General features: G+C 63.3%; 107 protein-coding genes and 6 tRNA genes (2 of these 113 running past the window's edge). 32 read left to right on the top strand and 81 right to left on the bottom strand.

Translation table 11 applies throughout. The features are described from left to right. The 3 genes from H3H45_RS16250 to H3H45_RS16240 all read right to left on the bottom strand — a co-directional run. Window positions 1-42, bottom strand: the 5' portion of a protein-coding gene (locus tag H3H45_RS16250) for an ExbD/TolR family protein (RefSeq protein ID WP_160495072.1). 390 nt of this gene lie to the left of the window's left edge; only the first 42 of its 432 coding nucleotides appear in the window; the start codon lies at window positions 40-42; the stop codon falls past the left edge of the window. Further along, window positions 39-713, bottom strand: coding sequence for a MotA/TolQ/ExbB proton channel family protein (locus H3H45_RS16245; protein WP_182834750.1), 675 nt, complete (start codon window positions 711-713; stop codon window positions 39-41). The genes H3H45_RS16250 and H3H45_RS16245 overlap by 4 nt, the downstream gene beginning before the upstream one ends. A gap of 72 nt (window positions 714-785) precedes the next feature. Continuing rightward, complete coding sequence (locus tag H3H45_RS16240; protein ID WP_182834749.1) at window positions 786-3,011, bottom strand: DNA internalization-related competence protein ComEC/Rec2; 2,226 nt, start codon at window positions 3,009-3,011, stop codon at window positions 786-788. A gap of 122 nt (window positions 3,012-3,133) precedes the next feature. Between H3H45_RS16240 and H3H45_RS16235 the strand changes: the two genes are divergently transcribed. Beyond that, window positions 3,134-3,667, top strand: a complete 534-nt coding sequence (locus H3H45_RS16235; RefSeq protein ID WP_182834748.1) for a DUF2062 domain-containing protein — start codon at window positions 3,134-3,136, stop codon at window positions 3,665-3,667. A gap of 46 nt (window positions 3,668-3,713) precedes the next feature. On the opposite strand, the gene H3H45_RS16230 is transcribed toward H3H45_RS16235, so the two are convergent. Genes H3H45_RS16230 through H3H45_RS16220 form a run of 3 tightly spaced genes read right to left on the bottom strand, consistent with a single transcriptional unit; the run spans window position 3,714 to window position 6,892 of the window. Next, complete coding sequence (locus tag H3H45_RS16230; protein WP_182834747.1) at window positions 3,714-4,958, bottom strand: lipoprotein-releasing ABC transporter permease subunit; 1,245 nt, start codon at window positions 4,956-4,958, stop codon at window positions 3,714-3,716. Between the two features lies 1 nt (window position 4,959). Beyond that, window positions 4,960-5,643: a lipoprotein-releasing ABC transporter ATP-binding protein LolD gene (gene lolD, locus H3H45_RS16225; RefSeq protein ID WP_182834746.1), complete on the bottom strand. Its 684-nt coding sequence runs from the start codon at window positions 5,641-5,643 to the stop codon at window positions 4,960-4,962. Continuing rightward, window positions 5,636-6,892 carry a lipoprotein-releasing ABC transporter permease subunit gene (locus tag H3H45_RS16220; protein ID WP_173205364.1) on the bottom strand — a complete coding sequence of 419 codons (1,257 nt, stop codon included), beginning with the start codon at window positions 6,890-6,892 and terminating at the stop codon, window positions 5,636-5,638. Before H3H45_RS16220 ends, lolD begins: the two co-directional genes overlap by 8 nt. A gap of 93 nt (window positions 6,893-6,985) precedes the next feature. Between H3H45_RS16220 and H3H45_RS16215 the strand changes: the two genes are divergently transcribed. The 3 genes from H3H45_RS16215 to H3H45_RS16205 are packed head-to-tail and all read left to right on the top strand — an operon-like array spanning window position 6,986 to window position 8,585. Beyond that, window positions 6,986-7,561 (top strand): PilZ domain-containing protein, encoded by a 576-nt coding sequence (locus H3H45_RS16215; RefSeq protein WP_182834745.1) that lies wholly within the window; start codon window positions 6,986-6,988, stop codon window positions 7,559-7,561. Further along, the gene (locus tag H3H45_RS16210; RefSeq protein ID WP_182834744.1) at window positions 7,558-7,869 is read left to right on the top strand and encodes a phosphodiesterase; all 312 of its coding nucleotides are present in this window, start codon (window positions 7,558-7,560) and stop codon (window positions 7,867-7,869) included. The genes H3H45_RS16215 and H3H45_RS16210 overlap by 4 nt, the downstream gene beginning before the upstream one ends. Beyond that, entirely contained in the window at window positions 7,866-8,585 is a 720-nt protein-coding gene (locus H3H45_RS16205) for a glycerophosphodiester phosphodiesterase (RefSeq protein ID WP_182834743.1), read from the top strand. The genes H3H45_RS16210 and H3H45_RS16205 overlap by 4 nt, the downstream gene beginning before the upstream one ends. Window positions 8,586-8,774: 189 nt before the next feature. Here H3H45_RS16205 and sthA read toward each other — a convergent pair whose 3' ends face one another. From sthA to H3H45_RS16160, 9 genes are all read right to left on the bottom strand, one after another. Then, window positions 8,775-10,169: a Si-specific NAD(P)(+) transhydrogenase gene (gene sthA / locus H3H45_RS16200; RefSeq protein WP_182834742.1), complete on the bottom strand. Its 1,395-nt coding sequence runs from the start codon at window positions 10,167-10,169 to the stop codon at window positions 8,775-8,777. Between the two features lie 119 nt (window positions 10,170-10,288). Further along, window positions 10,289-10,522 (bottom strand): (Na+)-NQR maturation NqrM, encoded by a 234-nt coding sequence (gene nqrM, locus H3H45_RS16195; protein ID WP_173205348.1) that lies wholly within the window; start codon window positions 10,520-10,522, stop codon window positions 10,289-10,291. Beyond that, window positions 10,519-11,529, bottom strand: coding sequence for an FAD:protein FMN transferase (locus tag H3H45_RS16190; protein WP_328822390.1), 1,011 nt, complete (start codon window positions 11,527-11,529; stop codon window positions 10,519-10,521). Before H3H45_RS16190 ends, nqrM begins: the two co-directional genes overlap by 4 nt. After that, window positions 11,522-12,745, bottom strand: a complete 1,224-nt coding sequence (gene nqrF, locus H3H45_RS16185) for an NADH:ubiquinone reductase (Na(+)-transporting) subunit F (protein ID WP_182834741.1) — start codon at window positions 12,743-12,745, stop codon at window positions 11,522-11,524. The genes H3H45_RS16190 and nqrF overlap by 8 nt, the downstream gene beginning before the upstream one ends. Before the next feature lie 10 nt (window positions 12,746-12,755). Next, window positions 12,756-13,364: an NADH:ubiquinone reductase (Na(+)-transporting) subunit E gene (gene nqrE, locus H3H45_RS16180; RefSeq protein WP_182834740.1), complete on the bottom strand. Its 609-nt coding sequence runs from the start codon at window positions 13,362-13,364 to the stop codon at window positions 12,756-12,758. Beyond that, window positions 13,364-14,038: an NADH:ubiquinone reductase (Na(+)-transporting) subunit D gene (locus tag H3H45_RS16175; RefSeq protein ID WP_182835007.1), complete on the bottom strand. Its 675-nt coding sequence runs from the start codon at window positions 14,036-14,038 to the stop codon at window positions 13,364-13,366. Before H3H45_RS16175 ends, nqrE begins: the two co-directional genes overlap by 1 nt. Continuing rightward, a complete protein-coding gene (locus tag H3H45_RS16170; RefSeq protein WP_182834739.1) occupies window positions 14,035-14,820 on the bottom strand; it encodes a Na(+)-translocating NADH-quinone reductase subunit C in 786 nt (261 codons plus the stop codon). Before H3H45_RS16170 ends, H3H45_RS16175 begins: the two co-directional genes overlap by 4 nt. Then, the gene (locus H3H45_RS16165) at window positions 14,813-16,024 is read right to left on the bottom strand and encodes an NADH:ubiquinone reductase (Na(+)-transporting) subunit B (protein ID WP_182834738.1); all 1,212 of its coding nucleotides are present in this window, start codon (window positions 16,022-16,024) and stop codon (window positions 14,813-14,815) included. The genes H3H45_RS16170 and H3H45_RS16165 overlap by 8 nt, the downstream gene beginning before the upstream one ends. A gap of 3 nt (window positions 16,025-16,027) precedes the next feature. Beyond that, entirely contained in the window at window positions 16,028-17,365 is a 1,338-nt protein-coding gene (locus tag H3H45_RS16160; protein WP_182834737.1) for a Na(+)-translocating NADH-quinone reductase subunit A, read from the bottom strand. A 265-nt stretch (window positions 17,366-17,630) separates the two neighbouring features. Between H3H45_RS16160 and H3H45_RS16155 the strand changes: the two genes are divergently transcribed. Continuing rightward, entirely contained in the window at window positions 17,631-18,197 is a 567-nt protein-coding gene (locus H3H45_RS16155) for a chalcone isomerase family protein (protein ID WP_182834736.1), read from the top strand. Between the two features lie 111 nt (window positions 18,198-18,308). Here H3H45_RS16155 and H3H45_RS16150 read toward each other — a convergent pair whose 3' ends face one another. Beyond that, window positions 18,309-19,775, bottom strand: a complete 1,467-nt coding sequence (locus tag H3H45_RS16150) for a glyceraldehyde-3-phosphate dehydrogenase (RefSeq protein WP_182834735.1) — start codon at window positions 19,773-19,775, stop codon at window positions 18,309-18,311. Between the two features lie 137 nt (window positions 19,776-19,912). Here H3H45_RS16150 and mfd point away from each other — a divergent pair, with 137 nt between their 5' ends. Next, entirely contained in the window at window positions 19,913-23,362 is a 3,450-nt protein-coding gene (gene mfd / locus H3H45_RS16145) for a transcription-repair coupling factor (protein ID WP_182835006.1), read from the top strand. Between the two features lie 12 nt (window positions 23,363-23,374). Next, the gene (locus H3H45_RS16140) at window positions 23,375-23,899 is read left to right on the top strand and encodes a CsiV family protein (RefSeq protein WP_182834734.1); all 525 of its coding nucleotides are present in this window, start codon (window positions 23,375-23,377) and stop codon (window positions 23,897-23,899) included. Window positions 23,900-23,957: 58 nt separating this feature from the next. On the opposite strand, the gene H3H45_RS16135 is transcribed toward H3H45_RS16140, so the two are convergent. The 4 genes from H3H45_RS16135 to H3H45_RS16120 are packed head-to-tail and all read right to left on the bottom strand — an operon-like array spanning window position 23,958 to window position 27,014. Continuing rightward, entirely contained in the window at window positions 23,958-24,695 is a 738-nt protein-coding gene (locus H3H45_RS16135) for an S-methyl-5'-thioinosine phosphorylase (RefSeq protein WP_182834733.1), read from the bottom strand. Between the two features lie 25 nt (window positions 24,696-24,720). Then, entirely contained in the window at window positions 24,721-25,704 is a 984-nt protein-coding gene (gene nagZ, locus H3H45_RS16130; RefSeq protein ID WP_407926704.1) for a beta-N-acetylhexosaminidase, read from the bottom strand. A gap of 36 nt (window positions 25,705-25,740) precedes the next feature. After that, on the bottom strand, window positions 25,741-26,265 hold the full coding sequence (locus tag H3H45_RS16125) for a L,D-transpeptidase (protein ID WP_182834732.1): 525 nt from the start codon (window positions 26,263-26,265) through the stop codon (window positions 25,741-25,743). A gap of 44 nt (window positions 26,266-26,309) precedes the next feature. Continuing rightward, entirely contained in the window at window positions 26,310-27,014 is a 705-nt protein-coding gene (locus tag H3H45_RS16120; RefSeq protein ID WP_182834731.1) for a TetR/AcrR family transcriptional regulator, read from the bottom strand. A 242-nt stretch (window positions 27,015-27,256) separates the two neighbouring features. Here H3H45_RS16120 and lexA point away from each other — a divergent pair, with 242 nt between their 5' ends. Together lexA and sulA are read left to right on the top strand one after the other, a co-directional pair. Next, on the top strand, window positions 27,257-27,868 hold the full coding sequence (gene lexA / locus H3H45_RS16115; protein WP_160493274.1) for a transcriptional repressor LexA: 612 nt from the start codon (window positions 27,257-27,259) through the stop codon (window positions 27,866-27,868). Between the two features lie 33 nt (window positions 27,869-27,901). Then, on the top strand, window positions 27,902-28,375 hold the full coding sequence (gene sulA / locus H3H45_RS16110) for an SOS-induced cell division inhibitor SulA (protein WP_182834730.1): 474 nt from the start codon (window positions 27,902-27,904) through the stop codon (window positions 28,373-28,375). 113 nt (window positions 28,376-28,488) lie between these two features. Here sulA and H3H45_RS16105 read toward each other — a convergent pair whose 3' ends face one another. The 7 genes from H3H45_RS16105 to H3H45_RS16075 form a co-directional block, all read right to left on the bottom strand. Continuing rightward, a complete protein-coding gene (locus tag H3H45_RS16105; RefSeq protein WP_173205314.1) occupies window positions 28,489-28,722 on the bottom strand; it encodes a hypothetical protein in 234 nt (77 codons plus the stop codon). An 81-nt stretch (window positions 28,723-28,803) separates the two neighbouring features. Continuing rightward, window positions 28,804-29,322, bottom strand: coding sequence for a DUF6586 family protein (locus tag H3H45_RS16100; protein ID WP_182834729.1), 519 nt, complete (start codon window positions 29,320-29,322; stop codon window positions 28,804-28,806). 70 nt (window positions 29,323-29,392) lie between these two features. Continuing rightward, on the bottom strand, window positions 29,393-32,002 hold the full coding sequence (topA, locus tag H3H45_RS16095; RefSeq protein WP_182834728.1) for a type I DNA topoisomerase: 2,610 nt from the start codon (window positions 32,000-32,002) through the stop codon (window positions 29,393-29,395). Window positions 32,003-32,104: 102 nt separating this feature from the next. Continuing rightward, complete coding sequence (locus H3H45_RS16090) at window positions 32,105-32,341, bottom strand: DUF1653 domain-containing protein (RefSeq protein WP_173205307.1); 237 nt, start codon at window positions 32,339-32,341, stop codon at window positions 32,105-32,107. Between the two features lie 75 nt (window positions 32,342-32,416). Beyond that, entirely contained in the window at window positions 32,417-33,592 is a 1,176-nt protein-coding gene (gene fadA, locus H3H45_RS16085; protein WP_182834727.1) for an acetyl-CoA C-acyltransferase FadA, read from the bottom strand. Between the two features lie 30 nt (window positions 33,593-33,622). Then, window positions 33,623-35,770: a fatty acid oxidation complex subunit alpha FadB gene (fadB, locus tag H3H45_RS16080; protein ID WP_182834726.1), complete on the bottom strand. Its 2,148-nt coding sequence runs from the start codon at window positions 35,768-35,770 to the stop codon at window positions 33,623-33,625. Window positions 35,771-36,152: 382 nt separating this feature from the next. After that, window positions 36,153-36,590 carry a hypothetical protein gene (locus H3H45_RS16075; protein ID WP_182834725.1) on the bottom strand — a complete coding sequence of 146 codons (438 nt, stop codon included), beginning with the start codon at window positions 36,588-36,590 and terminating at the stop codon, window positions 36,153-36,155. An 89-nt stretch (window positions 36,591-36,679) separates the two neighbouring features. Between H3H45_RS16075 and H3H45_RS16070 the strand changes: the two genes are divergently transcribed. Continuing rightward, complete coding sequence (locus H3H45_RS16070; RefSeq protein WP_182834724.1) at window positions 36,680-37,120, top strand: universal stress protein; 441 nt, start codon at window positions 36,680-36,682, stop codon at window positions 37,118-37,120. A 20-nt stretch (window positions 37,121-37,140) separates the two neighbouring features. On the opposite strand, the gene H3H45_RS16065 is transcribed toward H3H45_RS16070, so the two are convergent. Continuing rightward, window positions 37,141-37,827, bottom strand: coding sequence for a DUF6901 family protein (locus H3H45_RS16065; RefSeq protein ID WP_182834723.1), 687 nt, complete (start codon window positions 37,825-37,827; stop codon window positions 37,141-37,143). 70 nt (window positions 37,828-37,897) lie between these two features. Next, entirely contained in the window at window positions 37,898-39,814 is a 1,917-nt protein-coding gene (locus tag H3H45_RS16060) for an ATP-binding cassette domain-containing protein (protein ID WP_182834722.1), read from the bottom strand. A gap of 183 nt (window positions 39,815-39,997) precedes the next feature. On the opposite strand from H3H45_RS16060, the gene H3H45_RS16055 reads away from it, so the two are divergent. Beyond that, the gene (locus H3H45_RS16055) at window positions 39,998-41,926 is read left to right on the top strand and encodes a transglycosylase SLT domain-containing protein (RefSeq protein ID WP_182834721.1); all 1,929 of its coding nucleotides are present in this window, start codon (window positions 39,998-40,000) and stop codon (window positions 41,924-41,926) included. A 79-nt stretch (window positions 41,927-42,005) separates the two neighbouring features. Here the strand turns inward: H3H45_RS16055 and H3H45_RS16050 are convergent, their stop codons facing one another. The 6 genes from H3H45_RS16050 to H3H45_RS16025 all read right to left on the bottom strand — a co-directional run bounded on the left by H3H45_RS16050 (window position 42,006) and on the right by H3H45_RS16025 (window position 49,632). Beyond that, the gene (locus tag H3H45_RS16050; RefSeq protein ID WP_182834720.1) at window positions 42,006-42,818 is read right to left on the bottom strand and encodes an MOSC domain-containing protein; all 813 of its coding nucleotides are present in this window, start codon (window positions 42,816-42,818) and stop codon (window positions 42,006-42,008) included. A 70-nt stretch (window positions 42,819-42,888) separates the two neighbouring features. Continuing rightward, the gene (locus H3H45_RS16045; RefSeq protein WP_182834719.1) at window positions 42,889-43,815 is read right to left on the bottom strand and encodes a chemotaxis protein CheV; all 927 of its coding nucleotides are present in this window, start codon (window positions 43,813-43,815) and stop codon (window positions 42,889-42,891) included. 89 nt (window positions 43,816-43,904) lie between these two features. Next, entirely contained in the window at window positions 43,905-44,801 is an 897-nt protein-coding gene (gene yegS, locus H3H45_RS16040; protein WP_182834718.1) for a lipid kinase YegS, read from the bottom strand. Window positions 44,802-44,878: 77 nt separating this feature from the next. Then, on the bottom strand, window positions 44,879-46,438 hold the full coding sequence (locus H3H45_RS16035) for an FGGY-family carbohydrate kinase (RefSeq protein WP_182834717.1): 1,560 nt from the start codon (window positions 46,436-46,438) through the stop codon (window positions 44,879-44,881). A gap of 18 nt (window positions 46,439-46,456) precedes the next feature. Continuing rightward, complete coding sequence (locus H3H45_RS16030) at window positions 46,457-48,031, bottom strand: glycerol-3-phosphate dehydrogenase/oxidase (protein ID WP_182834716.1); 1,575 nt, start codon at window positions 48,029-48,031, stop codon at window positions 46,457-46,459. 2 nt (window positions 48,032-48,033) lie between these two features. Further along, window positions 48,034-49,632, bottom strand: coding sequence for an FAD-binding oxidoreductase (locus H3H45_RS16025; protein WP_182834715.1), 1,599 nt, complete (start codon window positions 49,630-49,632; stop codon window positions 48,034-48,036). Window positions 49,633-49,756: 124 nt separating this feature from the next. Between H3H45_RS16025 and gliR the strand changes: the two genes are divergently transcribed. Beyond that, window positions 49,757-50,785 carry an AraC family transcriptional regulator GliR gene (gliR, locus tag H3H45_RS16020; protein WP_182834714.1) on the top strand — a complete coding sequence of 343 codons (1,029 nt, stop codon included), beginning with the start codon at window positions 49,757-49,759 and terminating at the stop codon, window positions 50,783-50,785. Between the two features lie 45 nt (window positions 50,786-50,830). Here the strand turns inward: gliR and H3H45_RS16015 are convergent, their stop codons facing one another. Then, window positions 50,831-52,027 carry a molybdopterin molybdotransferase MoeA gene (locus H3H45_RS16015; RefSeq protein ID WP_182834713.1) on the bottom strand — a complete coding sequence of 399 codons (1,197 nt, stop codon included), beginning with the start codon at window positions 52,025-52,027 and terminating at the stop codon, window positions 50,831-50,833. Then, entirely contained in the window at window positions 52,024-52,563 is a 540-nt protein-coding gene (gene moaB, locus H3H45_RS16010; protein ID WP_182834712.1) for a molybdenum cofactor biosynthesis protein B, read from the bottom strand. The genes H3H45_RS16015 and moaB overlap by 4 nt, the downstream gene beginning before the upstream one ends. Window positions 52,564-52,628: 65 nt before the next feature. Between moaB and mobA the strand changes: the two genes are divergently transcribed. From mobA to H3H45_RS15995, 3 genes are all read left to right on the top strand, one after another. Next, window positions 52,629-53,228: a molybdenum cofactor guanylyltransferase MobA gene (gene mobA, locus H3H45_RS16005; protein WP_182834711.1), complete on the top strand. Its 600-nt coding sequence runs from the start codon at window positions 52,629-52,631 to the stop codon at window positions 53,226-53,228. Between the two features lie 78 nt (window positions 53,229-53,306). After that, window positions 53,307-53,528, top strand: a complete 222-nt coding sequence (locus H3H45_RS16000) for a YgdI/YgdR family lipoprotein (RefSeq protein ID WP_182834710.1) — start codon at window positions 53,307-53,309, stop codon at window positions 53,526-53,528. A 119-nt stretch (window positions 53,529-53,647) separates the two neighbouring features. Next, a tRNA-Pro gene (locus H3H45_RS15995) sits at window positions 53,648-53,724 on the top strand. 112 nt (window positions 53,725-53,836) lie between these two features. Here H3H45_RS15995 and H3H45_RS15990 read toward each other — a convergent pair. After that, complete coding sequence (locus H3H45_RS15990; RefSeq protein ID WP_235983760.1) at window positions 53,837-54,373, bottom strand: methylated-DNA--[protein]-cysteine S-methyltransferase; 537 nt, start codon at window positions 54,371-54,373, stop codon at window positions 53,837-53,839. Window positions 54,374-54,494: 121 nt separating this feature from the next. Here H3H45_RS15990 and H3H45_RS15985 point away from each other — a divergent pair, with 121 nt between their 5' ends. Further along, a complete protein-coding gene (locus tag H3H45_RS15985) occupies window positions 54,495-54,896 on the top strand; it encodes a hypothetical protein (protein WP_182834709.1) in 402 nt (133 codons plus the stop codon). Between the two features lie 127 nt (window positions 54,897-55,023). Here H3H45_RS15985 and H3H45_RS15980 read toward each other — a convergent pair. Then, window positions 55,024-55,100 (bottom strand) — tRNA-Arg (locus H3H45_RS15980). A gap of 109 nt (window positions 55,101-55,209) precedes the next feature. Here H3H45_RS15980 and H3H45_RS15975 point away from each other — a divergent pair. Both H3H45_RS15975 and H3H45_RS15970 read left to right on the top strand, forming a co-directional pair. Continuing rightward, window positions 55,210-55,689: a GNAT family N-acetyltransferase gene (locus H3H45_RS15975; protein WP_182834708.1), complete on the top strand. Its 480-nt coding sequence runs from the start codon at window positions 55,210-55,212 to the stop codon at window positions 55,687-55,689. A 241-nt stretch (window positions 55,690-55,930) separates the two neighbouring features. Beyond that, window positions 55,931-56,257, top strand: coding sequence for an Arc family DNA-binding protein (locus H3H45_RS15970; protein WP_182834707.1), 327 nt, complete (start codon window positions 55,931-55,933; stop codon window positions 56,255-56,257). Between the two features lie 86 nt (window positions 56,258-56,343). Here the strand turns inward: H3H45_RS15970 and mgtE are convergent, their stop codons facing one another. Beyond that, entirely contained in the window at window positions 56,344-57,786 is a 1,443-nt protein-coding gene (mgtE, locus tag H3H45_RS15965) for a magnesium transporter (RefSeq protein WP_182834706.1), read from the bottom strand. Window positions 57,787-58,104: 318 nt separating this feature from the next. Between mgtE and H3H45_RS15960 the strand changes: the two genes are divergently transcribed. Beyond that, window positions 58,105-58,602 (top strand): hypothetical protein, encoded by a 498-nt coding sequence (locus tag H3H45_RS15960; RefSeq protein WP_182834705.1) that lies wholly within the window; start codon window positions 58,105-58,107, stop codon window positions 58,600-58,602. 39 nt (window positions 58,603-58,641) lie between these two features. Here the strand turns inward: H3H45_RS15960 and H3H45_RS15955 are convergent. From H3H45_RS15955 to H3H45_RS15885, 15 genes are all read right to left on the bottom strand, one after another. After that, a tRNA-Arg gene (locus H3H45_RS15955) sits at window positions 58,642-58,718 on the bottom strand. Window positions 58,719-58,790: 72 nt separating this feature from the next. Continuing rightward, window positions 58,791-58,867, bottom strand: a tRNA-Arg gene (locus tag H3H45_RS15950). Window positions 58,868-58,939: 72 nt separating this feature from the next. Further along, window positions 58,940-59,016 (bottom strand) — tRNA-Arg (locus H3H45_RS15945). A 53-nt stretch (window positions 59,017-59,069) separates the two neighbouring features. Then, window positions 59,070-59,160: transfer RNA gene (locus tag H3H45_RS15940), tRNA-Ser, on the bottom strand. A 62-nt stretch (window positions 59,161-59,222) separates the two neighbouring features. After that, the gene (gene csrA, locus H3H45_RS15935; RefSeq protein ID WP_069517029.1) at window positions 59,223-59,408 is read right to left on the bottom strand and encodes a carbon storage regulator CsrA; all 186 of its coding nucleotides are present in this window, start codon (window positions 59,406-59,408) and stop codon (window positions 59,223-59,225) included. Window positions 59,409-59,592: 184 nt separating this feature from the next. Next, window positions 59,593-60,831: an aspartate kinase gene (locus H3H45_RS15930; protein WP_182834704.1), complete on the bottom strand. Its 1,239-nt coding sequence runs from the start codon at window positions 60,829-60,831 to the stop codon at window positions 59,593-59,595. 101 nt (window positions 60,832-60,932) lie between these two features. Then, the gene (gene alaS / locus H3H45_RS15925; protein WP_182834703.1) at window positions 60,933-63,557 is read right to left on the bottom strand and encodes an alanine--tRNA ligase; all 2,625 of its coding nucleotides are present in this window, start codon (window positions 63,555-63,557) and stop codon (window positions 60,933-60,935) included. 166 nt (window positions 63,558-63,723) lie between these two features. After that, window positions 63,724-64,716 (bottom strand): succinylglutamate desuccinylase, encoded by a 993-nt coding sequence (gene astE / locus H3H45_RS15920; RefSeq protein ID WP_182834702.1) that lies wholly within the window; start codon window positions 64,714-64,716, stop codon window positions 63,724-63,726. Between the two features lie 14 nt (window positions 64,717-64,730). Further along, window positions 64,731-65,018: a topoisomerase II gene (locus H3H45_RS15915; protein WP_160490414.1), complete on the bottom strand. Its 288-nt coding sequence runs from the start codon at window positions 65,016-65,018 to the stop codon at window positions 64,731-64,733. A gap of 14 nt (window positions 65,019-65,032) precedes the next feature. Continuing rightward, the gene (gene astB / locus H3H45_RS15910) at window positions 65,033-66,379 is read right to left on the bottom strand and encodes an N-succinylarginine dihydrolase (RefSeq protein WP_182834701.1); all 1,347 of its coding nucleotides are present in this window, start codon (window positions 66,377-66,379) and stop codon (window positions 65,033-65,035) included. After that, a complete protein-coding gene (gene astD, locus H3H45_RS15905) occupies window positions 66,379-67,842 on the bottom strand; it encodes a succinylglutamate-semialdehyde dehydrogenase (RefSeq protein ID WP_182834700.1) in 1,464 nt (487 codons plus the stop codon). Before astD ends, astB begins: the two co-directional genes overlap by 1 nt. A gap of 2 nt (window positions 67,843-67,844) precedes the next feature. Beyond that, window positions 67,845-68,867: an arginine N-succinyltransferase gene (astA, locus tag H3H45_RS15900; protein WP_182834699.1), complete on the bottom strand. Its 1,023-nt coding sequence runs from the start codon at window positions 68,865-68,867 to the stop codon at window positions 67,845-67,847. An 88-nt stretch (window positions 68,868-68,955) separates the two neighbouring features. After that, window positions 68,956-69,972: an arginine/ornithine succinyltransferase subunit alpha gene (aruF, locus tag H3H45_RS15895; protein ID WP_182834698.1), complete on the bottom strand. Its 1,017-nt coding sequence runs from the start codon at window positions 69,970-69,972 to the stop codon at window positions 68,956-68,958. A 161-nt stretch (window positions 69,973-70,133) separates the two neighbouring features. Continuing rightward, window positions 70,134-71,354 (bottom strand): aspartate aminotransferase family protein, encoded by a 1,221-nt coding sequence (locus H3H45_RS15890; protein WP_182834697.1) that lies wholly within the window; start codon window positions 71,352-71,354, stop codon window positions 70,134-70,136. Window positions 71,355-71,679: 325 nt separating this feature from the next. After that, window positions 71,680-73,509: a sensor domain-containing diguanylate cyclase gene (locus H3H45_RS15885; RefSeq protein WP_182834696.1), complete on the bottom strand. Its 1,830-nt coding sequence runs from the start codon at window positions 73,507-73,509 to the stop codon at window positions 71,680-71,682. 238 nt (window positions 73,510-73,747) lie between these two features. Between H3H45_RS15885 and H3H45_RS15880 the strand changes: the two genes are divergently transcribed. After that, window positions 73,748-75,454, top strand: coding sequence for a SulP family inorganic anion transporter (locus H3H45_RS15880; RefSeq protein WP_182834695.1), 1,707 nt, complete (start codon window positions 73,748-73,750; stop codon window positions 75,452-75,454). A 14-nt stretch (window positions 75,455-75,468) separates the two neighbouring features. Here H3H45_RS15880 and argR read toward each other — a convergent pair whose 3' ends face one another. From argR to H3H45_RS15840, 8 genes are all read right to left on the bottom strand, one after another. Beyond that, entirely contained in the window at window positions 75,469-76,455 is a 987-nt protein-coding gene (gene argR / locus H3H45_RS15875) for a transcriptional regulator ArgR (RefSeq protein WP_182834694.1), read from the bottom strand. Window positions 76,456-76,471: 16 nt separating this feature from the next. Beyond that, a complete protein-coding gene (locus tag H3H45_RS15870) occupies window positions 76,472-77,236 on the bottom strand; it encodes an ABC transporter ATP-binding protein (protein WP_182834693.1) in 765 nt (254 codons plus the stop codon). Window positions 77,237-77,276: 40 nt separating this feature from the next. Next, window positions 77,277-77,975, bottom strand: a complete 699-nt coding sequence (locus H3H45_RS15865; protein WP_182834692.1) for an ABC transporter permease — start codon at window positions 77,973-77,975, stop codon at window positions 77,277-77,279. A gap of 9 nt (window positions 77,976-77,984) precedes the next feature. Then, window positions 77,985-78,674 carry an ABC transporter permease gene (locus H3H45_RS15860; protein WP_182834691.1) on the bottom strand — a complete coding sequence of 230 codons (690 nt, stop codon included), beginning with the start codon at window positions 78,672-78,674 and terminating at the stop codon, window positions 77,985-77,987. A 139-nt stretch (window positions 78,675-78,813) separates the two neighbouring features. Continuing rightward, a complete protein-coding gene (locus H3H45_RS15855) occupies window positions 78,814-79,590 on the bottom strand; it encodes an ABC transporter substrate-binding protein (protein WP_182834690.1) in 777 nt (258 codons plus the stop codon). Between the two features lie 179 nt (window positions 79,591-79,769). Further along, window positions 79,770-80,045 (bottom strand): hypothetical protein, encoded by a 276-nt coding sequence (locus H3H45_RS15850; RefSeq protein WP_182834689.1) that lies wholly within the window; start codon window positions 80,043-80,045, stop codon window positions 79,770-79,772. A 73-nt stretch (window positions 80,046-80,118) separates the two neighbouring features. After that, window positions 80,119-82,074, bottom strand: coding sequence for an acetate--CoA ligase (gene acs / locus H3H45_RS15845; protein ID WP_182834688.1), 1,956 nt, complete (start codon window positions 82,072-82,074; stop codon window positions 80,119-80,121). Between the two features lie 294 nt (window positions 82,075-82,368). Beyond that, window positions 82,369-83,922, bottom strand: coding sequence for a sigma-54-dependent transcriptional regulator (locus H3H45_RS15840; RefSeq protein WP_182834687.1), 1,554 nt, complete (start codon window positions 83,920-83,922; stop codon window positions 82,369-82,371). A gap of 257 nt (window positions 83,923-84,179) precedes the next feature. On the opposite strand from H3H45_RS15840, the gene phhA reads away from it, so the two are divergent. The 3 genes from phhA (at window position 84,180) to H3H45_RS15825 (ending at window position 86,663) form a co-directional block, all read left to right on the top strand. After that, entirely contained in the window at window positions 84,180-84,965 is a 786-nt protein-coding gene (gene phhA, locus H3H45_RS15835; RefSeq protein ID WP_182834686.1) for a phenylalanine 4-monooxygenase, read from the top strand. Window positions 84,966-85,113: 148 nt separating this feature from the next. Further along, complete coding sequence (locus H3H45_RS15830) at window positions 85,114-85,470, top strand: 4a-hydroxytetrahydrobiopterin dehydratase (protein ID WP_182834685.1); 357 nt, start codon at window positions 85,114-85,116, stop codon at window positions 85,468-85,470. Next, window positions 85,467-86,663, top strand: coding sequence for an amino acid aminotransferase (locus H3H45_RS15825; protein ID WP_182834684.1), 1,197 nt, complete (start codon window positions 85,467-85,469; stop codon window positions 86,661-86,663). The genes H3H45_RS15830 and H3H45_RS15825 overlap by 4 nt, the downstream gene beginning before the upstream one ends. 67 nt (window positions 86,664-86,730) lie before the next feature. Here H3H45_RS15825 and H3H45_RS15820 read toward each other — a convergent pair whose 3' ends face one another. From H3H45_RS15820 to selD, 3 genes are read right to left on the bottom strand one after another with little or no spacing between them, the layout of a single operon-like run. Next, window positions 86,731-87,102 (bottom strand): hypothetical protein, encoded by a 372-nt coding sequence (locus H3H45_RS15820; RefSeq protein WP_182834683.1) that lies wholly within the window; start codon window positions 87,100-87,102, stop codon window positions 86,731-86,733. Continuing rightward, complete coding sequence (mnmH, locus tag H3H45_RS15815; protein ID WP_182834682.1) at window positions 87,099-88,205, bottom strand: tRNA 2-selenouridine(34) synthase MnmH; 1,107 nt, start codon at window positions 88,203-88,205, stop codon at window positions 87,099-87,101. The genes H3H45_RS15820 and mnmH overlap by 4 nt, the downstream gene beginning before the upstream one ends. After that, window positions 88,205-89,239, bottom strand: a complete 1,035-nt coding sequence (gene selD, locus H3H45_RS15810) for a selenide, water dikinase SelD (protein WP_182834681.1) — start codon at window positions 89,237-89,239, stop codon at window positions 88,205-88,207. Before selD ends, mnmH begins: the two co-directional genes overlap by 1 nt. 171 nt (window positions 89,240-89,410) lie before the next feature. Between selD and H3H45_RS15805 the strand changes: the two genes are divergently transcribed. The 5 genes from H3H45_RS15805 (at window position 89,411) to H3H45_RS15785 (ending at window position 93,358) form a co-directional block, all read left to right on the top strand. Further along, window positions 89,411-90,262: a putative selenate ABC transporter substrate-binding protein gene (locus H3H45_RS15805; protein WP_182834680.1), complete on the top strand. Its 852-nt coding sequence runs from the start codon at window positions 89,411-89,413 to the stop codon at window positions 90,260-90,262. Beyond that, window positions 90,259-91,056 (top strand): phosphonate ABC transporter ATP-binding protein, encoded by a 798-nt coding sequence (locus tag H3H45_RS15800; RefSeq protein WP_182834679.1) that lies wholly within the window; start codon window positions 90,259-90,261, stop codon window positions 91,054-91,056. The genes H3H45_RS15805 and H3H45_RS15800 overlap by 4 nt, the downstream gene beginning before the upstream one ends. Beyond that, complete coding sequence (locus H3H45_RS15795) at window positions 91,050-91,877, top strand: PhnE/PtxC family ABC transporter permease (protein ID WP_182834678.1); 828 nt, start codon at window positions 91,050-91,052, stop codon at window positions 91,875-91,877. The genes H3H45_RS15800 and H3H45_RS15795 overlap by 7 nt, the downstream gene beginning before the upstream one ends. After that, window positions 91,874-92,641, top strand: a complete 768-nt coding sequence (gene phnE, locus H3H45_RS15790) for a phosphonate ABC transporter, permease protein PhnE (RefSeq protein WP_182834677.1) — start codon at window positions 91,874-91,876, stop codon at window positions 92,639-92,641. The genes H3H45_RS15795 and phnE overlap by 4 nt, the downstream gene beginning before the upstream one ends. Window positions 92,642-92,764: 123 nt before the next feature. Continuing rightward, window positions 92,765-93,358: an eCIS core domain-containing protein gene (locus tag H3H45_RS15785; protein ID WP_182835003.1), complete on the top strand. Its 594-nt coding sequence runs from the start codon at window positions 92,765-92,767 to the stop codon at window positions 93,356-93,358. Between the two features lie 201 nt (window positions 93,359-93,559). On the opposite strand, the gene H3H45_RS15780 is transcribed toward H3H45_RS15785, so the two are convergent. The 5 genes from H3H45_RS15780 to H3H45_RS15760 form a co-directional block, all read right to left on the bottom strand. Then, on the bottom strand, window positions 93,560-94,534 hold the full coding sequence (locus H3H45_RS15780) for a diguanylate cyclase (RefSeq protein WP_182834676.1): 975 nt from the start codon (window positions 94,532-94,534) through the stop codon (window positions 93,560-93,562). Between the two features lie 46 nt (window positions 94,535-94,580). Beyond that, window positions 94,581-94,994 carry an alternative ribosome rescue aminoacyl-tRNA hydrolase ArfB gene (arfB, locus tag H3H45_RS15775; RefSeq protein WP_182834675.1) on the bottom strand — a complete coding sequence of 138 codons (414 nt, stop codon included), beginning with the start codon at window positions 94,992-94,994 and terminating at the stop codon, window positions 94,581-94,583. 39 nt (window positions 94,995-95,033) lie between these two features. Then, on the bottom strand, window positions 95,034-95,462 hold the full coding sequence (locus H3H45_RS15770) for an acyl-CoA thioesterase (RefSeq protein WP_182834674.1): 429 nt from the start codon (window positions 95,460-95,462) through the stop codon (window positions 95,034-95,036). A 121-nt stretch (window positions 95,463-95,583) separates the two neighbouring features. Further along, a complete protein-coding gene (locus H3H45_RS15765; RefSeq protein ID WP_182834673.1) occupies window positions 95,584-96,000 on the bottom strand; it encodes a VOC family protein in 417 nt (138 codons plus the stop codon). A gap of 10 nt (window positions 96,001-96,010) precedes the next feature. Beyond that, entirely contained in the window at window positions 96,011-96,433 is a 423-nt protein-coding gene (locus H3H45_RS15760) for a YciI family protein (protein WP_182834672.1), read from the bottom strand. A gap of 178 nt (window positions 96,434-96,611) precedes the next feature. Between H3H45_RS15760 and H3H45_RS15755 the strand changes: the two genes are divergently transcribed. Together H3H45_RS15755 and H3H45_RS15750 are read left to right on the top strand one after the other, a co-directional pair. Beyond that, window positions 96,612-97,655: a metal-dependent hydrolase gene (locus tag H3H45_RS15755; RefSeq protein WP_182834671.1), complete on the top strand. Its 1,044-nt coding sequence runs from the start codon at window positions 96,612-96,614 to the stop codon at window positions 97,653-97,655. Between the two features lie 60 nt (window positions 97,656-97,715). Further along, window positions 97,716-99,323: a methyl-accepting chemotaxis protein gene (locus tag H3H45_RS15750; RefSeq protein WP_182834670.1), complete on the top strand. Its 1,608-nt coding sequence runs from the start codon at window positions 97,716-97,718 to the stop codon at window positions 99,321-99,323. A 308-nt stretch (window positions 99,324-99,631) separates the two neighbouring features. Here the strand turns inward: H3H45_RS15750 and H3H45_RS15745 are convergent, their stop codons facing one another. The 10 genes from H3H45_RS15745 to H3H45_RS15700 all read right to left on the bottom strand — a co-directional run bounded on the left by H3H45_RS15745 (window position 99,632) and on the right by H3H45_RS15700 (window position 110,648). Next, window positions 99,632-101,041, bottom strand: a complete 1,410-nt coding sequence (locus H3H45_RS15745; protein WP_182835002.1) for an amino acid permease — start codon at window positions 101,039-101,041, stop codon at window positions 99,632-99,634. Between the two features lie 272 nt (window positions 101,042-101,313). Beyond that, complete coding sequence (locus tag H3H45_RS15740; protein ID WP_182834669.1) at window positions 101,314-102,732, bottom strand: amino acid permease; 1,419 nt, start codon at window positions 102,730-102,732, stop codon at window positions 101,314-101,316. Between the two features lie 129 nt (window positions 102,733-102,861). Beyond that, the gene (gene maiA / locus H3H45_RS15735) at window positions 102,862-103,512 is read right to left on the bottom strand and encodes a maleylacetoacetate isomerase (RefSeq protein ID WP_182834668.1); all 651 of its coding nucleotides are present in this window, start codon (window positions 103,510-103,512) and stop codon (window positions 102,862-102,864) included. A 90-nt stretch (window positions 103,513-103,602) separates the two neighbouring features. After that, the gene (locus H3H45_RS15730) at window positions 103,603-104,586 is read right to left on the bottom strand and encodes a fumarylacetoacetate hydrolase family protein (protein ID WP_182834667.1); all 984 of its coding nucleotides are present in this window, start codon (window positions 104,584-104,586) and stop codon (window positions 103,603-103,605) included. Window positions 104,587-104,662: 76 nt separating this feature from the next. Then, on the bottom strand, window positions 104,663-105,802 hold the full coding sequence (locus H3H45_RS15725) for a homogentisate 1,2-dioxygenase (protein ID WP_182834666.1): 1,140 nt from the start codon (window positions 105,800-105,802) through the stop codon (window positions 104,663-104,665). Between the two features lie 61 nt (window positions 105,803-105,863). Continuing rightward, a complete protein-coding gene (gene hppD, locus H3H45_RS15720) occupies window positions 105,864-106,937 on the bottom strand; it encodes a 4-hydroxyphenylpyruvate dioxygenase (protein WP_182834665.1) in 1,074 nt (357 codons plus the stop codon). 266 nt (window positions 106,938-107,203) lie between these two features. After that, a complete protein-coding gene (locus tag H3H45_RS15715) occupies window positions 107,204-107,713 on the bottom strand; it encodes a DUF934 domain-containing protein (RefSeq protein WP_182834664.1) in 510 nt (169 codons plus the stop codon). Next, a complete protein-coding gene (locus H3H45_RS15710; RefSeq protein WP_182834663.1) occupies window positions 107,710-109,377 on the bottom strand; it encodes a nitrite/sulfite reductase in 1,668 nt (555 codons plus the stop codon). Before H3H45_RS15710 ends, H3H45_RS15715 begins: the two co-directional genes overlap by 4 nt. 160 nt (window positions 109,378-109,537) lie before the next feature. Beyond that, complete coding sequence (locus H3H45_RS15705) at window positions 109,538-110,215, bottom strand: glutathione S-transferase family protein (RefSeq protein WP_182834662.1); 678 nt, start codon at window positions 110,213-110,215, stop codon at window positions 109,538-109,540. A gap of 10 nt (window positions 110,216-110,225) precedes the next feature. Beyond that, window positions 110,226-110,648 (bottom strand): DoxX family protein, encoded by a 423-nt coding sequence (locus H3H45_RS15700; protein WP_182834661.1) that lies wholly within the window; start codon window positions 110,646-110,648, stop codon window positions 110,226-110,228. Between the two features lie 78 nt (window positions 110,649-110,726). Between H3H45_RS15700 and H3H45_RS15695 the strand changes: the two genes are divergently transcribed. Continuing rightward, window positions 110,727-111,611: a LysR family transcriptional regulator gene (locus H3H45_RS15695; RefSeq protein WP_182834660.1), complete on the top strand. Its 885-nt coding sequence runs from the start codon at window positions 110,727-110,729 to the stop codon at window positions 111,609-111,611. Between the two features lie 165 nt (window positions 111,612-111,776). Beyond that, on the top strand, window positions 111,777-112,980 hold the 5' portion of the coding sequence (gene ccoG / locus H3H45_RS15690; protein ID WP_182834659.1) for a cytochrome c oxidase accessory protein CcoG. Its footprint extends 212 nt past the window's final position; 1,204 of the gene's 1,416 nt are visible here — the first part of the coding sequence; it begins with the start codon at window positions 111,777-111,779; the stop codon falls past the right edge of the window.

Here is a 112,980-nt window from a genome sequence, read left to right as displayed (position 1 = left end):
GTTGATCTCGACGTTTTCCCGCGGTTTGCGCCGGAACTTCACGCCTTCTTGCCCTCTTTGCGGGTTTCCGCCTTGGCTGCCACAGCCGGCGCCTCGGTCAGGTCGACTTCACGATCGCCCTGCACCACTTCCACCAGCTTAATCGCTTCCTGCTCCATGCCCACCACCAGCTCGTCGACCCGACGCTGCAGGAAGCGGTGGAAGAACAGCGCGGGGATCGCCACCATCAGGCCGGCTGCGGTGGTGATCAGCGCTTTGGAGATACCGCCGGCCAGCACCGAGGCGTTGGCCGTGCTGTTGCCGATAAAGGCACTGAAGATGTCGATCATGCCCAGCACGGTACCGAGCAGGCCGAGCAGCGGAGCGATACCGGCGATGGTGCCGAGGGCGTTGAGGTAGCGTTCCAGCTCATGGATGACGCGGGCGGCGGCTTCCTCGATGCACTCCTTCATGATCTCGCGACCATGCTTGGAGTTGGCCAAGCCGGCGGCGAGGATCTGCCCCAGCGGCGAGTCGGCGCGCAGCTCCCGAAGCTTCTCGTTGTTGAGCTTTTTTTCCTTGATCCAGCGCCATACCTGCCCCAACAGATGGGGCGGGGTGATGCGGCTGGGCCGCAGGGTCCACAGGCGTTCGGCAATGATGCCGACGGCTGCGATGGAACACAGAATGATCGGCAGCATCATCCAGCCGCCTGCTTTGACCAATTCCCACACGGTAGTGCATCCCCCTCGGAAAAGTGGCGCCACTCTAGCATAGGGATGCCGCCGAACAGACCTCCCCGGTTCTCATTTTTCCCGCCAGAAGACTTGCCGTTCGCGCCAGCCGTAGGGCGCCTCGCGAGCCCCCAGGCGAATGCGCAGGGCACCTGTGGCCACGTTGTCGTAAACCGTTATCCCACGCGCCCGGTAGCCCGCCATGACCTGCGGATGGGGGTGACCGAAAGGGTTGTTGCTGCCCCGCGAAAGCAGCGCCGCAGAGGGTGCAACCGCCTCGAGAAAAGCCGCCGAGGACGAGCTGCGACTGCCGTGATGGGGGATCTGCAGCCAGTCCGCGCGCAGCTCACGCCCATCTGCCACCAAGCCCCGTTCGGTCGCCGTATCGATATCGCCAGTCAGCAGCAAGGTCTCACCCTCCGCTTCGACCTTGAGCAGGCAGGACGCCTGATTACCCTCCGCTGCCTGCGCCCAGCGCCAGGTGGTGAAGCGCACGCCATCCCAGAGCCAGCTGGCACCATCCACGCACTGATCCGCCGCCAACTGCCGCGGCAACACCGCCGCCTCGCCGCTAAGTACCCGTGCGATCGGCAAGCGTTGCTGCACGGCCAGCGCACCACCCGCGTGGTCGCTGTCGGCATGGCTGAGCAGCATGACATCCAACTTGCTGACTCCCAGGGCACGCAGGGACGGCACGACCACCCGCTCGCCCAGGTCAAAATCGCCGTAACGCGGCCCGGCGTCATACAGCAGCGCATGCTCGCGGGTGCGTACCAGCACCGCCAGGCCCTGCCCGACATCCAGTTGCCAGACTTCCGCCTGCCCGGTTGCCGGCAACTGCTGCGGCGGAAACAGCAGCGGCAAGAGCAACGGCAACCCCAGTGCACGGAACGGCACACCGGCCGGCAACAGAAGCAGGCAGACGCCGAGACTGACCAGCAGCCAGGCCCACAAAGGCAACTGCATGGGCAGCCAGGCCGGCAGCGCCGCGGCCAACAGACCCAGCAGCTGGAACAACAGTTCGAGCAGGCCACCGGCCAGCCATAACAACCCCTCGCCTACCCCAGGCACGGGCAACAGCAGCGTACCCAGCAACGCCAGCGGCACCACCAGAAAACTCACCCAGGGCACGGCAAACAGGTTGGCCAGCGGCCCGCTAGCACTGATTGGCAGGCCCAGCGCAAGAAACAGCGGCAACAGGCCCAGGGCCAGCGTCCACTGCGCGCGCCACCACACCAGCCACCAGGGCCACGCGCCGAGGCGACCGCTGAAGACCAGAGCCAACAGCGCCACCGCGCCGAACGACAACCAGAAACCTGCCTGCAGCCCGGCCAGTGGCTCGATCAGCAGCACGGCGATCCAGGCCAGCAGCAATGGCGTCCACACGCCCAGATGGCGAAAGCGCAAGCGCCAGAGCAGCACCACCGCGATCATCACGCAGGCCCGCCGCACCGGCACCTCGAAGCCCGCCAGCAGGCCATAAGCCAAGGCTCCGCCGAAGGCCAGGGTGCAGGCCGCCGGCAGCCAGGACAGGCCGCGTGGCCAAAGGCCAAGGCGAGCCAAACCGGCAACCAGGCCATAGAGCAAGGCCGCCAGCAAAGCCACATGTTGGCCGGAGATAACCAGCAGGTGCACCGTGCCGGTGTCCTGCAACAGGCGCCAGTCCGTAGAAGTCAGGCCCGAGTCATCGCCCAGCACCAAGGCAGCCAGCGCGCCGGCACGCCCCTGGGCGTCGACACGCAACAAGCGTTGGCGCAGTTGGTCGCGCCAGGCAGAAACACCGCCCGCCGAGGCCAGAAGCTCACCCTGTTTGACCGTGCCCGTGGCACCGATGCGTTGCGCCAGCAGCCAGGCTTCGTAGTCGAAGCCCTGTGGATTGACCAGCCCCTGCGGACGCTTGAGACGCACCGCCAGGCGCCAGCGCTCGCCGGCCTGCAGTGCGGGGCCGTCATACCAGGCCAGGCGCAGCTTGCCCGGCAAGGCATGGCGCCGCGCCACAGCATCGACAAGATGAAAACGCACCACACCCGCGCGCTGCTCCGGCAGGCCGACCACCTGCCCTTCCAGCCACAGGGTCTGGCCACCCAGCTCGGCAGGCAGACGCTCGTCCAGCGCCCACTGCGCAGAAACGCAGGCCCAGGCCAAACCGAAGAGGAACAAGGCCAAGGGGTAACTGCGATAGGGCAAAAGCATCAGCCCGACTGGCAGCACCAACCACAGCAGCCAGGTCGGCGGCAACGCCGGCAATACGGTAAGGCCGGCCAATCCGGCGGCCAGCGCCAACATCCCTGTGCGCATTCCGTTCTCCCTGTGGGCGCCGCCGTCCTGGGGCACCGCTTATCTCGCGTTGCTGGCCTGTCACAAGCCAGTCACCGGCAATCGGTGCATAATAGTCGCGCTTCAGCCACCCGAGAGTTTTCATGCCGCGTCGTTTATTCAAGCGCTACATGCCCGATCCGGAAAGCATCCGGACCAACAAATCCCTGCGCTTCCTCGGCGCCCTGCTGCATGACCCCAACCTCTGGCACCTCAACCGTCACTCGGTGGCACGGGCCATGGCCGTGGGCCTGTTCGCCGCATTTATACCGCTGCCGATGCAGATGCTGCTCGCTGCCAGCCTTGCCGTACCGGTACGGGCTAACCTGCCGATATCCGTAGGCCTGGTCTGGTTGACCAACCCGATCACCATGCCGCCGGTTTTCTACTGCACCTACAAGCTTGGGGCCTGGATCATGGGGATTCCGCCGATGCTGCTGCCCGATTCCCTGACCTGGGAGTGGATCACCGGAGAACTGGCCATACTCTGGCAGCCCTTCCTGCTCGGCTCACTGATTGCCGGACTGAGCTTTGCCCTGCTGGCCTACAACCTGACCATGCTCTACTGGCGCTGGTGGGTAAGGCATACCTGGCGCAAACGCCAGGAGCGCCGTAGGCAACAGGCCACCCCAGAATGAAAAAACGCCGCTGATAGCGGCGTTTTTTATGGCTCACATCTGCACTTCAATCGTAACGCAGCGCTTCTGCGGGCTGGGTACGAGAGGCGCGCCAGGCCGGGTACAGGGTCGCCAGAAAACTCATCAGCAATGCCGCGCCGCAGATCAACAGGACATCACCAGCCTGCAGATCGGAGGGCAGATTGTTGATGTAGTAGACATCCGAACTGAGGATATGGGTGCCACTGACCCGCTCCAGCAAGGCCATCCAGCCACTCACATTGAGGGCGACGATCACCCCCAGTACACCGCCGACCAGCGTACCGATGCTGCCAATCACCGTGCCCTGGACCATGAAGGTACTCATGATCTGCCACGGCGTGGCGCCGAGGGTGCGCAGGATGGCGATATCGGAGCGTTTGTCGGCCACCACCATGACCAGGGTGGCAATGATGTTGAACGCGGCAACCGCGATGATCAGCAGCAGGAGCAGGCCGATCATGGTCTTTTCCATCTTCATCGCGCTGAACAGGCTGCCCTGGGTGTGGGTCCAGTCATTGGCCTTGAAGCCTGCGCCCAGGCTGGCCGCGATGGCGGCGGACACCTGCGGCGCCTGGTAAAGATCCTTGAGCGCGACACGCACGCTCTGCACCTGCTGCGGGGCGAAGCGCTGGATGCTCGAGGCATCGGCGATGCTGATCAGCGCCAGGCTGCCATCCAGCTCGGCACCCACCTTGAATACGCCGACCACATTCAGGCGCTGCATGCGCGGGGTGATGCCACCGGCGGCACCGCTCACTTCGGGTACGATCAGGGTCAGTTTGTCGCCGACATTGAGGCGGAAACGCCGCGCCGTTACCTCGCCGATGATCACGCCGAACTCGCCGGGACGCAGGTCGTCCAGGCGCCCCTGGACCATCTGCCGGCCGATGATCGAGACCTGCTGTTCCTGGGCCGGATCGACGCCATTGATCTGGATCGGCTGCATGATGCCGCGGTAGGAGAACATCCCCTCCAGCTCGGCAAAAGGTGCCGCGCCGATAACCTGCGGGTTGCGCTTGGCCACCTCGGCCACGGCACTCCAGTCAGCCAGCGGCTGTTCGGCGCTGAGGGTGGCGTGCGGCACCATGCCGAGGATGCGCGTGCTCATTTCCTTCTGGAAACCGTTCATCACCGAGAGCACCACGATCATCGCCAGCACGCCCAGACCGAGACCGATCATCGAGGTCAGCGAGATAAACGAGATGTAGTGATTGCGCCGCTTGGCGCGGGTGTAGCGGGTACCGATAAAAAGTGCGATTGGCCGAAACATATCAGGCAGCCACCAGCCGGCCTTCTTCCAGACGCAGCACCCTATCCATCTGCTGGGCCAGCTGCATGTCGTGGGTCACCACCAGGAAGGCGGTCTGCGACGAGGCGCTGAGTTCGCGCATCAGTTCCTGGATGCCGTGCGCGGTGTGCTGGTCGAGGTTGCCGGTCGGCTCGTCGAGCAGCACCAGCGCCGGACGATTGACCAGAGCACGGGCGATGGCCACGCGCTGGCGCTCGCCACCGGACAGCTCGGCCGGCTTGTGGCTCAGACGATGGCCCAGGCCGACCCTCTCCAGCAGCGCCGTGGCACGCTGACGGGCCTCGCCGATCGGCGTCTTGCCAATCAACAGCGGCATGCATACGTTCTCCAGGGCGGTGAACTCGGGCAGCAGGTGATGGAACTGGTAGACGAAGCCCAGCGCCCGGTTGCGCAGCAGGCCACGCGCCTTCTCGTTCAGCGCCGACAGCTCCTCGCCGGCCAGCCAGACGCTGCCCTGGCTCGGTGTATCCAGGCCGCCCAGCATGTTCAGCAGGGTGCTCTTGCCGGAACCGGAACTGCCGACGATGGCCACGCGCTCGCCGGGCAACAGCTCCAGCGCCACGTTGGTCAGCACGTCGACCGTCTGCGGCCCTTCCTCATAACTCTTGCCAAGGTTGCGGCAACTCAGGACTGCCTTATCACTCATAACGCAAAGCCTCCGCTGGCTGGGTGCGCGCCGCACGCCGAGCCGGGTAAAGGGTGGCAAAGAAACTCAGAAGCAACGCCGCGGCGCACACCAGCACCACGTCTTCGACCTGCACCTGCGAGGGCAGATAGTCGATGAAATACACCTCGGCATTGAGGAACTGCATGCCCAGCACGCCCTCCAGCCACTTGATCGCCGCACTGACATTGAGCGCCGCCAACACACCCAGCACGCCGCCGACCAGGGTGCCGACCACACCGATCACGGTGCCCTGCACCATGAAGGTCAGCATGATCTGCCGCGGCGTGGCGCCGAGGGTGCGCAGGATGGCGATATCCGACTGCTTGTCGGTGACCACCATGACCAGGGTGGAGACGATGTTGAACGCAGCGACCGCGACGATCAGCAACAGCAGCAGGCCGATCATGGCCTTCTCCATGCGAATCGCCTGGTACAGATTGCCGTGGGTTGCGGTCCAGTCGCGGGCATAGAAGTTCTCCTCGCGCAGGGACTGGGACAACTCCCAGGCCACCCGCGGCGCCTCAAACAGGTCACGCAGCTTGAGGCGGATGCCCTGCACCTCGCCCGGTTTCAAGCGCAGCAGGCGACCGGCATCCTGGACATGGGCCATGGCCACATGGCCATCGATCTCACCGGCGCCGACATGGAAGATGCCGACCACAGTGAAGCGCTTCATGCGCGGAAACATGCCGGCCGGGGTGACTGCGACCTCGGGTGCGACGAAGGTGACCTTGTCGCCAAGCGCCAGACCGAGCTTTTTCGCCGCCAGATCACCAATGGTGATACCGAATTCGCCCGGCTTCAGGGCTGCCAGCGAACCTTGGTCTTTGAGGAAGAAGTTGCCGATGATCGAGACCTTGTGCTCTTCGCGCGGGTCAATGGCGTTGATCAGCACCTTCTGCACCTGACCCTTATTGGTCAGCAGGCCTTGCATCTGGGTGAAGGGCGCCGTCGCCAGTACCTGCGGGTTCTCGGCCACCTGGGTGGCGATCCGCTGCCAGTCCGGCAAGGGCTGGCCGCTTTCGAGCGTGGCATGCGGCACCATGCCCAGCACGCGGTCACGCATCTCGCGGTCGAAGCCATTCATCACCGACAGCACGACGATCATCACCAGTACGCCCAAGGCAAGGCCGATGATTGAAGTGAGGGAGATGAAGGAAACGAAAAGATTTCGACGTTTGGCCCGCGTGTAACGCAAGCCGATAAAGAACGGCAAGGGTCTGAACATGTATGGGTTCGCTGGCGAAAGAAGGAACGTCCTTGTGGCGGGGCTTGGCGAGCAGCTTTACACTCAGACCACCACTGCTGCCATGGGTTCGCCATGTCGTATCAAGACGCTGATGATCGCCGCGAATACTACCGTATCGATGACACGATCGCACTGGATTTCAGCCTGTTGTCCGGGCCTCAGGCCCTGGCCAGTGACGCATTGCACGACGCCTCGCCGCTGTTCAATCTGCTCAGCGACCTGCACCTGATGGACTTCGAATCGCAGCATCTGCTGCGGCATATCAGCGAACGCGACCGCACCCTGGCCAACTACCTGAAAGTGATGAACAAGCGCATCGATCTGCTCGGCCAGGCGCTGGCGCAGAGCCTGCTGCGCGATATCGGCGTACCGCGCCGGGTCTCGCTGTCGGAGGGCGGCATCAGCTTCAATCATCCACAAGCGGTAGCGGCCGGCAGCCACCTGGCCTTGAAGATGGTGCTGATGCCGCAGGCTCTAGGCCTGCTGCTGCGGGCCAGGGTCATGCACTGCCAGGCCCGCGACGATGGTCAGTTCGAGATCGGCACCGAATTCGAAGCCCTGACCGATGCCCAACGCCAGCTACTGGCCCGGCACATTCTGCAGAAGCAGGCGCAACAGCGCCGCCTAGCCCGCGAGCTGCCACGATGAGGCCACGTCTGCCGTACCTGACTGCTCTGCTTGCCTGCAGCTTGGCTCTACCAGCCGCCGCCGAAACCATCGAGATTCCGCTTGGCCAGCAAGGCACGAGCGCTATCGAACTGCCCCAGCGTGGCCAGTCGCAACGCGCGGTACTGGAGCGTTTTGGCCTAGCCGACGAGGAGCACGCGCCAGTCGGCCAACCGCCGATCACGCGCTGGGACTACCGCGAGTTCAGCGTGTATTTCGAATACGATCACGTGGTCAACAGCGTGACTCATCATCAGCCCCGCCACCCCCTTCCCAAGGAACAACAGTGACCCTTATCTACGGCCACCGCGGTGCCAAGGGCGAAGCACCGGAAAATACCCTCGCCAGCTTCCAGCGTTGCCTCGGCCACGGGGTGAAACGCTGCGAACTGGACTTGCACCTGTCGCGCGATGGCCAACTGATGGTGATCCACGACCCGACCCTGAAACGCACCACCGGCCGCCGCGGCAAGGTAGTCGAGCATGACGCCGCCGAACTGCTCGGCTACGACGCGCGCCAGGGTGGTCCGGGCTGGAAGACCCCCTGCCCGATCCCGACCCTGGAGCAGCTGTTCGAGCAATGCGACTTCGAGCACTGGCAACTGGAAGTCAAAAGCGCCTCGCGGGTACGCGCCGCGCGTACGGTACTGGCGATCCAGGCGCTGGCCGAGCGTTTCGCCATCAAGGAGCGCATCACCGTGACCAGCAGTTCGCGCGAAGTCCTGCGCGCGCTCAAGCGCCTGGCCCCGGAACTGTCGCGCGGCCTGGTCGCCGAGTACAACTGGCTCGACCCGCTCAAGGTCGCCGCCCACCATGGCTGCTCGATGCTCGCGCTGAACTGGACCCTGTGCACCCCGGAGCGTCTGGCCAAGGCGCAGAAAGCTGGGCTGCACGTATCGGTGTGGACGGTAAACGATGCTGCGCTGATGCGCCGCCTGGCCGACTTCGGCGTGGACAGCATCATCACCGACTTCCCCGGGCTGGCGGTCAATACGCTGAAACGTTAGGTGGTCGAGTCGCCAGCCATCCCGGATTGCATCCGGGCTACGGGCTGCGAGGCAATAAAAAACCGGCCACAAGGGCCGGTTTTTTACGCATCACGCCTGGTCAGAAGCTCTCCCGGTTCGGCCAGCGCCACTCGCGGGAATCGCTGAAGGGATCTACCCCGACCGGCTCAGGCCACCGGTCGGAGCCGCTCAAAAAAGCCGGTTGAGGCCATCGAATGCCGCCACCCGATAGGCTTCGGCCATGGTCGGGTAGTTGAAAGTGGTGTTGACGAAGTACTTGATGCTGTTCGCCTCGCCCTTCTGGTTCATGATCGCCTGGCCGATATGGACGATCTCCGAGGCCTGGTAGCCGAAGCAGTGCACGCCGAGGATTTCCAGGGTCTCGCGATGGAACAGGATCTTAAGCATGCCCACCGGTTCGTGGGAAATCTGCGCCCGCGCCATGCCCTTGAAGAAGGCCTTGCCCACTTCATAGGGAATCTTGGCCTGGGTCAGTTCCTTCTCGTTCTTGCCGATCGAGCTGATCTCCGGAATGGTGTAAATGCCGGTCGGCACGTCATCGACGAAGCGCCAGCTGTCATTTTCCACCGCGCTGCCAGCAGCCGAGCGGCCCTGGTCGTAAGCGGCACTGGCCAGGCTCGGCCAGCCGATCACGTCGCCGGCGGCGAAGATGTTGCTCACCTGCGTGCGGTACTGCTGATCGACGTCGATCTGGCCACGGCTGTTGACCTTGATACCGATGTTCTCCAAACCCAGCTTGTCGGTGTTGCCGGTACGGCCGTTACACCAGAGGAAGGCGTCGGCCTTGATCTTCTTGCCCGACTTGAGATGGAGGATCACGCCGTTTTCCAGCCCCTCAATGCGCTCGTACTCTTCGTTGTGGCGAATCAGTACGTTGTTGGTGCGCAGGTGGTAGCTGAGGGCGTCAGAAATCTCGTCATCGAGGAAGCTGAGCAACTGATCGCGGTTGTCGATCAGGTCGACCAGCACGCCGAGGCCACTGAAGATCGAGGCGTACTCGGAACCGATTACCCCGGCGCCGTAGATGATGATGCGGCGCGGTGTATGGGTCAGGCTGAGGATGGTGTCGCTGTCGTAGATACGCGGATGATGGAAGTCCACGTCCGCCGGGCGATAGGGCCGCGAGCCGGTGGCGATGACGATCTGTTTGGCCACCAGTTTCTCGACCACGCCACTCGGGCAGACCACTTCGACCGTCTGCTCGTCAGCGAAACTGGCCGTGCCGAAAAACACGTCGGTGCGGTTGCGCGCGTAGTAGCCGGTACGCGAGGCGACTTGCTTGGAAATCACCCGCTCGGCGCTTTTCAGCACGTCGGGGAAGGAGAACCAGCGCGGCTCGCCGATCTGGCGGAACAGCGGATTGGTGTTGTACTGCATGATCTGCCGCACCGAGTGGCGCAGGGCCTTGGACGGGATAGTGCCGAGGTGGGTGCAGTTGCCGCCAACCAGCGGGCGGTTGTCGACCACCGCTACCTTGCGCCCAGCCTTGGCCGCGTTCATTGCCGCGCCTTCACCCGCCGGGCCGGAACCCAACACCACCACATCGTAGTTGTAGACCGCCATGCTTACTCCTATCAGAACTGCTCAGGGCGCCAGCGGCGCCCTGAAGGTACCGTGACACCCCATGGCCACGGCACTTTTGATCCACGACACAGCTTAGCCATGCCGATTTGCGCTGCACATTAGCGCTTGGTCGCGTCGTAGGCGAGCTTTGTATCCACTACATCGTCCGACTTGTCGCGATTCACTTCTTCACACTTCTCGCGGCTGCCACCACAGATCGAACACTCTTTCTCGATGCCCAGGGCTGCGATGCCGCCACAGGAGCCGGCAATCGGCTTGCGTCCCATGATCACGCCAACGGCCATGCCCAGCACCACCAGCAGCATGACGACAAACACCAGTAACCAGGTCATGGTTTCACTCCTTCGCCGAAACGGCGCTCGAAGGCAGGCGTCGCCCGAGTGGCAAAGCCCTTGTCGGTACGGGTGACGAAAAACGCGGCGATGCCTGCCTGCTCGGCATAAGCAAAGCCGTGCTCCGGCCCCAATACCATGAGTAAAGTCGATAGTCCGTCAGCGCGCAGAGTGGAGGAATCGACCACGGTCACCGCTGCCAGGCGATGGGTGATCGGCGCGCCCGTCTTCGGATCGATAGTGTGCGAGTAGCGCTGGCCATCGCGTTCAAAATAATTACGGTAGTCGCCAGAGGTGGAAACGCCGAGGCCATCCAGCTCCAGCACCTTCTGCGCGACCTGCTGATCATCGCGCGGCGCCTCGATAGCAATACGCCAGGGCGAGCCATCGGGTTTGTGCCCGGCCGCGCGGATCTCACCGGTGACATCCAGCAGATAGCTGGATACGCCGCGCTCAGCCAGGCGTGCCGCGATCAGATCGACCGTATAGCCAGCCGCGATACTGTTGAAGTCCAGGTGCACCGCAGCAGACTTGCACAGCTGCTGCCCGTCGATACGCACGTGCCGGTGTCCCACATTGGCCTGCACCGCAGCAATCTCGTCGACCGTGGGCACCCGCTCACCGCGCGACTGCGGGCCGAAGCCCCAGAGTTCGAGCAAGGGCGACACCGTCAGATCGAAAGCGCCATCGCTGTCACGGGACAACTGCTCGCCGGCACGCACCAAGGTCAGCACCGCATCGGGCATGACGCGGCAGCTGCCGGCCGGCAGGCGATTGAATTCGGAAAGCTCGGAATCACTGCGCCAGGTAGACATCTGCTGGTCGACTTGAGTCAGCAGATTCTCTACCTCAGCCTTGAGGGCGGCAGGCTCGGGACTGCCCTCACCCGCCAGGTATTTCAACGAGTAGTGGCTGCCCATGGTCGGGCCGCCGAACTCCTCGATCTTCTCGCCGCAACCGGCCAGCAGAACGCTGGCCAGCAGCAGGCATAACGCCGTTTTAGCCACCAAAATCGTCCAGCAGGATATTTTCGCGCTCGACACCCAGGTCCAGCAGCATCTTGATCACCGCAGCGTTCATCATGGGCGGGCCGCACATGTAGAACTCGCAGTCTTCCGGTGCCGGATGATCCTTCAGGTAATTTTCAAACAGCACGTTATGGATAAAGCCCTTGAGGCCGGCCCAGTTGTCTTCCTGCTGCGGATCGGACAGCGCCAGGTGCCACTGGAAGTTCGGGTTTTCCGCCTGCAGCTTGTCGTATTCCTCGACATAAAAGGCTTCACGCAGCGAACGCGCACCGTACCAGAAGCTGATCTTGCGCTTGGAACCGAGGCGCTTGAGCTGGTCGAAGATATGCGAACGCATCGGCGCCATACCGGCACCACCGCCGATGAAGATCATCTCGGCATCGGTGTCCTTGGCGAAGAACTCACCGAACGGACCATAGACGGTGACCTTGTCACCCGGCTTGAGGTTGAACACCCAGGACGACATCTGGCCTGGCGGCAAATGATCCTTGCCCGGCGGCGGCGAGGCGATACGGATGTTGAACTTGACCAGACCCTTCTCGTCCGGGTAGTTGGCCATGGAGTAGGCACGAATCACCGTCTCGTCGACCTTGGACACGTACTTCCACTGGTTGAACTTGTCCCAGTCGCCGCGATACTCGGGCTGGATATCAAAGTCCTTGTAGTGCACTTCGTGCGGCGGGCATTCCAGCTGCACATAGCCACCGGCGCGGAAGTCCACGCTCTCGCCTTCCGGCAGACGCAGGGTCAGCTCCTTGATGAAGGTGGCGACGTTGGGGTTGGACTCCACCGTGCATTCCCACTTCTTCACGCCGAACACTTCTTCCGACACTTCGATGTGCATGTCCTGCTTGACCGGCGTCTGGCACGACAGGCGCCAGCCAGCCTTGGCCTCACGCTTGGTGAAGTGCGACTCCTCGGTCGGCAACATTTCGCCACCGCCCGACTCGACCACGCACTTGCACTGGGCGCAGGTACCGCCGCCACCGCACGCCGAGGAGAGGAACACATTGTTCGCCGCCAGGGTCTGCAACAGCTTGCCCCCGGCTGGAACGGTAATGGTTTTTTCACCATTGATGACAATGTTGACGTCGCCGCTGGAAACCAGCTTGGCGCGCGCCGCCAGGATGATCACCACCAGTGCCAGGACGATGGCGGTGAACATGCCGATGGCCAGGGAAATTTCAAAACCCATCTGGTTCTCCTTAGAGCTGAATGCCGCCGAAGGACATGAAGCCCAACGACATCAGACCGATGGTGATGAAGGTGATGCCCAGGCCCTGCAGGCCATCCGGTACATCGCTGTACTTGAGCTTCTCGCGAATGCCAGCCAGCAGCGCAATAGCCAGGGCCCAGGAGAAGCCGGAGCCCAGGCCGTAGGTCACGCTCTCGGCCAGGTTGTAGTCGCGCTCCACCATGAACAGCGAACCGGCCATGATGGCGCAGTTCACGGTGATCAAAGGCAGGAACACACCGAGCGCGTTGTAAAGGCTGGGCACATACTTATCGAGCAGCATCTCGAGGATCTGCACGATGGCGGCGATCACCCCGATGTAGCTGAGCAGGCCGAGGAAACTCAGATCGACGTCCGGCAGACCGGCCCAGGCCAGCGCACCTTCCTTGAGCAGGTAGGTATACAGCAGGTTGTTGGCTGGCACGGTGATGGCCTGCACCACAACGACCGCAATACCCAGGCCGATGGCGGTTTCCACTTTCTTGGAAATGGCGATAAAGGTGCACATGCCCAGGAAGAAGGCCAGCGCCATGTTCTCGATGAACACCGCCTTAACGAACAGGCTGAGGTAATGCTCCATCAGTAGGCCTCCTTATCCGAAACCTGCGGCGCCATGCGGAAGGACGGGGCTTCCTTCTGCTCCGGCTTCCAGCTGCGCAACGCCCAGATGATCAGACCGATCAGGAAGAACGCCGAAGGCGGCAGCAGCAGCATGCCGTTGGGCTGATACCAGCCACCGTCACTGACGGTCGGCAGAACGCTGTAGCCGAGCAGTTTTCCGGCGCCGAACAGTTCGCGAATGATGCCCAGCACAATCAGCATGGCGCTGTAGCCCAGACCGTTACCGATACCATCGAAGAACGACAGCATCGGTGGGTTCTGCATGGCGAACGCCTCGGCCCGGCCCATGACGATGCAGTTGGTGATGATCAGGCCGACAAACACCGACAGCTGCTTGGCCAGGCTGAAGGCATAAGCTTTCAGCACCTGATCGACCACGATCACCAGAGAAGCGATGATCACCATCTGCACGATCATGCGGATCGAGCTGGGGATCTGGCTGCGGATCATCGAGATGAACAGGTTGGAGAACCCGGTCACCAGGGTCAGCGCAATCGACATCACCAGCGCGGTCTTGAGGTTCGAGGTGACCGCCAGCGCCGAGCAGATCCCGAGGATCTGCAGGCCGATGGGGTTATTGTGAAAGATCGGGTCGAGCAACACGCTCTTGATCGTGGGTTGCGACATGCTTATGCCTCCCCTTTTTGCAGTTTGGCCAGGAACGGGCCGAAGCCACTTTCACCCAGCCAGAAGTGCAGCAGGTTGTTGACGCCCTTGCTGGTCAGGGTCGCACCCGCCAGGCCATCGACCTGGTGCTGTGCCTTGGGTGATGTAGCGTCGACACTGCCTTTGATGATCTCTACGGCCAGCGCGCCCTGCTCGTCGAACAGGGTCTTACCGGCCCACAGCGCCTTCCACTTCGGGTTATCCACTTCGCCGCCAAGACCCGGGGTCTCGCCGTGTTGGTAGAAGCCGAAGCCGACCACGGTGTTCAGATCACCCTTGAGTGCCATAAAACCGTACAGGGTCGACCACAGGCCATAGCCACGCACCGGCAGAATCAAGGTGTCGAGCTTGCCGTCGGTTTCCACCATATACACGGTGGAGAAACGCTCGCGACGCTTGATCGAGGCAATGTCCTGCTCGCCCTGGAGCGCATCGGACAACGACGGATCCTTGGCTGCCTTGAGCGGATCGAAGCTGGCCGCATCCTGGGCGTCACTGAAGGCGCCGGTCTGCAGGTCAACCACCCGGGCCTTGATACGCTCGGCATACAGGGCCTTGATCGCCTTGGCCGACATACCCTCTTCGCCCAAGCCGGCAATCGCCAGGATGCTGCGCTGTTTGTCCAGCTGGCGGTTTTCCACCTGGGTCGGCTTCAGCGCCACGGCTGCGCCGGCGACGAATACCGAGCAGACCAGGCACACCAGCAACGCAACGATAAGGGTGCGCGCAGTAGATTCTTGCTTAGCCATTGCGTGCAATCCTCCGCTTGATGTTGGCCTGTACGACGAAGTGGTCGATCAGCGGTGCGCAGAGGTTGGCGAACAGGATTGCCAGCATCATGCCTTCCGGGAAAGCCGGGTTGACCACACGGATCAGCACCACCATCACCCCAATCAATGCACCGAACAGCCACTTGCCGGTGTTGGTCATGGAGGCCGATACCGGGTCGGTGGCCATGAAAATCATGCCGAAGGCGAAGCCACCCACCACCAGGTGCCAGTACCAGGGCATTGAGAACATTGGGTTGCTGTCCGAACCGATACCATTGAACAGCGAACTCATGGCGATCATGCCCAGCATCACACCACTGACGATGCGCCAGGAGGCAATCTTGGTCAGCAGCAGGAAGGCTCCGCCAATGAAGATCGCCAAGGTGCTGGTCTCCCCCATCGAGCCTGGCTCGAAGCCAACAAAGGCGTTCCACCAGGACAGGCCACTCGCGGTGACCTGCTCGATGCCACCGGATGCGGCTGCAGACAATGCAGTAGCGCCGGCATAGCCATCCACCGCAGTCCATACCGCATCCCCGGACATCTGCGCCGGGTAGGCGAAGAACAGGAAGGCGCGACCGACCAAGGCCGGGTTGAGGAAGTTCTTGCCGGTACCGCCAAACACTTCCTTACCGATCACCACGCCGAAGCTGATACCCAGGGCCACCTGCCATAGAGGAATATCCGGCGGCAGGGTCAGGGCGAACAGCACGGAGGTGACGAAGAAACCTTCGTTGACCTCGTGACGGCGAATGGAAGCGAACAGCACCTCCCAGAAACCGCCGACGATGAAGGTGGTCAGGTACACCGGCAGGAAATATGCCGCGCCCTGGATAAAGCAGTCCCACAGGCTGTTCGGGTCAAAACCGGCCAACATGCCGATCAGGCCGAAACGCCAGCCATCCTGAGCGGCCAGCAGCTCGGGGTTACCGGCCATGATGCTGTTGGCCTGGAAACCGATATTCCACATGCCGAAGAACATCGCCGGGAAAGTGCAGGCCCAGACGGTGATCATCATGCGTTTGAGGTCGATGCCGTCACGCACGTGAGCAGTGGTCTTGGTTACGCTGCCTGGACGATAGAAAAACGTATCGATGGCCTCGAAAAGCGCATACCACTTCTCGTACTTGCCGCCCTGTTCGAAGTTGTGCTCGATCTTGTCGAGGAATTTACGCAAAGACATTGATCAGCCCTCCTTCTCGATGCGGGTCAGGTTGTCCCGCAGGATCGGACCGTATTCGTACTTGCCGGCGCAAACGTAGGTGCACAACGCCAGGTCTTCCTCGTCCAGCTCCAGACAGCCGAGCTTCTGCGCCATCTCGGTATCTCCGACGATCAGGTAGCGCAGCAACTGGGTAGGCAGAATATCAAGCGGCATCACTGCCTCGTAGTTGCCCACCGGCACCATGGCGCGCGGGCTGCCGTTGGTGCTGGTATCCATGGCCAGTTTTTTGCCGCCAAGCAGCTTGGACACGAAGATATTCAGCACCGAGTGCTTGTTCACCCCAGCACGCAGGTAATGCAGAAACTCGCGTTCGCGACCTTCGTGCAGACAGGAAACCAGCGAGTGGTAACGCCCCAGGAAGGCGAACGCACCACGCGCGGTGCGGCCGCCCAGCACTGAACCGGAAATCACCCGGTTGTGGCCCGGTTGCAGCTCGCCAGCAGTCAACTCGTCCAGGCTGGCGCCGAGACGGCTGCGCAGCAGGCGCGGCTTCTCGACCATCGGGCCGGCCAGCGACACGACACGGGCCATGTTGAGCTGGCCGGTGGTGAATAGCTGACCGATGGCAATCACGTCCTGACAGCCTATCTGCCACACGCTCTTGGTCGCGCTGGCTGGATCGAGGAAATGAATGTGGGTACCCGGCAGACCGGCCGGATGCGGGCCATTGAAGGCCTCGCAGTGCACGCCCGGCAGGTTTTCACCCGGCAACTGCACGCCTTCGGCCTTGCACAGGAAGACCTTGGCGAGGCGCGCAAGAACTTTCAGACCGTTTTCGAAGTCAGCCGCCTGTTCGGCGATGATCACTGCAGGATCTGCCGCCAAAGGCTGGGTATCGATAGCCGTAACGAAGATCGAGCTGGGCACGGCATCCACGGCCGGCACCTTGCTGAATGGGCGCGTGCGCAGCGCCGTCCACAGACCGGACTGCTGCAGGTTGTCCCGCACCGCCTGGGGCTCCAGGCTGACCAACTGGGCCGCCTCGTAGTGGGCGAATGCGATGGCGTCATCGCCATCCAGGTCGATCACCACCGACTGCAGCACGCGCTGCTCGCCGCGATGAATGGCACTGACCACGCCGGCCCCCGGCGCAGTGAAATGCACGCCCGGGTTTTTCTTGTCGGAGAACAACACCTGGCCAAGCTTGACCCGGTCACCGAGCTGTACGGCCATGGTCGGCTTCATCCCGTGGTAATCACACCCCATCAAGGCAACGCTGCGCACGGCACGGGCATCATCGATACGCTGCTCGGGGGCGCCGCTGATGGGCAAATCCAGCCCACATTTTATTTTGATCATTGAGTGGTCCAAACACTGAAACCAGTGCTTTTGCAGAGTTGGAACACAACCGGGACGCTTCAGCTGCAATTAGCACAGCCCAAGCCAATAACGGCGAAAAGTCGCCCCGAAGTGAAAATCCGTTGAATTATAAGGAGATAACCTCGCAGTGCCCACCCGCTGGTTCCTGTTTCGACCGGCAAGTCGTAACACCAAGCAACAGCGGGATACTTGACGCCCTGGTCAGCAGCAGCGAAAACCACTAAAACTCCGAGGAGCCTGCACCATGCGCTACCTGCTCATATTGACCCTACTGCTCACCGGCAACGGCAATTTGCTGGCCAAGAGCGACAACCCCATCCTCGACCAGGCCGGCTTCAGCAGCACTTATCAGTTGGCCGGCACGCCACTGGAGCGCAAGAACCAGGCACTGCTCACCTATCTATGGGCTGATGTCTATTCTGCCGCCTTCTACGCCGAGGCCAGCGTCAACCCGAGTCAGGCCGCCAGCCAACCCGTGGCACAGCGACTGGAACTGTATTACTACCGCGACATCGCCAAGGAAGATGTGCTCAAGGCCGCCTGGGTCACCCTGGAGCGCCAGCACAGCGCCGCCCAGCTGGAGAAACTGAAACCTGAGGTGGATGCCCTGCACGCCACGTTCCGCGATATCCGCCCCGGCGACCGTTACGCCCTGAACTACACGACCCAACAGGGCCTGACCCTGGAGCGCAATGGAAACGAGGTTTTCCGCAGCAGCAATACCGAGCTGGCCCGCGCCTACCTGGGCATCTGGCTGGCCCCCGAGGGCCTGTCGGACAAACTGCGCGAGCAACTACTGGCCGATCGCTGAGTTCGCCAGCCACTGAAATGCAAAACGGGAGCCTAGGCTCCCGTTTTGTTGGTATTCGCACAAAGAAACTAACCAGGAGCTTGCGAGTTGCAGCTGCTCCTATTCAGTTTCTTAGCGCGGGAAGGCTGGCGGGTTAACCCCGGCCATATCTTCCATCACACGCACCACCTGGCAGCTGTAGCCGAACTCGTTGTCGTACCACACGTACAGCACAACGCGGTTGTCGTTGCAGATGGTGGCTTCAGCATCGACCACGCCGGCGTGGCGCGAACCGACGAAGTCGGTGGAGACCACTTCCTGCGACTGGACGAAGTCGATCTGCTTCTGCAGATCCGAGTGCATGGCCATCTGGCGCAGGTACTCGTTGATCTCTTCGCGGGTCGTGGCCTTCTCCAGGTTCAGGTTGAGAATGGCCATCGACACGTTCGGCGTCGGTACACGAATGGCGTTGCCGGTCAGCTTGCCTTTCAGTACCGGCAGGGCCTTGGCGGCTGCAGTGGCGGCACCGGTCTCGGTGATCACCATGTTCAGCGGCGCGCTACGACCACGGCGATCGCCCTTGTGGAAGTTGTCGATCAGGTTCTGGTCGTTGGTGTACGAATGCACGGTTTCAACGTGACCGTTGACGATGCCGTACTGGTCATTCACAGCCTTCAGCACCGGCACGATGGCGTTGGTGGTGCAGGAAGCCGCCGAGATGATCTTGTCGTCGGCGGTGATTTCGCCATGGTTGATGCCATGCACGATGTTCTTCAGTGCGCCTTTGCCCGGTGCGGTCAGCACTACGCGGTCGACACCCGGGCAAGCCAGGTGCTGGCCCAGACCCTCGGCGTCACGCCATACGCCGGTGTTGTCCACCAGCAGAGCGTTCTTGATGCCGTATTGGGTGTAGTCGACTTCGGTCGGCGACTTGGCGTAGATCACCTGGATCAGGTTGCCGTTGGCCGTCAGGGTGTTGTTGGCTTCGTCGATGGTGATGGTACCGTCGAACTTGCCGTGTACCGAGTCACGACGCAGCAGGCTGGCGCGCTTGACCAAGTCATTGCTGGCGCCCTTGCGTACAACGATGGCGCGCAGACGCAGGCCGTCGCCACCACCGGTTTTCTCGATCAGGATGCGCGCCAGCAGGCGGCCGATACGACCGAAGCCGTACAGCACCACGTCGGTGCCTTCACGGCCGGAGCCGTTCTGCTTGCCCACTACATCGGCTAGCTCGTCCTTGACGAACTGCTCGACGCTGCGGCCTTTGCCTTCGGCCTTGAACTTGCTAGCCATCTTGCCCAGATCCACGGAAGCGGCGCCCAGCTTGAGCTCGCCCATGGCCTTGAGGATCGGGAAGGTATCGTGCACCGACAGTTCGCTGTCGTCGGCCAGACGGTGACGGGCGAAGCGGTGGGCTTTGAGAATGTCGATCACCGAACGGTTGATCAGACCACGGCCGTAGATCGAGGTCACCACGCTGTTGTTGCGGTAGAGCTGGCCGATCATCGGGATCATCGCTTCTGCGAGGGCTTCACGATCGATCCACTCACCGAGACACTGGTCGGGCTTCTGGGTCACGGGCAATACCTTCCACATGTAGGGGCTGAAAAAAGGGGCTACATTATGACGGCGCACGCGCGCCTGAGCAATGCGCGCCTGTCGCGACTGACAGCCGCTATCTCCCCTGGCTACAATCGCCCGCTCGCCAATCTGGGGTTGCGTTGCCTGTGTCTATGCCGACCGCGTCCGTCCTGCGCCTACCGAAACTACCTGCCGCCACTGGCAAGCAACACTGGGGCAACCTGCCCGGTGCCGCGCTGTCGTTGGCGATTGCCGAAGCCGCCAGCGCCGCAAAGCGCTTCACCCTGTTGCTGACCGCCGACAGCCAGAGCGCCGAGCGCCTGCAGGAAGAGCTGGCGTTTTTCGCCCCGGAACTGCCGGTACTGCACTTCCCCGACTGGGAAACCCTGCCCTACGACGTGTTTTCGCCGCACCAGGACATCATTTCCCAGCGCATCGCCGCGCTCTACCGCCTGCCGCAGCTCAAGCACGGCGTACTGGTGGTGCCGATCAGCACCGCCCTGCACCGCCTGGCGCCGACCCGTTTCCTGCTCGGTTCCGGGCTGGTGCTGGATGTCGGACAAAAACTCAACGTCGACGAAATGCGCGCCCGCCTGGAAGCCGCCGGCTACCGCTGCGTGGATACCGTCTATGAACACGGCGAATTCGCCGTGCGCGGCGCGCTGATCGACCTGTTCCCGATGGGCAGCGAGACGCCGTTTCGCATCGACCTGTTCGACGACGAGATCGAAACCCTGCGCACCTTCGACCCGGAAACCCAGCGTTCGGTGGACAAGGTCGAGTCGATCCGCCTGCTGCCGGCGCGCGAGTTCCCGCTGGACAAGAAATCCGTCACCGATTTTCGCGGCCGTTTCCGCGAGCGCTTCGACGTGGATTTTCGCCGCTGCCCGATCTACCAGGACCTCTCAACCGGTATCACCCCCGCCGGTATCGAGTACTACCTGCCGCTGTTCTTCGAGGACAGCGCCACCCTGTTCGACTATCTGCCGACCGACACCCAGGTGTTTTCCCTGCCGGGCATCGAGAAGGCCGCCGAACAGTTCTGGAACGACGCACGCAACCGCTATGAAGACCGCAAGGTTGATCCCGAGCGCCCACTGCTGCCGCCGGCCGATCTGTTCCTGCCGGTGGACGACTGCTTCGGCCGCCTGAAGAACTGGCCACGGGTGGTCGCCGACCAGGCCGATATCGAAACCGGCGTCGGCCGCGAGCGCTTCGACGCACGCGCCCTGCCCGACCTGGCGATCCAGGCCAAGGCCAGCGAGCCGCTGGCGGCGCTACGGCGTTTTATCGAGGAATACCCGGGCCGCGTGCTGTTCTGTGCCGAATCGGCCGGGCGGCGCGAAGTGCTACTGGAGCTGCTCGCCCGCCTCAAGCTGAAACCGCTGGAAGTCAGCGGATGGCCGGAGTTCACCGCCAGCACCTCGCGCCTGGGCATCTGCATCGCGCCGCTGGATGAAGGCCTGCTGCTTGACGACATCGCCCTGATCGCCGAGAGCCCGCTGTTCGGCCAGCGCGTGATGCAGCGCCGCCGCCGCGAGAAATCGCGCGATGGCGGCGACAACGTGATCAAGAACCTCACCGAGCTGCGCGAAGGCTCGCCGGTGGTGCATATCGACCACGGCGTCGGCCGCTACCTGGGCCTGGTCACCCTGGAAATCGACGGCCAGGCCGCCGAATTCCTCGCCCTGATGTACGCCGAGGAAGCCAAGCTCTACGTGCCGGTGGCCAGCCTGCACCTGATCGCCCGCTACACCGGCAGCGACGACGCCCTCGCCCCGCTGCACCGCCTCGGCTCCGAGACCTGGCAGAAGGCCAAGCGCAAGGCCGCCGAACAGGTGCGCGACGTCGCCGCCGAGCTGCTCGACATCTACGCCCGCCGCGCCGCCCGCGAAGGCTATGCGTTCAAGGACCCACTGGCCGACTACGCCACCTTCAGCGCCGGCTTCCCCTTCGAGGAAACCCCGGACCAGCAGACCGCCATCGAAGCAGTGCTGGCCGACATGCTGGCGCCCAAGCCGATGGATCGCCTGGTCTGCGGCGATGTTGGCTTCGGCAAGACCGAAGTAGCCATGCGCGCGGCTTTTATTGCCGTGCACAGCGGCCGCCAGGTGGCGGTGCTGGTACCCACCACCCTGCTCGCCCAGCAGCACTACAACAGCTTCCGCGACCGCTTCGCCGACTGGCCGGTGACGGTCGAGGTGATGAGCCGCTTCAAATCGACCAAGGAAGTCAACGAGGCCGTGGCCAAGCTAGCCGAAGGCAAGATCGACATCGTCATCGGCACCCACAAGCTGCTGCAGGACGATGTGCGCTTCAAGGACCTGGGCCTGTGCATCATCGACGAAGAGCACCGTTTCGGCGTGCGCCAGAAGGAACAGCTCAAGGCCCTGCGCAGCGAGGTGGACATCCTCACCCTGACCGCCACGCCGATTCCGCGCACGCTGAACATGGCGGTGGCGGGCATGCGCGACCTGTCGATCATCGCCACCCCACCGGCGCGGCGCCTGTCGGTGCGCACCTTCGTCATGGAGCAGAACAACCCGACGATCAAGGAAGCCCTGCTGCGTGAACTGCTGCGCGGCGGCCAGGTGTACTACCTGCACAACGATGTGAAGACCATCGAGAAGTGCGCCGCCGACCTGGCCGAGCTGGTGCCGGAAGCGCGCATCGGCATCGGCCACGGGCAGATGCGCGAGCGCGAGCTGGAACAGGTGATGAGCGACTTCTACCACAAGCGCTTCAACGTGCTGATCGCCTCGACCATCATCGAGACCGGCATCGACGTGCCGAGCGCCAACACCATCATCATCGAGCGCGCCGACAAGTTCGGCCTGGCACAACTACACCAGCTGCGCGGCCGCGTCGGCCGCAGCCACCACCAGGCCTACGCCTACCTGCTGACCCCGCCGCGCAAGCAGATGACCGAAGACGCACAAAAGCGCCTGGAGGCCATCAGCAACGCCCAGGACCTCGGCGCCGGCTTCGTCCTGGCCACCCACGACCTGGAAATCCGCGGCGCCGGCGAACTGCTCGGCGACGGCCAGAGCGGGCAGATCCAGGCGGTGGGCTTCACCCTCTATATGGAAATGCTCGAACGCGCGGTCAAAGCCATCCGCAAGGGCGAGCAGCCAAACCTCGACCAGCCGCTCGGTGGCGGCCCGGAGATCAACCTGCGCGTACCCGCGCTGATCCCCGAGGACTACCTGCCGGACGTGCACGCTCGCCTCATCCTCTACAAGCGCATCGCCAACGCCGCCGACGAGGATGGCCTGAAAGAGCTGCAGGTGGAAATGATCGACCGCTTCGGCCTGCTGCCAGACCCGACCAAGAACCTGGTGCGCATCACCCTGCTCAAGCTGCAGGCGGAAAAGCTCGGGATCAAGAAGATCGATGCCGGCCCGCAAGGTGGACGCATCGAGTTCGCCGCCACTACCTGTGTCGACCCGCTGACCCTGATCAAGCTGATCCAGAGCCAGCCCAAGCGCTACAAGTTCGAAGGCGCCACGATGTTCAAATTCCAGGTGCCGATGGAGCGCCCGGAAGAACGTTTCAACACCCTCGAGGCCCTGCTCGAGCGTCTACTCTCGCAATCTGTTTAAAGGACTGACCCCATGCGCGCATTCCGCCATCTCACCCTGCTGCTCTGCCTGCTGGCACCCTCGGCGTTCGCCGATGCGCTGTACCAGATCGAGGTCATCGTGTTCCGTCAGGCCGGCCAGCCGGTGGTCGCCAGCCAGCCGGCGCCGGACGACTGGGCCGCAGGCGCCCAATCGATTGCCGGCAACGAGCGCGGCATCGCCCTGGAAGACGTGGCGGCCAAACTCAACCCAGGCAGCGGCTACCAGGTGCTGCTGCACAAGGCGTGGGCCCAGACCCTCGGCGCAGTGCCGGGCAAGTCGGCGCTGAGCACTGGCAACGAGCAGTTCGGCCATTACCCGGTGGAAGGCACCATCGCCCTCACCCTGCTGGAGCGCCTGGTCGATATCGACGCCGACATCTGGGTCAACCAGTTCGACGCCGACGCCCTGCTCACCGGCAGCGAGCGCATCAAGCAGCGCAGCCGCCTGAAGAACGGCGAGCTGACCTATCTGGACCACGGCAGCCTGGGCATGCTGGTGAAAGTCACCCCGCAGTAATCCCACCCGAGAAAGCAAAAGCCCCGCAGTGCGGGGCTTTTTTTGTACCTGCGGAAAGCTACTCGCTGAGCACCCGTGCCAGCACTGCCTTGACCTTGCCGATGCCATCGGCAAGGGCCTGTTCGATCTCGGCCATGGTGATGATGCCGCTGGACTTGCCAGCCGCCGGATTGACCACCAGCGCCAGGCAGGCATAGGGCAGCTCCAGCTCACGGGCCAGAGCCGCCTCGGGCATGCCGGTCATGCCGACGATATCGCAGCCGTCGCGCTCCATGCGGGCGATCTCGGCCACGCTTTCCAGGCGCGGGCCCTGGGTGGCGCCGTACACGCCATGGCTGCTGTGCGCATGGCCCAGCGCCTGCAGGGCGTCGATCAGCTTGCCACGCAGCGGTTCGTCATAGGGGTAGCTGAAGTCGATGTGGGTGACGTGCTCGATATCGCCGGCGAAATAGGTGTGTTCGCGGCCCCAGGTGTAATCGATGATCTGGTGCGCCACGCAGAGGTGACCACTGCCCATGGCTGCATGGATGCCACCGACCGCGTTGACCGCGAGAATCGCCTCGGCACCAGCCTGCTTCAGCGCCCAGAGGTTGGCGCGGTAGTTGACCTGATGCGGCGGGATGCGGTGCGGATGGCCATGGCGGGCGAGGAACAGCACCTCACGCCCGGCGTACTGGCCGCGCTGGATAGCGGCCGACGGGGCGCCGTAAGGCGTGTCGAGCGACAGCTCTTCGGTGAGGGTCAGGCCTTCCAGCTGGGTCAGGCCGGTGCCGCCGATAATGGCGTAGACAGTCATGCGCTTATCCTTTTCAACAGCAACCTCAATCGATCAGCTGCGCGGCACGCAGGGCGGCCACGGCAGTCAGCCAGCGGGGTTGCTGGCGGTATTCGGTACTGGCAAAGCCCTGCCCACGCATGCGCGCCAGGCCCCTGGGCGGCTGCACCTGGAGGCGCTGCAAAGTGCTCAGGGCCAGCTCTGCGGCGCCGCGGTCGTTGCACACCAGGCCCATGTCGCAACCGGCATTCAACGCCGCCTCGATGCGGCTGGCGGCATCACCGACCACATGGGCACCGGCCATGGACAGGTCGTCACTGAAGATCACACCCTGGAAGCCCAGCTCGCCGCGCAGGATGTCCTGCAGCCAACGGCGCGAGAAGCCGGCAGGCTGGTTGTCGACCTGCGGGTAGATCACATGGGCCGGCATCACCGCCGCCAGCTCTTGGCTGAGACACTGGAAGGGAATCAGATCGTTGCTGCGGATCTGCTCCAGGCTGCGCTCATCCACCGGGATGGCCACATGGGAATCGGCCTCGGCCCAGCCATGCCCAGGGAAGTGTTTGCCGGTAGCAGCCATGCCGGCCGCCGCCATGCCACGAATGAAGGCACCGGCCAACATGGTCGCCAGCTCGGGATTGCCTTCGAAGCTGCGGCTACCCACCACCGCGCTGCGCTGGTGATCGAGATCCAGCACCGGGGCGAAGCTCAGATCGAGGCCGACCGCCAGCACTTCCGTAGCCATCAGCCAGCCGCACTGTTCGGCCAGGTATTCGGCGTTATCGTTGTCGGCCAGGGCACGCATAGCCGGCAGACGCACAAAGCCCTGGCGCAAGCGCTGCACGCGACCACCTTCCTGATCCACCGCTAGCAGCAGATCCGGACGTACCGCGCGGATGGCTGCACTCAGCTCACGCACCTGGCGCGGGTCTTCGATATTGCGGGCGAACAGGATCAGCCCGCCCACTTCGGGCTGGCGCAGGATCTGCCGGTCTTCGGCGGTCAGCCAGGTGCCATGCACGTCCAGCATCAGGGAGCCATACAGGGGAGTCTTCACGAGTAGTCCTTAAACGAGATCGGCGGCCGCCCATGCGGGACACGGCGCCTCATCGATCAGTACCGCGCAATGCAGCGGCACACGGGGGAAAAGTTGCAGCAGGTCGGCGTTGCGCAGACGCACGCAGCCGTGGGACAGCGGCACGCCCAGCGGCTCGGTGTCCGGCGTACCGTGCAGGTAGATGTAGCGGCGAAAGGTATCGACGGCGCCCAGGCGATTGATGCCCGGTTCGCAACCACTGAGCCAGAGGATGCGGGTCAGGATCCAGTCGCGACCGGGAAACTGCTGGTGCAATTCATTGGACCAGACCTCGCCGGTCCAGCGCCGCCCGCGCAAAACGGCACCCAGCGGCAAACCCTCGCCGATCTTCGCCCGCACCTGGTGACGGCCGCGCGGCGTGCAGTTGGAACCGCTGCGCTCACCCGCACCATTCAAAGCAGTGGAGACAGACAGGCGCAGCACCAAATGCCCGTCGGCGAAGCCGTACAGGCATTGATCAGCAATGGAAATATGCAGGAAATCGAGCGGGCGCATGGGCGGCTAGCTTAGCCGATCGGCCCGCTCGGGCACAGCCGCAATCAGCCTTTCGCGGCGACCGCTACCTTGGCCCGCGGTTTGAGCTGGGCGCTGGCCAGGGCTTCATCGTTGACCCCGGTCTCCGCGCGCATGCCTGCGGCGAGGAACGGCACCATCAGGCGCATGACCTGCTCGATCGAGGTATCCACACCAAAATCGTTCTCGGCAATCGCCCGCAGCGCCTTGATCCCGGACATGCTGAACGCCGCAGCACCCAGCATGAAATGCACACGCCAGAACAGCTCCAGCGGCGGTATTCGTGGCGCAGCTTCATGCAACAGTACGAGGTAGCGACGGAACACCTTGCCGTACATGTCTTCCAGGTAACGCCGCAGGTGACCCTGGCTCTGACTGAACGCCAGGCCCAGCAGGCGCATGAAGATAGACAAGTCGTTACCGCTGCGCGGTTTGACTGCCAGCGCCTGCTCCACGAGGATTTCCAGCAACTCTTCGAGGCTGGCCTTGCTCTCCGGCTTGCCCTGACGGCGATCCAGCTCCTTCTCCAAGCTGGCGCAGAACGGACCGAGAAAGCGCGAGAACACTGCCTGGATCAGCGCCTTCTTCGAGCCGAAGTGGTAATTGACCGCTGCCAGATTGACCCCAGCCTTGCTGGTGATCAGGCGCAGAGAAGTCTCGGCGAAGCCTTTTTCCGCAAACAACTGCTCCGCAGCATCGAGAATGCGCTCGACTGTTTCTGACTGAGCCATGAAATATCCACCTGACAAACACTTGTTTGAAACATACGTTTCAGGCCGATGCCCTGTCAAGCCTCACAGGCCCTTTCATGGCTGACCAGTCACGCATTTAACCATAGAGCAGATTGGCAGAACCTTGCGCAAAGTCGGCAAGCGGCAGAAATGACCACAATGCCCTGAGCAAAAAGAACTGTTGCCAGGTCAAAATCACTGTATATAATCACAGCAACTGTATAAACAGACAGACAACCATCATGCTCAAGCTCACGCCTCGCCAAGCTGAAATCCTCGCCTTCATCAAGCGCTGCCTGGAAGCTAACGGTTACCCGCCAACCCGCGCCGAAATCGCTCAGGAGCTGGGTTTCAAGTCGCCCAACGCTGCCGAGGAACATCTCAAGGCGCTGGCCCGTAAAGGCGCCATCGAGATGACCCCTGGCGCTTCGCGCGGCATCCGCATCCCTGGCTACGAGCCGGAGGCGCAGGAAGAAGAAGGCCTGCCCATCATCGGCCGGGTTGCCGCCGGCGCGCCAATCCTGGCACAGCAGCATGTCGAAGAGTCCTGCCAGATCAATCCCGGCTTCTTCCATCCACGTGCCGACTACCTGCTGCGGGTACGCGGCATGAGCATGAAGGACATCGGCATTTTCGACGGCGACCTGCTAGCCGTGCACACCACCCGCGAAGCCCGCAACGGCCAGATAGTAGTCGCCCGTATCGACGACGAGGTCACGGTCAAGCGCTTTCAGCGTAGCGGCAACAAGGTGCTGCTGATTGCCGAAAACCCCGAGTTCGCCCCGATCGAAGTGAATCTGGAAGAACAGGATCTGATCATCGAAGGTTTGAGTGTCGGCGTGATCCGTCGCTAACGTGATACGCCACTAGGTCGTAAGGAGAGCTTCATGCAGTTCCCGCAGTCGCTGAATCGTTCGCAACTTCCGCTGTTCGAAGCTTTCCTAGGCCAGAGCCTGGTCCCGCAACTCACCGATAGCGTTGAACTGCCGTCCTGGGCAGAAGAATCGGAGCCCTTCAGCGAGCTATCCCTGTCTGGCTCGCTAAATCACTGCCGTCACCTGCTGGGCCCGGTACTGCGCGAACTGAGCCAGAACCAGGACGCCCGCTGGCTGACCCTTATCGCCCCACCCGCCGGCCTGACCAATGCCTGGCTGCGTAGTGCCGGACTCAACCTGGATCGTTTGCTGGTACTGCAGCCACGCACCGGACAGAACAGCTTCGATCTCGCCCGTGAGGCCCTGCGCCTGGGCCGCAGCCACACTGTGGTTAGCTGGATCAAACTGCAGCCAGCACAACGCCTGAGCCTGAGCTGCTCGGCCCGACTGGGCAGCGCACAGAGTCTGAATATTCGTCTGGATTGATTGGCCAGGGGCAGCAACTGCCTCGCCTGAAGTCTGCAGAAGATGTTTCTGTAGAAAGAGGGTATTGCGCTAACGCTTGCCTGAAGTGATCAAGCGTCAGCCATGGGGCTGGATCAATGCAGCACCCGCGGCTGATCATCATGCTCCATATCGCCTTCGGCGAGGCGACCAGCCATTTGCACACCAACGTTCAGCATGGCCTTGGCCACTTCGACGTGTTGCCCCTGCAGAAAGGCTTTGGCATCGGCGGAGAAATCCAGGGTGACCAGGGTTTCCTCATCCTCGGCACGGCGCAGAGCAATGCGGCCGTCAGGAAGCTCGACGATTTCCAGGAAGGATGTAGGCATAGCAAAATTCTCCAATCAGACGGGCAGTGTACCAGCCAAGAGATAACCGCCCTAGCCCACCCATCCCTTTGCACTCAGCACTCAGCACTCGCTGAGCGACTCGCGAAAGCGCAGGGCCAGCTGCTTGAGCTGCTGACGCCAGGCTTCCAGCTCTTCGCGCCCCAATTGCGGCACTTCTTCTTCGACACTGACAGCCTGGATCAGCGGCAAAGTCGGATCGACTTTGGCCGTCTTTGGCGCCTGTGGCGGCAGGAACAATTTGGCGTAAGCCTGCAGCAGCTGCGCCAGCCAGGTTTCCGACTGCTGCGCCAACTCGACCAGCTCGGCCAATTCAGGGCTTGGGGCTGCCTGCAACACAGCCTGATTCAGCAGCAACTCGGCGCGCGGCACGTTGGCTTCCGGCAGACGGTAGTAGCCGGCAATCTCATGGCACAGCCCGAGCAACGCGCCGTACAGATGGAACAGCGCAGCCTCACGCTCGGCCTGCACCTGCCCCTGGCCGTGCATCGACGTGCCTGTCTCGGCCTTGCGCAGGTTCTCCAACGCCAGACCGGCAAAATAGACCTTCTGATTGGTGCGGGTATACAGCTCATGCGCCATGGCAAGGCCCTCCAGACTTCATGCGAAGCCGATTACCTGCCAGCGCGCCAGGCGCGCCGGACTCGGTCACTCAGCCCTTGCTTTCCACTTTCCACTTGCCGCCCGAGAAGAAGGCGCGCCAGCCGGTGGGCTTGCCGTCCACCTCGCTCTGCACATACTGCTCCTTGGTCTTGCGGCTGTAGCGGATAACCGCCGGACGGCCTTCCGGATCCTTCTTCGGTGCCTCCAGCAGGAAGTGGTACTTGGGATCGATCTCGTCTTTATGCGGGATCAGCTCCAGCACCAGCGGCGCACGGGTTTCGCGGTTCTTCGGGAACTGGCTGGCAGCCAGGAACAGACCGGAAGCGCCGTCACGCAGTACGTAGGTGTCATTGACCTTCTCGCACTTGAGCTCCGGCATCTGCACCGCATCCATCTTCGGTGGCGCCGCCTCGCCGCTGCGCAGCAGCTTGCGGGTGTTCTTGCAGGTGCTGTTGGTGCAACCGAAAAACTTGCCGAAGCGACCAGTCTTCAGCTGCATTTCGCTGCCGCACTTGTCGCACTCCAGGCTCGGCCCTTCATAGCCCTTGATGCGGTACTGGCCCTGCTCGATCTCGTAACCCGAGCAATCCGGGTTGTTGCCGCAGATATGCAGCTTGCGGGTTTCATCCAGCAGGTAGGCGTCCATCGCCGTGGCGCAGATCGGGCAGCGGTGTTTGTTGAGCAGCACGCGCGACTCGGACTCACCTTCGTCATCGGCGGCGATTTCGTCGCCCGGAATCAGGTTGATGGTGGCCTTGCAGCGTTCTTTCGGCGGCAGGGCGTAGCCGGAGCAACCAAGGAACACGCCGGTGGAGGCGGTACGAATCATCATCGGCCGACCGCAATCACGGCAGGCAATGTCGGTCAGGGTCGGCTGGTTGGCGCGCATGCCGCTGTCGGCCACTTCCGCCACTTCCAGCTTCTTCTTGAAGTCGCCGTAGAAGTCGTCGAGGACGTGCTTCCAGTCGCGCTCGCCCTGAGCCACGTCGTCCAGATGCTCTTCCATGCCGGCAGTGAAGCCGTAGTCCATCAGGTTGGAGAAGCTTTCGTTGAGGCGCTCGGTGACGATGTCACCCATCTTCTCGGCGTAGAAGCGACGATTCTGCACCGTCACATAGCCACGCTCTTGGATGGTCGAGATGATTGCCGCGTAGGTCGACGGACGACCGATACCGCGCTTCTCCAGCTCCTTGACCAGGCTGGCTTCGGAGAAGCGTGCCGGCGGCTTGGTGAAGTGCTGGCTGGGGTCGAGCTTGATCAGCTTGAGCGTCTCGCCCTCGTTCATGTCCGGCAGCACGTCGTCTTCGCCCGGCTTGCTCTGCTGCGGCTGCGCCCTGGTGTAACCATCGAACTTGAGGATACGGCCCTTGGCGCGCAGCTCGAAGGTGCCGGCGGCCACGGTAACGCTGGTCGACAGGTATTCGGCTGGCGGCATCTGGCAGGCGACGAACTGGCGCCAGATCAGCTCGTAGAGGCGCTCAGCGTCGCGCTCCATGCCGGAGATCTGGGTCGGACGCAGATTGACGTCGGACGGACGGATCGCCTCGTGTGCCTCCTGGGCGCCCTCCTTGCTCGAATAGACATTCGGCTTGGCCGGCAGGTACTTCTTGCCGTACTCGCTCTCGATGAAGCCACGCACCATCTCCACGGCATCGGCCGAGAGGTTGGTCGAGTCGGTACGCATATAGGTGATGTAGCCGGCCTCGTAGAGCCGCTGGGCCATCATCATGGTCTTCTTCACGCCGAAGCCGAGACGATTACTCGCCGCCTGCTGCAGGGTCGAGGTGATGTACGGCGCCGACGGCTTGCTGCTGGTCGGCCGGTCTTCGCGCTTGGCGATGCTGTAACTGGAGGCCTTGAGCTTCTCCAGCGCCGCCATGGCCTGGGCTTCATTGACCGGTTTGAAGGCTTCGCCCTTCTCGCGCACCACTTCGAAACGCACATTGGCGTTCTTGGCGGTACCGAGATCGGCGTGCACTTCCCAATATTCTTCCGGGACGAAGGCGCGGATCTCTTTCTCGCGTTCGACCACCAGTTTCACCGCTACCGACTGCACGCGGCCGGCAGACAGGCCACGGGCGATCTTCTGCCACAGCAGCGGCGAGACCATGTAGCCGACCACGCGATCGAGGAAGCGGCGCGCCTGTTGGGCGTTGACCCGGTTGATATCCAGCTCGCCGGGCTTGGAGAAGGCTTCCTGGATGGCCTTCTTGGTGATTTCGTTGAACACCACACGCTTGTAGCGGCTGTCATCGCCACCAATGGCTTCGCGCAGGTGCCAGGCGATGGCTTCCCCCTCGCGATCCAAGTCGGTTGCGAGATAGATAGTGTCGGCATCCTTGGCCAGGCGGCGCAGTTCCTCGATCACCTTTTCCTTGCCGGGCAGGATCTCGTACTTGGCCTTCCAGCCATGTTCCGGATCGACGCCCATGCGCGACACTAGCTGGCGCTTGGCCTTTTCCTTGGGCGACAGCGCCGGCGCTTCGCCCGCAGCCGCCTTGCCGCGCTTGACGGGCTCCTTGGCGCTACTGGCCGAACCGCTGGTAGGCAGGTCACGGATATGGCCGATGCTCGACTTCACCACGTACTGGTTGCCCAGATACTTGTTGATGGTCTTGGCCTTGGCCGGGGATTCCACGATGACCAGCGATTTGCCCATGGATTGGAAAATTCCTGAATTCTGAGAGTAAAAGCGGGCGGCGCCGCTAAAGGCACCGCTATATATAGTGGCCGTCGAGGTGAGGTCAAGCGCGCTGCTTGCTCACTCCTTGGCGAAGCGTGCCGGTTCGGCCTCGATCAAAGCAAAGCGCGGGACTGTCTCGCCGTCCACCTCGACCGTGCTGCAGAACATCTCGAGTGGCCTGACCCACAGGCCGAACTCGCCGTACAGGGCCTGGTAGACCACTACATCCTCTTCCGTCTCGGAATGCCGGGCAACACCGAACACACGGTATTGCGGGCCTTTGTAGTGGCGGTACAAGCCGGGTTGCAGCTGCATGGTTCGACTCCCGAAGCGGATTACCCAAAAACAAAAACCGGGGCACAGGGCCCCGGTTTTTCCATCTCGAAACGCTTAGACGCGTTCGAAGACGGTGGTGATGCCCTGGCCGAGGCCAATGCACATGGTCGACACACCGAGGGTGCCGCCATTCTGCTTCATCACGTTCAGCAGGGTACCGGAGATACGCGCACCGGAGCAGCCGAACGGGTGGCCCAGAGCGATGGCGCCGCCGTGCAGGTTAACCTTCTGCTCCATCTTGTCGAGGAGTTTCAGGTCTTTCAGCACGGGCAGGGCCTGGGCGGCAAAGGCTTCGTTGAGCTCAACGAAATCGATGTCGTCCATGGTCAGGCCGGCACGCTTGAGGGCTTTCTGAGTCGACGGCACCGGGCCGTAGCCCATGATCGCCGGATCGACACCGTGTACGGCCATGCCACGCACCACGGCCAGCGGCTGGATGCCGAGGTCTTGGGCACGCTGGGCGGACATGACGATCATGCAGGAAGCACCGTCGGTGATCTGCGAGGAAGTACCCGCAGTCACGGTGCCGCCTTTCGGGTTGAACGCCGGCTTCAGCGCAGCCAGGCTTTCCAGGGTGGTTTCCGGACGAATGGTTTCGTCGTAGTCGAAAACCTTCAGGAAGCCGTTCTCGTCGTAGCCTTGCATCGGGATGATTTCATCCTTGAACTTGCCTTCGACGGTGGCCTTGTGGGCCAGGCGGTGCGAACGCTCACCGAAGGCGTCTTGCGCCTCGCGGCTGATGCCGTGCATCTTGCCGAGCATTTCAGCGGTCAGACCCATCATGCCCGACGCCTTCGCGGCGTACAGGGACATGTGCGGGTTCGGATCGACGCCGTGCATCATGCTGACGTGGCCCATGTGCTCCACGCCGCCAACCACGAACACGTCGCCGTTGCCGGTCTGGATCGCCTGCACGGCAGTGTGCAGGGCGCTCATGGAAGAACCACACAGACGGCTGACGGTTTGCGCAGCGCTGGTGTGCGGAATCTGGGTCATCAGCGACGCCATGCGCGCGATGTTCCAGCCCTGCTCCAGGGTCTGGTTAACGCAGCCCCAGATCACGTCTTCGACTTCAGCCGGGTCCAGCTTGGTATTGCGTGCCAGCACGCCGCTGATCAGGTGTGCCGACATGTTCTCGGCACGGGTGTTGCGGTGCATGCCACCTTTGGAACGACCCATCGGGGTACGGCCGAAGTCGACAATGACTGCGTCTCTCGGATTCAGGCTCATATCTCTACTCTCGCTCTGATCGTTGCGCGATTAACCGAAAAACTTCTGGCCGTTTTTGGCCATTTCGCGAAGTTTGGCGGTCGGGTAGTACAGCGCGCCCAGGTCGGCATATTTGTCAGCCAGGGCCACGAATTCGGCTACACCGATGGAGTCGATGTAACGCAGTGCACCACCACGGAAGGGCGGGAAGCCGATGCCGTAGATCAGGCCCATGTCGGCCTCGGCAGCGGTTTCAACGATGCCATCTTCCAGGCAACGAACGGTTTCCAGGCACAGCGGGATCATCATGAAGTTGATGATGTCTTCGTCAGTTACTTCACGCTGCTCGGTCACGATGGTCTTGAGCAGATCGTAGGCAACCGGGTCGGAGACCTTCTTCGGCTTGCCACGCTTGTCCATCTCGTAAGCGTAGAAACCCTTGCCATTTTTCTGACCCAGGCGATTGGCGTCGTACATCACGTCGACGGCAGTCTTGCCTTCCACGCCCATACGATCCGGGAAGCCTTCGGCCATCACGTCACGGCCATGGTGACCGGTGTCGATACCGACCACGTCGGACAGGTACGCCGGGCCCATGGGCCAGCCGAACTTCTCCATGACCTTGTCGATACGCACGAAGTCGACACCGAAACCGAGCAGCTTGGAGAAGCCGCCGAAGTACGGGAACAGCACGCGGTTGACCAGGAAGCCCGGGCAATCGTTGACCACGATCGGGCTCTTGCCCATCTTCTTGGCGTAAGCAACGGTGGTAGCTACGGCTACATCGCTGGACTTCTCGCCACGGATGACTTCAACCAGCGGCATCATGTGCACCGGGTTGAAGAAGTGCATGCCGACGAAGTTTTCCGGACGCTTGAGGGCCTTGGCCAGCAAGTTGATGGAAATGGTCGAGGTGTTGGAAGCCAGGATCGCGTCTTCGCGAACCACACCTTCCACTTCGGCGAGTACGATCTGCTTGACCTTCGGATTCTCGACTACGGCTTCGACGACGATATCGACGTTGCCGAAATCACCGTAGGACATGGTCGGACGAATACCGGTCAGGGCTTCGGCCATCTTCGCCGGCGTCATGCGGCCTTTGGCGACGCGACTGCCGAGCAGCTTGGAAGCCTCGGCCAGACCCATCTGGATACCCTCTTCGCGGATATCCTTCATCAGGATCGGGGTGCCTTTGGAGGCCGACTGGTAGGCGATACCGCCACCCATGATGCCCGCGCCCAGTACGGCAGCCAGTTTCACGTCACGCGCGATTTCGTCGTGCTGCTTGGCTTTCTTCTTCAGTTCCTGGTCATTCAGGAACAGACCGATCAGGCTTTCCGCAACCGAAGTCTTGGCCAGCTTGACGAAGCCTGCGGCTTCCACTTCCAGCGCTTTGTCGCGACCGAAGTTGGCGGCTTTCTGGATGGTCTTGATGGCTTCGACCGGGGCCGGGTAGTTCGGACCGGCCTGGCCTGCGACGAAACCTTTGGCGGTTTCGAAGCACATCATCTGCTCAATGGCGTTGAGCTTGATCTTTTCCAGCTTGGGCTGACGCTTGGCCTTGTAGTCCAGCTCGCCGGAGATGGCGCGTTTGATCAGGTCCAGAGCGGCGTCTTTGAGCTTGGCGGGAGCGACGACAGCGTCGACCGCGCCTACTTTCAGGGCGTCGGCAGCTTTGGCTTCCTTGCTGGAAGCAATCCACTCGATGGCGTTGTCGGTACCGATCACGCGCGGCAGACGCACGGTGCCACCGAAGCCCGGGTAGATACCCAGTTTGACTTCCGGCAGGCCGACCTTGGCGGTCTCTGCGGCAACGCGGTAGTCAGCGGCCAGGCACATTTCGAAACCGCCACCCAGGGCGATGCCGTTGATGGCCACTACGGTCGGCACATTGAGGTCTTCGAAGTCGCTGAAGATCTTGTTGGCTTCGAGGTTGCCGGCTACCAGCTCTTCGTCGGGCAACTTGAAGTTATCGACGAACTCGGTGATGTCGGCACCGACGATGAACACGTCTTTGCCGCTGGTAACGATTACGCCCTTGATCGAACCGTCAGCCTTGATGGCGTCCACGGACTGGCGCAGCTCGCTCAGAGTGAGACGGTTGAACTTGTTAACGGACTCACCCTTGAGGTCGAAATTCAATTCGACGATGCCGCTCTCAAGAGCCTTAACCGTGATGGCTTTACCTTCGTAAATCATCAACTGATCTCCACGGTATGGAAGCTGAACAGTACACATCGGAGCCGACTAGCAGGCTTGCCCGCGGCGCAGCCGTCGAGCATAGCCGCAATCGGCCTGGCACACCCACCGATGCGATAATCGGGCTGTAAAGGCGCTGCCGAGACCGGCAAACGCTCAATTCATACGCCCGTTTGATTTGGGTGCGCACACATTCTGTGAAAACCCGACAATTGTCAATTGCCCGTCACTGGCGCAGCAAATGGGCGCAGCGTCACGCAATGACCAGAATCGACCTAAAAGCCACAAAACACTGGCGAAACCCGCGCTCCAGAGCACTTCGACGTTCTGATAAAGCACATTCACAGGGTAAATAATGCTGCGGATAGCGGCACTAAACCTATCAGGCCAGCTTGGCTAATGCACCGGCAATTGCGCCCAGCTCGACCTCGCCGCCCCGCTCGCCCCAGTACAACGCAATCATCTGCGCCCCAGCCTCTACCTTGTAGACATCCGCGGGCAACTCGCGCAGGCATTCCTGCAATGCGGGATCGCTGCAGGGCTCACGCCACTGGTTGAGCCACACCCCCGGAGCGCTCTGCCAATAACTCCAGCAATCGCTACGACCACTGCGCCGGGGCCGGTGGTATTGGGCACAGCTAGCGGGCGGACTGGACTCCAGCCAATGCGGCCACTCTTGCTGAGTAAGCTGCATGCCCAGCCCCAGGCGACGCGCTGCCAGACGCTGGGCCATTTGCCCACTCTGCAAGCGCGAAGGACGCAGCCAGACCAGCGGACTGAGCGCCATAGCAACCAGCAAAACCACAATCCACCAGGTCATATCTGTCACCCTGCGGCAAAAGCCTGTGTTATGAAGCAGGCAAGCCATACTGTTTATAAAAGGCTGCCTCAACCAAGGAGGAAACGCTCATGCCCTATCAACACATTCTGATTGCCGTCGACCTGACCGAAGAATGCCACCCAGTTGTGATTCGCGCCCTGGAGCTGGCGACCAGCAGCACAGCCAAGGCGTCCTTGGTGCATATCATCGAACCGATGGCGATGGCCTTTGGCGGTGACGTGCCGATGGATCTGTCGCTGCTGCAACAGCAGCAATTCGACCAGGCCCGTGAGCGCCTGCAAAGCTTTGCCGGACGTTACCCACAACTGGTCAGCGAACAGCGCCATCTTGTCTACGGCCAGCCGCGCCAGGAGATTCATCGCCTGGCAACGGAACAGGGCTGCGACCTGATCGTGGTCGGCAGCCATGGCCGTCACGGCCTGGCCCTGCTGCTCGGCTCCACGGCCAATGACGTGCTGCATGGTGCGCCCTGCGACGTACTGGCCGTGCGCCTGAAGAAGCCGAGCTGAACAGCGGGCGCCGAGACGCCTTATTCGTTGGCGTCGCCAGCACTCATGACCAGCGGACGGATCTTCTGCAGCTGCGTCTCCAGTGACACGGTCATGCTCGACGACAGGGAGAAGAAGGTGAGGAAGGCCTTGAGGTTGGAATCACCTTCGCAGACATCCAGAATCCGCTGCCAGAAGGCCTGGTTGACCAACTGCAACTGCTGGAACTGCTTGACCAGCCCTTTCAGCTCCCAATCCGGGCGACGCCCCTCACGGAAGTTGAAATACTGGCGCGTCAGGTACAGGGAAATGGTGCGCAGGATGAACTCCTGGCTACTGGCGAACGGCAGATGGTTCTGCGCCATCGGCTTCAGGCGTGCCAGCACCGGGCAGGCACTGGTCGCCATGATCACCCCGAGCAAGGAGCGCAAGCCCTCCTCCAAACCCACCAACTTGTTGTACTCGCGCTCCGGGGTGCGCACCCAGACCTGCGCCTTCTTCACGGCCGGCAGACCATGGAAATCCTCGATCACGCGATGCAGATCGACGGCCGCCGGACAGTGACTGAACTCGCCCTTGTTCAGCGGGCAGTTGCTGCACTGGTTATGTTCCAGGCGCGTCCACTTGGGCATCGTTTCAGCACTCTGGGCATCGTAAGGCCGGTCCAGCTCGATCCTGTAGCTGAACTGATGGTTGTCATCCAGGGTGATGCGGTACTCAATCGCCATGCGTCTCTCCGACAGGCTATTGGGGGCATACGCGCGCGTTGTCGCAGCAGCGACAACACATCAGCAGCCCCTAGGCTTCCAATTCGGCCCAACGCTCCAAGAGCTGGTCCAGTTCTTCTTGCAGGCTCTGCAGGCGATCCAGCACCGCCGCGGTGGTAACCGCCGACTGCTGATAGAACGCCGGAGCGGCGATCTGCGCCTGGAGCTCTGCGAGCTGCTTTTCCAGGGCGTCGATCTGCCCGGGAATCGCTTCCAGCTCACGCTGCAGCTTGTAGCTGAGTTTCTTCTTCGCCGCCGCCGGCACTTCCACCACGGGCTCCACTACCGGCGCAGCGGGTGCCACCGCGCTCAGTTCTGCTTTACCGGATTTGCTCTCGCCAACACCGAGTAGCCGCGGCGAACCGCCCTGGCGCAACCAGTCCTGGTAACCACCGACGTACTCGCGCACGCGCCCTTCGCCCTCGAACACCAGGGTGCTGGTCACCACGTTGTCGAGGAAGGCCCGATCGTGGCTGACCATCAGCACGGTGCCGGGGAAATTCAGCAGCACCTCTTCGAGCAACTCAAGGGTTTCCACGTCGAGGTCGTTGGTCGGTTCGTCCAGCACCAGCAGGTTGGCCGGTTTGCTGAACAGCTTGGCCAGCAACAGTCGTGCCCGCTCGCCACCCGACAGCGCCTTGACCGGGGTACGGGCACGCTGTGGGCTGAACAGGAAGTCGCCCAGATAGCTAAGCACATGGCGGTTCTGACCATCGATGGTGATGAAGTCGCGACCCTCGGCGACGTTGTCGATCACCGTCTTTTCCGGCTCCAGCTGGTGACGCAATTGGTCGAAATACGCCACTTCCAGCTTGGTACCCACCTCGATCTTGCCGCTGGTCGGCTGCAGATCCCCGAGCAACATCTTCAGCAACGTGGTCTTGCCCGTACCGTTGGCGCCGAGCAGACCGATGCGGTCGGAGCGCTGCAGAACGAAGGAGAAGTCGTCGACCAGCTTGGGACCGCCTGGGTGGGCGAAGCTGACGTTCTCCACCACCATCACCTGCTTGCCGGACTTGTCGGCGGTTTCCAGCTGGATATTGGCCTTGCCCTGGCGCTCACGACGCTCGCTGCGTTCTTGGCGCATTTCCTTGAGCGCGCGCACGCGGCCTTCGTTACGGGTACGGCGGGCCTTGATGCCCTGGCGAATCCACACTTCTTCCTGGGCCAGGCGCTTGTCGAACAGGGCATTGGCGGTTTCTTCCGCGGCCAGCTGCTGTTCCTTGTGCACCAGGAAGCTGGCGTAGTCGCCGTTCCAGTCGATCAGGCCACCGCGATCCAGTTCGAGGATGCGCGTGGCCAGGTTCTGCAGGAAGGAGCGGTCGTGGGTAATAAACAGAACCGCACCGTTGAAGCCCAGCAGCGCTTCTTCCAGCCAGGCAATGGCGCCGATATCCAGGTGGTTGGTTGGTTCGTCGAGCAGCAGCAGATCCGGCTCTGAGACCAGCGCCTGGGCCAGCAGCACACGACGACGCCAGCCACCGGAGAGCTCCGCCAGGGTCTTGTCGGCCGGCAGCTGCAGGCGGCTCAGGGTGCTGTCGACCAGCTGTTGCAGGCGCCAGCCATCCTTCGCCTCCAGTTCCTGCTGCACATGCATCAGCTGGTTGAGGTCTTCGTCGGTGTGGATGTTCTGGCTGAGATGATGGTACTGGGCAAGCAGCGCGCCGACGCCGGCCAGGCCCTCGGCCACCACATCAAACACCGTCCGCTCGTCGGCGCGTGGCAATTCCTGGGGCAATTCGCCAATTTTCAGGCCTGGCGCACGCCAGATTTCCCCGTCATCGGCCATCTGATCGCCCTTGACCAGACGCAGCATGCTCGACTTGCCGGTGCCATTACGACCGATGATGCAGGCGCGCTCGCCACGGGCAATTTGCCAGGACACCTTGTCCAGCAGCGGCATGGCGCCGTAGGCCAGGGAAACTTCGGTGAACTTGAGCAGGGTCATGACGAGCGACTTCCAAAAAACCGGGGACGCATTCTAACTGAGTTGCCGGCAATCCATGCTGGCATTTATGCATCACCCATCACGCTAACGCGCATGCTTTCACCGGCATCGCGCAAAAGGCTAAGCTAGACATATTTGGTGCTCGGTGAGCCTGCACCCTACTGTCTTCTGCCCGGAAGTGTCATGCGCCGTTCTCTGCTCAGCCTTTGTTCCTGCCTGCTTCTCTGCACCTTCAGCCTGCCCAGCGCCCATGCTGCTAGCCTGGCGCAACAACGCCAGATGTACGATGAGGCCAAGCGCGCCCTGGCCAAGGGCGACAAGGGCCCCTACCTGCGCTACGCCAATGCCCTGCGCGACTACCCGCTGGAACCCTATCTGGCCTATGACGAGCTGACCGCCCGCCTGAAATGGGCCAGCAATGAAGAAATCGAGAAATTCCTCACCGAGCATGGCGACTTGCCCCAAGCCGGCTGGATGAAGCTGCGCTGGTTGCGCTGGCTGGCCGAACGCGGTGAATGGCAGACCTTCATCAATTACTACGACCCCAAGCTGAACTTCACCGAACTGGACTGCCTCTACGGCCAGTACCAGCTCAAGCACGGTATGAAGGCCGAAGGTAACGCCACCGCCGAAAAACTCTGGCTGGTCGGCAAATCGCAGCCGGCAGCCTGCGACGTGCTGTTCGATATCTGGCGCGCTGACGGCAAGTTGACCGAGGAGCTGCGCTGGAAACGCGCCAAACTGGCCGCCGAAGCACGCAACTATGGCCTCGCCAGCTACCTGATCAAAGGCCTGCCGAGCCTCGACAAGCAGGGCAAACTGCTGGTCGAAGTGGCGCAGAAGCCGCTGCTGCTGACCCAGAGCGCCCGTTTCACCCCGGCCGATCGCGCCATGGCCGATGTAGTCGGCCTGGGTCTGCGCCGTCTGGCCCGTCAGGACCCGGAGAAAGCCCTGAGCCTTCTTGAGGTCTACGCCGGCAAGATGAATTTCTCCGACGAAGAGAAAGTCGCCATCGCCCGCGAGATCGGCCTGACCCTGGCCAAGCGCTTCGACATGCGCGGCCTGGACGTGATGAGCAAGTATGACCCGCAGCTGCGCGACAACACCGTCTCCGAATGGCGCGCCCGCCTGCTGCTGCGCCACGGGCGCTGGGACGATGCCTACCAGCTGACCAGCCGCCTACCGGCCGAGTTGGCCACGACTCCCCGCTGGCGCTACTGGCAAGCGCGCAGCCTGCAACTGGCGCAGCCGCAAAACCCGCAAGTACAGGCCCTGTATCAGCCGCTAGCCAAGGAGCGTGACTTCTATGGTTTCCTCGCCGCCGACCGCATCGAGGCGCCTTACAGCCTGAATAACAAGCCACTGGCCCTCGACCCGCAACTGGTGCAGAAGGTACGCAACACCGCCGGCATCCGCCGCGCCCTGGAATTCCACGATCGCGGCCAGATCGTCGACGGTCGCCGCGAGTGGTACCACGTCAGTCGCCTGTTCAGCCGCGACGAGCTGGTCGCCCAGGCCCGCCTGGCTTTCGATAAGCAGTGGTATTTCCCGGCCATCCGCACCATCAGTCAGGCGCAGTACTGGGACGACCTGGATATCCGCTTCCCGATGGCGCACAAGACCAGCCTGACCCAACAGGCCAAGCTGCGCGGCCTGCATTCCAGCTGGGTGTTCGCCATCACCCGCCAGGAAAGTGCCTTCATGGCCGACGCCCGCTCGCCGGTCGGCGCCATGGGCCTGATGCAGCTGATGCCGGCCACCGCCAAGGAAACCGCGCGCAAGTTCGGCATTCCCCTGGCCAACCCGCAGCAGGCGCTGGTGCCAGAGAAGAATATCCAGCTTGGCGCCGCCTACCTGAGCCAGGTGCATGGCCAGTTCAACGGCAACCGCGTGCTTGCCTCGGCCGCCTACAACGCCGGCCCGGGCCGCGTGCGCCAGTGGCTGCGCGGCGCCGACCACCTGGCCTTCGACGTGTGGGTGGAGAACATCCCGTTCGACGAAACCCGCCAGTACGTGCAGAACGTGCTGTCCTATTCGGTGATCTACGGACAGAAGCTCAATGCCCCCACGCCGCTGGTGGACTGGCATGAACGCTTCTTCGACGATCAGTAAAATGCACAACGGGCGCCCAAGGGCGCCCGTTTTCGTAGCCCGGATGCAATCCGGGAATACCCCCCTTGAAACCTCCCGGCTACGCTAGCACCTCGACCGGCATGCCGACTTGCAGCTCACCAACGCCGCGCGGCAACAGGTTCTGCCCGAAATACACCTCGCCATCGCGCTCGCGGTAGGTCTTCAGGGTGGTCAGCGGCTCGCGGTCGGCGCTGCGCTCGCCGGTCTGCGGATCGATGGTGGTCAGCACGCAGCGGCTGCAGCCCTTGGCCACCTCGAACTCCAGCGCACCGATGCGGATGCGTTTCCAGCCATCCTCGGCGAACGCCGCGCTGCCCTGCACCACCAGATTGGGACGAAAGCGCAGCATCTCCAGCGGCCGACCGACCCGTGCCGACAGGTCGTCCAGCGAGGCCTGGCCAATCAGCAGCAGCGGAAAACCGTCAGCAAAGGCCACCTTGTCGCCGGGCTGGGCATAACCAGTATCGACCTGCCGCGCGCGGCTTTCCGGCACCTGCACCAGACGGCAGGCGCGGCCGATAAAGGCGCTCAGCCACTCGGCGGCAGCATCGCCGGCATCCGGCACGCGCAGGCTGTCGCGCCAGACGGTCACCCCGCGCAAGTTACCATCGGCATCTGGCAGTGGCACATCCAGGCTGTCATGCCCCGGCGCGCTGAGGGTCAGGCCGCCCGCCGCATTCCACAGCGCCGAAAGCTGGCTCATCTGCGGCAGCAGGCGCTGGGTGAGGAAACGACCACTGCCCTCCTCCACCAGCATCCAGCGCCGATCACCCACCAGGCCCAAGGCATCCAGACGCGCGCTGGCCAGGCTTTCGGCCTTGCCGGACTTGAGTGGGTAGCGATAGAGGGCAGCGAGTTGCATGACCGGCATCCTTGGGGGGAAAGATGCCGGTTATACGGCGAGCGCGCGACCAGCTCAAGCCCGTCGCGCCGGTGACGGCTTATTCGTCGAGCTGCAGGCGCTCGCGAATCACATCGACCAGCTTGTCCGGCTGGAACTTGGAGAGGAAGTTGTCACAGCCGACCTTCTTCACCATGGCTTCGTTGAAGCTGCCGGACAGCGAGGTGTGCAGCACCACGTAGAGGTCTTTCAGGCGCGGATCGTTGCGGATCTCCGTGGTCAGGCGATAGCCATCCATTTCCGGCATTTCTGCATCGGTGAAGATCATCAGCAACTTGTCGGTCATCACCTCGCCGCTGTCAGCCCACTTCTTCAGCAGCTGCAGGGCCTTGAGGCCATCGCTGGCCGAGTGCGTACGCAGGCCCAGTTGGGACATGGTCTCGCGCAATTGGTTAAGGGCCACGGTGGAGTCATCCACCAGCAGCACTTCGCGGCCCACCGCCTTGGCCAGCAGCGGATCGGCGAGTTTCTCGTCGGACACCTTGGTGCTCATCGGCGCGATTTCAGACAGCACCTTTTCCACGTCGATGATTTCGACGATCTGGTCGTCGACCTTGGTGATCGCCGTCAGGTAATGCTGGCGGCCGGCACCACCGGGCGGCGGCAGAATGGATTCCCAGTTGAGGTTGAGGATGCGATCCACGCCGCCGACCAGGAAGGCCTGCACCGAGCGGTTGTACTCGGTGACGATGATGGTGCTGTTCTCGCTCGGGGTAATCGGGCGCATGCCGATGGCCTGGGACAGATCGATCACCGGCAGGGTCTGCCCGCGCAGGTTGACCACACCACACACGTGCGGATGGCGCTGCGGCATCAGGGTCAGCTTGGGCAGTTGCAGGACTTCCTGGACCTTGAACACGTTGATGGCGAACAGTTGCCTGCCGGCCAGACGGAACATAAGGATTTCCAGGCGGTTCTCACCCACCAGTTGGGTGCGTTGATCCACTGAATCGAGAATGCCGGCCATTACGCGCTCCTGTTAACTAAATCGAGTCTAGCCAGTGTATCGGCCAGTTGCGGGCTAAATGAAAGCGGATGGCCAGGCGCAATCATGCCTCAGCTGCGCAGCAGTGGCGAGCCCGCCGGCAGGTGGACGCGCAAGGCGCCCGGGCGCGCGGCAAAGCGCAGGCGCCGACTCTCCAGGGGCTCACCATCGAGGTTGATATCCAGCCCCTCTGCCGCCTCGACCTCGACCCAGGGCAAGCGCGCGCTGACCGATACCGATTCGAGACCGAGAATGCCGCCGGACAACAAGGTGCCCAAGGTGCCGACCATATCCTGCGGCGCCGGCACGATGCAGAGATCCAGCAGACCATCGTCCACCAGCGCCTGCGGACACAGCAGATGACCACCGCCGGCCTGGCGCCCGTTGCCGATGCCGAGGGCGAGAAACTCACCCTCCCAACTGAAATCCGGCCCCTGGAAACGCCCGAACGCCGAATGCACCTCGGAGAAGCGTGTCAGCCCGGTGAGGAAGTAAGCGGCACCACCGAGCAGCTTCTTCAGGTCTTCCGAGGTATTGGCGGTGATCTTCGAACCGAAACCGCCGGTGGCCATATTGAGGAATAGCTGGCCGTCCACCTCCCCCAGATCGATGGACCTGGGCGGCTCATCCAGCAGGGCCAGGGCCTCGCCCGGCAACAGGGGAACGCCCGCCGCCCGGGCAAAATCATTGGCCGTGCCCAGCGGCAGCAGCACCAGGGAAGCCTGCATCTCGCTGAGGGCCATGGCCTCGGCGACATCACGCAGGGTGCCGTCACCGCCACCAGCAATCAGGGTCGGATAACCGGCGGCCAGCGCCTCATCGACCAGGCGCGCGGCGTCGCCGGCTTCCCAAGTCAGGCGCACGGCCAACTCCCAGCCGGCTTCACGCTGCGCCAGCACGGCGGCGCGCACTTCTTCATTCAATGCCTGCTTGCCGTGCAGGATCAGCAGTGCCTTGCGTTCGCTCATGCCCTACTCCTTGTGCAGAATGCACCCGAGTATATGCAGACAGCCGGTTACGCGCGGAAGTCCCTGGAGCGGGGCAATCAGGCCGGATAGCCGGTGATTTCGCGGATGCTGCGATACAGCGGGCGCAGTTGCTGGTACATGCGCAGGTAGACCTCGCGGTACAGCCGCTCATAGACCTGCACCGCCTGCGGATTGGGCTGGAACACCTTACCCACGCGAGTCATGGCGGCGATGGCCGTGGGGAAGTCAGGGTGCAGACCGAGGCCGACGGCACAGTCGATGGCCGCGCCGAGGCCGGAAGTCTCGTACAGGTGCGGGCGCTCGGCCGGCAGGTTGAAGATATCGGCGGTCAGCTGCATGGCCGCATCGCTCTGCGAGCCGCCGCCGGAGATGCGCAGACGGCTGATGCGGGTGCCCGAGCGCTTCTCGATCTTCTCCTTGCCCTGACGCAGGGCGTAGGCCAGGCCTTCGAGAATGGCACGATAGAGGTGCGCACGAGTGTGCACGTCGCCAAAACCGATGATCGACCCTTTGGCCTCCAGCCCCGGCTCACGGATGCCCGGCGACCAGAACGGCTGCAGCGTCAGGCCCATGGAGCCGGGCGGCACGCTGTTGACCAACTCATCGAACAGGGTTTCCGCTTCCACCCCCAGCTCCAGGCCGCGCTGACGCTCGGCGTGGCCGAACTGCTCCTTGAACCAGCTGACCATCCAGAAGCCGCGGAAAATCATGACTTCGGTGTTGTAGTGGTCGGGAATTGCCGCCGGGTACGGTGGGATCAGCGGGATGGTTTCCAGGTAGGTCGAACGCGTGGTGTTGATGGTCGCCGTGGTGCCATAGGACAGGCAGGCCGTGCTCGGCTCCACGCCGCCGGCACCGATCACCTCGCAGGCCTTGTCCGAGGCCGCAGCAATCAGCGGCAGGCCTTCGGGAATGCCGGTATGCCGGCTGGCCTCGGCCGTGATCGAACCCAAGCGCTCACCCGGCTTGACCAGCTCGGGCAGCATCGACGGCCGGATCGGAATGGCCTGCCACTTCCAGTCGCTGGGTTTGGCCCAGCACAGGCGCTTGTAGTCGAACGGCAGGTAGGCCACGCAACTGCCCACCGAGTCGGCGAAGCGGCCGCTCAGACGATGGGTGAGAAAGCCTGACAGCAGCAGGAACTTGTGCGTATTGGCCCAGATCTGCGGCTGCTGCTGGGAGACCCAGTTGGCCTCGGCCTGGGCACGGAAGTAATCCACCGTGGCCTCTTCGCGGATCAGCTTGAACAACCAGCCCCAGGGGCCCTTGATGTGCCCAGCCACCTCGGCGCGGCGCTGGTCCAGCCAGAGAATCGCCGGGCGCAGCGGCCGGCCCTCGGCATCCACATTGATCAGGGTGCCACGCTGGGTGGTCAGCGATACTCCGGCAATCTGGCGCTTGTCGATCTCGACGCTGGCCCACAGGCGCCGGCAGGCCTCGCCGAGGCTGGCCCAGTAGTATTCGGGGTCCTGCTCGGCCCAGCCGGGGTGCGCCGAGTAATAGGGCTCAAGCTCGACTTTACCCTTGCCCAGCAGGTTGCCGGCCAGGTCGAAGAGCAGCGCGCGCACGCTCTGGGTGCCGTTGTCGATGGCCAGCAGGTAGCGTTGTTCGGTCACGTCGGTTTCCACGGCAGGTCACGGCAGGCTGTAGCAACGGCGCCACAGCTCCAGATAACGTTGTTGTTCAGCGTCCCAACGGGCATCGCTCCAGCCCAGGCGCGGCTGACACAGGGCACGGATGCGCGGCAGCTCAGCAGCGGCACCGTCAGCCAGGAGCAGGCCGATGCGCGTGCGGCGCAGCAGCAGGTCGTCCAGGTGCAGCACCAGCTCATCGTCGCAGGCCTGAGCCAGCTCGGCCCACAGGGTATCGCTGACCCCGATGCGCTCGCCGCCCAGCTCGTCCAGCAATGCCGCCAGATGCGGCAACGCCAAACCATGGCGACCGGCCAGGCGGCGCTGCTGCGTGGCACTCAGGCCCGGCAGCGACAGCGCCGCAGGCCGATGAAACACCGGCTGCCCGACATCCTCGACCGTCTTGTCGGCAAAGGGCGCGCAGGCGCGCAGCACTTCCAGGGCCAGCAGGCGGAAGGTGGTCAGCTTGCCACCGGCGAGGGTCACGCAGCCGGGTTCGACCCACAGGGCGTGTTCGCGTTTCTCGTCCGACGGCTTGCTGGTGGGCGCTGCGTCTGCGCTGACTACCGGCCGCACCCCGGCCCAGCTCGACAGCACATCGTCACGGCTGACGCCGGCGGCGGGAAATACCTGGGCACAGGCGGCCAGCAGATAATCGACCTCATCACTGGTGATACGCGCATCGCGATCCAGCGTCTCCGCGTGATCCAGGTCGGTGGTGCCGATCACCGTAGCGCCTTCCCAGGGGAAGACGAACACCGGGCGCCGATCCTGCCGGTGCATAAAGCTGATCGCCTGGGCCACCGGCAGGCGCCAGGCCGGCAGCAGCAGGTGGCTGCCCCGCAACGGACGGATATGTTCGAGACCTTCCTTGCGTCGCAGCGCATCGGCCCAGGCGCCAGTGGCCTGAGCCACCACCCGGGCGTGGAAGGCGTAGCGTTGGCCGGACTCGCTGTCCTCGGCCTGCAAGCCGATGATCCGGCCGCTGTCGCGCGTCAGTTCGACCACGCGCAGGCCGTTGAGCGCTTCGCCGCCCTCGGCTCGCGCTTCGCCCAGCACCCGCATGACCAGACGCGCATCGTCGGTCACCGCATCGGTGAACTGGGTGGCACCCAGCAGTTGCTCATCCTGCAAACCGGGAGCGAGAAAGCGCAGCTCTCGTAGCGGCTGATAACGGTGCAGGCGCTGGCCGGCCAGGGCGTCATAAACGCCGAGCAGCCCGCCGAAGACCTTGGGCCCGGGAAACTGCCCGCGGTAATGGGGAAACAGGAACGGCAGGGCATCGACCAGCCCCGGCGCCTCGCTGAGCAGGCGCTGGCGCTCGCGCACCGAGTCGCGGGTCAGGCCGAGCTGGCCCTTGGCGATATAGCGCAGGCCGCCGTGGACCATCTTCGACGAGCGACTGGAGGTGCCCCAGGCGAAGTCGCGCTGTTCCAGCAGCAGGCATTTCCAGCCACGCCGCGCCGCCTCACGCAAGATGCCGGCGCCGCTGATGCCGCCGCCAACCACGATCAGATCCCAGTCGCGCGCCGCCAGCTCGGGCAGCGCCGTCTCACGCCAGGCGGCGTTCCAAGTCATGTTCAGTCTTCCAGCAGCACGCCAGGGGCCAGGCGCCCTTCCGGGTCGAAATGCTGCGCCATGCTCTGCAGCACGGCGATACCCAGTTCGCCTTTCTCCGCCGCCAGGTACGGCGCATGGTCACGACCGACACCGTGCTGGTGGCTGATGGTGCCGCGGTTGTCGGCAATCGTTTGGCTGGCCGCCTGCTTGAGTTTGCTCCAGCGCGCCAGGGTCTCGCCGTAGCTGCTGCCGGGGCGGAACACGTAGGTGGTGTAGATGCTCGAACCCTGGCCGTAGACATGCGACAGATGGGTGAACACATGCACCCGCTCGCCCTCCTCGCTCAGGCCATGACGCAGGCTGTCCTCGACCTTGTTCAGCAGGTTGTCGACGTTGCTCCAGTCGGTGGCGGTTTCCAGGGTGTCCACCGCATAACCGGCCTCCCACAGGCCATGACGCAGGTAGGGGAAACGGAAGCGGTTTTCCGCCCACTTCTTGCCCAGCAGGGTGCCGGTGAACACCCCGCCGAACCCCTTGAGCAGGCGCTTGGCCTGTTTCACCGAGAGCGCGTTCTGCGCGCGGTTGCCGGTGACGCCGAAGGTCAGCATGCACTTGCCGGAACGGGCGCCACGCAGGGCCAGGTATTTTTCCAGCCAGGCGATCTGCTCGGGGTGGCCGGCCAGAGCCAGTTGGGTCTCGGTCTCGATGGCGTTGGACAGGCGCAGCATCGACAGCGGCACGCGGGCCTGCACCAGCGCGCGGATGCCGGCCAGGGCCTGCTGCCAGCTGGGCAGGAACACGGCGAAGAACTTTTCCTGCTCAGCCAACCGGGTGACCCGCACCTTGACCTCGGAGATCACCCCGAAGCGGCCCTCGCTGCCGAGGATCAGCTCGCGCAGATCCGGGCCGGCAGCCGAGGCCGGAAAGGTCGGTATTTCCAGGGTGCCGGCGAAGGTCTCCAGCTTGCCGCCGGCGAACAGCTGCTCAATGCGCCCGTAGCGCAGCGACTGCTGGCCGCTGGAGCGGCTGGCAACCCAGCCGCCGAGGGTCGACAGCTCCCAGGACTGCGGGAAGTGGCCGAGGGTGTAGCCGCGGGCGCGCAGCTGCGCTTCCACCTGCGGGCCGTTGGCGCCGGGAGCGAAGGTGGCGATCAGGCTGCTCTCGTCGAGGTCGAGCAGCTGGGTCATGCGCTCCAGCGACAGGGTCAGCACCGGTTTCTCGGACTCGACCGGGTTGATATGCCCGGCCACCGAGGTGCCGCCGCCGTAGGGAATCACGATCACGTCGTGCTCACGGGCCCAGGCTAGCAGCTCGCGGATCTGCGCCGGGGTTTCCGGCAGGGCCACGCCATCGGGAAACACGCCGAAGTCGCCGGAGCGCATGGCCAGCCAGTCCGGCAGGCTCTGCCCGCGGGCATGGCGTACGCGCACCTCAGCGTCCAGGCAGACCAACGGATGGCGAGCGAGCAAGCGCGACGCCGGCACCTGGGCCAGCACCTGCGCCAGGCTGGCATCGGCCAGCGCCTGACCCATGCCAACCCGCGCCTCGAGGAAGGCGCCGCCATTGGCCGGCAGCACCACCTGCGTGGCCTCGTCACCCCATCCGTTCCAACGTCGCATCTGCCGCTCCCCTGTGTTCCGCTGATCATCGATGGGTGCCTATACTAGCCGCCCGCGTCATCCGGTCACTGTCAGATCGGGACAGCGGTTATCGCCAATCAAGACAAGCAGAACAACAAGAACCATGCTGACCCTTGGCTATACCTCGGTGCCCGCCCTGATCAAATACCTGCGCCATGCCGAGCGCCTCGGCCTGGATGTGGAAGCCGTGCGCAACGCCGTCGGCATCAGCGCCGAAGACCTCGCCGATAACGGCAAGCGCATCCCCAGCGAGCTGCACGAGCGCCTGCTCAGCCATCTGCTGGAAATCTCCGGTGATCCGCTGTTCGGCATGCGTTCGGCGCAGTTCGTGCAGCCCGGCTACTGGAGCGTGCTCGGCTACATCACCATGAACTGCGCCACCCTGGGCGAAGCCATGAGCCGCATCGTGCCCTACGAGAAACTGGTCGGCGACATGGGCACCAGCCAGCTGCTGGCTGAAGGCGACCATATCAAGCTGGTCTGGAACTGCCGCCACGAACGCCCGGACATACGCAGACACATGGTCGAAAGCGTCCTCGCCTCGTGGATGCTCTATGCGCGCTGGATCGCCGACATGGACAAGTCGCCGCGTGAGGTGTGGATGGAGCATGCTCGCCCCGACGGCACCACCCAGGCCGATTACGAAGCCGTGTTTGGCTGCCCGGTGCTATTCGAGCAGCCCTGCAACGCCCTGCTGGTGCCCATGGATTACCTGGCCATCCCCCTGCGCCAGGCCGACGCCAACCTGCTGCGCACCCTGGAAGAACACGCCCTGACCCTTATGGCCGGCCTCGACGACAACGAGCCGCTGCCGCAACGGGTGAAGAATGCCCTGCGCCTGCTGCTCAAAGACGGCCTGCCGCGCAAGGAGAAGGTCGCCGAGAAGTTCCACATGACCGTGCGCACCCTGCAGCGCCACCTGCAGAACGCCGGCACCAGCTACCAGGAAATCCTCGACCAGCTGCGCCAGGAACTAGCCGAGCACTACCTGCTACGCAGCGACCTGCCGATCGAGGATATCGCCAGCTACCTGGGCTTCACCGAGGCGCGCTCGCTGCACCGCAGCTTCAAGGCACGCACCGGCATGACCCCGGGCGAATACCGCGAGCGGCACAAGGGTCACCCCCTGTAGGGCGGGTGAAACCCGCGCAGCAGCCAGCCGCGACCTGCGCCCGCCTTAGCCCAGCAGTTCACTCAGCGGAATAAAGCGCAGCAGCTCGCCTTCGGCATAGGTCCTGTCTTCCAGCACTTCCACCAGGCCATCGGCCCAGGCGGCGCTGCGCAGTACGCCGGAACTCTGGTTCGGATAGAGCACTGCGCGACCGCCTTCGAGACGCGCGCGCAGGTACTCGCGGCGCTTGCCGGCCTTGGTCCAGGCGAAACCGGCCGGCACGTCGATGGCCAGCGGCTCGACCTCGACCACACCCAGGCGCCGCAGCAGATAAGGCCGCGCCAGCAGGCCGAACGTGACCAGGGTCGAGGCCGGATTACCCGGCAGACCGATTACCGGCACGCCACGGTAATGGCCGCAGGTCAGCGGTTTGCCTGGCTTGATCGCCAGCTTCCACAGGGTCAGCTCGCCGTCTTCCTGCAGCACCTGGCCGAGAAAATCCGCCTCACCCACCGAAACCCCGCCGGTGGAGAGGATCAGGTCGACATCGGCCAGCGCCGTCAGGGCGTCGCGGGTGCGCTGCAGGTCGTCGGCGAGGATGCCGCCATCCACCACCGTGCAACCCAGGCGGCGCAACCAGGCGCACAGCAGGCTGCGGTTGCTGTTGTAGATCTGCCCCGGGCCCAGCGGCAGGCCAGGCTCGATCAGCTCGTCACCGGTGGACAGCACCGTGACCCGCGGCCGGCGGCGTACCGTCAGCTCGGCACGGCCAAGGGAGGCGATCAGGCCCAGTTCGACCGGGCCCAGGCGGGTGCCGGCGGCCAGCACCTGCTCGCCGGCGCGGGTTTCCTGGCCCTGCGGGCGCACGTTCTGCCCCGCCCGTAGTGGCTCACTGAAACGCACTCGGCCATCGGCCAGGACTTCGGCGTTTTCCTGCATCTCCACGCAGTCGGCCCCGGCCGGCAGCGGTGCGCCGGTGAAGATCCGTGCGCAGGTGCCCGGCTGCAGCGGCGCAGGCGCCTGGCCGGCAAGGATACGCTGGCTGACCGGCAACGGTTCACCCGTGCAATCGGCCAGACGCAGCGCGTATCCGTCCATGGCGCTATTTGGCCAGGGTGGCAGGTCCAGATCGGCGATCAGCGCCTCGGCCAGCACGCGGCCATCGGCATCGGCCAAGGGCACGCTCTCGCACTCGCCAATCGGCGTCGCCGCGGCCTGGGCCAGCAGGCGCGCCAGGGCCTCTTCGACCGGCAGCAGGCTCATCCGCGGCTCTCGCAGGCTCCGACCGGCTTGAGGTGCGGCACGAAGTTGCAGGGCCGATGGCGGTTGTCCAGTTGCTCGGCAAGGATGCCGTCCCAGGCGGTGCGGCAGGCATTGGTCGAGCCCGGCAGGCAGCACACCAGGGTGCCGTTAGCCAGGCCGGCCAGGGCGCGCGACTGAATAGTAGAGGTACCGATATCGGCCACGGAAATCTGCCGGAACAACTCGCCGAAGCCATCCACCTGCTTGTCCAGCAGGCAGCGCACGGCTTCCGGGGTGCTGTCGCGGCCGGTGAAGCCGGTGCCGCCGGTGATCAGCACCACCTGCACCTGGTCTTCGGCGATCCAGTTAGCGACCTGGGCGCGGATCTTGTACAGGTCGTCCTTCAGCAGCACCCGCGCAGCCAGCGTATGCCCGGCGGCGCTGAGGCGATCGACGAACAGCTGGCCCGAGGTATCAGTCTCCAGGCTGCGGGTATCACTGACGGTCAAAACGGCGATATTCAGCGGCACGAATGCCGCCTCGGCCTTGTGGCTCATGGCGCAATCCGGTTGTGGCGAAATTTGGCCGGTGTTATATCACAGGCCCCAGCCAGAGCACTGCCATGACCGACTCCAACCCTCTTCCCGCCTGCTCCATCCTGCTCCTCGCCGGCGGTCGCGGGCAGCGCATGGGCGGCCAGGACAAAGGCCTGCTGGAATGGCGCGGACAAGCGCTGATCGCCCATCTGCACACCGTAGTGCGCCCGCTGAGCGACGACCTGATCATCTCCTGCAACCGCAACGCCGAGCGCTACGCAGCCTTCGCCGATCGCCTGGTGCAGGATGACGACGGCGAATTCCCCGGCCCGCTGGCCGGCATCCGCGCCGGTCTCCAGGCCGCCCGCCAGCCCTGGCTGCTGATCCTGCCCTGCGATGCCCCGCTGATCGATGCGGCCCTGCTGCAAGCCATGCGCGCCCGCGCCGCCGAGCAGCCGGACAGGCCGCTGCTGATCCGTCGTGGCGAACAGTGGGAACCGCTGTTCTGCCTGTTGCCACTCAGCCTCTCCGACGCCATCGAACAGGCCTGGCAGGCCGGCGAGCGCAGCCCGCGGCGCCTGTTGCTGCAGCTCGACGCCCAGGCCTTCGCCTGCGCCGAAGATGACCCGCGCCTGGCCAACCTGAACACCCCTGAGCTGTTGGCTGCAAGCGCACAGCGAGGCTGACAGGCACTTTTCTGCGGAACTTGCCCAGCACTACCCCGTCAGAAACCGGGTACCTACCTGAAAAGACGGGAGAACCCCATGACTCGACAAACCCTTGCCAGCCTGTTTATCGTCCTCGGCTTTAGCACCTTGGCCGGCTGTGCCACGCCCAGTGTGATTACCCTGAATGACGGCCGCGAAATCCAGACCGTGGACGTGCCGGAATATGACGACGAGGCGGGTTTCTACGAGTTCGAACAACTCGACGGCAAACCGGCCAGAATCAACAAGGACGAGGTACTCAGCGTCAAGGAACTGTGAGCCTGCGCCCCGCTCCCGCAGTGGCTGCGCAAGGACTTGAGCAGCCACTGCGAGCACAAAAATCTTCGCGCTAACCCCTTGTGCAGCAAAACCTTTTCGGTACAATGCGCGCCATTGAACGGAGCGTAGCGCAGCTTGGTAGCGCGTCTCGTTCGGGACGAGAAGGTCGCAGGTTCGAATCCTGTCGCTCCGACCAAATTCCCGAAAGTAGAGAACTCAGCGAGTGATCTATTCTGAAAACCGGCCCCCAGTGGCCGGTTTTTTCGTTTCAGCCCCAGCCATACATTTCACTGCCTGGTGACACAACCCTAAAGCATGAGTGACTGCTGTCGCATGATCGGCACCCCCTCCAATTCGAGCAAGGCCAGCTTGCGCTGCAGACCGCCGGCATAGCCGGTAAGGCTGCCATCAGCACCGATGATGCGGTGGCACGGCACGATGATCGAGATCGGATTGAGCGCGTTGGCCCGACCGATAGCCCGGGCCGAAGTCTTGTGTGGCAGCAGTCGCATGCCCAGCTCGGCGTAGGTCAGAATAACGCCGTAAGGCACCTGACGGAGATGGCGCCAGGCCTCATGCTGATAAGGCGTGCCACGCGGCGCCAGGGGCAGATCGAAGACTCGGCGCTGGCCGGCGAAGTATTCCGCGAGCTGCCGGACCACTGGCGCCACCGCAGCCTTATCGCGCTGCCAGGTATACCCATGCCACTGCGCAGGCGCCAGATCGTCAGGCAAAAAATCCAGACGCAGCAACGCGCCCTGCTCGTTCAGCAAGGCCAGCATCGGTCCCAGCGGGGAATCGAAATGATCTCCACAGACCATTTCCTGATCAGTTGTTCTCGGCATAGCGCCTCATGCTGTCGGGACACTGAACTGGGATTAACGGCGATACCGTTCGCACGACCTGACGAGCAGCGCCACCCAGTCGATAGGCAAGCGAGCCACCGCATGGCTATGATCGAACACCATGACCTCCTCTGTCCAAGTTCGCCAACCTTGTCCGCCCGGTGCCTGTAACTGTGGACGTGACGATCTGCTGGATACGCCCGGCGCCGACCTGCGCATCCTCCTCCTGACCCGTACGGAGGAGAAGCGCCTGCTCGAGCGACTGGAAAACATTGTCGACCTCAATGATCTCGAGCATATGCAGCGGCGCCTCCATGAACAGCTAGGCATCCGCCTGGAAGTCGCCCCTGGCTTCAACGAAGTCCGCAGCATGCGCGGCATAGCGATCAGGCTCGATGAACTGCCCGGGCTATGCCGCAAAACCCGCCAGTCGATCCCGGCTGCAATTCGGCGCGGCCTGGAAAAACGCCCGGAAATTGCCTACGGGCTGCTCAACGCCCATGACCTATTGCGGGATGCCTGAGGCAGCCGGACACGGATCGTCGAACAAACGAATGCCCACTAGCTCCTGGAACAGTGCGCAGCGAAAAAGAAGGAATTGGCAAAACGGACCAGAATCATCAACACAGATTCTGCAGCCACTGAGCAAATGGCGTCCCAGAGTGGGTTCGAACCACCAACCTTCCCCTTAGGAGGGGGATGCTCTATCCAATTGAGCTACTGGGACCTGCAAGAAGCGGCAAGCTGAGCCACCTTTGACGGGCCCGCATGTTAACGGGCATGCCTGAATTTGTCATGCCGTACACCCTGTTTCACTCATCAGCACGGTATCCAGCATGCCGAGTCATTCCTCCTCCGGCAAAACCACGGACTGCGATCTTAAAATTCGCCGCGCCCGACCCAGCGACGCCCAGCAACTGGCCAGTTTGCTCAAACAACTCGGCCACGGTGAGGCGGCAGCAGACAGCATCAGCCTTGCACAGCACCTGAGTCCAAGAGCCAACCGCGAAGTTCTGGTGGCAGAACAAGACGACCTGCTACTGGGGACCTGCACGCTGCACCTGATCGAGCACCTCGCCCATGGCTTCGCCCGCTCGGCGATCATCGAAGACATGGTGGTAGACAGCGAACAGCGCGATCACGGGATAGGCAGAGCCTTGATGCTCCACGCCATCAACCAGGCAAACCTCTGGGGTTGCTACAAAGTGGGATTATCGAGCGCGGTATGGCGCCAGACTGCCCATGACTTCTATCGAAACCTGGGCTTCGAGCAACATGGGATAAGCCTCGCCCTCAACCTGAAAGCCGCGCTCTAGCTGGGAAAGCGAGAGATACTGGTACGATCGTTTTGTATAGTGGCACGCATTTCAGACAACTGGTGCTGGCAATGAGCCTGCATCAGGGGGCAAAATCTGACACGCAATTGGCGTCAAATACTCGACCCACTAACGAAATGTCGATGTAAACGGTGAACGGCTAGCGCCACACGCAGTCATAGCAGTAACAATCGAATAGCCCAATGCCAGCATCGCTTTCCTGAACTAACCGGTTTAATGTATGCGCCCTATGAAACAAGCTATCTATTCCAGCCGCACGGCTGACAAGTTTGTGGTTCGCCTCCCCGACGGCATGCGCGAGCGCATTGCTGACGTGGCGCGCAACCATCATCGCAGCATGAACTCGGAAATCATCGCCCGCCTGGAGCAGACTCTGCTGCAGGAAGGCGTATTGGGAGATGACCAAGGCTTACGCCTGGACAGCCCGGAGCTTTCCCTGCATGAGCGCGAACTGCTGCAGCGTTTCCGTCAGCTGTCGCACCGCCAGCAGAATGCCCTGGTTGCCCTGATCGCCCACGATGCTGAGTTGGCTGCCGAACAGGCATAAGCCATAAACCGAAAAAGCCGGCTTGATCGCCGGCTTTTTCATGCCCGTAAAAAAGCCGCCCGTAGGCGGCTTTTTTATTGCGATGGCTACAGCAGGAAAATTGTAGCCAAGCCCAGAAAGATGAAGAAGCCGCCGCTATCGGTCATCGCTGTGATCATCACACTGGCACCCATGGCCGGGTCACGCCCCATACGCACCAGCGTCATCGGAATCAACACCCCCATCAGCGCTGCCAGGAGCAGATTGAGGGTCATCGCCCCCGTCATTACGACACCCAGAGACCAGCTGTCATACAGCAGGAAAGCCACCACACCGATCACCCCGCCCCAGACCAGGCCATTGACCAGCGCTACTCCCAGCTCCTTGCGCACCAGGCGCGAGGTATTGCCGGTACCCACCTGATCCAGGGCCATGGCACGCACGATCATGGTGATGGTCTGATTACCCGAGTTACCCCCGATACCCGCCACAATCGGCATCAGCGCCGCCAGCGCCACCAGCTTCTCGATCGAGCCCTCGAACAGACCGATCACCCGCGAGGCGACAAAAGCAGTGATCAGGTTGATCGCCAGCCAGGACCAGCGGTTGCCGAGCGACTTCCACACCGACGCAAACAGGTCTTCTTCTTCGCGCAGACCGGCCATGTTGAGCACTTCGGTCTCACTCTCCTCACGGATAAGGTCGACCATCTCGTCGATGGTCAGACGACCGATCAACTTGCCGGAGGCATCGATTACGGGTGCAGAAACCAGGTCGTAACGCTCGAAAGCCTGCGCCGCGTCATAGGCATCTTCGTCCGGACCGAAGCTGACCGGATCGCTGGCCATGATCTCGCCAACCTGCTTGTCCGGATCATTGACCAGCAGACGCTTGATTGGCAGCACGCCCTTGAGGATGCCGTCATAGTCGACCACGAACAGTTTGTCGGTATGGCCAGGCAGCTCCTTGAGTCGCCGCAAATAGCGCAGCACTACTTCGAGACTGACATCCTCGCGAATGGTGACCATCTCGAAGTCCATCAGCGCACCGACCTGATCCTCCTCATAGGACAACGCCGAGCGCACGCGCTCGCGCTGTTGCGCATCGAGGGACTCCATCAGTTCAAGCACCACATCACGTGGCAACTCGGGAGCCAGATCCGCCAGCTCGTCCGCATCCATTTCACGGGCAGCCGCAAGGATCTCGTGATCATCCATGTCCGCAATCAGCGACTCACGGACAGCATCGGAAACTTCGAGGAGGATGTCGCCGTCGCGCTCAGCCTTGACCAGTTGCCAGACGGTCAGACGCTCATCGAGCGGCAGGGCTTCAAGGATATGGGCGACGTCGGCCGAGTGCAGCTCATCAAGCTTGCGCTGCAACTCGGCGAGGTTTTGCCGATGAACCAGGTTTTCCACCAGGTCCCGGTGCTGGCCTTCCTGGCGATGTGCCAGGCCTTCGACCAGCTTGTGCCGATGCAACAGTTCAACCACCTGCGCCAGGCGGTCCTGCATGCTCTCTTGCGGCTTTTTGGCTTCTACTTCAGTCATATGGCGCGCTCCACCCCAGCAGCAGAGCACGCCACGGGGATCAATCAGTCAATACGCGATTGGGCAATCGGGGTTTTGAGTAACTACTGGGTAAGTCCATGGTGGGATTCCACAAGCCCCGGCGGGGCTGACCGGGTAATGATAGCACTCCAATCAGCCCGGGACGCGACAAAATCACGGCAAGAACAAGCGCTTGCATCACATACCTCAGTAGTGATTACAGGCTTGACTCTGACGTTTGCGGTGCGTCACAAGACACCACTGGCACATTGAGCTGCCGCGACTAGGCTTGCCCAGGAACGTCATGGAGGACGCCTTATGCTACGACTGATATGCGCAGGACTTTGCGCAGCCCTGCTCCACCCCAGCCAAGAACCACTCGCCTCGACTGTGTTTCGCTGCGAGGATACCAGCGGCCATATCACCTACACCCGCAACGGCTGCCCGCCAGATGCCAGCCAGGCGCTGCAGAGCGCCGAAAACCAGACGCCAGGCCAAGGCAAGCCAATACCACTGGCCAAGACCAGCAAGAGCCAGAGCAGCAAGAGTGATAAAAACAATGACATGCAGGTGCTCGTCACCGGCGCGAAGCAGGACGGCTGCGGCAATCGAGTCACTGGCAGCGAGCGGCGCAATGCCATTATCCGCCAGCAGGTGCGCAGCGGCATGACCCAGAGCGACGTGGAAAGCAGCCTAGGCAAGCCGGATAAAGTCACCACCCAGGATGGCCAGACTCGCTATCAATACACGGATACGGATGGCAATCGACGCCAAGTGACCTTCGATGAAGGCGGCTGCGTAAAAGGTAAACGCTGAAAAGCAAAAGGCCCGCATGTCTGCGGGCCTTTCGTTTTATGGTGCACTCAGGAGGATTCGAACCTCCGACCGCTCGGTTCGTAGCCGAGTACTCTATCCAGCTGAGCTATGAGTGCATATGGCGCTTTTAAACCAGATCACCACTGGCTGAAACCGAATCAACCACATTGCTGCGCATGATTCTTAAATGGTGCACTCAGGAGGATTCGAACCTCCGACCGCTCGGTTCGTAGCCGAGTACTCTATCCAGCTGAGCTATGAGTGCAGATGGTGCTTTTTAACCAGATCACCGCTGGCTGAAACAAAATGGCCTGCATCACTGCAAGCCATTCTGATTTGGTGCACTCAGGAGGATTCGAACCTCCGACCGCTCGGTTCGTAGCCGAGTACTCTATCCAGCTGAGCTATGAGTGCATGTAACGCTTGCACTGCAGACATTCAACATCAACGCCTACAGCACTAAATAATGGCGGAGAAGGGGGGATTCGAACCCCCGACACCCTTTTGAGGTGTACTCCCTTAGCAGGGGAGCGCCTTCGGCCACTCGGCCACCTCTCCGCAACACGGGGCGCATGATAACCATGTTTTCCCCGTTTGCAAAGCCAAAATTTCGATAAAAATTAGTGGCTTGGTTCGTCGCCCTTCTCTTTCTGAATACGTTGGTAAATTTCCTCACGGTGCACGGCAACTTCCTTCGGAGCGTTGACGCCGATGCGCACCTGATTACCTTTCACGCCTAACACAGTGACGGTCACTTCATCACCGACCATCAGGGTCTCTCCGACCCGGCGAGTCAGAATCAGCATTCCTTTCTCCTCACGGATTTAGTTCAGGACAACAAGTCTGCAGAAAATAAAATAGTGGCAGCCCCGCGAAGCTCTAATCGGAACCTTCACTCAAGTATTGACCAGTGCGGGCAAAAGGAAAGTTCCGCCGCACCACTCAAAAAGGCAAAAGGCGCGGACTAGTCCGCGCCTTTTGGGCAACGCATCACTCGCCCTGTCGGGCCGGAGCGTCCAGTTCGAAGGCAGTGTGCAGCGCGCGCACCGCCAGCTCCAGGTATTTCTCTTCGATCACCACGGAAACCTTGATTTCCGAAGTCGAGATCATCTGGATATTGATGGTTTCCTTGGCCAGCGCCTCGAACATGCGGCTAGCAACGCCGGCATGGGAACGCATGCCGACGCCAACGATGGAAACCTTGGCGATATTGGTGTCGCCGATCACTTCACGGGCACCCAGCTCGCGCGCGGTGTTTTCCAACACGCCCATGGCGTTGTTGTAGTCATTGCGGTGCACGGTGAAGGTAAAGTCGGTGGTGTTATCATGCGCCACGTTCTGCACGATCATGTCCACTTCGATATTGGCGGCACTGATCGGACCGAGGATCTTGAAGGCCACGCCCGGAATATCCGGCACGCCACGGATGGTCAGCTTGGCTTCGTCGCGGTTGAAAGCGATGCCGGAGATGATCGGCTGTTCCATGGATTCCTCTTCATCAAGGGTAATGAGGGTGCCTGGCCCCTCCTGGAAGCTGTGCAGCACGCGCAGCGGGACGTTGTACTTGCCGGCGAATTCCACCGAGCGGATCTGCAGCACCTTGGAGCCGAGGCTGGCCATTTCCAGCATCTCTTCGAAGGTGATCTTGTCCAAGCGCTGGGCCTTGGGCACCACACGAGGATCGGTGGTGTAGACGCCATCGACGTCGGTGTAGATCTGGCACTCGTCTGCTTTCAGCGCCGCAGCCAGGGCCACACCCGTGGTATCGGAGCCGCCACGACCGAGCGTGGTGATGTTGCCTTCCTCGTCCACGCCCTGGAAACCGGCGACCACGACCACACGACCAGCCTTGAGGTCGGCGCGAATGCGCTGGTCGTCGATCTGCAGAATGCGCGCTTTGGTGTGGGCGCTGTCGGTGAGGATGCGCACCTGGTTGCCGGTGTAGGACACCGCCGGCACGCCCAGCTTGATCAGGGCCATGGCCAGCAGGGCAATGGTCACCTGCTCGCCAGTGGAAACCATCACGTCGAGTTCGCGCGGCACCGGCTGACCATCGCTGACCTGCTTGGCCAGTTCGATCAGGCGGTTGGTTTCGCCACTCATGGCGGAAACCACGACGACGATATCATCGCCGCCTGCGCGGAACTTCTTCACCTTCTCGGCCACCTGCTGAATACGCTCGACGGTGCCGACGGAGGTGCCCCCAAACTTCTGTACGATCAAAGCCATGTCAAAAAGCCGCCTGATTCCTCGAAGGGCGCCCATTAAACCCGCATCGGGTCATACTGCCAAGGCCTGCCGGACGCACTGCAGGCCTGGTTTTTGCTGTTTTACAGCGCTTGTTCGACGAAGGTCGCAGCCAGGGCCAGCGCCTCGTCCAGTTTGCCGGCATCGACACCGCCACCCTGGGCCATGTCCGGACGACCGCCGCCCTTGCCGCCGACAGCCGCTGCAGCCTGACGCATCAGGTCGCCGGCCTTGAGCTTGGCGGTCAGGTCCTGGGTCACGCCGGCAACCAGCACAACCTTGTCGTCCTGCACGCCGCCGAGCAGGATCACCGCGCTGCCGAGCTTGTTCTTCAGCTGATCAACCATCGCCAGCAGGGCCTTGCCGTCCAGACCGTCGAGACGTGAAGCCAACACCTTGATGCCTTTGATCTCGACAGCGGAACCAGCCAGGTCATTGCCGGCGGCACTGGCGGCCTTGGCCTTGAGCTGCTCCAGCTCCTTTTCCAGCTGACGGTTGCGCTCGATCAGGCCGGACAGCTTGTCCAGCACGTTGTCGCGACTGCCCTTGACCAGCGCAGCGGCTTCTTTCAGCTGTTCTTCCGCGCTGTTCAGCCAGGCCAGCGCCGCGGCGCCGGTGACCCCTTCGATACGACGCACACCGGCGGCCACACCGCATTCGCTGGTGATCTTGAACAGACCGATATCGCCGGTACGCGAGACGTGGGTACCACCGCACAGCTCAACGGAGAAGCTGCCACCCATGCTCAGCACGCGCACTTCATCGCCGTATTTCTCGCCGAACAGCGCCATGGCGCCTTTCTGCTTGGCGGTTTCAATGTCGGTCTCTTCGGTCTCGACGGCCGAGTTCTTGCGGATCTCGGCGTTGACCAGTTCTTCCAGGGCTTTCAGCTGCTCGGGCTTGATCGCCTCGAAGTGGCTGAAGTCGAAGCGCAGACGCTGGCTGTCGACCAGCGAGCCCTTCTGCTGCACGTGCTCACCGAGGATCTGGCGCAGCGCCGCGTGCAACAGGTGGGTCGCGGAATGGTTCAGCGCGGTGGCCTGGCGCACCGAGGCATCGACCACGGCCTGCAGCTCGGCACCAAGATTGATCGCACCCTGAGCCACGATAGCGTGGTGCAGAAAGGCACCACCGGCCTTGGTGGTATCACGCACATCGACGCGCACACCGGCAGCAGTCAGGTAACCGGTATCACCCACCTGACCGCCGGATTCGGCGTAAAACGGTGTCTGGTCGAGGACGATCACGCCCTCCTCTCCTTCGCCCAGGCTGTCGACAGCGGCACCTGCCTTGAACAGGGCGATAACCTTACCGGCACCCTGGGTGCCCGCATAACCGGTGAAAACGGTATCCACGTCGACCTTGACCAGGCTGTTGTAGTCCAGGCCGAAGGCGCTGGCGGAGCGGGCGCGCTCACGCTGGGCATCCATCTCGCGCTCGAAGCCTTCCTCGTCGAGGGTCAGCTCGCGCTCACGGGCGATGTCGCCGGTGAGGTCCATGGGGAAGCCGTAGGTGTCGTACAGCTTGAAGATCACTTCGCCGGGGATGACGCTGCCCTTCAGCTCGGAAAGATCCTGCTCGAGGATTTTCAGGCCCTGTTCCAGGGTCTTGGCGAACTGCTCTTCCTCGGTCTTCAGCACGCGCTCGATATGCGCCTGCTGCTGTTTCAGTTCGGGGAAGGCTTCGCCCATCTCGCCGACCAGCGCGGCAACGATCTGGTAGAAGAAGCTGCCCTTGGCGCCCAGCTTGTTACCGTGGCGACAGGCGCGACGGATGATACGACGCAGCACGTAGCCGCGACCTTCGTTGGACGGGGTCACGCCATCGGCGATCAGGAAGCCGCAGGAACGGATGTGATCGGCCACCACTTTCAGCGAAGCCTGGGCCTCGTTGGCGCAGCCGATGGCCTTGGCCGCAGCGTTCAGCAGGCTCTGGAACAGGTCGATCTCGTAGTTCGAGTTGACGTGCTGCAGCACCGCGCTGATGCGCTCCAGGCCCATGCCGGTGTCCACGCTCGGCGCCGGCAGCGGGTGCAGCACGCCGTCCGCGGTGCGGTTGAACTGCATGAACACGTTGTTCCAGATCTCGATGTAGCGGTCGCCGTCTTCTTCCGGCGAGCCGGGCGGGCCGCCCCAGATGTGCTCGCCGTGGTCGAAGAAGATCTCGGTGCACGGGCCGCACGGGCCGGTATCGCCCATGGCCCAGAAGTTGTCGGAAGCGTACGGCGCGCCCTTGTTGTCACCGATGCGAATCATCCGCTCGGCCGGGATGCCGACTTCCTTGTGCCAGATGTCGTAGGCCTCGTCATCGGTGGCGTAGACGGTGACCCAGAGTTTCTCTTTTGGCAGGTTCAGCCACTTATCGGAAGTCAGGAACTCCCAAGCGTAGCTGATGGCGTCACGCTTGAAATAGTCGCCGAAGCTGAAGTTACCCAGCATTTCGAAGAAGGTGTGATGGCGCGCGGTGTAGCCGACGTTTTCCAGATCGTTGTGCTTGCCGCCAGCACGCACGCACTTCTGGCTGGTGGTGGCGCGGGTGTAGGCGCGCTTTTCCAGGCCGAGGAAACAGTCCTTGAACTGGTTCATCCCGGCGTTGGTGAACAGCAGGGTCGGGTCGTTCGCCGGGATCAGCGAGCTGGATGCGACACGGGTGTGCCCCTTCTCTTCGAAGAAGCGGAGGAAGGCTTCACGGATTTCTGCGCTTTTCATGTATTTCTTCCAGGCAAACGACGGCCACGGCAAGCCGGCAAAGGGCCGCATTATATCGGCCCCGCGCGGCAGGCACAGCCCGTTTACGGGGAAAAAGGATAGAAAACGGCTATCGACTGGATGAAGCGCGCAGAAAATGACCGGTGCGCCGGTTTTGCTCTGCGACTTAGAGGGTAGTAGGAACGATCAGGATTCCCGCACGCAGACCGTTCTTGACCTTGGGATTGGGGAAGATGATCCGTGCACCCTGCTCTTCCACCAGCCAGCGGGTGCCGGCGATGTCCTCGGCCAGCAGGTAGCCGACCGGTAGCTCGCTGAAGTTCTCCACGTCGCTGGGCAGATTCAGCTTGAAGGCATCGCTGTGCTTGATTACCTCACGCGCCACGCTGAACAGCTGCAGCCCATCGAGCCGGGTATCGGCCGGCTCGTTGTTCTCGATCAGCTGCTGCAGACGCTGCTCCAGCAGATCGAGATTGACCTCCTGGTTCTGCCCGAATGGCCGTGCCTTGCCCAGCTCCAGGGTAAAGGCCTCGGCATCCAGGTGCGCGTAGGTGTAGGAACTGAAGGTGATGCCAACCTTCTTCTGCAGCAGCACCGCATCGATACCTGCGGCACGCAGGCGCGCCAGCTCGCTGGCTGAATGCTTACGCCCTTCGGCATAGGGGTAGAGGGCAAACTGCTCGATCTTCGAGGCGCGAATGGCGGTATGCAGGTCGTAATGCAGGCGGGCACGCCCGGTCTTGCTGAAGAAAGCCGCCGCCAGACGCTCCAGTTCGTTGGCACGCAGGGCCTCGGGACCACTGCTCTGCTCGTGGCGACCGCTGAACAGACGGTTGATGTCCTGCTCGATATAGCGCTCGCCGCGACGCATGGCCTCGGGATTGCCGAACAGAAAGAGAATGCGCGCCTGCGGAATCAGCTGCCCAGAGGCAATGCGCTGCAGCAGGCGGTCGAGCAGTTCGATCGGAGCGGTTTCGTTGCCATGGATACCGGCGGACAGCAACAAATCGAGGCCGCAGTCGGCACCGACCGGCGGGGTTACTTCCAGCGCCCCGAGGCCCAGCCAGTGCAAGCGCGCACCCTCGCGGGTCAGCTGAATCTTCTCGGTCGGCTCACGGCCGGCCAGGGTCAGTTCAAGCAGTTTGCCGAGGGCGAGCATGGCAGCAGACGTCCTTAGTGGTTGCAGTCCGGACCATGCACATGGTCGTCATCTTCGTCGCCGACCTCGGCCGGTTCCATCTCCAGCTGCAGGCTGACCAGGTTAGTGGCCAGCGGGCGCAGCAGCAGGTTGGCGTATTCGGCGTCACCCTCCTCCACATCCACACCGATCAGCAGCTGACCGTTGCCGGCAGTCTGAATCCACACTTCCTTGCCCTGCCAGATGACGGCAAAGCGCGTGCAGGAAGTTTCCAGCTGGGTGCCGTCAGTGTCTTCGAGGATAAGTTGCAGGGCGTCGGACATGAAATAAGTACTCTTTAAGCCAATTGGAAAGGATAAACCGCGCCTAGTTTAAGGATCTGCGTCAGTTCATCCAATGCCGTGCGGCATTCGATGAGCAGTTGCGGATCGGCCAGGTCGCTTTCCGCCAACCGATCACGGTAGTGCTTGCCGACCCAGCTGGTCAGGGTTTCGTACAGGTTCGGGGTCATGATCACGCCAGGATTGACCGCCGCCAGTTCGTTGTCCTTGAGCGCCACGCGCAGGCGCAGGCAAGCCGGTCCACCGCCGTTCTGCATGCTCTGTTTGAGGTCGAACACCTTGACCTCGCGAATCGGGCCGTTGCCGCTGGTGAGCTGCTGCAGGTAGTTCCACACATTGCTGTTGTTGCGGCACTCCTCCGGCACGATCAGCAGCATGTTGCCGTCGGCGCGAGTCAGCAGCTGACTGTTGAACAGGTACGAGCGCACTGCATCGTCCACCGTCACCGCTTCACGCGGCACACAGACCGCCTGGAAGTTGCCGCCACGGCGGCCGAGCTTGGCGGCCAGTTCGGCCAGCACCCGCTCAGTGTCGAGGAAGGCATCCTGATGGTAGAACAGCACTTCGCCGTTACCCACCGCGATCACATCATTATGGAACACACCCTGGTCGATCACCGCCGGGTTCTGTTGAGCATAGACCACACCCTCGTCGCTCAGGCCATGCAGGCGGGCGATGGCCTGCGAGGCTTCCAGGGTCTGCCGCGCGGGGTAACGCTGTGGCGCCGGGTAGCGGCTGTCGAAGGCGCTGCGACCGTAGACAAAGAACTCCACACCGGCATCGCCATAGCCCTTGCAGAAGCGCGTGTGGTTGGCCGCACCTTCATCGCCGAACTGGCCGACCGCCGGCAACGCGGCGTGGTGAGCGAAGTGCTGCTCGCTGGCGAACATGGCGCCAAGCACGCGGCTGGTGGTCGGGTGCTCGATGCTGCGGTGGAACTTGCAGTTGAGGTTGGCCGCAGTGAAATGCACGCGGCCGTCGGCGGTGTCGGCACTCGGGCTGACGGTGCAGGAGTTGGCCGTCCACATGCTGGAAGCCGAACTTACAGCCGCCAGCAACGGCATCGCCTCTTTCGCCGCCTGGGCAATCACCTGCGCATCAGTGCCGGCGAAACCCAGGCTGCGCAAGGCCGCGACGTCTTGGCGCTCCTGCGGGGCAAATACGCCCTGCTTGAAGCCCATTTCCATCAGTGCCTTCATCTTGCCCAGGCCCTGCAGTGCCGCTTCCTTAGGACTGGAAGTAGCCTGACTGTTGCTCTGCGACGCCACGTTGCCATAGGACAGGCCGCCGTAGTTGTGGGTCGGGCCAACCAGGCCATCGAAGTTCATTTCATAGGCGGACATTACAGACTCACTCCCGGGGTCAGGGTGGCGGGCAGGCTCAGGGTTTCACTTTCCAGCGAGGCGACCGGGTAGGCGCAATAGTCGGCCGCGTAGTAGGCACTGGCGCGGTGGTTGCCGGAGGCGCCGACACCGCCGAACGGCGCGCTGCTGGCGGCGCCGGTCAGCTGCTTGTTCCAGTTGACGATGCCGGCGCGGCTCTCGATGAGGAACTGCTGGTAGCGCTCGGCGGAATCCGACAGCAGGCCAGCGGCCAGACCGAACTGGGTGTTGTTGGCCTCGGCGATGGCAGCGTCGAAATCGGCGTAGCGGATCACCTGCAGCAGCGGGCCGAAGAATTCCTCGTCGATGCGCTCGCTGACGGCGGTGACGTCGATGATGCCCGGGGTCAGCAGCGCTGCGTTCGGCAGCGGCTGGATCATCTCCAGCAGCACGCTGGCGCCCTGATCGGCCAGCTGACGCTGGGCCTTGAGCAGATGCTCGGCGGCTTGCAGAGAGATCACCGAGCCCATGAAGGGCGCCGGCTGCTCGTCGAAGGCGCCGACCTTGATCGTCGAACTGACCGCCACCAGGCGCGCCAGCAGGGCATCGCCCCACGCGCCTGCCGGCACCAGCAGGCGCCGCGCACAGGTGCAGCGCTGGCCAGCAGAGATAAAGGCGGACTGGATAATGGTGTACACGGCCGCATCCAGATCGGCGACCTGATCGACCACCAGCGGGTTGTTGCCGCCCATTTCCAGGGCGAGGATCTTGTCCGGACGGCCGGCGAACTGGCTGTGCAGCAGGTTGCCGGTGCGGCTGGAGCCGGTAAAGAACAGGCCATCGATGCCGGTGCTGGCAGCCAGGGCCACGCCGGTTTCACGGGCGCCCTGCACCAGGTTGAGCACGCCAGCCGGCAGACCGGCTTCGATCCAGCACTTGACCGTCAGCTCGGCGACTTTCGGGGTCAGCTCGCTGGGCTTGAACACCACCGCGTTACCGGCCAGCAGCGCCGGCACGATATGACCGTTGGGCAGATGGCCAGGGAAATTGTAGGGGCCGAATACCGCCACCACGCCATGGGGTTTGTGGCGCAACACGGCAGTGGCATCGGCCAGCGGGCCGCTCTTGGTGCCGGTGCGCTCGCGGTAGCTCTGCACGGAGATGGCGACCTTGTTGACCATGCTGGTCACTTCGGTGGCGGACTCCCACAGCGGCTTGCCGGTTTCCTCGCCGATGCAGCGCGCCAGCTCGTCACTGTGCGCCTTGAGGGTCGCAGCGAACTGCTCGAGCACGGCAATGCGCTCTTCCAGCGTACGTCGCGCCCAGGCCGGAAACGCAGCGCGGGCAGCCTGCACGGCGGCCTCGACCTGCGCGGCACTGGCGCCCTGGCCAGCCCAGATACTTTCCTGAGTCACCGGATTGAGGGAGCTGAACGCCTCGCCCTGACCGGACTGCCAGTGACCAGCGATGAAGTGAGTAGTCATTGTTATTGTGTCTCCTTGGCCGACAGCGGTACCGCGCGCACCTGGGCACCGACGGCGAGTTGCAGGCGTTTGGCGGTGAGCGCATCGACCACCAGGGTGCCGGCGGCGACTCGCGCCGGGGCGGCTGTGATGCGACAGTCTTCACGCTTGCGGTTGTGGATCAGGTAAGGCGTGGCGTCATCGCCGGGGGTGCCGACGGCGAGCACCAGGGTCTGGCTGTTCTGCACCGCACGGATCTTGTCGGTGGGCACCTCGATGGCCGGGCCGGCGTCGAAGATGTCGACATAGCCCTGGTAGGCGAAGCCCTCGCCCTTGAGCATGGCCAGCGCCGGCTCGGTGTCCGGGTGGACGCGACCGATGGTGCTGCGCGCCTCCGGGGAGAGGAAGCAGGTGTAGAGCGGGAACTTGGGCATCAGCTCGGCGATGAAGGCCTTGTTGCCGACGCCGGTGAGGTAGTCGGCCTGGCTGAATTCCATCTTGAAGAAGTGCCGACCGAGGCTTTCCCAGAACGGCGAACGGCCATCGGCGTCGGACATGCCGCGCATCTCGGCGATCACCTTGTCACCGAACAGCTCACGGAATTCGGCGATGAACAGGAAACGCGCCTTCGACAGCAGACGGCCATTGAGGCCGGTGCGATGCTCGGCATGCAGGAACAGCGAGCACAGCTCGGAGTTGCCGGTGAGGTCGTTGGCGAGGAACAGGGTGGGAATCTCGCGGTGGATCTTCAGCTCCTGCGAGGCGCTCACGGTCAGGCCCAGGCGGTAGTTGTACCAGGGCTCGCGCATGCCCACGGCACCGGCCACGGCGGAGATGCCGACGACCTTCCCGTCATCGTCTTCGAGCACGAACAGGTAGTCGGCATCGGCGCGCTCGGCCTCGCCGCGAAAAGTCTTCTCCGCCCAGCTGACCCGGTGCGCCAGCCGCTCCATGTTGGCCGGCAAGGTGGTCAGCCCGGCGCCGGTGCTGCGGGCCAGGTCGAACAGCGCCGGCAAATCGGCACTACGGACGGGGCGAACGATCATAGATCCTCCGGATAGCGGCCTGCCTGCGGCGGCCAGCTACGAGTTTGAAAGGTATCCAGGCATGCTGCGCGCAGCACGCCGCTTGTAGTTAAACCGCGACCAGCCTGACGCTGACGCCTTCACCGACACCCAGGGCCTCGGCCGCTTCGGCGGACAGGGTTACCGGCTTGCCGGGTACCCAATCGAGGTCGGCGACGATGGCGCGGAAGTCCTGCAGTTGGCCGTTGCTCACCAGGTACTGGCGGCCACCCTTGCCCGGCTCACCGATACGCAAGGGCACCACACGGCTCTGGGCGATCGAGCGGATGCCCGAGGTGCGCGCATGCAGGGTCGGGCCGCCGTCGAAGATGTCGATGTAGTGATCGGTCTCGAAGCCTTCGCGCATGAGGATGTCGAAGGTCACCTGGGCGCGACTGTAGACCTGGCCCATAGCTTCCTGCGCGCTATCGGGCAGCAGCGGCACGTAGATCGGGTAATGCGGCATCAGCTCGGCGAGGAAGGTGCGGCTCTTCAGGCCACACAGGCGCTCGGCCTCGGTGTAGCTCATGTCGAAGAAGTTGCGCCCGACCGCATCCCAGAACGGCGAATCGCCGTGCTCATCGCTGTAGCCGACGATCTCCACCACCATGGCGTCGGCGAAACGCTCCGGGTGGCTGGCAACGAACAGCAGACGAGCCCGCGAGTTGAGCTCGGCGAAGGCGCTGTCGACCAGTTCGCGCTGCACGTAGAAGCTGGTCAGCAGGCTGTTGCCGGTGAGGTCGTGGCACAGCGAGAGGACGTGGATCTTGTTGTGGATCTTCAGCTCGCGCGAGGCATGCACGAAGGTCTCGTTGCGGAAGCTGTAGAAGGGCTCGGAGTAACCGGCTGAGGCGACGATGCCGGAGCAGCCGACCAGGCGGCCGCTGGCGGTGTCTTCGAGGACGAAGAAGTAGCTCTCCTCGCCATTGAAACTGACTTCGGCGGCGAACGAGGCCTCCGAGGCGGCGATCTTGTCGCTCAGGCGGGCTGCGTCGTCCGGCAGTGACGTGACACCTACCGGGCTATCCGCAGCCAGACGCTGCACTTCGGCAAGGTCGGACAGTTGCGCGGGGCGCATCACCAGCATGGCGTCACTCCTTTTTCAATAAAAGCTCCAGGCGCCTCAATGGAAGGCGCTGGAGAAAGACCGGGCCATGGCCCGATCACGCATGGAATTGCTCGTCCTGAGAAAGCAGGCGGCACTGCCTGTGCCGCCAACCGGCCGCGCCCGCAGGCGCGGCCAGGGCATCAGCCCTGTACCAGCTTGGCCACGGCGCGCTCGAAGCGGTCCAGGCCTTCGTTGATGTCGGCGTCTTCCACCACCAGGCTCGGGGCGAAGCGCACCACATCCGGACTGGCCTGCAGCACCATCACGCCTTCGACGGCGGCGGCATCCAGCACGGCCTTGGCCTTGCCCTTCCAGGCATCGGCTAGCACGCAGCCGAGCAGCAGGCCGAGGCCACGCACTTCGCTGAACACGCCGTACTTCTCGCCGATCGCCCGCAGGCGGTTGGTGAACTGCTGGTGCTTGGCCTTCACCCCTGCCAGTACGGCCGGGGTATTGATCACGTCAATCACCGCCTCGCCAACGGCGCAGGCCAGCGGGTTGCCGCCGTAGGTGGTGCCGTGGGTACCGACCGCCAGGTGCTTGGCCAGCTCGGTGGTGGTGAGCATGGCGCCGATCGGGAAACCGCCACCCAGGCTCTTGGCGCTGGAGAGGATGTCCGGGGTCACGCCGTAGTGCATGTAGGCGAACAGCTGGCCGCTGCGGCCCATGCCGCTCTGTACTTCGTCGAATACCAGCAGCGCGTTGTGCTCGTCACAAAGTTTGCGCGCGCCTTCCAGGTAGGCCTGCTCGGCCGGCAGCACGCCGCCCTCGCCCTGGATCGGTTCCAGCACCACGGCGCAGGTCTTGTCGGAAATCGCCGCTTTCAGCGCAGCCAGGTCGTTGTACGGGACATGCGTAATGCCCTGGATCTTCGGCCCGAAACCATCGGAATACTTCGGCTGGCCGCCGACGCTGACGGTGAACAGGGTGCGGCCGTGGAAGCTGTTGATGGCGGCGATGATCTCGCACTTCTCCGGACCGAATTTGTCATGGGCAACGCGACGGGCCAGCTTGAAGGCGGCCTCGTTGGCTTCGGCACCGGAGTTGCAGAAAAACACGCGGTCGGCGAAGGTGGCGTCGACCAGCTTGTGCGCCAGGCGCAGGGCCGGCTCGTTGGTGAACACGTTGGAGATGTGCCACAGGGTGTTGGCCTGCTCGGTCAGCGCACTGACCAGCGCCGGATGGCAGTGGCCCAGCACGTTGACGGCGATGCCACCGGCGAAGTCGATCAGCTCGCGACCGCTTTGATCCCAGACTCGCGAACCCTGGCCACGCACCGGAACGAAAGCGGCGGGCGCATAGTTGGGGACCATGACCTGGTCGAAATCGGCGCGTTGCACCGGATCGTGCTGAACGGACATCTGAGCTCTCCTGAATAAGCAGCACCAGCACTGAATGGCAGGTGATGAAAGGATTGTAGGGGCTGGTTACGGGCCCGCATTGCCGCCATGCGACAACTTCTTACAGCGGCAACCCGTGGTTTTCCGGGGCTTTCGGCAATGCGACAGAAAGCAGCGGAATTGCGCAGTTTAAACGCTGCGCAGCCGCATCGGCGGTGCTCATGGGAAAAAAGCAGGATACGGGGAGCGACACTCACGGCCGGCAGGCCACAGGCGCCAACCCGAGCCAGTGCAGCTCAACAGCTTCGGGGCATCAGCATGATGCATGGAGAAGGAGCAATGCCGATCAGGCTGTCCCGGGCAGATAGCCCTGCCTGACCTGATTGCGCCCCGCCTCCTTGGCCTGATAGAGCGCCTCATCGGCAGCACCGACCAGGGCGACCAGCTTGTCCCGGGCTGCCGAATCGGGAATAACCGAGGCCAGGCCGATACTGGCGGTAATCCTGATGGCACCGCCTGGCAGCGCAATATCCAGTTCGGCCAGGGCCTGGCGAATCCCTTCGGCGACAGCCAGAGCACCCTCGACGGTGGTATCCGGCAGGATCACCATGAACTCCTCGCCACCGTAGCGGCACACCACATCAGCCTTGCGCTTGGCAAAGCTTTTGATTAGCGCCGCGACCGTTCTCAGCACGGCATCCCCGGCCTGGTGGCCATGGTTGTCATTGATGCGCTTGAAATGATCGATATCGACCATCAACACCGACAACGGCCCTTTCTGCCGACAGGCACGCGCCCACTCCGTAACGAGGATTTCCTCCTGGTAGGCGCGGTTATAGACCCCCGTCAGTCCGTCAAGCGTACTCAGCTCGCTGAGCTGGCGATTCTTCACCGCCAGCTCCTGCAATGCGCTATTGAGCGCCTCCGTGCGCTCCAGCACACGCTGCTCGAGCAGAGATCGCGCCTCCTGCTCAATGCGCAGATTTTCCTGCTTCAACAGGCGCAGGCGGTCGGCCAGGGCAAACACCAGCAGGATCATCTGCAGCGCCGAGCCGATCTGCAGGGCATATTCCGTGAGATAGGTGCCTGGCAGCACATGAAAGGTCTTCAGCGCGTAAAGCACCATGCCCAGCAGCAGCACCGTGAATGCCAGGAGGAAGAAACGCGACTGGCGATAGCCGGCCAAGAAAATCCACACCGCTACCGCAAATACCACCAGCGGAGTTAGCACCACCGAAGCCGTGCTCAAGCGGATAGCCCAGTCATAGGGCATGACCAGACACGCCAGCGCCAACGCCACATACAGCCACTGTACGAGCAGCAACAGCTTATCGATGCGTGGCACTAGGGTGCGGGTCTGCAGGAACGACCGCGTGAGCAAAATCAGGGTGAGCGTAGCCACCGTGATCGACAGCGGCAGCATGCGGTTATTCCAGTCGGGAAACTGTGGCCAGAGATACTCAAAGGCCAGACCATTGAGTGTCAGCTGGAACAGCAGGTAGGCAGCAATGTAGGCAATGTAATAGAGGTGACTGGCATCCCTGACCGACAGATAGGTCAGCAGGGTATACAGCAGCATCGACAGCAGAACGCCGTAATAGAGGCCCAGCATGTAGTACTCGCTGCGCGACTTGGCCACATAGTGGGGCGCACTGAAAAGTATCGCCGGCACCTGCAGCGACCCCTCGGTCTGCACAGCCACATACAGCCAGACCGGCTCATCCAGCGACAACGGCAACTCCACGGTGAATTGCCGACTCTTGATCAGGCGCTGATCGAAAGGCCGCCGATCGCCACCATGCTCGGCAACCAGCATCTCGCCGTGCTGATCGAGCAAATAGACGTCGATGTTGTCCAGGGGCGAATAGTCAAACTGCAGAAACCAGCTTTCATCGCCACTGACCTGCAGCAACTGAGTGCGGAACCAGTAGCGTCGCTCGGTGAAGCCGAAGTTGGGCACATCGCTGGAGTGACGGGTGAAGGCCTCGGCGGGCAGCGCATGCACGCCGTAGACATCCGTCAACGAACCGGGATCGGCCAGATATTCGAAATAGGCATTGAGCTCGACGCGAGGGTTCTTCTCGTCCAGACGCAGCAGCCAATCCCCCTCGATCGGCCCGGCCTGGACCACCCCGCAGCTCAGCCAACTGAACAGCAGAATCAGTAGTAAGCGCATCTATTTATAGTTATCCGGCTTGTACCGTACCGAGCATAGGCTCTTTTTTGGTGCAGAAAAAGCAGTGCAAGGCCACCTCCGACACACGCACCGAAACGCACCACCTGCGCGGCACATTAGCCAGCTATCTTCAAAATGAACGATCAAGCCAACCCAGATCAATAATTCATGCAGAAGCCGGAGTAGGGTGCTGCACGCGGCGCCGCAAACCTGACCCGCTCCCCCAGGAAACCCAACGATGACGACACTTTTCAGCAGCCTCGGGAAAACCTGGCGCCTGGACTTGGTGGCCGGCCTGACCGCCGCCGCAGTGGTGCTGCCCAAGTCCATGGCCTACGCCACCGTTGCCGGTCTGCCGGTGGCGATTGGCCTGTATACCGCTTTCGTGCCGATGCTGATCTACGCCCTGCTGGGTAGCTCGCGCGTGCTCAGCGTCAGCTCCACCACCACCCTGGCGATTCTGGCCGGCACCCAGCTCGGCCTGGCGGTACCGGATGGCGACCCCGACAAGCTGATTGTTGCGGTGGCCACGCTCAGCGCACTGGTCGGCGTCCTGCTGATGCTGGCCTCGCTGCTGCGCCTGGGCTTTATCGCCAACTTCATTTCCACCCCGGTGCTGACGGGCTTCAAGGCCGGCATTGGCCTGGTCATCGTGCTCGACCAGATACCCAAGCTGTTGGGGCTGCACCTCGACAAACAAGGTTTCTTCCCCGACCTGCTGAACCTGTTCAGCCTGCTGCCACAGACCTCGCTGCTGACCCTTGCCGTGGCGGTGGGCACCCTGGTCGTACTGATCGGCATGGAGCGCCTGCTACCACACTCCCCCGCCCCGCTGGTGGCGGTGGCAGGCGGTATCGCCGCCGCCTGGTGGTTCGGCCTGCAGGCACAGGGTGTGGCGATTGTCGGCCTGATCCCGCAGGGCCTGCCATCGCTGACATTGCCGGACACTCATCTGGTGATGCTGCTGTTGCCGGGCGCATTGGGCATCGCGCTGATGAGCTTTACCGAGTCGATTGCCGCCGGCCGTGCCTTTGCCGAAACCGACCAACCACCGATCAATGCCAACCGCGAACTGCTGGCAACCGGCGCAGCCAACCTGGGTGGTGCCCTGTTCGGCGCCATGCCGGCGGGCGGCGGCACTTCGCAGACCGCCGTAGTCAAGGCCGCCGGCGGCCGCTCGCAGCTGGCCTCGCTGGTGACTGCCGGCACCGCCGCGGCCACTATGCTGCTGCTCGCACCACTGCTCGGCCTGTTGCCGCACGCCACCCTGGCGGCCGTGGTGATCGTCTACTCCGTGGGTCTTATCCAGCCCGGCGAATTCCGCTCGATCCTGCAGGTGCGCAGCATGGAGTTTCGCTGGGCCTGCATCGCCTGTATCGGCGTACTGCTGTTCGGCACGCTGCAAGGCATTGTCGTAGCCATCGTGGTGTCGCTGATCGGCCTCGCCAGCCAGACCGCCAAACCGCATGTCTATGTATTGGCCCGCAAGCCCGGCACCGACGTGCTGCGCCCGCTTTCGCCAGAGCACCCGAACGACGAGACCTTCGACGGCCTGCTGCTGGTACGTCCAGAGGGTCGCCTGTTCTTCGTCAATGTCCAGCTGGTTGCCGACCAGATCAAGGCGCTACTGGCCCAGTATCAACCCAAGGTCGTGACACTCGATCTGAGCCGGGTGCCGGACATCGAATACTCCGCCTTCAAGATGCTCCAGGAGGCAGAGCAACGTGCCGCCGAGCAGGGCATCAGCCTGTGGCTGGCCGGCCTGAACCCGGAAGTGCTGAAAATGTTTCGCCATAGCGGCCTGGCGGATCAACTGGGCCGCGAGCATCTGCTGTTCAATGCTCGCCAGGCCATCGCCCAGTACCAGGCGCAGCAGGGCGCCGGTCAAGCCTCACAACTCCAACAGATCCAGCGCAATGGCGAGCTGGATATAGCGCCCGACTGACGGGCGAAGCGCGCTCAACCGCGCTCTGAAGGGCTCGGCGCGATCTCGAAGGGGCTGGTGCTGCGGCGCTGGTTGCGGTCTTCGCGCGGGGTGGCACCGAAGAAGTTGCGGTAGGCGCTGGAGAAGTGTGGGCCGGAGGAGAAACCGCAGGACAGGCCGATCTGGATGATCGACTTGCTGGTCTGCATCAGCAGCTGGCGCGCCTTGTTCAGGCGCAGCTCCAGGTAGTACTGGCTCGGCACGCGGTTTAGGTACTGCTTGAAGATGCGTTCCAGCTGGCGGCGCGACACGCACACATGGGTGGCGATCTCGTCGGTGGTCAGCGGCTCTTCGATATTGGCTTCCATCAGCAGCACGGCCTGGGTCAGCTTGGGGTGGCTGGAGCCAATGCGGTTCTGCAACGGAATGCGCTGACGCTCGCCGCCTTCGCGGATGCGCTCGACCACCAGCTCCTCGCTGACCGCGCCGGCCAGTTCAGCACCATGGTCGCGGGCCAGCACAGCCAGCAGCAGGTCGAGCACAGCCAGACCGCCGCAGGCGCTGAGGCGATCACGGTCCCAGTCGAACAGGTGACTGGTGCCGATGACCTTGGGGAAACGTTCGGTGAAATCATCCTGCCAGCGCCAGTGCACGGCAGCGCGGTAGCCATCAAGCAGGCCGAGCTGGGCCAGCGGATAGACCCCGGCCGACAACCCGCCAAGCTGCGCACCGGCGCGGGCCAGTTGCTTCAACGCGGAAGCCAGCGCCGGCGCCACCTGGGCAGGTGGCTCATCGGCCAGCAGGAACAGTTTCTGGCAACCCTCCAGGCGACCGGCCCAAGGCTCGCCCGGCATTTGCCAGCCACCTTCTTCCAGTGGCTCGGCGTGCAGGAAGCGCACTTCGTAGACCACCTCAGGGTGCACACGCTGGGCCACGCGCAGGGCTTCCTCGGCCAGGGCCAGGGTCATGGGCCTGGTTTGCGGCCAGATAAGGAAACCGATGCAGTGGGCAGTGGCTGTCATGCTGGGAGTCTAGTGCCTACTTCAAGCTGCCGGAAAGGAACTGTTTCAAGCGATCCGATTGCGGATTGGCCAGCACTTCTTTCGGGCAGCCGGTTTCTTCGACTATGCCCTTGTGCAGGAAGATCAGCTGGTTGGACACCTCACGGGCGAAGCCCATCTCGTGGGTGACCACGACCATGGTGCGACCTTCCAGGGCCAGGTCCTTCATAACCTTGAGCACCTCGCCGACCAGCTCGGGGTCGAGCGCCGAGGTCGGCTCGTCGAACAGCATCACTTCCGGCTCCATGGCCAGGGCACGAGCAATCGCCACGCGCTGCTGCTCGCCACCGGACATGTGCGCCGGGTAGGCATCCTTGCGGTGCGCCACACCGACCTTGGCCAGGTAGTGCTCAGCTTTTTCCAGGGCTTCCTTCTTCGGTACGCCCAGCACATGCACGGGCGCCTCGATGACGTTTTCCAGGGCGCTCATGTGCGACCACAGGTTGAAGTGCTGGAACACCATGGACAGGCGCGAGCGCATGCGCTGCAGCTGCTTGGGATCGGCGGCCTTGAGCGCGCCCTCCTTGCTCTTCACCAGTTTGAGCTCTTCGCCGTTGAGCAGGATCTTGCCGCCATAGGGCTGCTCGAGCATGTTGATGCAGCGCAGAAAGGTGCTCTTGCCCGAGCCGCTGGAGCCGATGATGCTGATCACGTCGCCGGCCTTGGCCGCCAGGGACACGCCCTTGAGCACTTCGTGGTCGCCGTAGCGTTTGTGCAGATCCTGGACTTCAAGTTTGTACATGGTCTCGGCTCTCATATGCGAATGCGGTGGAATCGGTGGTTCAGGCTTTGCGCGGGGCCAGATAGGCCAGCCAGCGACGTTCGGCCAGTTTGAACAGGCGCACCAGGATGAAGGTCAGCACCAGATAGAACAGACCAGCCGTGATGTAGGCCTCGAACGGCAGGTAGTACTGCGAGCTGACGGTCTTGGCCGCACCGGTGATGTCGACCAGGGTGACGATGGATGCCAAGCTGGTGGTGTGCAGCATCATGATCACTTCGTTGCTGTACTGCGGCAGCGCACGGCGCAGGGCCGAAGGCAGCAGAATTCGCCGATACAGCTTGAAACGCGACATGCCCATGGCCTTGGCCGCCTCGATCTCACCATAAGGCGTGGCCTTGATGCTGCCGGCGAGAATCTCCGCCGAATAGGCGCTGGTGTTGATGGCAAAGGCCAGGCAGGCGCAGAAAGTGGCGTTGGACAGGTACGGCCAGAGCGCACTTTCGCGCACCACCTCGAACTGAGCCAGGCCGTAGTACAGCAGATACAGCTGCACCAGCATCGGCGTGCCACGGATGGCGTAGGTGTACAGCCAGGCCGGGAAATTCACCGCCGGTTGCTTGGACACCCGCATCAGCGCCAGCGGCACGGCCAGGGCCAGACCGAAGGCCAGGGAGATCACCAGCAGCTTGAGGGTGATCAGCACACCGCCGAAATAAAGCGGCAGGCTGTCGAGTACCACGTTGTAGTCGAAAATCATGGCAGCCCCTTAAATTTCCATCGCCTTGACGCCCACCGAGTAACGGCGCTCGAGGTAGCGCAGTACCAGCAGGGAAACACTGGTGATAGCCAGGTAGATAGCCGCCGCCAGCAGGATGTAGGTGAACGGCTCACGGGTCGCATCACCGGCGCTCTTGGCGCGGGCCATCATGTCCTGCAGGCCGACTAGGGAAATCAGCGCGGTGGCCTTGATCAGCACCAGCCAGTTGTTGGTGAAGCCGGGAATCGCCAGACGGATCATCTGCGGCACCAGGATGCGGAAGAACACCCGCAGCGGACTCATGCCGTAAGCCATGCCCGCCTCACCCTGACCCTTGGGGATGGCCATGAAGGCACCGCGGAAGGTCTCGGACAGGTAGGCGCCATAGATGAAACCCAGGGTGCCAACACCGGCGATGAACGGGTTGATATCGATGTAGCCGTCGTACTCCACCAGCTGGGCAATACGGTTCACCAGGTCCTGGCCGCCGTAGAAGATCAGCAGAATCAGCACCAGGTCGGGAATACCGCGAATCACCGTGGCGTACGTCTCACCCAACAGCGCCAGCCATTTGATCGGCGACAGCCGACAGGCCGCACCGAGCAAGCCGAGAGAAATAGCGACCGCCATCGACAGCAGAGCCAGCTGCAAGGTGAGCCAGACACCATCGAGAATGGTCGAGCCATAGCCGTTGAGCATGAATTAATCCTCAGGGAAAAACAGGAGGAACGCCCCTGCGCCAGGGGAGCAGGCTGCTGCAGTGGCGCCCGATAGCAGCGCCCTGCAACCAGCCCGGCGGAGCACCTTCCTTCAGTGGCGAAGGAAGGTCAGCCCGGCCTTACTCGCCGTAGACGTTGAACTGGAAGTACTTGTCCTGCACTTCCTTGTATTTGCCGTTGGCGCGAATGGCCTGGATGGCGGCGCTGATCTTGTCGGCCAGGGCCTTGTCACCCTTGCGCACGGCGATACCTGCGCCATTACCGAAGTATTTTTCGTCGTTGAAGTCTGGACCTACCAGAGCGAAGCCCTTACCGGCATCGGTCTTGATGAAGCCATCATCGATGTTGACGATATCGGCCAGGGTGGCATCGACACGGCCAGCTGCCAGGTCGAGGAAGATTTCGTTCTGCGAACTGTAACGAACGATTTCGGCACCCGCCGGAGCGAATTTGTCGGTGGCATAGCGATCATAGGTAGAGGCACGCTGCACGCCGACCTTCTTGCCTTTCAGATCCACCAGCGGGTCATTGATCACGGTACCAGCCTTCATCGCCAGCTTGCCTGGGGTGTGGTAGTACTTGGCGGTGAAATCGACCGATTTCAGACGATCTTCAGTGATACTCATCGAAGACAGTACGGCGTCGAACTTGCGCACTTTCAGGGCCGGGATAAGGCCGTCGAATTCCTGCTCGATCCACTGGCACTTAACCTTCATCTCTTCGCAGAGGGCGTTGCCGATGTCGTAGTCGAAGCCAGTGATGCTGCCATCGGGCTGCTTGAAGGCGAACGGTGGGTAGGCTGCCTCGATACCGATACGCAGCGGTTTGTCTTCTGCCTGAACCAGCGCACTGAACGCGGACAGCGCCAGGGCGCCGAGAAGTACGATCTTCTTCATGGTGTGACTCCTTCGAATGGGGACATCGTTTGGCAGAATGAGGTTCGCCAAGGCCGCGGGTAAATTGTAGGAAGTGTCACCAGCTTTGCCGCCTCGAAAGGCGTCGCAAGTGGTGCGGCCAGGTGGGCGGCATTCTAGCGAGCAGGGGAATACCGATATTTCCTCAAAGCGACAACTAATTACAGAACCACAGGAGAGGCGCGCAAGGCAGCTTGACAGGCCATGAAAAACATGACCAGGGAGACAAAAACATTAACCTTTAATGACAGCAATATCCACGCCATAAAAACCTGAAAGCCCGTGCAATGCGGCTTTTCAACGATCCAGCAGGATTTCTCTGCGGATTTTTGCGCACCATTCCGGCGCACAGTGTTTCCGCTCTCCCCGAAACCGCGCAGCGCGTTACCCCGCAGTGTTACGGCGCCGGCCATAACCGGCCAAATCCCGATATTCATCCCCCTTCCCCCGCAGAAAAGAAAAACCCCGGCTTGTGGCCGGGGTTGTGCACGCAGCGAGGCAGCTGACGAATCAGGCCGCCTGCATGGTGCGATGGGTGTCGACGAGGTGCTGCACCACGCCGGGATCGGCCAGCGTGGAGATGTCGCCGAGGGCATCGTATTCGGCGACGGCGATCTTGCGCAGGATGCGGCGCATGATCTTGCCCGAGCGGGTCTTGGGCAGCCCCGGCGCCCACTGGATCACATCCGGCGAGGCGATCGGGCCGATCTCCTTGCGCACCCAGTTCTTCAGCTCCTGACGCAACTGCTCGGAAGGCTCCTCGCCGTTGTTCAGGGTCACGTAAACGTAGATCCCCTGCCCCTTGATGTCGTGCGGCACGCCAACCACGGCAGCCTCGGCGACTTTCGGGTGGGCGACCATGGCGCTCTCGATCTCGGCGGTGCCCATGCGGTGGCCGGACACGTTGAGCACGTCGTCGACCCGCCCGGTGATCCAGTAGTAGCCGTCCTCGTCGCGACGGGCACCGTCACCGGTGAAGTACATGCCCTTGAAGGTCTTGAAGTAGGTGTCGACGAAGCGGTCGTGATCGCCATACAGGGTGCGCGCCTGGCCCGGCCAGGAGTCGATGATCACCAGGTTGCCTTCGGCCGCGCCCTCGACCAGGTTACCCAGGTTGTCCACCAGCGCTGGCTGCACGCCGAAGAACGGCCGGGTCGCCGAGCCCGGCTTGAGCGCGGTGGCGCCCGGCAGCGGGCTGATCAGTACGCCCCCGGTTTCGGTCTGCCACCAGGTGTCGACGATCGGGCAGCGCGACTGACCGACGTTCTCGTAGTACCAGTGCCAGGCTTCCGGATTGATCGGCTCGCCGACCGAACCGAGCAGGCGCAGGCTGGAACCATCGGCGCCCTCCACCGCAGCCTTGCCCTGGGCCATCATGGCGCGGATGGCGGTCGGCGCGGTATAGAGGATGTTGACCTTGTGCTTGTCGATGATCTTGGCGACGCGGGTCACGTCCGGGTAGTTGGGGATGCCTTCGAACATCAGGGTGGTCGCGCCATTGGCCAGCGGGCCATAGACGATGTAGCTGTGGCCGGTGACCCAGCCAACATCGGCGGTGCACCAGTAGACTTCGCCCGGCTTGTAGTCGAACACCCGCTCATGGGTCAGCGCGGCATACAGCAGGTAACCGGCGCTGGTGTGCAGCACGCCCTTGGGCTTGCCGGTGCTGCCGGAGGTGTAGAGGATGAACAGCGCCTCTTCGGCGCCCATTTCCTTCGGCGCGCAGACGCTGCCGGCGACCTTCATCAGGTCTTCGTACCAGATGTCGCGGTGCTGGTTCCACTTGATCTCGGAGCCAGTGCGCTTGCATACGATGACCTTGGTCACGCTGCTGGTTTCCGGGTTGGTCAGGGCGTCGTCGACGTTGGCCTTGAGCGGGGTTTTCTTGCCACCACGCAGGCCTTCATCGGCGGTGATCACTACCTTCGACTGGCAATCGATGATGCGCCCGGCCAGGGCTTCCGGAGAGAAGCCACCGAATACCACCGAGTGGATGGCACCGATGCGGGCACAGGCCAGCATGGCCACCACGGCTTGCGGGATCATCGGCATGTAGATGGTCACCACATCGCCACGGTGCACGTCCTGGCCACGCAGGGCGTTGGCGAACTTGCACACCTGCTCGTGCAGCTGGCGGTAGGTGATTTCCTCGTGCTCGGACGGGTCGTCACCTTCCCAGATGATCGCCAGCTGGTCGCCACGCTCAGCGAGGTGACGATCCAGGCAGTTGGCCGAGACGTTGAGGGTGCCGTCGGCAAACCACTTGATATCGACGTGGTGGTCATCGAAGGAGGTCTGCTTGACCTTGCTGAACGGCTTGATCCAGTCCAGGCGCTTGGCCTGCTCACGCCAGAAACCGTCGGGGTTGATCACCGACTGCTGGTACATGGCTTTGTAAGTCGCCTCGTCGGTCAGCGACTGGGCAACCACTTCGGGACGCACGGGATACAGGGAAGCGGCACTCATGACTAAACACCTCGGCGGGTAGTTGTTGTTCTATGGTGCCTTTTGTATCCCCGGACAGCGCGTAGGGCCATTCGACCATGGTCTTAGCGCTCTACGACTAAGGTCCTGGCGGGTTTCTGCAGGCAAAAAAAAGGCGACCGGGAGGTCGCCTGCCAATTCATTCCGGGGGAGGAATGCTAGAAACGCCGTCCGGGATTCGCAGGAACCGGACGCCTGACTTTTTACCTCCTCCCTACCTCACTGCCTATTGCACCAAGGTCGTAGAGCTCGCTCCTACAGGTACCAATCCAGCGCTTACTCTTTGCCCAAACCATGCTGGCGCAGCTTGTTGGCGATGGTGGTGTGTGACACGCCCAGGCGCTTGCCCAGCAGGCGGCTGCTCGGGTGTTCGTGGTAAAGACGCTCCAGCACCGCCTTCTCGAAGCGGCCGAGGATATGGTCCAGCCCACCCTCCAGGGAGAAATCGCCCAGCGGCTGCGGTGCGCCATAGTCCGGCAGGCGGATATGCTCGACCTTGACCGTGCCGCCATCGCACAGCGACACGGCCTGGAACAGCACGTTTTCCAGTTGCCGCACGTTGCCCGGCCAATGGTAGTGGCTGAGCTTGTCCAACACCTGCGGCGCCAGCTTGGGCAGCGGGCAGCCGATCTGCCGGCTGGCCTGATCGAGGAAGTGTTCGACCAGCGGCGCCAGGCCATCCAGGCATTCACGCAGCGGCGGGATATGCAGGCTGAGCACGTTGAGGCGGTGATACAGATCCTGGCGAAATTCACCCTTGCTGCACAGTTCGGACAGGTCGACCTGGGTGGCGCAGATCACCCGCACATCCAGGTACACCTCCTCGTCGCTACCTACCCGGCGGAAACAGCCGTCCTGCAGAAAGCGCAGCAGCTTGGCCTGCAGGCGCGGACTCATCTCGCCGACGCCATCGAGAAACAGCGTGCCGCCAGCGGTCAGCTCCAGCAGGCCAAGCTTGCCTTCCGGGCGCGCGCCCTCGAAGGCGCCGGGGCCGTAGCCGAACAGTTCAGTCTCGGCCATGGATTCCGGCAGCCCGGCGCAATTTAGCGCCATAAACGGTGACTGCCCGCGCGGGCTGGCCAGGTGACAGGCGCGGGCCAGCAACTCCTTGCCGGTGCCGGTCTCGCCCTCGATCAGCAGCGGCGCATCCAGTGGCGCCATGCGCCGCGCCTCGCGCACCACGGCGGCCATCACCTTGGAACTCTGGAAGATCGAGTCGAAGCCGCGCAGTTCCTGCTTGCGCACATGGTAGATGCGCTCGCCCACCCGGTCGGCGCGGTGCAGGGTGAGCACCGCACCGGCCAGCGCCTCGCTCTCGTCGTGCTCGGACTGCAGCGGAGCGATGTCGGCGAGGAAGATATCGCCTTTCACTTTCACCCGCAGGCCATTGATCCGCGACTTGTTGGCGCGCACCAGCTCCGGCAGGTCGAAGTCCTCGGCATAGCGCGACAGCGGGATGCCCGGCACCTCATCAACGCGCACGCCGAGCAACTGCGCGGCACTACGGTTGGCTGCGACGATAGAGCCGCCCATGTCGATCGACAGCACCGGAAAATCCAGCGCACCCAGCAGCGCATTCAGCTCCAGATGACGGCGCTCGCTGGGCATCAGGCCGACGCGCTTGACCCCGAATACCCCGCCGATGCCTTCCAGCTTGGGGCGCAGGGCCTGGAACTGCAGGTTGATCAGGTTCGGGCAGTGCAGGTAGATGGCATTGCCCTGCTCGCCACCGACTTCGCCACGGGCGACGTTGATGCCGTAATCGACCAGCAGGTTGAGGATGTCGCGCAGGATGCCGACGCGGTTCTGACAGTGGACTTTGATACGCATGGCGAGGCTCTGGTCAGGCTTGTTATGGACGCAGCGGCACGATTAGCGAGGGCTGCGACATTTTATTCGTCAAGAATATGTGACAGAAGAGCAAACCAGCAAGGCGATGACACGCCGCATCGCCAACCTCGTAACCATTTCTTTACGAATAAGCCTGAGCCAACCGCCGCATACGCCTGCTCGCCACCTGTCACGAGGCCAGCCAACGGGTTATCTGTTATCCAACACAACAACAAGAGCCCCTGCTGGAGGCGACGATGAAGACCACGCAGTACCTGGCCCGCGAACCCGACGCGACTGGCTTTATCCACTACCCGGACAGCGAGCACGCGGTGTGGAATACCCTGATCACCCGCCAGCTAAAGGTGATTGAAGGCCGCGCCTGCCAGGAATATCTCGATGGCATCGAGCAGCTCGGTCTGCCTCACGAGCGCATCCCGCAGCTCGGCGAGATCAACCAGGTGCTGCAAGCCAGCACCGGCTGGCGCGTGGCAAGGGTGCCGGCGCTGATTCCGTTCCAGACCTTCTTCGAGCTGCTGGCCAGCAAGCAGTTTCCGGTAGCGACCTTTATCCGCACGCCTGAAGAGCTGGACTACCTGCAGGAGCCGGATATCTTCCACGAGATCTTTGGCCACTGCCCGCTACTGACCAACCCCTGGTTCGCCGAATTCACCCACACTTACGGCAAGCTCGGCCTGGCCGCCAGCAAGGAACAGCGCGTGTACCTGGCGCGGCTGTACTGGATGACCATCGAGTTCGGCCTGGTCGACACCCCGCAGGGCCGGCGTATCTACGGCGGCGGTATCCTCTCCTCGCCCAAGGAGACGGTCTACAGCCTGTCCGAGGCGCCCGAGCACCAGGCATTCGACCCGCTGGAATGCATGCGCACGCCGTATCGCATCGACATCCTGCAGCCGCTGTACTTCGTATTGCCGGAACTCAAGCGCCTGTTCGAGCTGGCCCATGAAGACATCATGGGCATGGTCCAGCGCGCCATGGCCCTGGGCCTGCACACGCCGAAGTTTCCGCCGAAGGCCGCTTAGGCTTTGGCTCTGGGGGAGAGGGTCGAACCAAACGGCGCCCTCTCCCTACGCGGGCCGCCCTAACCCTCTCCCGCACGCGGGAGAGGGGACTGACCCGCAAGCCCACTGACCTTCTATGCTCTGCCCACGAATCCTAGAGGAACCCAACATGACCACCCTTGCCCAAGCCCAATGCGAAGCCTGCCGCGCCGATGCACCGAAAGTCAGCGATGACGAGCTGGCCGAACTGATCCGCGAGATCCCGGACTGGAACATCGAAGTGCGCGACGGCCACATGGAGCTGGAGCGCCAGTTCCTGTTCAAGAACTTCCGCCATGCCCTGGCCTTCACCAATGCGGTAGGCGCCATCGCCGAGGAAGTCGGCCATCACCCGGCCCTGCTCACCGAATGGGGCAAGGTAACCGTCACCTGGTGGAGCCACGAAATGAAAGGCCTGCACCGCAACGACTTCATCATGGCCGCCCGCACCGACCTGCTGGCCAGCACTGCCGAGGGCCGTAAGTGAGCCATTTCGCCCGCGTCGCCCGAGTGCCGGGCGACCCCATCCTCGGCCTGCTGGACGCCTTCCGCGCCGACGCCAACCCGGCCAAGCTCGACCTCGGCGTGGGCGTGTACAAGGACGCCCAGGGCCTGACACCGATCCCGCGCGCGGTGAAGCTGGCCGAGCAGCGGCTAGTGAATAGCGAAACGACCAAGACCTATATCGGCGGCCACGGCGCGCCGGAGTTCGGCGAGCACTTGCTGCGCCTGGTACTCGGTGCCGACAGCGCGCTGCTGCGCGACGAGCTGGCCGGCGCCACCCAGGCTCCCGGCGGTACCGGCGCCCTACGTCTGGCCGGCGAATTTATCGCGCGCAACCTGCCCGGTCGCAGCATATGGCTAAGCGATCCAACCTGGCCGATCCACGAAACCCTGTTCGCCACCTGCGGCCTCAAAGTCAGCCACTACCCCTATGTCGACGCCAGCAACCAGTTGCAGGTGGAAGCCATGCTCGCCGCCCTGGCCCATGTACCCCAGGGCGACGTGGTGCTGCTGCATGCCTGCTGCCACAACCCGACCGGCTTCGACCTCAGCCAGGCCGACTGGCGCCGCGTGCTGGAAGTGGTCAAGGCGCGCGAACTGCTGCCGCTGATCGACTTCGCCTACCAAGGCTTCGGTGCCGGTCTGGAGGAAGACGCCTGGGCCGTGCGCCTGTTCGCCGCCGAGCTGCCGGAACTGCTGATCACCAGCTCCTGCTCGAAGAACTTCGGCCTGTACCGCGAACGCACTGGCGCGCTGATCGTGCGAGCCGCCGATAGCAACAAGCTGACCGATGTGCGCAGCCAGCTGGCCGCCCTGGCACGCAATCTGTGGTCGACGCCGCCGGCCCATGGCGCGGCGGTGGTCGCCAGCATCCTCGGCGACGCCGAGCTGCATGCCCTGTGGGCCGAGGAAGTGGAGGCCATGCGCCTGCGCATCGCCAGCCTGCGCAGTGGCCTGGTCGCAGCGCTGCAACCGCATGGTCTGGGTGAACGCTTTGCGCACATCGCCGCGCAGCGCGGCATGTTCTCCTACACCGGCCTGAGCGCGGCACAGGTGCAGCGCCTGCGTGAGGAATTTAGCGTGTATATGGTCAACAGCGGCCGCGCCAGCGTGGCGGGGATGGCGGAACAGCGCCTGGAATACCTGGCGGCGGCAATTGCCAGGGTGTGCAACTGACTCGGAGCTTGATGACTCCCCTCTCCCACTCTTCATAAACAAAGAGGGGGAGAAGGGGCAAAAGCAGTCACTCCAGCGTTTCGTCGTCGCGGATCAGCACGTAGCTGCCGTCGGCCAGGTCATAGACGTAGTACATCTGCACTTCGCCATCGGCCACTACGGCCACGTAGTCGCCCGGCTCGGCGACGAAATAGCCCTGGGTGCCCTTTACCGCCTCGCTCTCGATGCGCGCGGTAACGAACAGCTCTTCCTCGTGGCCATCGAAGTAGTCCTCGCGGGCCAGGGCATCCCAGTCGGCCGGCGCCACGAAAGCGCCGGTGAAGAGAATGCGTGCATCGCCCAGTTCCAGCTCCTCGGCATCCGGGTCGAGATCGTCCGGACGGTAGACCGTGCAATCCTGAGCATCGGCGTGGTCCAGCAAGCTGTGTGGCGTGGTCATGACTTTCTCCGTAGGGCACGGTCACGCAGGTAGGCCACAACGGCCGCCTGCTCACCGGCAAACTCAATACGCCCCGCCTTGCTTTCGCGCTGGAAGGCATACATGGGGTCGTAGTACTCGCGCAGTAGGCCTTCAATCCAGCCGCGATGCAAATCCACGCTACCGCTGCGCTGCTGTTCGGCCAGCGCCGCCTGCATGATCGCCAGCAGGCGCTGGTAACGCTCGCCACCCAGGCGCTTCTGGATATTGCTCAGGCTTTGCAACAGGCGCTCGGCGAACAGGCGCCACCCATCCTCGCCACCATGCACGGCGAGGAACTCGGCGCACAGGTCGATCACGTAATCGCCGAGAATGCGCTCGACGCGGCCCTCGAAGCTGTCCTCCAGCCACACCAGCGGGTACTCCTGCATGCCCTGATGCAGCTCCAGGGGCAGCGAGCAGCTGCCGACCAGGCGACTCTCGTCCTCCAGCACAAACTGCTCGGTGCCGGCGGCGCGCTGCTTGAGGATGTCGATGGCCAGGCGGTTCTCGAAGTCGATCTGCCCCGGCTGGCCAGTGGCGCGCTTGCCGAAGCTGGAGCCGCGATGGTTGGCATGACCTTCCAGGTCCAGGCTGTTGCCCAGTTGCGCGATCACCTCGGTCTTGCCGGTGCCGGTCATGCCGCCGACGATGACGAACTCGCATTCGGCCACCGCCTGCTGGGTAGTCTCCAGCAGGAAGGTGCGCATCGCCTTGTAGCCGCCGATCACCCGCGGATAGTCGATGCCCGCTTCCTTGAGCCACTGCTGGGTGATCTGCGAGCGCAGGCCGCCACGGAAGCAGTACAGGTAACCCTCGGGATTGGCCTTGGCAAAGGCCGCCCAGGCTACGACCCGCGCGGCCTTGACCTGGCCGCCGACCAGTTGGTGGCCGAGGGCAATGGCGGCGTCCTGGCCATGCTGTTTGTAGCAGGTGCCGACCTTCTGCCGCTCGATGTCGTTCATCAGCGGCAGGTTGACCACGCCGGGGAAGGCGCCCTTGTGAAACTCCACAGGGGCGCGGGCGTCCATCATCGGGCGGTCATTGAGGAAGATGTCGCGGTAGTCGCTGCTGTTGTCGCGCATCACAGCACCTCTACCGCGTGGGTCTGTCGCTCGACAAACTTACCGATCGGCGAAAGATTCAGGCCCAGTTCGGCGGCCACAGCGAGGAACTCGGCCTCGCCTTCCGGAGTCACGGCGATCAGCAGGCCGCCACTGGTCTGCGGATCGCACAGCAGGTCGCGCTGTGCGTCGCTGATCGGCGCGATCTTCTCGCCGTAGCTGTCGAAGTTGCGCAGGGTGCCACCCGGCACGCAGCCCTCGGCCAGGTAGTAGTCGACCCCCGGCAGGCGCGGCACGGCGGCATAGTCGAGCTGCGCGGTGAGATTGGCGCCATCAGCCATTTCCACCAGGTGGCCGAGCAGACCGAAGCCGGTGACGTCGGTCATCGCTTGCACGCCGGCCAGTTTGCCGAAGCGCGAGCCGGGCTTGTTCAGGGTGCACATCCAGTCGCGCGCCAGGCCAACGTCCTCGGCGCGCAGCTTGGCCTTCTTCTCGGCGGTGGTAAGGATGCCGATGCCCAGTGGCTTGGAGAGGTACAGCTGGCAGCCAGCCGTGGCGGTGTCGTTGCGCTTCATGTGCTTTTTCTCGACCACGCCGGTCACCGCCAGACCGAAGATCGGCTCCGGTGCGTCGATCGAGTGGCCGCCAGCCAGCGGGATGCCCGCCGCATCACAGACCGCGCGGCCGCCACGGATCACTTCGCGGGCCACTTCCGGCGGCAACACATTCACCGGCCAGCCGAGGATGGCGATGGCCATCAGCGGGTCGCCGCCCATGGCGTAGATGTCGCTGATCGCATTTGTCGCGGCGATACGGCCGAAATCAAACGGGTCATCGACAATCGGCATGAAGAAGTCGGTGGTCGAAACCACCCCGCGCTCGTCGTCCAGAGCGTAGACCGCCGCATCGTCACGCGAGGTATTGCCGACCCACAGCTTGGGGTCGAGATTCTGTGCGCCGCTGCCGGCGAGGATCACTTCCAGCACCTTGGGGGAAATCTTGCAGCCACAACCGGCACCATGGCTGTACTGGGTCAGGCGGATCGGCTCGCTCATCGCACTTTCTCGGCAATAACGGAAAACAGGGCGGCGATTCTAGCAAAGCTGGCCTTTCCCGCCGCGCCTCATATAATCGCGACCGTTTCTACTACCCTGTCGGAGCGCAGACGCCGCCAACGGCGCGCACGCGCTTCCTCGTTTTTTCCGCTATTGAACCGGAGAACTCCCATGCTCAAGCGTACCCTGGCGCTCGCCGCCGGCTTTGCCCTGACCCTGTCCACCAGCCTGACCCAAGCCGCCGAGGTGCTGCGCGTTTCGGCCATTCCCGACGAGGCGCCGACCGAACTGCTGCGCAAGTTCAAGCCGCTGGGCGCCTACCTGGAGCAACAGCTGGGTATGAAAGTCGAGTTCGTCCCGGTCGCCGACTACCCGGCCGTGGTCGAAGCCCTGGCTACCGACCGTCTGGACCTGGCCTGGCTCGGCGGTTTCACCTTCGTCCAGGTGCGCCTGAAAACCGGCAACGCCATCCCGCTGGTACAGCGCGAGCAGGATGCCCAGTTCACCAGCAAGTTCATCAGCGCCAACCCGGACGTGAAGAGCCTGGCCGACCTCAAGGGCAAGACCTTCGCCTTCGGTTCGGTGTCCTCCACTTCCGGCAGCCTGATGCCGCGTTATTTCATGCTGCAGGACGGCATCAAGCCGGAAACCTTCTTCAGCCGCGTCGGCTACTCCGGCGCCCATGACGCCACCGCCGCCTGGGTCCAGGCCGGCAAGGTCGACGGCGGCGTACTCAACGCCAGCGTGTGGGACAAGCTGGTCGCCGCCGGTAAAGTCGACACCAGCAAGGTCAAGGTCTTCGCCACCACCCCGATCTACTACGACTACAACTGGACCGTGCGCGGCACCCTCGACCCGGCCCTGGCCGCGAAGATCAAGGCCGCCTTCCTCGCCCTCGACCCGGCCAACCCGGAACACAAGGCGATCCTCGACCTTCAAGCGGCATCGCGCTTCATCGAGACCAAGCCGGAAAACTACAAAGGCATCGAGGACGCCGCCCGCGCCGCCGACCTGCTGAAATGACCCTGCGCCTGTCCGGCGCCCGTCTCAGCCACGGCAACGGAGTCCACGCCCTGCGCGGCGTGGACTTGCACATCGCCGCCGGCGAGCGGGTCGCCATCATCGGCCCGTCAGGCGCCGGCAAGTCGAGCCTGCTCAACCTGCTGGCCAGCGCCCTGCAACCGAGCAGCGGCGAGATTCAGCTGCTTGGCGAGCATCCCTGGCAGCTTTCCAGCCGTCAGCGCCAACGCCTGCGTGCCCGCATCGGCCTGATCCACCAGGCGCCGCCCCTGCCGGCGCGCCAGCGGGTGGTGACCTCCGTATTGGCCGGCAAGCTTGGCCAGTGGAGCCTGGGCAAGAGCCTGCTGAATCTGCTGCATCCCGTGGATATCCCCGGCGCACGCCGTGAGCTGGCCAAGCTGGACCTGGCCGACAAGTTGTTCGCCCAGTGCCAGCAGCTCTCCGGCGGCCAGTTGCAGCGGGTCGGCATCGCCCGCGCGCTGTACCAGGCGCCCGAACTGCTGCTGGCCGATGAACCGGTATCGGCCATGGACCCGGTGCTGGCCGAGCACACCCTGAGCGTGCTGTGCCGACATGCCGAACAGCATGGCACGACCCTGGTCGCCAGCCTGCATGCGGTGGAGCTGGCCCTGGCCCACTTCCCGCGAATTATCGGTCTGCGTGACGGGCTGATCCTTTTCGACCGCCCTGCCGGCGAAGTCGACCAGGCGCAGCTCGATGCCCTGTACGCCAATGAACAGCTGCTCTCGCCGCCAGCGCCCCGCGTGACCCTGAGCCTGCAGATCCCGCGATGCTAAGCCGCGACACCCGCGATCCGGCTTCCCTGCCCCGCCTGCTACTCACCCTGCTGGCGCTGGCCCTGTTATGGCCGGGCATTCAGCTCAGCGAGCTGGACCTGGGCGTGCTGCTGCAAGCCGACAGCCAGAGCGAGATGGGCCGCTTCGTCGCCGCCTTCTGGCCGCCAGCGCATGACGCGGAATTCCTCGACCTGTTGCTGCAGGCCACCCTGCAGACCTTGGCCATCGCTACCGCCGGCATGGCCCTGGCGCTGCTGCTGGCGATTCCGGCCAGCCTGCTGGCCAGCCGCGCGCTGTCGCTGTCTGCCGCCTCCCGTGGCGGTCGACCCAAACCGCTGGCGCAGTGGCTGCGCTGGCCGGTACGCGGCCTGCTGATTTTCCTGCGCAGCGTGCCGGAAATCGTCTGGGCGCTGCTGTTCGTCCGCGCCGTCGGCCTCGGCCCCACCGCCGGGGTGCTGGCCATCGCCATCACCTACAGCGGCATGCTCGGCAAGGTTTATGCGGAAATCTTCGAGTCGGTCGACCAGCGCCCGGCCCACGCCCTGCTACAAGCTGGCAGCGGGCGGCTGGCGGCGTTCGTCTACGGCATTCTGCCAAACGCCGCGGCGGAGCTGACTTCCTACACGGTGTACCGCTGGGAGTGCGCGATCCGCGCCTCGGTGGTGATGGGCTTCGTCGGCGCCGGCGGCCTGGGCCAGCAGATCGACCTGTCGATGCGCATGTTCGCCGGCGGCGAAGTGGCCAGCATGCTGCTGACCTTCCTGTTGCTGGTGCTGCTGGCCGACCAGCTCAGCCGCGTGCTGCGCGGGAGACTGGCATGAACCGGCTGATCAACCTGTTGCTGCTGCTCGGCATAGGCGCGGCGGTAATCGCCTCATTCGCTTACCTGGGTATCGACCTGAGCGCGCTGACCAGTGGCGACAGCCTGGGCCAGATGGCAGGCTATGTGCGGCGCTTTCTCAGCCCGGACCTGAGCGCCGAGCACCTGTCGGCCATCGGCCACGGCGCCCTGGAAACTCTGGCCATGTCGGCCATCGGCACCTTGCTCGCGGCGGTGTTCGGCCTGTTGCTGGCCTTGCCCGCCGCCGGGCGTTTCGGCTGGCCGCTGCAGAGCGCCGCGCGTTTGCTACTGAATGCCTTGCGCGCAATTCCGGAACTGGTGTGGGCCGCACTAATGGTGCTGGCCGCCGGCCTTGGCCCGAACGCCGGCACCCTGGCCCTGGCCCTGCACACCGCTGGGGTACTCGGCCGCCTGTTTGCCGAGGCGCTGGAAAACACCCCGACCTCACCGGCCGAGGCGATTCGCCTGCAGGGCGGTAGCCAGGTCGCGGCGTTCTGCTACGGCACCCTGCCCAACCTGTGGCCACAGCTGTTGGCCTACTGCCTGTACCGCTGGGAAAACAATATCCGCATGGCCAGCGTACTCGGCTTCGTCGGCGCCGGCGGCCTGGGGCAGATGCTCTACGTCAGCCTCAGCCTGTTTCAGGAGGCCCAGGCCAGCACGGTGATCATCGCCATGCTGGTGCTGGTGTTCGGCGTCGATGCGCTAAGTGGCTGGACGCGGCAGCGCTGGGTCAGGGCGTAGGGCTGCTGGATTGGCACCAAAACCTGTAGCCACTGTCCAAGCCCGGCACGGCATTGCTCCAGGTCGCGCTTATCCTCGTTACTGCTTCGGGAGACTGCCTTGCCTGCTGTTTTTTCACGTCGCATCTTTCGCCTGAGCGCACTGCTTGGCGGACTCGGCCTGGCCGCCTCGGTGCTGGCCTGCCCGAGCGGGCAGCAGCAGGTCTGCGCTGTGGTGTGCTTCTGTGCGCCGATCAGCCAGGCGGACATTGAGGTGCTCTACGAAGACGTCAGCCAGATGGCCGCCTCGGGCCTGGAGCAATGGCTGCTGCAGTCACGCGAGACAGCGGCAGCCAGCGGCACCCTGCCCATTCCCTTGCATATCCGCGCTCAGCTGGAGCCCTACTACGACATCGGCGTACTCGACGCGGCGCGCTACAAAGTGGGTGACGGCGAAACCCTGGGCGCCGCCAATACCATGCTGCAGAACCCCGATGTGCAGGCGGTGACGCTGATCGACATCATCGTTTTCCGTAACGCAGCAGACGCCCAGGACAACGTCGCGCTCTGGGCCCACGAGCTGTTGCACGTGCAGCAGTACCAGCAATGGGGCGTGCGCGAATTCACCCGCCGCTACACCCGCGACCACGACGCCATCGAAGCCCCCGCCTACAAGCTGCAGATCGAAGTCGCCCGCGCCCTGCGCGCCCAGGTGGCACAGAGCGGGCCGGCGCGCTAGCCGCCTGCTTCCCGGATTGCATCAGGGCTACGGAGCCCCACTCTGACTCGCGAGACTTTCAGAACCTGCTTACGATCTTTTGGACTAAAGCCAGACAAGGCAAAAACAGTCGAGGAAGCGGAGTTTACGAGCTGTAAATGAGCATTCCGAGGCTGTTTTTAACGCCGTATGGCCGACGGCCAGGAGATCGTAAACAGGTTCTCAGGCCTGGCAGGCGTCCGCTTCGCCACCACCGCAGTGGCCATACTGCAGGCGGTCGCGGCCCTGCTGTTTGGCCTGGTAAAGCAGACGATCCACCGCCTCGATAAAGGCCAGGGGCGTGTCATGCGCCTCCGGGATGATGGTGCCGACGCCCAGGCTGACGGTCACCAGCTGTGCCACGTTGGACTGTTCGTGGCTGATCTGTTCCTTGCGCACCAGCTTGCGACAGCGCTCAGCGATCTTCTGCGCCGACTCGCCGTCGGTCTCCGGCAGCACCAGCACGAACTCCTCGCCACCGAAGCGTGCCACACAGTCGCGCGGGCGCGCCGCGGCGCCCTGCAGGGCCTGGCCGATGCGCTTGAGACAGTCATCGCCGCGGATATGCCCGTAGTGGTCGTTGAACTGCTTGAAGAAGTCGATATCCAGCAGGATCAGCGACAGCGGCCGGCGGGTGCGCTGGGCGTTGCCCCATTCGATGTCGAGGATCGAGTCGAACATGCGCCGGTTGTTGATACCAGTCAGGCCGTCCTTGTAGGAGTACTCCTCCAACTGTCGCTGCAGTGCCAGCAGTTGCTCCTCGGTCTTCTTGCGCTCGCTGATGTCGAACATGAAGCCGACCAGTGCCTCGGTCTCGCCGTTGGCGTCACGCATTACGTGCACCACATCGCGGATCCACACGTAGTCGCCATTTTTGGTCAGCGCCCGGTAGTCGGCCTCGTGGTCGATGCCGCACTGCGACTGGGCGATGCAGAAGTTCACCACCCGTTCGCGATCCTCTTCATGGATGCGCTCGGCCCAGTCGTTGGCGCTGATCCAGCTCTGCTGCGTCCAGCCCAGCAACGGCTCGATCTGCGGGCCGATGTAGGCGAAGGTCATGCTTTTCCAGTCGATCTTCCAGGGAATCGCCTTGGTCGACTCGAGCAGGGTCTTGTAGACGGCGTGATCCGCGTCGGCTGGCAATATGGGGTCGAGCATGGCGGCATTCCTCAAGGCTATGCCGCAGAAATTATGCCGGGTGGCCTCAGAAGTCCACCTTGCCGCGCCCGGCCTTGATCGCCCCGCGCTTGTTCTTGCCTTCCAGACGGCGCTTCTTCGAGCCCAGGGTGGGTTTGGTCGGACGGCGCGCCTTCTCGGTCTTGCCGGCACTGCGGATCAGCTCGGCCAGGCGTTCCAGGGCATCGGCGCGGTTCTGCTCCTGGGTGCGGTACTGCTGGGCCTTGATGATCACCACGCCCTCGGCGGTGATGCGGCTGTCGCGCAGCTCCAGCAGGCGTTCCTTGTAGAAAGGCGGCAGCGACGAGGCCTGGCTGTCGAAGCGCAGGTGTACGGCGCTGGACACCTTGTTGACGTTCTGTCCGCCGGCGCCCTGGGCACGGATGGCGGTCAGCTCGACTTCATCGTCAGGCAGGTGAACGCTGTTGGAAATCACCAGCATGGAAGCGGGCGCCGCGAGGGATGAGCGCGCAGCATAGCGTCAAAGCCAGCGAAAGTCCTCGCTACGCTCGGCCGCTTCCATGGCCGACTTGAGCGCCGGCGGCGGCACGCTGACGCGGCGCGTGTCCAGGCTGAACCAGGCACCGCTGGTGGTCAGGCGGGCACACAGCTCGCCCTTGGCGTTGCTCACCTCGCTGAGCATGGTGAACTTGCTGCCGTCCTCGGACAGCGCACCGACCTGGACAGATACGCTGAAGGGCTGCAGCAGGCGCAGCTCCTTGCGGTACTCGATGCGGTCCTCGAACACTACCGGGCCTATCCTCGCCTCGGCGAAGGCCTGCGGGGTGAAGCCGGCGCCGGCCAGGAACAGGAAACGGGCCTGGGCGGCGTAGTCCTGGTAGCGTGAGTTCTTCAGGTGGGCATTGGAGTCCAGGTCGGCCCAGGTGACCTGGAAATCGAAGCGGGTCATGGCGCGGCTCCTCGTGGCAGCTGGAACAAGCCTAGGCGCCGCGATCTCCTGGCGAAAGCAGCAGATGCGTTGCAAAAAAGCAGCGCAGACGCGCCGGGACGGCAAGCCGCCCCGCCTCGTTTCAGAGCTGGCAGTCGCCGCTGCAGTTGACCATCCAGGGCACACCAAAGCGGTCAGTGAGCATGGCGAAGCCCTCGGCCCAGAAGGTGCGCTGCAGCGGCATCTGCACCTGGCCGCCGGCGGACAAGGCCTGGAACAGGTGCTCAGCCTGTGCCATGTCGTCCGCCTGCAGGGACATGTGGCAGCCCTTGATACCCTCGTAGGGTTGGCCCGGCATGGTGTCGGATCCCATCAACAGCTGGCCGTCGCGATTGAGGCAGGCGTGCAGGGTGCGGTCGCGGTGCTCGGGTGGGATCTCGCCGCACTCCGGACTATCAGCAAAATCCATCACCTGCAGCTCGCCGCCGATGACCTCGGCATAGAAGCGGAAGGCCTCGGCGCACTGGCCGTCGAAAATCAGGTAGGCATGAATGTTCATCTCGCGCTCCTCAACTCTTGCCCATCTGCACCCGCAGACGCTCTTCCTGCTCACGCAGCTCGGGCGTGAACTCGGCGCCGAAGTCCTCGGCCTCGAAGATCTGCCGGATTTCGATTTCCGAATCGCCAGGCATCGGGTTGGGACAGCGCTTGACCCATTCGATACAGGCCTGCAGCGACTCCACTTCCCACAGCCAGAAGCCGGCGATCAGCTCCTTGGTTTCCATGAACGGGCCATCGACCACGCTGCGCTGGCTGCCGGAGAACTTCACCCGCACCCCTTTGCTGCTCGGATGCAGGCCCTCGCCGGCCTGCATCACCCCTGCCGCCACCAGTTCCTCGTTGTATTGGCCCATGGCTGCCAGCAGTTCCTCGCTGGGCATCACACCGGCTTCCGAGTCCGCAGTTGCCTTGACTATCACCATGAATCGCATCGTTCATTCTCCTTGTTGGTCATTAAAGAAACCGGGATGTGCCACGGTTCTAGCCAGTAGTCGAACCGCGCTCAGGCAAATCGACAGGCTGCTGAAACTTTTAGTCGGAATTTCTGCGCTGCCAGGCATGCAACTCGGCGGTAAGTTAAGCAGCTGATTTTTTCCAAGGGATAACAGCATGGATTCGCTTACCCAGGCAGTACTCGGCGCCAGTATCCAGGGCGCATTGCTCGGCCGCTGGCAAGGCCGCCGCGCACTGCTGTACGGCGCGATACTCGGCACCCTGCCGGATCTCGATGTACTGATCGACTACGGCGACGCCGTGGCCGACATGACCTATCACCGCGGCTTCAGCCATTCGCTGCTGGTGCTCAGCGCCCTGGCCCTGCTGATTACCCTGGTCGCCCGACGTCTACAGCCCAACCCCGGTTACTCGGCGCGCAGGCTGTTCCTGACCATCTGGCTGGTGTTGATCACCCACCCCTTGCTGGATGCCTTCACCAGCTACGGCACCCAGCTACTCTGGCCACTGACCACACCACCGGTAGCCTGGTCTTCGGTATTCATCATCGATCCGCTGTACACCCTGCCCTTGCTGGTGGCGGTGATCGCCGGACTGCTGCGTGGGTTGCGCGAGCGACCGCAGTGGCTGGCCATTTCTGCCCTGGGCGTGTCCAGCCTGTACCTGGTCTTCACCGTGGCCGGCAAGTGGATGGCCGAGCAGAAGGTCGAACAGGTTTTGGCCCAGCGCGGCATCCAGGCCGAGCAGCTGTTCAGCACGCCAACGCCATTCAATAGCCTGCTCTGGCGGGTCATCGTGATCGACGGGGAGCACTACCACGAAGCCCTGGTCGGCTGGCTAGACGACAAACCGCCACAACTGGAACGTATCCCCCGTGGTACGGCGCTGGCCAAGCCGCTGCAGCATTCGCCCCAGCATGCACGCCTGGCCTGGTTCACCCACGATGTGCTGCGCTACGACCAGATTGGTGAGCAGCTGATCGTCACCGACCTGCGCCTGGGCATGACCGGCTTTCACCCGTTCCGCTTCATCTTCGCCGAGCGCCGCGATGGTCGCTGGCAGCCGCTGGCCAATGTCGAGCGCCTGGCCTTTTCGCGTGGCCAACCGGAACACCTGCTGGTGCTCTGGCAACGCATCTGGAACGACCGCGAGCCAGTACAACTACTGAGCTGGGCCAACGCCCTACAGGGAAAACCCTGAGCTCAGGCGCTCTCGTTCTGGACTAGGCTTGACGGAAAGCCGACACCGGAGAGCGCCATCATGAACATCCGCCAGAAAATGATCGCCTGTGGCGCCATCAGCGTGATTGCCGCCGCCCTGCTCGGCGGCATCGGCTTCTGGGGCCAGACCCAGCTGGCTGCCTCGCTGGCCGAGAACGAGCTGAGCGTCAGCGCCCTGCGCAACCACCTGGAAGGCGACATGATGCATGACGCCCTGCGCGCCGATGTGCTCGCCGCCTTCTATATCGAGCCTGGCGACAGTGCGGCGGCCGAGCAGGTGCGCACGGACCTGCGCGAGCACAGCCAGTGGTTCCAGCGCACCCTGGCAGATAACGCCAAGTTGCCGCTGAGCGAGAACATCCGCCAGGCCATCGCCGAATCGCAGCCGGCCCTCACCGACTACATCGCCCAGGCCGAGCGCATCGTCGCCCTGGCCCTGACCGACCCGCAGGCCGCGCGCAGCGAAATGGCCGCGTTCGACCAGAGTTTCGGCGTGCTGGAAGAGAAGAATGAAGCCCTATCTGGACTGATCGAAGACCACGCCGCGCAGACCCGCAGCGACAGCGAAGGCGCCGTGCGCCAGGCGGCCTGGCTGCTGATCGGCGGCATCCTGGTGGTCTGCTGCCTGCTCTGCCTGCTCACCACCCAGCTGATGAAGGCCGTACTGCGGCCCCTGGAAAAGACTATCAAGGTGGCCAGGGCCATCGCCCAGGGCAATCTGCGCAGCGTGATCCATATCGACAGCAACGACGAAGCCGGCCAGTTGCAGCAGGCCCTGGCCGACATGCAGGGCAACCTGCGGCAGATGATCGACAGCATCCGTCACGAGGGCGAAGCCCTGCAGCACACCGCGCAGAACCTCAACGGCGCGTCGCAAAGCATCGTCAAGAGCGCCAGCGAGGAATCGGACAGCGCCACGAGCATGGCCGCGGCCATGGAACAGATGATCCACAACATCGACCAGATTGCCGGCCATGCGCGCAGTGCCCAGGCCATTTCCGCGCAATCGGAACAGCTCGCCAGCAACGGCGGCCAGGTGATCCTGGGCGTGGTCGACGGCATGAGCCGGATCGCCGAGGCGGTCAACGAATCGTCCAGCACCATCACCGCCCTGGGCCAGTCCTCCGAGGAAATCCACTCGATCATCCAGGTGATCAAGAGCATCGCCGAACAGACCAACCTGCTCGCCCTCAACGCCGCCATCGAGGCCGCGCGCGCTGGCGAGGCCGGGCGTGGCTTTGCCGTGGTCGCCGACGAGGTACGCAACCTGGCGGCACGCACGGCGCAGTCGACCCAGGAAATCACCGGCATGATCGAACGCATCCGCAGCAGCACCGAGCAGGCGGTGAGCAGCATGCAGACGGGCGTGGAGCGAGTGAACGATGGCGTGGCCCTGGCCCGCCAGGCCGGCGAGTCTATCAACGAGATCCGTGGCGGCGCCCACCGCGCAGCCGAGATGGTGGAAGAGATTTCCCACACCATCAGCGAGCAGAGCAAGGCCAGCAGCGAAGTGGCTCAGCGCGTCGAACATATCGCACAGATGTCACAGAGCAACACCCGCACCGTGCACGAACTGGCCGATGCGGCGCAGAGCCTGGATCGCGTGGCGCGCAGCATGCAGAGCTCGGTACTGCAGTTTCAGACCTAGTTCCTTGGCTCGCCGGTCTGAGTCGCAAGGCTGCACTTAAGCGCTTGCTCCCCTCTCCCGTTTACGGGAGAGGGGACTACCCGTGTTGCCAGAAAGTCATTATCCCAGTGTATAGCCGCTGCATGTGCCACAAGAAAAAGCGCCGCTCTCCAGTTCGCGAGAAGAGCTCGCTCCTACAGTCGTAGCACGGATGCAATCCGGGGAACAGGCAGCCCCGCTCCCGGATTGCATCCGGGCTACAACGGCTAGCTCCTTGGCCCACGCAGAAAAAGCCCGGCCTGAGCCGGGCTTTTTCATGCCTGCGGATTTCAGCGGTGGCTGATCTCGGCACTCGGGCTAACCGCCGCCAGCTTGATGCGGTAGCAGACCCAGATGAATAGCACCCACACCGGCATCGCGTACACCGACACCTGAATCCCCGGAATCATCAGCATCACGCCGAGGATGAACAGCACGAAAGCCAGGCAAATGTAGTTGCTCAACGGGAACCAGAAGGCCTTGAAACTCGGCTCCACGCCCTTGGCCTGCATGGCCTTCCGGAACTTGATGTGAGTCAGGCTGATCATCGCCCAGTTTATCACCAGGGAGGCCACCACCAGCGACATCAGCAGCTCCAGCGCGCCCTTCGGCGCCAGGTAGTTGACCACCACGCAGAGCAGGGTCACCGCCGCCGAAATCCCGATGGCCAGTACCGGCACGCCGCGGCTGTTGACCTTCATCAGCGCCTTGGGCGCATCGCCCTGCTCGGCCAGGCCGTAGAGCATGCGGCTGTTGCAGTACACGCCGCTGTTGTAGACCGACAGCGCGGCGGTCAGCACGACGAAGTTGAGGATGTGCGCGGCGGTATCACTGCCGATCAGCGAGAAGATCTGCACAAACGGGCTGCTGCCATAGGCATCGCCGCCGGCGGTGAGGGTCTGCACCAGGCTGTCCCAGGGGTACAGCGAGAGCAGCACGGTCAGCGCACCGATGTAGAAGATCAGGATGCGGTAGACCACCTGGTTGATCGCCTTGGGGATCACCGTTTTCGGTTGATCCGCTTCAGCGGCGGTGATGCCGACCAGCTCCAGGCCGCCGAAGCTGAACATGATGATCGCCATCATCATCACCAGGCCCATGACGCCATTGGGGAAGAAGCCGCCATGGCTCCACAGGTTAGTGATGCTCGCCTGCTCGCCGCCAGCACCGCTGAACAGCAGGTAGCAACCGAGCAGGATCATGCCGATGATCGCCACCACCTTGATGATGGCGAACCAGAACTCGGTTTCACCGAAGGCTTTGACGTTGACCAGGTTGATCGCGTTGATCAGCACGAAGAACGCCGCCGCCGTGGCCCAGGTAGGAATCCCCGGGTACCAGTACTGCACGTACTTGCCCACCGCGGTGAGCTCGGCCATGCCCACCAGCACGTAGAGCACCCAGTAGTTCCAGCCGGAGAGGAAGCCGGCGAACGGCCCCCAGTAGCTGTGGGCGAAGTGGCTGAAGGAACCGGCTACCGGCTCTTCGACGATCATCTCGCCGAGCTGGCGCATGATCAGGAAAGCGATGAAGCCGCCGATTGCATAGCCGAGGATCATCGATGGCCCGGCGCTCTGCAGCACCCCGGCCGAGCCGAGGAACAGGCCGGTGCCGATGGCGCCACCGAGGGCGATCAGCTGGATATGGCGATTTTTCAGGCCGCGCTTGAGTGGGCCGGCGTGCAGATGTTCGGACATCAGCGGGCGCTCCGGAACGGGAAGCGGGAAGGACGAATGCGTGGCATGGGCTCACCTGTCGGTCAATTCCGTGACGGAAACCCGCGGGACTCGTGATCCTGCGGAATGCTCGCGGCTATTGGCCAGGGGATGCCAGGGCGGCATCCAGTCACGGAAACGCCGGGCAGTATATACAGCCCGGCAATTCCTCGGCCAGCCGGGCGACAGGTGCCCACCCGGCTGCTCTTGCCCCCTCTCCCGTTCACGGGAGAGGGTAAAACGAGCAGGTACGGACCTCAGCCCACCTCGTAACCGGCAGCATTGCGCGCCGGTGCATCCTGCCTGGCCAGCTTCAGCCGGTAGCAGCCCCACATCAGCAGCAGCCATACCGGGATGGCGTAGACCGACACCTGGATGCCCGGGATCAGCAGCATCACGCCGAGGATGAACAGCACGAAGGCCAGGCACAGGTAGTTGCCGAAGGGGAACCAGAAGGCGCGGAAACTGCTGCGCACACCCTGGCCATCCTGGTGGCGGCGGAACTTCAGGTGCGAGTAGCTGATCATCGCCCAGTTGATCACCAGCGCCGCCACCACCAGCGACATCAGCAGCTCCAGGGCATTGTGCGGCATCAGGTAGTTGACCAGCACGGCCAGCACGGTGACCAGCGCCGAGACCACCAGGGCGCGCACCGGCACGCCGCGCTTGTCTACCTTGGCCAGCACCCTGGGCGCATCGCCCTGCTCGGCCAGGCCCACCAGCATGCGGCCATTGCAGTAGGTGCCGCTGTTGTAGACCGACAGTGCGGCGGTGAGCACCACGAAGTTGAGGATATGCGCCGCGGTGTCGCTGCCGATCAGGGCGAAGATCTTCACGAACGGGCTGCCGCTGTAGGGGTCGCCGGCGCTGCTGATGCTCTGCAGCAGGGCATCCCAGGGGCTCAGCGAGAGCAGCACCAGCAGGGCGCCGACGTAGAAGATCAGGATGCGCCAGATCACCTGGTTGATCGCCTTGGGGATCACCTGCTTCGGCTTCTCCGCTTCCGCCGCGGTGAAACCAAGCATCTCCAGGCCGCCGAAGCTGAACATGATGAAGGCCATGGCCATCACCAGGCCCGAGATGCCATTGGGGAAGAAGCCGCCGTGGTTCCACAGGTTGGCCACGGTTGCCTGCTCGCCGCCGGAGCCGCTGAACAGCAGCCAGCAACCGAGCACGATCATGCCGACGATGGCCACCACCTTGATCATCGCGAACCAGAACTCGGCTTCGCCGAACAGCTTGACGTTGGCCAGGTTGACCGCGTTGACCACCAGGAAGAACACCGCCGCGGTGGCCCAGGTCGGCACCTCCGGCCACCAGAAGTGGATGTACTTGCCGACCGCGGTCAGCTCCGACATGCCCACCAGGATGTACAGCACCCAGCAGTTCCAGCCAGACAGGAAGCCGGCGAAACCGCCCCAGTACTTGTGCGCGAAGTGGCTGAAGGAACCGGCGACCGGCTCCTCGACGATCATCTCGCCGAGCTGGCGCATGATCAGGAAGGCGATGAAGCCGCAGATGGCATAGCCGAGGATCATCGACGGCCCGGCGGACTTGAGCACCCCGGCGGAGCCGAGGAACAGGCCGGTGCCGATGGCGCCGCCGAGGGCGATCAGCTGGATGTGGCGATTCTTCAGGCCGCGCTGCAGCGTGCCCGAGGACTTGTGGTCAGTCATCGTTACGTCACCTTTTGTTTTTGTCTGTGACGGGGATCGAACCCGCCGCGCTTGTGGCACGGCGGAGCTAGGCAAGACATTGGTCTTCCCCTCTCCCGATCGGGGAGAAGGTCAGGCAGAGGGTTAACCCTACTGTGCGTCGGGCTGCACCTCCGGAGCGGCGTTCTTGAACGCTTCGAGCACTTCGCAGCGCGCCGCGATAGCGAGGATGCGCGGATAGCCGTTGAGGTCACACTCGAAGCGCCGTGCGTTGTACAGCTGCGGAATCAGGCAGGCCTCCAGGTAGCCGGGGCGTTCGCCCAGCGACAGGCGCCCATCGAATACAGCCAGGCCCTGCTCCACCGCCGCCAGGCCCTTGTCGACCCAGTGGCGGTACCAGGTGCTCTTCGCCTCATCGGAAGCACCCAGCTCAGTGGACAGGTACTGCAGCACGCGAAGGTTGTTCAGCGGATGGATGTCGCAGGCGATATGCAGGGCCAGGGCGCGCACCTGGGCGCGCTGGGCCGGGTCGGCTGGCAGCAGCGTCGGCACCGGGAACACCTCGTCGAGGTATTCGAGAATGGCCAGCGACTGGGCGATGCGTACCCCGTCATTGTCCTCATCCACCAGCAGCGGCAGCAGACCCTGCGGATTCAGCGCCAGGTAGTCGGCGGAGTGCTGCTGGCCGCCGTCCTTGACCAGGTGCACCGGCACCTGCTGATAGGCCAGACCTTTAAGGTTGAGGGCAATACGCACCCGGTAGGCGGCGCTGGAGCGCCAGTAGGAATAAATAGTCAGCATGCCAAACCTCCCTGTAGGAGCCAGCTTGCTGGCGATATGTTTGCAAACGTCGGATCGCCAGCAAGCTGGCTCCTACACATGCGGTATCCATCAGCGCTCATAGCGCTCCACCGCCTGGTCGATGGCGCCGAAGATGCTGTGGCCGGCGGCGTCGAACATCTCGATGCGCACCCGGTCGCCGAACTTGAGGAACGGCGTCTTGGCTTCGCCGCTCTCGACGATCTCCAGCATGCGTTTCTCCGCCAGGCAGGACGAGCCGGCGCTGCGGTCGTAGTTCGACACAGTGCCCGAGCCGATAATGCTGCCGCTGCCCAGCGGGCGGGTCTTGGCGGCATGGGCGACCAGGGTCGGGAAGTTGAAGGTCATGTCCACGCCGGCATCGGGCTGGCCGAACAGCGCGCCGTTGATGTGCGAGACCAGCGGGCGATGCACCTTGCCGTCTTTCCAGGCGTCACCCAGCTCGTCCGGGGTCACCGCTACCGGCGAGAAGCTCGACGATGGCTTGCTCTGGTAGAAGCCGAAACCCTTGGCCAGCTCGCCAGGGATCAGGTTGCGCAGCGACACGTCGTTGACCAGCATCAGCAGCTGGATATGCTCCGCCGCCTCGGCCGCAGTGGCGCCCATCGGCACGTCGTCGGTAATCACCGCCAGCTCGGCTTCCAGGTCGATACCCCAGGCCTCGTCGGCCATCAGGATCGGGCTGTGCGGCGGGATGAAGCTGTCGGCGCCGCCCTGGTACATCAGCGGGTCATGCCAGAAAGATTCCGGCATCTCGGCGCCACGCGCCTTGCGTACCAGCTCGACGTGGTTGACGTAGGCACTGCCGTCGGCCCAGTGAAAGGCGCGCGGCAGCGGGCTGTGGCAATCGGCCTGGTCGAAATAGAAGGCATCCGGTTCCAGGCCATCGTTGAGGCGCTGGTAGGTCGCCTCCAGGTGCGGGCGCTTGATCGCCCAGTCGTCCAGGGCGGCCTGCAGGGTGGCGGCGATCTGCGGCACCTTGACCGCGCGAGTCAGGTCGCGGGATACGACGACGAGTACACCGTCGCGGCCTTGATTGAGTGATGCGAGTTTCATTTTCTCTACCTATTCGTCTGTTCACACGCTGGCTGTTCTCCCCTCTCCCATGAATGGGAGAGGGAGCTGTTCTGCGTCAGCCTGGTTTCCCCGGCGCACGCCAGGAGTTCACGTATTCGGGCACGTCCACGCCGGCAGCGGCCTCGGCCACTTCCAGGGCGCGGCGGGTGTCGATCATCACCGCCACTTCCTCGGCGAAGGTCGCCGGGTCTTCCTGGGCCTTCTTCAGCGCCTTCGGATGCGGGCCGTGGGGGAAGCCGCAGGGGTGGAAGGTGACCATCCCGGCCTCGATGTTGTCGCGGCTGAAGAAATTGCCGCGGTGGTAGAACAGCACCTCGTCGTAGTCGTCGTTGTTGTGGAAGAACGGCACTTTCAGCGCGCCCGGATCGGACTCGATCGGCCGCGGGGTGAAGGTGCAGACGACGAAGCCATTGGCGACGAAGGTGGTATGCGCCGACGGCGGCAGGTGGTAGCGGTGGCTCATCAGCGGGCGGATATCGCGCCAGTTGAGGCGCACCACGGTGTTGTCGCCGTGCCAGCCGACGACATCCAGCGGGTTGTATGGATAGGTCACGGTAGTGATCTGGTCGCGCCGCTTGATGCGGATCTGCCAGGGGTTTTCGTCCTGCTGGGCCTTGAAGGCGGCGTCCAGCTTCGGATGGTCGAGCACCGCCGGGTCGAAGATCGCCTGGGCGCCGAGCAGGCCCTTGTCCGGCAACTGGTAGGCGCCGTCGGTGTTCTCGATCAGCAGGAAGTGGCTCGGCGCCGTCGGTTCGATGCGCCAGGCGGTGCCGCGCGGGATCACCAGGTAATCGCCGTCGCGGTATTGCAGGTGGCCGAAGTCGCAGTAGAAATGCCCGGCGCCGTCATGCACGAACAGCAACTCGTCGCCGTCGCTGTTGCGCACCAGGTGGCGCATGGCGCCGTGAGTCTTCCACACGCGCAGTTTGACGTCGGCGTTGTGCAGGGTCAGCGGCGCCTGCAGCGGGCAGTCGCGCTCGCTGGCGATCTGGTTGAAGTTGAAGGCGTGCGGGCGCAGCGGTCCCTCCCAGTCGACCCAGCCGGTCGGCGGGTGCTTGTGGTGCAGGTGAGTCACCGGGCCGAAGAAGCCCTCGCGGCCCATCTCGCGCTCGTAGGTGCCCTGTGGGAAGTCGCAGTGCGCCTGGCGTGAGCACTCGCCTTCACGCAGGGGAAAACTGATCCAGTTACGGCTCATCGCGAAGCTCCAGGTAGGGTGCGCGGTGCGCACCACAAGGGTCTGAACAAGGCGCTCATCCTCAGATCACGCCACGGCGCAGCTGGTCTTCCTCGATGGACTCGAACAGCGCCTTGAAGTTGCCTTCGCCGAAGCCCTGGTTGCCCTTGCGCTGGATGATCTCGAAGAAGATCGGTCCGATCACCGTGTGGGTGAAGATCTGCAGCAGGATGCCGTCGTCACCGGGCGCTCCATCGATCAGGATGTTCAGCTCGCGCAGCACATCAGTCGGCTCGCCATGCCCGGCCACGCGGGTGTCGACCTTGGCGTAGTAGGTGTCCGGAGTGCTGAGGAATTCCACGCCGTTGGCGCGCAGCTGACGCACGGTGGCGTAGATGTCGTCGGTGGAGAGGGCGATGTGCTGGATGCCTTCGCCGTGGTACTCACGGATGAATTCCTCGATCTGTGACTTGTCGTCGGCCGACTCGTTGATCGGAATGCGGATCTTGCCGCACGGCGCGGTCATGGCGCGCGACAGCAGGCCGGTGAGCTTGCCTTCGATGTCGAAGTAGCGGATCTCGCGGAAGTTGGCGATACGCTCGTAGAAGCCGGACCAGACGTCCATCTGCCCGCGTTTGACGTTGTGGGTCAGGTGATCGAGGGTCTGCAGGCCGACTGCGTTGTCGTTCGGCGTGCGGCCTTCGATGTACTCGAAGTCGACGTCGTAGATGGTCTTGTCGCCATAACGGTCGACCAGGTACAGCAGGGAGCCGCCGATGCCCTCGACGCAAGGGATATTCAGCTCGCCGAAGTTGGCATGGCTGCCGACCAGTTTGGCGCCCTGGGCCTCGACATAGGCCGCGGCCTGGGCCGCGTTCTTCACCCGGAAAGCCATCGCGCAAGCGCTGGGCCCGTGCTTGAGGCCGAACTCGCGGACATGCCCGGTGGGGCTGCCGTTGAGGACGAAATTGATGTCGTTCTGCTGGAACAGCCAGACCTGCTTGGAACGGTGCTTGGCGGTTTCGGTGAAGCCCATGGCGGTGAACAGCTGGCGCAGCTGCTCGATGCCTTCCGGCGTCGGGGCGGTGTATTCGACGAATTCGAAACCGTCGGTACCAATGGGGTTGTGCTGCTCGATCATGGCCACGGCGTTCATCCGGCCTCCTCGTTGTTGTTGTAGGCATGCGCCCTGCCCTGACGGCAGCGCGCTGTGGATAGCCTCATAACAACCCGCAGCACGGGGACGAACAAGCCGGCCTGCGACACTGCGACAGCCCCTGCACTCGACTGATCGGCAGGTTTTCCTTACACCCCCGAGATCAGCGGAATAGACCACCGCAACGGCCGGCTACGCGTAACGTTTTCTTGCCAATGCGGTTCAGGAAACTGCCAGGTAGCACTCGCCGATTGCCCCGAGGTGCTTCAGCGCCGGCGAAACAGCGGCCGCGGCTCAATCACCGAGCGGCCGTACTGCACGCTCATGCCGGCCAGGCCCTTGAGCGCGTCCTCTGCCGACTTGTCGCCACGCACGGCAAAGCTGTCGAAACCGCACTGACGCATATGGCTGAGCTGGTCGCGCAGCACATCACCCACCGCACGCAACTCGCCACACCAGCCCAAGCGTGTACGCAGCAGGTAGGCCTGGCTGTAGCCGCGACCGTCGCGGAAGGTGGGGAAATCCACGGCAATCAGCGGCAGCGCCGGCAGGCAGATGGCCAGGCTTTCCACCTCATCGTCCGGGGCCAGCCACAAGCCATCGCGACTGGGTTGGCGCCCAGTCAACACCGCGTCGCTCTGCCGTTCGCGCCACTGCGCCAGGGGCAGAATCAAACGAGCGTTGCCTGGCACATCCTCGTCCTGTCGCACCAGTTGCCAGGGATCCTCATCAACCAGCCGCGCCGCGCCATCCACCAGCCTGATCAGGTTGTTCATGCCGGCACCTCCTGCTGGCGGTAGACCCGCTGTTTGAATGGCTCCAGGCCGATACGCGCCACACAGTCGACAAATGGCTCGTCCAGCGCGCGCTGCTGCAGGTAGACCTCAATCAGGTTCTCGATCACCTGCGGCACCTCGTCGGCGCCAAACGCCGGACCGATCACCTTGCCCAGCGCCGCGCCGTGACCCTGGGCGCCGCCGAGGGTGATCTGGTACCACTCGCTGCCATTCTTATCCACGCCGAGGATGCCGATGTTGCCGATATGGTGATGGCCGCAGGCGTTCATGCAGCCGGAGATGTTCAGGCTTAGCTCACCGATATCGTGCAGGTAGTCGAGGTCATCGAAGCGCTGCTGGATGGCCTGGGCGATGGGGATCGACTTGGCGTTGGCCAGCGAGCAGTAGTCACCGCCCGGGCAGGCGATGATGTCGCTGAGCAGGCCGATGTTCGGCGTGGCCAAGCCCGCCGCCGTGGCCAACTGCCAGAGGTGGTACAGATCGGTTTGGCGCACATCCGGCAGTATCAGATTCTGCTCATGGGCCACACGAATTTCGCCAAAACCAAAGGCCTCGGCCCAGTCGGCCACCGCCTCCATCTGCGCGGCGGTGATATCGCCCGGCGGCAAGGCCGCGCCCGGTTTGCTCGACAACACCACGCTGGCGTAGCCCGGCACCTTGTGCAGGCGCACGTTGCGCGACAGCCAGCGGGCGAAGTGCGGGTCATGCAACTGCTCGCCCGGCTGTACACCGCCATCGGCCAGCGCGGCGTAGGCCGGCGGCTGGAAGTGCGCAGCCACACGTTGGTACTCATCGATGGTCAACTCGGCCGGGCCATCCTTGATCGTCGCCCACTCCTCCTCCACCTCGCGGGCGAAGGCCTCGATGCCCAGGGCTTTGACCAGGATCTTGATGCGCGCCTTGTACTTGTTGTCGCGTCGACCATGGCGGTTGTACACCCGCAGGATGGCCTCGACATAACTCAGGGTATGGCGCCACGCCAGGCCCTCGCGAATTGGCACGCCGATAATTGGCGTGCGCCCCAGGCCGCCACCGACCAGCACACGCAGCAGCAGCTCGCCACTGGCGTCGCGGTACAGCTGCAAGCCGATATCGTGCACCTGCACCGCCGCGCGATCCTCGGCGGCGGCGCACAGGGCGATCTTGAACTTGCGCGGCAGAAAGAGGAATTCCGGGTTGACCGTCGACCACTGGCGGAGAATCTCTGCCAGCGGTCGCGGGTCGAGAATCTCGTCAGCAGCCACCCCGGCAAAGGCCTCGGTGGTGACATTGCGCACGCAGTTTCCGGAGGTCTGGATGGCATGCATCTCTACCGCCGCCAGCTGTTCGAGAATGTCCGGCACCTGTTCCAGTTCGATCCAGTTGAACTGGATATTCTGCCGGGTAGTCAGGTGGCCGTAGCCGCGATCATGCTCGCGGGCGATGCGCGCCAGGGTACGCAACTGCGTGGCCGACAGGGTGCCGTAGGGAATCGCCACGCGCAGCATGTAGGCGTGCTTCTGCAGGTACAGGCCGTTCTGCAGACGCAGGGGGAGGAACTCCTCTTCGCTCAGTTCGCCACTGATGCGGCGCTGCACCTGATCGCGAAACTGTGCAACCCGCTCGCGCACCAGCGCGTGGTCGTATTCGTCGTACTGGTACATCCCGCCACCTCATCCACCACCCGCCCTACGGGTTCAAGTGGGGCGACTATGGCGTGGCGGGACGCAAACAGAACAGACTCAGATTGGCGGCGAAAATACGGAGCAGATAGTGCAAGGGGCGAAGTGATCGGTTGGGACGCGTTGATTGATGTGGCACTCGTCATGGGGCTGCGCAGAGACGCAGGCGGTGCGACAGCGCGCTCTGGCGGGCCAGCAGAAACGCATGCAGCGCTGCCGGGTAACCCGGGCTGGCAGCGCCCGCCACCGAGGCCCGTGCGGCCAGCGCCTTGCGCCAGGCGCAGACGCGCGGCGTGTGCGCGAAGAACCCGAAGTCCTCGAACTGCTCGAAAATGTTGAAGTAGCGAAAGATCGGTCCGAAGACGGCATCCACCAGCGTGAAGCGCTCCCCGGCAAAGTACGGCCCAGCGCCCAGTTCGCCCTCGATCTGCGCGAACTTGGCACGGATATCCGAAGCCTTGGCCGAGAGCGCCGCCTCGTCGGCCGCGTTGTAGAAGCCACTGATGGCGTTCAGCACTTGCGAGCCGAACTCCATCCAGCCGCGATGCCTGGCGCGCGCCAGGGGGTCGTGCGGGTGCAGCCGTGGAGAGGCGGTTTCCTCCAGGTACTCGCAGATCACCGCCGATTCGAAGATCGGCTGGCCGTTGACGAGCAGCACAGGGGTTTTGCCCAGAGGTGAAACCCTGAGAAACCATTCCGGCTTATGGGCCAGGTCAATATCGACGCGCTCGAAAGCCACGCCCTTTTCCAAGAGCACGATCGCAGCACGCTGCACATAGGGGCACAGCGGGTGGCTGACCAGAATGAGGTTGGCAGTCACGGATATCTCCTTAAGCAGCGGGAACGAAGCGCTTGCTGCGCCGGACGGCCAGCGCGCCGTCACCGAGCAGCCACAGGGCAATGGAGGCCAGGGTGAGGAATACTGGATACTCCCAGCCCCCGCCGGCACTGGTGTGTAGCCAGCCGTTGGGCAGATGCACCCAGGCGGCGGCTGCCATCACAGGAGCCAGGGCCAGCGCCACTTGCCGGGCATAGATGCCGACCACCAGCGCCAGTCCGCCCAGCAGCTCGGCGGCGCATACCGGGTAGGCCAGGAAGCCCGGGAACCCCACGCTGGTGAAGAACGCAGAGGTGCCCGGCAGCGTGAAGACAAACAGCTTCACCAGCGCATGGGCCATCCACATCACACCGAGACTGATGCGCAGGAGGGTAATGCCATAGGGCAAGCTGCCTGTGTCATGAGTCGAGTTCATTGCACTTCTCCATTGAGTGGACGAGAGTGGCAATGTAGGTTTGCATATTTGAAATAAAAATAGGCGCATCTACAAACCATGATTGCATCAACGCAATACAAGCTGAGTGCGGCCGACCTGGAGACGGTGCTGGCCCTGGTGCGCTCTGGCACCCTGGCCGAGGCAGGCGAGCGGCTGGCGGTGGATGCTTCCACGGTGTTCCGCTCGCTGCAGCGTATCGAGCGGGGTCTCGGGCAGTTGCTGTTCACCCGGTCACGGGCGGGGTACCAAGCCTCGGAGCTGGCGCAGTCACTGGCCGAGCATGCTGAACGGCTGGAGGCCGCGCTCGAAGCGGCGCGCTCAGCCGCGCAGCTGCGGGCCGAAGAGGTGTCCGGCACTGTGCGTATCACTACGACCGATACCATCCTGCATGGCTTGGTCGCGCCAGCGCTCAACGAGCTTCGGACACGGCACCCGCTGCTGGGCTTTGAATTGCACACCGGCAATGAGCTGGCCAGCCTGACACGCCGCGATGCAGACATTGCCGTGCGCGCCACCAAGCGGCCACCGCAGCACCTGGTAGGCAAACATCTAGGTCCCATCCGGGTGGCGCTGTTCGCCGCGAAGCAGGGTGACCTCACGGGCTACACCGATGTCGAGGCAGGCCAGGTGCCCTGGGTAGCGCCGGACGACGCGCTGCCCGAACACCCGTCGGTCCTCTGGCGCAAAAAACATTTCCCCAAGGTCGCGCCCACTTACCGGGTCAACAGCATCCTGACGGTGATGGAGTTGATCGGCCTGGGCCTAGGCGTAGGGATCGTTCCCCTTTTCCTGGCGAAGTCGCAGCCGAACCTGGTGCAGTTGACGGAGGTGCTCGACGAGTGTCAGACGGAGCTGTGGCTGCTGACTCATCCGGAGTCCCGGCACCTGCGCCGCGTGTCGACCGTCTATGGGCACCTCTCCCAGGCACTCTCGCTGGACTGATCAACGCCGGATGAAGGAGGCACTGCGAGTCAGAAAGCTATCGGGGACAGAGCCGATAGTGACGCCCATCTGATCCGCTTTTTATCGTCCAACCTGAATCTGTTATGTAAGCGCTGACGCGCCGACCATTGCCTCATCTTGGAAAAGCTTGATGAGGCACCTGTCATGAGCGAACGCATCCCCGCGCGGATCGTTGAAACCATCGACGTCACCCAGCCTGTGCGGCTGACGCCATCCCAGGCCGGCGGGCCGATCCATACCCGCAGTTTTAGCGGACGTTTCCGTAACCTGCGCCTGTACGGCGCCGGCCTGTTGTTCCTGATCTTCTTCGGCACCGCCTGGCTCGACTGGGACGGGCGCCAGGCCGTGCTGTGGAACCTGGCCGAGCACCGCTACTACATCTTCGGCGCGACCTTCTGGCCGCAGGATTTCATCCTGCTCTCGGCGCTGCTGATCATTGCCGCCTTCGGCCTGTTCACCGCCACGGTGGTGGCTGGGCGCATCTGGTGCGGTTACACCTGCCCGCAGAGCGTGTGGACCTGGGTGTTCATGTGGGCGGAGAAAGTCACCGAGGGCGAACGCCACCAGCGGGTCAAGCTGGATGCCGCGCCCTGGTCGCTGGGCAAGCTGGCTCGGCGCACGGCCAAGCACGCCATCTGGCTGGCCGTGAGCCTGCTCACCGCGCTGACTTTCATCGGCTACTTCACGCCGATACGTGAGCTGAGCGCAGAGTTGTTCAGCCTGCAACTGGATGGCGCCACGCTGTTCTGGGTGCTGTTCTTCAGCGCCGCCACCTACCTCAACGCCGGCTGGCTGCGTGAGAAGGTTTGCGTGCACATGTGCCCCTACTCGCGCTTCCAGAGCGCCATGTTCGACCAGGACACCCTGCTGGTGGCCTATGACGCGAGCCGCGGTGAAGGCCGTGGCCCGCGCCGCAAAGACAGCGACTATAAGGCCGAGGGCCTGGGTGACTGCATCGACTGCCAGATGTGCGTGCAGGTCTGTCCGACCGGCATCGACATCCGCGATGGCCTGCAGATCGACTGCATCGGCTGCGCCGCCTGTATCGACGCTTGTGACTCGATCATGGACAAGATGGGCTATGCCAAGGGCCTGGTCGGCTACCGTTCCGAGCGTGAATTGCAGGGCGGCCAGACCCACTGGCTGCGCCCGCGTCTGCTTGGCTACGGCGTGGCCCTGGCACTGATGATCGGCGCCTTCGCCTGGGCCCTGGAAGCACGCTCGCTGGTGTCCATCGACGCCGCCAAGGACCGCAGCATGTACCGCGAGAACGCCGCCGGACAGATCGAGAACACCTACCGCCTCAAGGTGATCAACAAGACTCAGCAGGCCCAGCGCTACCGCCTGG

Origin of the sequence: Aquipseudomonas guryensis (assembly GCF_014164785.1) — a bacterium.
Taxonomy (GTDB): domain Bacteria; phylum Pseudomonadota; class Gammaproteobacteria; order Pseudomonadales; family Pseudomonadaceae; genus Aquipseudomonas; species Aquipseudomonas guryensis.
Note: the sequence above shows the minus strand (reverse complement) of the source record. Positions and strands in the feature narration are given on the sequence as shown.

Bases quoted from the DNA above. Each gene is read 5' to 3' on its own strand.
- phhA (WP_182834686.1), top strand. From the start codon at position 84,180: ATGAAGACCACGCAGTACCTGGCCCGCGAACCCGACGCGACTGGCTTT.
- nqrF (WP_182834741.1), bottom strand. From the start codon at position 12,745: ATGGGTTTTGAAATTTCCCTGGCCATCGGCATGTTCACCGCCATCGTC.
- H3H45_RS16100 (WP_182834729.1), bottom strand. From the start codon at position 29,322: ATGGCGCATGAGCTGTATACCCGCACCAATCAGAAGGTCTATTTTGCC.
- H3H45_RS15755 (WP_182834671.1), top strand. From the start codon at position 96,612: ATGGATTCGCTTACCCAGGCAGTACTCGGCGCCAGTATCCAGGGCGCA.
- H3H45_RS16235 (WP_182834748.1), top strand. From the start codon at position 3,134: ATGCCGCGTCGTTTATTCAAGCGCTACATGCCCGATCCGGAAAGCATC.
- H3H45_RS15700 (WP_182834661.1), bottom strand. From the start codon at position 110,648: ATGAACTCGACTCATGACACAGGCAGCTTGCCCTATGGCATTACCCTC.
- H3H45_RS15885 (WP_182834696.1), bottom strand. From the start codon at position 73,509: ATGCGCTTACTACTGATTCTGCTGTTCAGTTGGCTGAGCTGCGGGGTG.
- H3H45_RS16065 (WP_182834723.1), bottom strand. From the start codon at position 37,827: ATGGCGATTGAGTACCGCATCACCCTGGATGACAACCATCAGTTCAGC.
- H3H45_RS15715 (WP_182834664.1), bottom strand. From the start codon at position 107,713: ATGAACAACCTGATCAGGCTGGTGGATGGCGCGGCGCGGCTGGTTGAT.
- H3H45_RS15840 (WP_182834687.1), bottom strand. From the start codon at position 83,922: ATGCGTATCAAAGTCCACTGTCAGAACCGCGTCGGCATCCTGCGCGAC.
- H3H45_RS15695 (WP_182834660.1), top strand. From the start codon at position 110,727: ATGATTGCATCAACGCAATACAAGCTGAGTGCGGCCGACCTGGAGACG.
- H3H45_RS16240 (WP_182834749.1), bottom strand. From the start codon at position 3,011: ATGCGCACAGGGATGTTGGCGCTGGCCGCCGGATTGGCCGGCCTTACC.
- H3H45_RS16155 (WP_182834736.1), top strand. From the start codon at position 17,631: ATGCGCTACCTGCTCATATTGACCCTACTGCTCACCGGCAACGGCAAT.
- H3H45_RS16055 (WP_182834721.1), top strand. From the start codon at position 39,998: ATGCGCCGTTCTCTGCTCAGCCTTTGTTCCTGCCTGCTTCTCTGCACC.
- H3H45_RS16215 (WP_182834745.1), top strand. From the start codon at position 6,986: ATGTCGTATCAAGACGCTGATGATCGCCGCGAATACTACCGTATCGAT.
- sulA (WP_182834730.1), top strand. From the start codon at position 27,902: ATGCAGTTCCCGCAGTCGCTGAATCGTTCGCAACTTCCGCTGTTCGAA.
- H3H45_RS15830 (WP_182834685.1), top strand. From the start codon at position 85,114: ATGACCACCCTTGCCCAAGCCCAATGCGAAGCCTGCCGCGCCGATGCA.
- topA (WP_182834728.1), bottom strand. From the start codon at position 32,002: ATGGGCAAATCGCTGGTCATCGTGGAATCCCCGGCCAAGGCCAAGACC.
- fadB (WP_182834726.1), bottom strand. From the start codon at position 35,770: ATGATTTACGAAGGTAAAGCCATCACGGTTAAGGCTCTTGAGAGCGGC.
- H3H45_RS16015 (WP_182834713.1), bottom strand. From the start codon at position 52,027: ATGAGCCTGCTGCCGGTCGAAGAGGCCCTGGCGCGCCTGCTGGCCCAG.
- astD (WP_182834700.1), bottom strand. From the start codon at position 67,842: ATGACTACTCACTTCATCGCTGGTCACTGGCAGTCCGGTCAGGGCGAG.
- H3H45_RS15795 (WP_182834678.1), top strand. From the start codon at position 91,050: ATGCTAAGCCGCGACACCCGCGATCCGGCTTCCCTGCCCCGCCTGCTA.
- phnE (WP_182834677.1), top strand. From the start codon at position 91,874: ATGAACCGGCTGATCAACCTGTTGCTGCTGCTCGGCATAGGCGCGGCG.
- acs (WP_182834688.1), bottom strand. From the start codon at position 82,074: ATGAGTGCCGCTTCCCTGTATCCCGTGCGTCCCGAAGTGGTTGCCCAG.
- mgtE (WP_182834706.1), bottom strand. From the start codon at position 57,786: ATGACTGAAGTAGAAGCCAAAAAGCCGCAAGAGAGCATGCAGGACCGC.
- fadA (WP_182834727.1), bottom strand. From the start codon at position 33,592: ATGAGCCTGAATCCGAGAGACGCAGTCATTGTCGACTTCGGCCGTACC.
- aruF (WP_182834698.1), bottom strand. From the start codon at position 69,972: ATGCTGGTGATGCGCCCCGCGCAACTGTCCGACCTTGCCGAAGTGCAG.
- H3H45_RS16090 (WP_173205307.1), bottom strand. From the start codon at position 32,341: ATGCAGCTGCAACCCGGCTTGTACCGCCACTACAAAGGCCCGCAATAC.
- moaB (WP_182834712.1), bottom strand. From the start codon at position 52,563: ATGAGCCACAAGGCCGAGGCGGCATTCGTGCCGCTGAATATCGCCGTT.
- astB (WP_182834701.1), bottom strand. From the start codon at position 66,379: ATGTCCGCCTATGAAATGAACTTCGATGGCCTGGTTGGCCCGACCCAC.
- H3H45_RS15800 (WP_182834679.1), top strand. From the start codon at position 90,259: ATGACCCTGCGCCTGTCCGGCGCCCGTCTCAGCCACGGCAACGGAGTC.
- H3H45_RS15725 (WP_182834666.1), bottom strand. From the start codon at position 105,802: ATGAGCCGTAACTGGATCAGTTTTCCCCTGCGTGAAGGCGAGTGCTCA.
- H3H45_RS16150 (WP_182834735.1), bottom strand. From the start codon at position 19,775: ATGTGGAAGGTATTGCCCGTGACCCAGAAGCCCGACCAGTGTCTCGGT.
- H3H45_RS15730 (WP_182834667.1), bottom strand. From the start codon at position 104,586: ATGAAACTCGCATCACTCAATCAAGGCCGCGACGGTGTACTCGTCGTC.
- arfB (WP_182834675.1), bottom strand. From the start codon at position 94,994: ATGCTGGTGATTTCCAACAGCGTTCACCTGCCTGACGATGAAGTCGAG.
- nqrM (WP_173205348.1), bottom strand. From the start codon at position 10,522: ATGACCTGGTTACTGGTGTTTGTCGTCATGCTGCTGGTGGTGCTGGGC.
- yegS (WP_182834718.1), bottom strand. From the start codon at position 44,801: ATGAGCGAACGCAAGGCACTGCTGATCCTGCACGGCAAGCAGGCATTG.
- H3H45_RS15855 (WP_182834690.1), bottom strand. From the start codon at position 79,590: ATGAAGAAGATCGTACTTCTCGGCGCCCTGGCGCTGTCCGCGTTCAGT.
- H3H45_RS16140 (WP_182834734.1), top strand. From the start codon at position 23,375: ATGCGCGCATTCCGCCATCTCACCCTGCTGCTCTGCCTGCTGGCACCC.
- H3H45_RS15850 (WP_182834689.1), bottom strand. From the start codon at position 80,045: ATGAATATCGGGATTTGGCCGGTTATGGCCGGCGCCGTAACACTGCGG.
- H3H45_RS15930 (WP_182834704.1), bottom strand. From the start codon at position 60,831: ATGGCTTTGATCGTACAGAAGTTTGGGGGCACCTCCGTCGGCACCGTC.
- gliR (WP_182834714.1), top strand. From the start codon at position 49,757: ATGCTGACCCTTGGCTATACCTCGGTGCCCGCCCTGATCAAATACCTG.
- H3H45_RS16070 (WP_182834724.1), top strand. From the start codon at position 36,680: ATGCCCTATCAACACATTCTGATTGCCGTCGACCTGACCGAAGAATGC.
- H3H45_RS15880 (WP_182834695.1), top strand. From the start codon at position 73,748: ATGACGACACTTTTCAGCAGCCTCGGGAAAACCTGGCGCCTGGACTTG.
- H3H45_RS16160 (WP_182834737.1), bottom strand. From the start codon at position 17,365: ATGATCAAAATAAAATGTGGGCTGGATTTGCCCATCAGCGGCGCCCCC.
- H3H45_RS16075 (WP_182834725.1), bottom strand. From the start codon at position 36,590: ATGACCTGGTGGATTGTGGTTTTGCTGGTTGCTATGGCGCTCAGTCCG.
- H3H45_RS15865 (WP_182834692.1), bottom strand. From the start codon at position 77,975: ATGATTTTCGACTACAACGTGGTACTCGACAGCCTGCCGCTTTATTTC.
- H3H45_RS16105 (WP_173205314.1), bottom strand. From the start codon at position 28,722: ATGCCTACATCCTTCCTGGAAATCGTCGAGCTTCCTGACGGCCGCATT.
- H3H45_RS15915 (WP_160490414.1), bottom strand. From the start codon at position 65,018: ATGTCCGACGCCCTGCAACTTATCCTCGAAGACACTGACGGCACCCAG.
- H3H45_RS16125 (WP_182834732.1), bottom strand. From the start codon at position 26,265: ATGCGCCCGCTCGATTTCCTGCATATTTCCATTGCTGATCAATGCCTG.
- H3H45_RS16050 (WP_182834720.1), bottom strand. From the start codon at position 42,818: ATGCCGGTCATGCAACTCGCTGCCCTCTATCGCTACCCACTCAAGTCC.
- H3H45_RS15975 (WP_182834708.1), top strand. From the start codon at position 55,210: ATGCCGAGTCATTCCTCCTCCGGCAAAACCACGGACTGCGATCTTAAA.
- H3H45_RS16230 (WP_182834747.1), bottom strand. From the start codon at position 4,958: ATGTTTCGGCCAATCGCACTTTTTATCGGTACCCGCTACACCCGCGCC.
- H3H45_RS16025 (WP_182834715.1), bottom strand. From the start codon at position 49,632: ATGCGACGTTGGAACGGATGGGGTGACGAGGCCACGCAGGTGGTGCTG.
- H3H45_RS15760 (WP_182834672.1), bottom strand. From the start codon at position 96,433: ATGCGATTCATGGTGATAGTCAAGGCAACTGCGGACTCGGAAGCCGGT.
- lexA (WP_160493274.1), top strand. From the start codon at position 27,257: ATGCTCAAGCTCACGCCTCGCCAAGCTGAAATCCTCGCCTTCATCAAG.
- sthA (WP_182834742.1), bottom strand. From the start codon at position 10,169: ATGGCGGTCTACAACTACGATGTGGTGGTGTTGGGTTCCGGCCCGGCG.
- argR (WP_182834694.1), bottom strand. From the start codon at position 76,455: ATGACAGCCACTGCCCACTGCATCGGTTTCCTTATCTGGCCGCAAACC.
- H3H45_RS15710 (WP_182834663.1), bottom strand. From the start codon at position 109,377: ATGTACCAGTACGACGAATACGACCACGCGCTGGTGCGCGAGCGGGTT.
- nqrE (WP_182834740.1), bottom strand. From the start codon at position 13,364: ATGGAGCATTACCTCAGCCTGTTCGTTAAGGCGGTGTTCATCGAGAAC.
- maiA (WP_182834668.1), bottom strand. From the start codon at position 103,512: ATGCTGACTATTTATTCCTACTGGCGCTCCAGCGCCGCCTACCGGGTG.
- H3H45_RS15890 (WP_182834697.1), bottom strand. From the start codon at position 71,354: ATGTCCGTTCAGCACGATCCGGTGCAACGCGCCGATTTCGACCAGGTC.
- H3H45_RS16135 (WP_182834733.1), bottom strand. From the start codon at position 24,695: ATGACTGTCTACGCCATTATCGGCGGCACCGGCCTGACCCAGCTGGAA.
- H3H45_RS16120 (WP_182834731.1), bottom strand. From the start codon at position 27,014: ATGGCTCAGTCAGAAACAGTCGAGCGCATTCTCGATGCTGCGGAGCAG.
- H3H45_RS16220 (WP_173205364.1), bottom strand. From the start codon at position 6,892: ATGTTCAGACCCTTGCCGTTCTTTATCGGCTTGCGTTACACGCGGGCC.
- astA (WP_182834699.1), bottom strand. From the start codon at position 68,867: ATGATCGTTCGCCCCGTCCGTAGTGCCGATTTGCCGGCGCTGTTCGAC.
- alaS (WP_182834703.1), bottom strand. From the start codon at position 63,557: ATGAAAAGCGCAGAAATCCGTGAAGCCTTCCTCCGCTTCTTCGAAGAG.
- nagZ (WP_407926704.1), bottom strand. From the start codon at position 25,704: ATGCTGGACGTGCATGGCACCTGGCTGACCGCCGAAGACCGGCAGATC.
- lolD (WP_182834746.1), bottom strand. From the start codon at position 5,643: ATGAGTGATAAGGCAGTCCTGAGTTGCCGCAACCTTGGCAAGAGTTAT.
- H3H45_RS15860 (WP_182834691.1), bottom strand. From the start codon at position 78,674: ATGCTCAACGGCTATGGCTCGACCATTCTCGATGGTGTCTGGCTCACC.
- H3H45_RS15990 (WP_235983760.1), bottom strand. From the start codon at position 54,373: ATGCCGAGAACAACTGATCAGGAAATGGTCTGTGGAGATCATTTCGAT.
- mobA (WP_182834711.1), top strand. From the start codon at position 52,629: ATGACCGACTCCAACCCTCTTCCCGCCTGCTCCATCCTGCTCCTCGCC.
- H3H45_RS16170 (WP_182834739.1), bottom strand. From the start codon at position 14,820: ATGGCTAAGCAAGAATCTACTGCGCGCACCCTTATCGTTGCGTTGCTG.
- H3H45_RS15960 (WP_182834705.1), top strand. From the start codon at position 58,105: ATGCTACGACTGATATGCGCAGGACTTTGCGCAGCCCTGCTCCACCCC.
- H3H45_RS15780 (WP_182834676.1), bottom strand. From the start codon at position 94,534: ATGCTCGACCCCATATTGCCAGCCGACGCGGATCACGCCGTCTACAAG.
- H3H45_RS16060 (WP_182834722.1), bottom strand. From the start codon at position 39,814: ATGACCCTGCTCAAGTTCACCGAAGTTTCCCTGGCCTACGGCGCCATG.
- H3H45_RS16210 (WP_182834744.1), top strand. From the start codon at position 7,558: ATGAGGCCACGTCTGCCGTACCTGACTGCTCTGCTTGCCTGCAGCTTG.
- H3H45_RS15970 (WP_182834707.1), top strand. From the start codon at position 55,931: ATGCGCCCTATGAAACAAGCTATCTATTCCAGCCGCACGGCTGACAAG.
- H3H45_RS16045 (WP_182834719.1), bottom strand. From the start codon at position 43,815: ATGGCCGGCATTCTCGATTCAGTGGATCAACGCACCCAACTGGTGGGT.
- selD (WP_182834681.1), bottom strand. From the start codon at position 89,239: ATGAGCGAGCCGATCCGCCTGACCCAGTACAGCCATGGTGCCGGTTGT.
- H3H45_RS15740 (WP_182834669.1), bottom strand. From the start codon at position 102,732: ATGACTGACCACAAGTCCTCGGGCACGCTGCAGCGCGGCCTGAAGAAT.
- H3H45_RS15985 (WP_182834709.1), top strand. From the start codon at position 54,495: ATGACCTCCTCTGTCCAAGTTCGCCAACCTTGTCCGCCCGGTGCCTGT.
- H3H45_RS16000 (WP_182834710.1), top strand. From the start codon at position 53,307: ATGACTCGACAAACCCTTGCCAGCCTGTTTATCGTCCTCGGCTTTAGC.
- csrA (WP_069517029.1), bottom strand. From the start codon at position 59,408: ATGCTGATTCTGACTCGCCGGGTCGGAGAGACCCTGATGGTCGGTGAT.
- H3H45_RS16030 (WP_182834716.1), bottom strand. From the start codon at position 48,031: ATGACTTGGAACGCCGCCTGGCGTGAGACGGCGCTGCCCGAGCTGGCG.
- H3H45_RS15820 (WP_182834683.1), bottom strand. From the start codon at position 87,102: ATGACCACGCCACACAGCTTGCTGGACCACGCCGATGCTCAGGATTGC.
- mnmH (WP_182834682.1), bottom strand. From the start codon at position 88,205: ATGCGCGACAACAGCAGCGACTACCGCGACATCTTCCTCAATGACCGC.
- H3H45_RS16165 (WP_182834738.1), bottom strand. From the start codon at position 16,024: ATGTCTTTGCGTAAATTCCTCGACAAGATCGAGCACAACTTCGAACAG.
- H3H45_RS15765 (WP_182834673.1), bottom strand. From the start codon at position 96,000: ATGAACATTCATGCCTACCTGATTTTCGACGGCCAGTGCGCCGAGGCC.
- H3H45_RS15770 (WP_182834674.1), bottom strand. From the start codon at position 95,462: ATGACCCGCTTCGATTTCCAGGTCACCTGGGCCGACCTGGACTCCAAT.
- hppD (WP_182834665.1), bottom strand. From the start codon at position 106,937: ATGAACGCCGTGGCCATGATCGAGCAGCACAACCCCATTGGTACCGAC.
- H3H45_RS15805 (WP_182834680.1), top strand. From the start codon at position 89,411: ATGCTCAAGCGTACCCTGGCGCTCGCCGCCGGCTTTGCCCTGACCCTG.
- astE (WP_182834702.1), bottom strand. From the start codon at position 64,716: ATGCTCGCCCTCGGCAAACTGCTTGAACTGACCCTGGCCGGCCGTGAG.
- mfd (WP_182835006.1), top strand. From the start codon at position 19,913: ATGCCGACCGCGTCCGTCCTGCGCCTACCGAAACTACCTGCCGCCACT.
- H3H45_RS15750 (WP_182834670.1), top strand. From the start codon at position 97,716: ATGAACATCCGCCAGAAAATGATCGCCTGTGGCGCCATCAGCGTGATT.
- H3H45_RS15870 (WP_182834693.1), bottom strand. From the start codon at position 77,236: ATGTACAAACTTGAAGTCCAGGATCTGCACAAACGCTACGGCGACCAC.